At 73.7% G+C, this 115,343-nt stretch carries 86 protein-coding genes and 1 riboswitch (1 of these 87 running past the window's edge); of the genes, 33 read left to right on the top strand and 53 right to left on the bottom strand.

The window, feature by feature from the left end:
* The 3 genes from ABTY59_RS27875 to ABTY59_RS27865 all read left to right on the top strand — a co-directional run.
* Window positions 1–561: the end of an aminotransferase class I/II-fold pyridoxal phosphate-dependent enzyme gene (locus ABTY59_RS27875; RefSeq protein WP_352021789.1), read on the top strand. It extends 759 nt beyond the left edge of the window; 561 of the gene's 1,320 nt are visible here — the last part of the coding sequence; the start codon falls outside the window, past its left edge; the stop codon is at window positions 559–561.
* 124 nt (window positions 562–685) lie between these two features.
* Window positions 686–1,426: an RNA polymerase sigma factor gene (locus tag ABTY59_RS27870; protein ID WP_352021788.1), complete on the top strand. Its 741-nt coding sequence runs from the start codon at window positions 686–688 to the stop codon at window positions 1,424–1,426.
* Window positions 1,423–2,508: a CU044_5270 family protein gene (locus ABTY59_RS27865; RefSeq protein ID WP_352021787.1), complete on the top strand. Its 1,086-nt coding sequence runs from the start codon at window positions 1,423–1,425 to the stop codon at window positions 2,506–2,508. The genes ABTY59_RS27870 and ABTY59_RS27865 overlap by 4 nt, the downstream gene beginning before the upstream one ends.
* 108 nt (window positions 2,509–2,616) lie before the next feature.
* Here the strand turns inward: ABTY59_RS27865 and ABTY59_RS27860 are convergent, their stop codons facing one another.
* Window positions 2,617–4,611 carry an acetoacetate--CoA ligase gene (locus ABTY59_RS27860; protein ID WP_352021786.1) on the bottom strand — a complete coding sequence of 665 codons (1,995 nt, stop codon included), beginning with the start codon at window positions 4,609–4,611 and terminating at the stop codon, window positions 2,617–2,619.
* 215 nt (window positions 4,612–4,826) lie between these two features.
* On the opposite strand from ABTY59_RS27860, the gene ABTY59_RS27855 reads away from it, so the two are divergent.
* The gene (locus tag ABTY59_RS27855; RefSeq protein WP_352021785.1) at window positions 4,827–7,250 is read left to right on the top strand and encodes a glycoside hydrolase family 31 protein; all 2,424 of its coding nucleotides are present in this window, start codon (window positions 4,827–4,829) and stop codon (window positions 7,248–7,250) included.
* Window positions 7,251–7,290: 40 nt separating this feature from the next.
* Here the strand turns inward: ABTY59_RS27855 and ABTY59_RS27850 are convergent, their stop codons facing one another.
* The 4 genes from ABTY59_RS27850 to ABTY59_RS27835 all read right to left on the bottom strand — a co-directional run bounded on the left by ABTY59_RS27850 (window position 7,291) and on the right by ABTY59_RS27835 (window position 11,284).
* Window positions 7,291–9,369, bottom strand: coding sequence for a hypothetical protein (locus tag ABTY59_RS27850; RefSeq protein WP_352021784.1), 2,079 nt, complete (start codon window positions 9,367–9,369; stop codon window positions 7,291–7,293).
* Window positions 9,370–9,376: 7 nt separating this feature from the next.
* Window positions 9,377–10,144: an AAA family ATPase gene (locus ABTY59_RS27845; RefSeq protein ID WP_352021783.1), complete on the bottom strand. Its 768-nt coding sequence runs from the start codon at window positions 10,142–10,144 to the stop codon at window positions 9,377–9,379.
* A 35-nt stretch (window positions 10,145–10,179) separates the two neighbouring features.
* Entirely contained in the window at window positions 10,180–10,578 is a 399-nt protein-coding gene (locus ABTY59_RS27840) for a hypothetical protein (protein ID WP_352021782.1), read from the bottom strand.
* Window positions 10,579–10,705: 127 nt separating this feature from the next.
* A complete protein-coding gene (locus tag ABTY59_RS27835) occupies window positions 10,706–11,284 on the bottom strand; it encodes an NUDIX domain-containing protein (protein ID WP_502995434.1) in 579 nt (192 codons plus the stop codon).
* On the opposite strand from ABTY59_RS27835, the gene ABTY59_RS27830 reads away from it, so the two are divergent.
* The 3 genes from ABTY59_RS27830 to ABTY59_RS27820 all read left to right on the top strand — a co-directional run bounded on the left by ABTY59_RS27830 (window position 11,283) and on the right by ABTY59_RS27820 (window position 13,827).
* Window positions 11,283–12,104: a M15 family metallopeptidase gene (locus ABTY59_RS27830; protein ID WP_352021780.1), complete on the top strand. Its 822-nt coding sequence runs from the start codon at window positions 11,283–11,285 to the stop codon at window positions 12,102–12,104. The genes ABTY59_RS27835 and ABTY59_RS27830 overlap by 2 nt on opposite strands.
* A 65-nt stretch (window positions 12,105–12,169) precedes the next feature.
* On the top strand, window positions 12,170–12,643 hold the full coding sequence (locus ABTY59_RS27825; RefSeq protein WP_352021779.1) for a Zn-ribbon domain-containing OB-fold protein: 474 nt from the start codon (window positions 12,170–12,172) through the stop codon (window positions 12,641–12,643).
* Between the two features lie 26 nt (window positions 12,644–12,669).
* Window positions 12,670–13,827: a lipid-transfer protein gene (locus ABTY59_RS27820; RefSeq protein WP_352021798.1), complete on the top strand. Its 1,158-nt coding sequence runs from the start codon at window positions 12,670–12,672 to the stop codon at window positions 13,825–13,827.
* A 12-nt stretch (window positions 13,828–13,839) separates the two neighbouring features.
* Here the strand turns inward: ABTY59_RS27820 and ABTY59_RS27815 are convergent, their stop codons facing one another.
* From ABTY59_RS27815 to ABTY59_RS27800, 4 genes are read right to left on the bottom strand one after another with little or no spacing between them, the layout of a single operon-like run.
* Window positions 13,840–14,439, bottom strand: a complete 600-nt coding sequence (locus ABTY59_RS27815) for a GTP-binding protein (RefSeq protein WP_352021778.1) — start codon at window positions 14,437–14,439, stop codon at window positions 13,840–13,842.
* A complete protein-coding gene (locus ABTY59_RS27810; RefSeq protein ID WP_352021777.1) occupies window positions 14,420–14,845 on the bottom strand; it encodes a DUF742 domain-containing protein in 426 nt (141 codons plus the stop codon). Before ABTY59_RS27810 ends, ABTY59_RS27815 begins: the two co-directional genes overlap by 20 nt.
* Before the next feature lie 10 nt (window positions 14,846–14,855).
* Window positions 14,856–15,299 carry a roadblock/LC7 domain-containing protein gene (locus ABTY59_RS27805; RefSeq protein WP_352021776.1) on the bottom strand — a complete coding sequence of 148 codons (444 nt, stop codon included), beginning with the start codon at window positions 15,297–15,299 and terminating at the stop codon, window positions 14,856–14,858.
* Window positions 15,296–18,175 (bottom strand): sensor histidine kinase, encoded by a 2,880-nt coding sequence (locus ABTY59_RS27800; protein WP_352021775.1) that lies wholly within the window; start codon window positions 18,173–18,175, stop codon window positions 15,296–15,298. Before ABTY59_RS27800 ends, ABTY59_RS27805 begins: the two co-directional genes overlap by 4 nt.
* Window positions 18,176–18,611: 436 nt before the next feature.
* Between ABTY59_RS27800 and ABTY59_RS27795 the strand changes: the two genes are divergently transcribed.
* On the top strand, window positions 18,612–19,004 hold the full coding sequence (locus tag ABTY59_RS27795; RefSeq protein ID WP_352021774.1) for a hypothetical protein: 393 nt from the start codon (window positions 18,612–18,614) through the stop codon (window positions 19,002–19,004).
* 126 nt (window positions 19,005–19,130) lie between these two features.
* Here the strand turns inward: ABTY59_RS27795 and ABTY59_RS27790 are convergent, their stop codons facing one another.
* The 5 genes from ABTY59_RS27790 to ABTY59_RS27770 all read right to left on the bottom strand — a co-directional run bounded on the left by ABTY59_RS27790 (window position 19,131) and on the right by ABTY59_RS27770 (window position 27,658).
* Window positions 19,131–23,798, bottom strand: coding sequence for a hypothetical protein (locus ABTY59_RS27790; protein ID WP_352021773.1), 4,668 nt, complete (start codon window positions 23,796–23,798; stop codon window positions 19,131–19,133).
* A gap of 39 nt (window positions 23,799–23,837) precedes the next feature.
* Complete coding sequence (locus tag ABTY59_RS27785; RefSeq protein WP_352021772.1) at window positions 23,838–24,737, bottom strand: hypothetical protein; 900 nt, start codon at window positions 24,735–24,737, stop codon at window positions 23,838–23,840.
* A complete protein-coding gene (locus ABTY59_RS27780; RefSeq protein WP_352021771.1) occupies window positions 24,734–25,285 on the bottom strand; it encodes a hypothetical protein in 552 nt (183 codons plus the stop codon). Before ABTY59_RS27780 ends, ABTY59_RS27785 begins: the two co-directional genes overlap by 4 nt.
* The gene (locus tag ABTY59_RS27775; RefSeq protein WP_352021770.1) at window positions 25,282–26,826 is read right to left on the bottom strand and encodes a hypothetical protein; all 1,545 of its coding nucleotides are present in this window, start codon (window positions 26,824–26,826) and stop codon (window positions 25,282–25,284) included. The genes ABTY59_RS27780 and ABTY59_RS27775 overlap by 4 nt, the downstream gene beginning before the upstream one ends.
* Before the next feature lie 127 nt (window positions 26,827–26,953).
* Complete coding sequence (locus ABTY59_RS27770) at window positions 26,954–27,658, bottom strand: GntR family transcriptional regulator (RefSeq protein ID WP_502995432.1); 705 nt, start codon at window positions 27,656–27,658, stop codon at window positions 26,954–26,956.
* 163 nt (window positions 27,659–27,821) lie between these two features.
* On the opposite strand from ABTY59_RS27770, the gene ABTY59_RS27765 reads away from it, so the two are divergent.
* The 4 genes from ABTY59_RS27765 (at window position 27,822) to ABTY59_RS27750 (ending at window position 31,445) form a co-directional block, all read left to right on the top strand.
* Window positions 27,822–29,102, top strand: a complete 1,281-nt coding sequence (locus ABTY59_RS27765) for an MFS transporter (protein ID WP_352021768.1) — start codon at window positions 27,822–27,824, stop codon at window positions 29,100–29,102.
* A gap of 101 nt (window positions 29,103–29,203) precedes the next feature.
* Window positions 29,204–29,968: a LamB/YcsF family protein gene (locus ABTY59_RS27760; protein ID WP_352021767.1), complete on the top strand. Its 765-nt coding sequence runs from the start codon at window positions 29,204–29,206 to the stop codon at window positions 29,966–29,968.
* The gene (locus ABTY59_RS27755) at window positions 29,965–30,585 is read left to right on the top strand and encodes a 5-oxoprolinase subunit B family protein (protein WP_352021766.1); all 621 of its coding nucleotides are present in this window, start codon (window positions 29,965–29,967) and stop codon (window positions 30,583–30,585) included. Before ABTY59_RS27760 ends, ABTY59_RS27755 begins: the two co-directional genes overlap by 4 nt.
* On the top strand, window positions 30,582–31,445 hold the full coding sequence (locus ABTY59_RS27750) for a 5-oxoprolinase subunit C family protein (RefSeq protein WP_352021765.1): 864 nt from the start codon (window positions 30,582–30,584) through the stop codon (window positions 31,443–31,445). The genes ABTY59_RS27755 and ABTY59_RS27750 overlap by 4 nt, the downstream gene beginning before the upstream one ends.
* 81 nt (window positions 31,446–31,526) lie before the next feature.
* Here ABTY59_RS27750 and ABTY59_RS27745 read toward each other — a convergent pair whose 3' ends face one another.
* The 6 genes from ABTY59_RS27745 to ABTY59_RS27720 form a co-directional block, all read right to left on the bottom strand.
* Window positions 31,527–35,120, bottom strand: a complete 3,594-nt coding sequence (locus tag ABTY59_RS27745; protein WP_352021764.1) for a hydantoinase B/oxoprolinase family protein — start codon at window positions 35,118–35,120, stop codon at window positions 31,527–31,529.
* Window positions 35,117–36,169 (bottom strand): SGNH/GDSL hydrolase family protein, encoded by a 1,053-nt coding sequence (locus ABTY59_RS27740; RefSeq protein WP_352021763.1) that lies wholly within the window; start codon window positions 36,167–36,169, stop codon window positions 35,117–35,119. The genes ABTY59_RS27745 and ABTY59_RS27740 overlap by 4 nt, the downstream gene beginning before the upstream one ends.
* A complete protein-coding gene (locus ABTY59_RS27735) occupies window positions 36,166–37,308 on the bottom strand; it encodes a glycosyltransferase (protein ID WP_502995431.1) in 1,143 nt (380 codons plus the stop codon). The genes ABTY59_RS27740 and ABTY59_RS27735 overlap by 4 nt, the downstream gene beginning before the upstream one ends.
* Window positions 37,309–37,346: 38 nt before the next feature.
* A complete protein-coding gene (locus ABTY59_RS27730) occupies window positions 37,347–38,468 on the bottom strand; it encodes a glycosyltransferase family 4 protein (protein ID WP_352021761.1) in 1,122 nt (373 codons plus the stop codon).
* A 257-nt stretch (window positions 38,469–38,725) separates the two neighbouring features.
* The gene (locus ABTY59_RS27725; RefSeq protein WP_352021760.1) at window positions 38,726–40,141 is read right to left on the bottom strand and encodes a HEAT repeat domain-containing protein; all 1,416 of its coding nucleotides are present in this window, start codon (window positions 40,139–40,141) and stop codon (window positions 38,726–38,728) included.
* Window positions 40,142–40,400: 259 nt separating this feature from the next.
* On the bottom strand, window positions 40,401–40,793 hold the full coding sequence (locus ABTY59_RS27720; RefSeq protein WP_352021759.1) for an ankyrin repeat domain-containing protein: 393 nt from the start codon (window positions 40,791–40,793) through the stop codon (window positions 40,401–40,403).
* 307 nt (window positions 40,794–41,100) lie between these two features.
* Between ABTY59_RS27720 and ABTY59_RS27715 the strand changes: the two genes are divergently transcribed.
* Window positions 41,101–41,295 (top strand): hypothetical protein, encoded by a 195-nt coding sequence (locus tag ABTY59_RS27715; protein ID WP_015032212.1) that lies wholly within the window; start codon window positions 41,101–41,103, stop codon window positions 41,293–41,295.
* Window positions 41,296–41,332: 37 nt separating this feature from the next.
* The gene (locus ABTY59_RS27710; protein ID WP_352021758.1) at window positions 41,333–43,075 is read left to right on the top strand and encodes a hypothetical protein; all 1,743 of its coding nucleotides are present in this window, start codon (window positions 41,333–41,335) and stop codon (window positions 43,073–43,075) included.
* A gap of 76 nt (window positions 43,076–43,151) precedes the next feature.
* On the opposite strand, the gene ABTY59_RS27705 is transcribed toward ABTY59_RS27710, so the two are convergent.
* Window positions 43,152–44,654 (bottom strand): SCO1417 family PLP biosynthesis transcription factor, encoded by a 1,503-nt coding sequence (locus ABTY59_RS27705; RefSeq protein WP_352021757.1) that lies wholly within the window; start codon window positions 44,652–44,654, stop codon window positions 43,152–43,154.
* Window positions 44,655–44,757: 103 nt separating this feature from the next.
* Between ABTY59_RS27705 and yczE the strand changes: the two genes are divergently transcribed.
* From yczE to ABTY59_RS27685, 4 genes are all read left to right on the top strand, one after another.
* The gene (yczE, locus tag ABTY59_RS27700; protein WP_352021756.1) at window positions 44,758–45,480 is read left to right on the top strand and encodes a membrane protein YczE; all 723 of its coding nucleotides are present in this window, start codon (window positions 44,758–44,760) and stop codon (window positions 45,478–45,480) included.
* Window positions 45,477–46,241: a glycerophosphodiester phosphodiesterase family protein gene (locus ABTY59_RS27695; protein WP_352021755.1), complete on the top strand. Its 765-nt coding sequence runs from the start codon at window positions 45,477–45,479 to the stop codon at window positions 46,239–46,241. The genes yczE and ABTY59_RS27695 overlap by 4 nt, the downstream gene beginning before the upstream one ends.
* A 40-nt stretch (window positions 46,242–46,281) precedes the next feature.
* Window positions 46,282–47,652, top strand: a complete 1,371-nt coding sequence (locus ABTY59_RS27690) for an MFS transporter (protein ID WP_352021754.1) — start codon at window positions 46,282–46,284, stop codon at window positions 47,650–47,652.
* 255 nt (window positions 47,653–47,907) lie between these two features.
* Window positions 47,908–48,282 carry an RNA polymerase-binding protein RbpA gene (locus tag ABTY59_RS27685; RefSeq protein ID WP_015032218.1) on the top strand — a complete coding sequence of 125 codons (375 nt, stop codon included), beginning with the start codon at window positions 47,908–47,910 and terminating at the stop codon, window positions 48,280–48,282.
* 259 nt (window positions 48,283–48,541) lie between these two features.
* On the opposite strand, the gene fxsA is transcribed toward ABTY59_RS27685, so the two are convergent.
* The 4 genes from fxsA to ABTY59_RS27665 form a co-directional block, all read right to left on the bottom strand.
* On the bottom strand, window positions 48,542–49,135 hold the full coding sequence (fxsA, locus tag ABTY59_RS27680; protein WP_352021753.1) for an FxsA family membrane protein: 594 nt from the start codon (window positions 49,133–49,135) through the stop codon (window positions 48,542–48,544).
* Window positions 49,136–49,208: 73 nt separating this feature from the next.
* Window positions 49,209–49,985, bottom strand: a complete 777-nt coding sequence (locus ABTY59_RS27675) for a polyprenol monophosphomannose synthase (RefSeq protein ID WP_093877140.1) — start codon at window positions 49,983–49,985, stop codon at window positions 49,209–49,211.
* A 469-nt stretch (window positions 49,986–50,454) separates the two neighbouring features.
* Window positions 50,455–52,092, bottom strand: a complete 1,638-nt coding sequence (locus ABTY59_RS27670) for an amidohydrolase (protein WP_352021752.1) — start codon at window positions 52,090–52,092, stop codon at window positions 50,455–50,457.
* Between the two features lie 68 nt (window positions 52,093–52,160).
* Window positions 52,161–52,601 carry an Lrp/AsnC family transcriptional regulator gene (locus ABTY59_RS27665; protein WP_215071913.1) on the bottom strand — a complete coding sequence of 147 codons (441 nt, stop codon included), beginning with the start codon at window positions 52,599–52,601 and terminating at the stop codon, window positions 52,161–52,163.
* A 225-nt stretch (window positions 52,602–52,826) separates the two neighbouring features.
* On the opposite strand from ABTY59_RS27665, the gene ABTY59_RS27660 reads away from it, so the two are divergent.
* Complete coding sequence (locus ABTY59_RS27660) at window positions 52,827–53,195, top strand: hypothetical protein (protein WP_352021751.1); 369 nt, start codon at window positions 52,827–52,829, stop codon at window positions 53,193–53,195.
* A gap of 4 nt (window positions 53,196–53,199) precedes the next feature.
* On the opposite strand, the gene ABTY59_RS27655 is transcribed toward ABTY59_RS27660, so the two are convergent.
* Together ABTY59_RS27655 and ABTY59_RS27650 are read right to left on the bottom strand one after the other, a co-directional pair.
* Window positions 53,200–54,297, bottom strand: coding sequence for a phosphotransferase family protein (locus ABTY59_RS27655; RefSeq protein ID WP_352021750.1), 1,098 nt, complete (start codon window positions 54,295–54,297; stop codon window positions 53,200–53,202).
* Between the two features lie 10 nt (window positions 54,298–54,307).
* Window positions 54,308–55,429, bottom strand: a complete 1,122-nt coding sequence (locus tag ABTY59_RS27650) for an Rv3169 family protein (protein WP_469541111.1) — start codon at window positions 55,427–55,429, stop codon at window positions 54,308–54,310.
* A gap of 144 nt (window positions 55,430–55,573) precedes the next feature.
* Here ABTY59_RS27650 and ABTY59_RS27645 point away from each other — a divergent pair, with 144 nt between their 5' ends.
* Window positions 55,574–55,936, top strand: a complete 363-nt coding sequence (locus tag ABTY59_RS27645; RefSeq protein WP_352021749.1) for a hypothetical protein — start codon at window positions 55,574–55,576, stop codon at window positions 55,934–55,936.
* Here the strand turns inward: ABTY59_RS27645 and ABTY59_RS27640 are convergent.
* Both ABTY59_RS27640 and ABTY59_RS27635 read right to left on the bottom strand, forming a co-directional pair.
* On the bottom strand, window positions 55,899–57,074 hold the full coding sequence (locus tag ABTY59_RS27640) for an acyl-CoA dehydrogenase family protein (protein ID WP_352021748.1): 1,176 nt from the start codon (window positions 57,072–57,074) through the stop codon (window positions 55,899–55,901). The two genes, ABTY59_RS27645 and ABTY59_RS27640, sit on opposite strands and share 38 nt — an antisense overlap.
* A gap of 106 nt (window positions 57,075–57,180) precedes the next feature.
* Window positions 57,181–57,327, bottom strand: a complete 147-nt coding sequence (locus ABTY59_RS27635; RefSeq protein WP_352021747.1) for an SCO1431 family membrane protein — start codon at window positions 57,325–57,327, stop codon at window positions 57,181–57,183.
* A 488-nt stretch (window positions 57,328–57,815) separates the two neighbouring features.
* Here ABTY59_RS27635 and ABTY59_RS27630 point away from each other — a divergent pair, with 488 nt between their 5' ends.
* The 3 genes from ABTY59_RS27630 to ABTY59_RS27620 all read left to right on the top strand — a co-directional run bounded on the left by ABTY59_RS27630 (window position 57,816) and on the right by ABTY59_RS27620 (window position 76,665).
* Complete coding sequence (locus tag ABTY59_RS27630) at window positions 57,816–65,228, top strand: polymorphic toxin type 27 domain-containing protein (protein ID WP_352021746.1); 7,413 nt, start codon at window positions 57,816–57,818, stop codon at window positions 65,226–65,228.
* 311 nt (window positions 65,229–65,539) lie between these two features.
* Window positions 65,540–76,084, top strand: a complete 10,545-nt coding sequence (locus ABTY59_RS27625; protein ID WP_352021745.1) for a LamG-like jellyroll fold domain-containing protein — start codon at window positions 65,540–65,542, stop codon at window positions 76,082–76,084.
* A gap of 14 nt (window positions 76,085–76,098) precedes the next feature.
* Complete coding sequence (locus ABTY59_RS27620; protein WP_352021744.1) at window positions 76,099–76,665, top strand: SMI1/KNR4 family protein; 567 nt, start codon at window positions 76,099–76,101, stop codon at window positions 76,663–76,665.
* 132 nt (window positions 76,666–76,797) lie between these two features.
* Here the strand turns inward: ABTY59_RS27620 and ABTY59_RS27615 are convergent, their stop codons facing one another.
* A complete protein-coding gene (locus ABTY59_RS27615) occupies window positions 76,798–78,165 on the bottom strand; it encodes a C39 family peptidase (protein WP_352021743.1) in 1,368 nt (455 codons plus the stop codon).
* Between the two features lie 228 nt (window positions 78,166–78,393).
* On the opposite strand from ABTY59_RS27615, the gene ABTY59_RS27610 reads away from it, so the two are divergent.
* Window positions 78,394–79,023, top strand: coding sequence for a uridine kinase family protein (locus ABTY59_RS27610; protein ID WP_352021742.1), 630 nt, complete (start codon window positions 78,394–78,396; stop codon window positions 79,021–79,023).
* A gap of 331 nt (window positions 79,024–79,354) precedes the next feature.
* On the top strand, window positions 79,355–81,274 hold the full coding sequence (locus tag ABTY59_RS27605; RefSeq protein WP_352021796.1) for an AAA family ATPase: 1,920 nt from the start codon (window positions 79,355–79,357) through the stop codon (window positions 81,272–81,274).
* On the opposite strand, the gene ABTY59_RS27600 is transcribed toward ABTY59_RS27605, so the two are convergent.
* From ABTY59_RS27600 to ribD, 10 genes are all read right to left on the bottom strand, one after another.
* Complete coding sequence (locus tag ABTY59_RS27600; protein ID WP_352021741.1) at window positions 81,268–82,347, bottom strand: hemolysin family protein; 1,080 nt, start codon at window positions 82,345–82,347, stop codon at window positions 81,268–81,270. The two genes, ABTY59_RS27605 and ABTY59_RS27600, sit on opposite strands and share 7 nt — an antisense overlap.
* The gene (locus tag ABTY59_RS27595) at window positions 82,344–83,726 is read right to left on the bottom strand and encodes a hemolysin family protein (protein WP_352021740.1); all 1,383 of its coding nucleotides are present in this window, start codon (window positions 83,724–83,726) and stop codon (window positions 82,344–82,346) included. Before ABTY59_RS27595 ends, ABTY59_RS27600 begins: the two co-directional genes overlap by 4 nt.
* A 307-nt stretch (window positions 83,727–84,033) precedes the next feature.
* Window positions 84,034–84,486, bottom strand: a complete 453-nt coding sequence (locus tag ABTY59_RS27590; protein WP_352021739.1) for a PH domain-containing protein — start codon at window positions 84,484–84,486, stop codon at window positions 84,034–84,036.
* 44 nt (window positions 84,487–84,530) lie between these two features.
* On the bottom strand, window positions 84,531–85,379 hold the full coding sequence (gene hisG, locus ABTY59_RS27585; protein WP_352021738.1) for an ATP phosphoribosyltransferase: 849 nt from the start codon (window positions 85,377–85,379) through the stop codon (window positions 84,531–84,533).
* Between the two features lie 60 nt (window positions 85,380–85,439).
* Complete coding sequence (locus tag ABTY59_RS27580; RefSeq protein WP_352021737.1) at window positions 85,440–85,721, bottom strand: phosphoribosyl-ATP diphosphatase; 282 nt, start codon at window positions 85,719–85,721, stop codon at window positions 85,440–85,442.
* Window positions 85,722–85,756: 35 nt separating this feature from the next.
* A complete protein-coding gene (gene ribH / locus ABTY59_RS27575) occupies window positions 85,757–86,242 on the bottom strand; it encodes a 6,7-dimethyl-8-ribityllumazine synthase (protein WP_053643767.1) in 486 nt (161 codons plus the stop codon).
* A 30-nt stretch (window positions 86,243–86,272) separates the two neighbouring features.
* Entirely contained in the window at window positions 86,273–87,553 is a 1,281-nt protein-coding gene (locus ABTY59_RS27570; RefSeq protein WP_352021736.1) for a bifunctional 3,4-dihydroxy-2-butanone-4-phosphate synthase/GTP cyclohydrolase II, read from the bottom strand.
* Complete coding sequence (locus ABTY59_RS27565) at window positions 87,550–88,131, bottom strand: nicotinamide mononucleotide transporter family protein (RefSeq protein WP_352021795.1); 582 nt, start codon at window positions 88,129–88,131, stop codon at window positions 87,550–87,552. Before ABTY59_RS27565 ends, ABTY59_RS27570 begins: the two co-directional genes overlap by 4 nt.
* Window positions 88,132–88,187: 56 nt before the next feature.
* On the bottom strand, window positions 88,188–88,796 hold the full coding sequence (locus ABTY59_RS27560) for a riboflavin synthase (protein WP_352021735.1): 609 nt from the start codon (window positions 88,794–88,796) through the stop codon (window positions 88,188–88,190).
* A gap of 2 nt (window positions 88,797–88,798) precedes the next feature.
* A complete protein-coding gene (gene ribD, locus ABTY59_RS27555; protein ID WP_352021734.1) occupies window positions 88,799–89,884 on the bottom strand; it encodes a bifunctional diaminohydroxyphosphoribosylaminopyrimidine deaminase/5-amino-6-(5-phosphoribosylamino)uracil reductase RibD in 1,086 nt (361 codons plus the stop codon).
* A 170-nt stretch (window positions 89,885–90,054) separates the two neighbouring features.
* Window positions 90,055–90,185, bottom strand: a riboswitch (FMN riboswitch).
* Between the two features lie 243 nt (window positions 90,186–90,428).
* On the opposite strand from ribD, the gene ABTY59_RS27550 reads away from it, so the two are divergent.
* Both ABTY59_RS27550 and ABTY59_RS27545 read left to right on the top strand, forming a co-directional pair.
* Complete coding sequence (locus tag ABTY59_RS27550; protein ID WP_352021733.1) at window positions 90,429–92,795, top strand: chitinase C-terminal domain-containing protein; 2,367 nt, start codon at window positions 90,429–90,431, stop codon at window positions 92,793–92,795.
* A gap of 143 nt (window positions 92,796–92,938) precedes the next feature.
* Window positions 92,939–93,679, top strand: a complete 741-nt coding sequence (locus tag ABTY59_RS27545; RefSeq protein WP_352021732.1) for an SDR family oxidoreductase — start codon at window positions 92,939–92,941, stop codon at window positions 93,677–93,679.
* A gap of 14 nt (window positions 93,680–93,693) precedes the next feature.
* On the opposite strand, the gene ABTY59_RS27540 is transcribed toward ABTY59_RS27545, so the two are convergent.
* On the bottom strand, window positions 93,694–94,818 hold the full coding sequence (locus tag ABTY59_RS27540; RefSeq protein WP_352021731.1) for an ROK family transcriptional regulator: 1,125 nt from the start codon (window positions 94,816–94,818) through the stop codon (window positions 93,694–93,696).
* Window positions 94,819–94,917: 99 nt separating this feature from the next.
* On the opposite strand from ABTY59_RS27540, the gene ABTY59_RS27535 reads away from it, so the two are divergent.
* The 3 genes from ABTY59_RS27535 (at window position 94,918) to ABTY59_RS27525 (ending at window position 98,431) form a co-directional block, all read left to right on the top strand.
* The gene (locus ABTY59_RS27535; RefSeq protein WP_352021730.1) at window positions 94,918–96,132 is read left to right on the top strand and encodes an MFS transporter; all 1,215 of its coding nucleotides are present in this window, start codon (window positions 94,918–94,920) and stop codon (window positions 96,130–96,132) included.
* Between the two features lie 111 nt (window positions 96,133–96,243).
* Window positions 96,244–97,638: a uracil-xanthine permease family protein gene (locus tag ABTY59_RS27530; protein ID WP_352021729.1), complete on the top strand. Its 1,395-nt coding sequence runs from the start codon at window positions 96,244–96,246 to the stop codon at window positions 97,636–97,638.
* 73 nt (window positions 97,639–97,711) lie between these two features.
* The gene (locus ABTY59_RS27525; RefSeq protein WP_352021728.1) at window positions 97,712–98,431 is read left to right on the top strand and encodes a DUF5995 family protein; all 720 of its coding nucleotides are present in this window, start codon (window positions 97,712–97,714) and stop codon (window positions 98,429–98,431) included.
* Window positions 98,432–98,437: 6 nt separating this feature from the next.
* On the opposite strand, the gene ABTY59_RS27520 is transcribed toward ABTY59_RS27525, so the two are convergent.
* On the bottom strand, window positions 98,438–100,135 hold the full coding sequence (locus tag ABTY59_RS27520; RefSeq protein ID WP_352021727.1) for a flavin monoamine oxidase family protein: 1,698 nt from the start codon (window positions 100,133–100,135) through the stop codon (window positions 98,438–98,440).
* 59 nt (window positions 100,136–100,194) lie between these two features.
* Window positions 100,195–101,001, bottom strand: a complete 807-nt coding sequence (locus ABTY59_RS27515; RefSeq protein ID WP_352021726.1) for a carbon-nitrogen hydrolase family protein — start codon at window positions 100,999–101,001, stop codon at window positions 100,195–100,197.
* Window positions 101,002–101,288: 287 nt separating this feature from the next.
* Between ABTY59_RS27515 and ABTY59_RS27510 the strand changes: the two genes are divergently transcribed.
* On the top strand, window positions 101,289–101,855 hold the full coding sequence (locus ABTY59_RS27510; RefSeq protein ID WP_352021725.1) for a Repetin: 567 nt from the start codon (window positions 101,289–101,291) through the stop codon (window positions 101,853–101,855).
* Between the two features lie 90 nt (window positions 101,856–101,945).
* Here the strand turns inward: ABTY59_RS27510 and ABTY59_RS27505 are convergent, their stop codons facing one another.
* Window positions 101,946–102,401, bottom strand: a complete 456-nt coding sequence (locus ABTY59_RS27505; RefSeq protein ID WP_015032260.1) for an Lrp/AsnC family transcriptional regulator — start codon at window positions 102,399–102,401, stop codon at window positions 101,946–101,948.
* Between the two features lie 10 nt (window positions 102,402–102,411).
* Window positions 102,412–103,875, bottom strand: a complete 1,464-nt coding sequence (locus ABTY59_RS27500) for an amino acid permease (protein ID WP_352021724.1) — start codon at window positions 103,873–103,875, stop codon at window positions 102,412–102,414.
* Window positions 103,876–104,163: 288 nt separating this feature from the next.
* Here ABTY59_RS27500 and ABTY59_RS27495 point away from each other — a divergent pair, with 288 nt between their 5' ends.
* Window positions 104,164–105,207 carry a GDSL-type esterase/lipase family protein gene (locus ABTY59_RS27495; protein ID WP_352021723.1) on the top strand — a complete coding sequence of 348 codons (1,044 nt, stop codon included), beginning with the start codon at window positions 104,164–104,166 and terminating at the stop codon, window positions 105,205–105,207.
* A gap of 94 nt (window positions 105,208–105,301) precedes the next feature.
* Here the strand turns inward: ABTY59_RS27495 and ABTY59_RS27490 are convergent, their stop codons facing one another.
* From ABTY59_RS27490 to fmt, 7 genes are all read right to left on the bottom strand, one after another.
* Window positions 105,302–106,744, bottom strand: a complete 1,443-nt coding sequence (locus tag ABTY59_RS27490) for a GuaB1 family IMP dehydrogenase-related protein (RefSeq protein WP_352021722.1) — start codon at window positions 106,742–106,744, stop codon at window positions 105,302–105,304.
* A gap of 101 nt (window positions 106,745–106,845) precedes the next feature.
* Complete coding sequence (locus ABTY59_RS27485) at window positions 106,846–107,181, bottom strand: barstar family protein (protein ID WP_352021721.1); 336 nt, start codon at window positions 107,179–107,181, stop codon at window positions 106,846–106,848.
* Window positions 107,171–107,599 (bottom strand): guanyl-specific ribonuclease, encoded by a 429-nt coding sequence (locus ABTY59_RS27480; protein ID WP_352021720.1) that lies wholly within the window; start codon window positions 107,597–107,599, stop codon window positions 107,171–107,173. The genes ABTY59_RS27485 and ABTY59_RS27480 overlap by 11 nt, the downstream gene beginning before the upstream one ends.
* A 52-nt stretch (window positions 107,600–107,651) precedes the next feature.
* Complete coding sequence (locus ABTY59_RS27475) at window positions 107,652–108,701, bottom strand: sugar-binding transcriptional regulator (protein ID WP_352021719.1); 1,050 nt, start codon at window positions 108,699–108,701, stop codon at window positions 107,652–107,654.
* A 121-nt stretch (window positions 108,702–108,822) separates the two neighbouring features.
* On the bottom strand, window positions 108,823–109,506 hold the full coding sequence (gene rpe, locus ABTY59_RS27470) for a ribulose-phosphate 3-epimerase (RefSeq protein WP_041128223.1): 684 nt from the start codon (window positions 109,504–109,506) through the stop codon (window positions 108,823–108,825).
* Window positions 109,507–109,656: 150 nt separating this feature from the next.
* Entirely contained in the window at window positions 109,657–111,069 is a 1,413-nt protein-coding gene (locus ABTY59_RS27465; RefSeq protein WP_352021718.1) for an RsmB/NOP family class I SAM-dependent RNA methyltransferase, read from the bottom strand.
* A gap of 235 nt (window positions 111,070–111,304) precedes the next feature.
* On the bottom strand, window positions 111,305–112,237 hold the full coding sequence (gene fmt, locus ABTY59_RS27460; protein WP_352021717.1) for a methionyl-tRNA formyltransferase: 933 nt from the start codon (window positions 112,235–112,237) through the stop codon (window positions 111,305–111,307).
* Window positions 112,238–112,466: 229 nt separating this feature from the next.
* Between fmt and ABTY59_RS27455 the strand changes: the two genes are divergently transcribed.
* Window positions 112,467–112,985: a hypothetical protein gene (locus ABTY59_RS27455; RefSeq protein ID WP_352021716.1), complete on the top strand. Its 519-nt coding sequence runs from the start codon at window positions 112,467–112,469 to the stop codon at window positions 112,983–112,985.
* A 154-nt stretch (window positions 112,986–113,139) separates the two neighbouring features.
* Here the strand turns inward: ABTY59_RS27455 and ABTY59_RS27450 are convergent, their stop codons facing one another.
* Window positions 113,140–115,269, bottom strand: coding sequence for a primosomal protein N' (locus ABTY59_RS27450; RefSeq protein ID WP_352021715.1), 2,130 nt, complete (start codon window positions 115,267–115,269; stop codon window positions 113,140–113,142).
* Window positions 115,270–115,343: the final 74 nt, after the last annotated feature.

Raw genomic sequence — 115,343 nt, 5'->3', positions numbered from 1 at the left:
GTCGAGGACGATCACAACGCGGAGGTCGGCGGAGCCGCGGCGCACACGCTCGCGGCGGCGGGGCTCGACCGGTGGGCCCAGGTGCGGACCGTGTCGAAGCACCTCGGCATCGACCTGCGCTGGGCCGGGGTCGCGTGCGACGCGGTGACGCTGGCGCGGCACGACCGGCGGATGGTGATGACCTCGGGCTGGGTCAGTCACGTCCTCCAGGAGACGGTGGCCGGTCTGATCGCCGACCGGGCCGTGCGGGAGCTGGTGGCCGCGGGCGAGGAGGCGTACGCCGAGCGGCGCACGGCGCTGATCGGCGCGCTCGGCGCGCACGGTGTCCGTGCGGTCGGCGCGAGCGGCCTCAACGTGTGGGTGCCCGTGCGGGACGAGTCGGCGGTGGTCAACGGCCTGCGGACGCAGGGCTGGTGGGTCGCGGCCGGGGCACGGTTCCGCATGGCGGCCCCGCCTGCGGTCCGGATCACCACGGCGAGGCTCGCGCCCGTGGACGCGGCGCGGTTCGCGGCGGCCTTCGCCGAGGTCCTGGGGGACTCGCAGGCGACGTACGGCGGGTGAGGGAACCGCCGGTGGCGGCGCCCGCGCCCGCGAGGGGCCGCACGGACGGTGCCCGGCGGGGCGTGTGGTCCAGGTCACGGGAACCCCGGCGAACCAGCGCCCAGTGCCTTGTGTGGAATCACCTATGAGAGATCGTTTCCGCGCCGGGGACCCCGCGGCGCTCGGAGAGGCGTACGACGAGCACGCACGCGTGCTCTACCACTACGCCTACCGGGTGTGCGGGGACCGCGCGGCCGCGGAGGACGTCGTGTCCTCCGCGTTCCTGGAGGCCTGGCGCTGTCGCGGGAAGGTGCACGCCGACGGCGGGAGCCTGCGTCCGTGGCTGCTCGGCATCGCGACCAACATCATGCGCGGCGCTGCCCGCGAGGCACGCCGACGGGATGCGGCGCTCGCCCGGATCCCCGAGCGCGGGGTACTGCCCGACTTCGCCGACGACGTCCTCGCCCGGATGACGAACGGGGAGCAGATCCGCGCCGCCCGTGTCGCGCTCGGCAAGCTCAGGCGGCGCGAGCGCGAGGTCTTCACGCTCGTGGTCTGGGCGGGCCTGGACTACGCCTCGGCCGGTGAGGCACTGGGCATCCCGGTCGGCACCGTCCGCTCCCGGCTGTCCCGGGCCCGTGAGCGGCTCCGCAAGCTCGCCGAGGCGGAACTCCGGGCGGGACGGCGCCGCGAGCGGTCCGCCGCCTCGGTCCGCTCGACCGGGCGACCCGCCCCCGGCGCCTCCGGAGACCTGCCGGAGGGCGCGCCCTCCGGCACGAGGTCCGACGCCTTCACCGTGCCGGCGTCCGCGCCCGGCCCCGTGGCCCCCCGCTCGTCCGTCCGCTCGGCCCTCGCGCCCCGACCGACCCAGGAGACCCAGGCATGAACGCCTCCACCCCCCGCCCGCACGCCGACGCGGACGCGCTCCTGCGTGCCGAGCTCACCGAGCTGCTCCCCCCGCCGCCGGTGCCGGAGCCGACGGCCGAGCGCACCGAGCACCTCAGGCACACCGTCCTGCGGACCGCCCTGGCCGCGTCCGGGGACGGCGCGACCGCCCGGCCCGTGCGTGCGGGCCGGCCCCGCCAGGGGCTCCGGCTCGGCTGGATCGCCGCGCCGATGGCCGCCTGCGCGGTCGTCGCCGGCGTCGCCGTGCTCGCGCCCCGCGACGCTCCCGCCGGGTCCGGCCGCGTCTCGGTCGGACAGCCCGCCTCCCCCGAGGCCGTACGGATCCTCTCCGGTGCCGCGCTCGCCGCGGCCGCCGCTCCGGCGCCGAACGTCCCGGCGACCGGGTACCTGTACGTCCGGAGCCTCGTCGCCCACGCCGGGCGCGGCGCCGACGGCGGCACGGCCGCGCTGCCGCCCGCGCACCAGCGCGAGGTGTGGCTCTCCGCCGACGGCCGCCGGCCGGGGCTGCTGCGCGAGCCCGGCGCCGCCGACACGGAACTCGGCTCCGAGGGCCCCGTGTACGAGGTGGACCGCCCCGGTGCCACGCCCCGGAAGACCACGCTGGAGGCGGCGCCGCCCTCCGTCACGAACCCGACCCACGCGTACGTGGCGACCCTCCCCACGGATCCGGCGGTGCTGCTGCGCCTGATCCGGGAGCAGACGGGCGCGGGCCAGGGCGACCCGGACCAGCGGGCGTTCACCGCGATCGGGACGCTGCTCTCCGAGACCTGGGCGCCGCCGAAGGTCACCTCGGCCCTGTACGAGGCGGCCGCGCGGATCCCCGGGGTGACCGTCCTGCCGTCCGCGAAGGACGCGGCCGGCCGTGAGGGCGTCGCCGTGGCCCGTACCGCCCACGGGGAGCAGACCCAGTGGATCTTCGACCGGACGACGTCGGCGTTCCTCGGTGAGCGCACGGTCCTCACCGAGACCACCTCGGCGGGGTCGGCCGGGACGGTCCTCGGGGTCTCGGCGGTGCTCGCCAAGGCGGCGGCCGCGGCGCCCGGCGAGCTGCCGAAGGGCTGACCACGGGCAGCGGAGGGCCCGCCGGTCCGGTCGGATCGGCGGGCCCTTCGTCGTGCCGGGGATCCGGGGACGGGTCCTGGCGCCGGCCCTGAGGGGTGCCGCCCGGCTCTACTGTCCGGACGGGTCCTGGCCGCGGCGGCGCTCGGCCGCGAGCGTCTCGTAGAAGTGGAGCAGGCCGAGGTCGTCGACCGAGCCGGCGTTGACGGCCTTGGCCAGGGGGGTGCCCTGGAGGAGGCGCTTGACCGGGACCTCGATGCGCTTGCCCGTGAGGGTGTGCGGAACGCCCGGGACCTCGATGATGTCGTCGGGGACGTGACGCGGGGAGAGCTCGCTGCGGATCGTCCGCTTGATGCGCTCGGTCAGCTCCTCGTCCAGGGCGACGCCTTCCACGAGGTGCACGAAGAGCGGCATCCAGTACCCGCCGTCCGGTTCCTCCAGGCCGATGACCAGGGACTCGCGGATCTCCGGGAGGCGCTCGACGGCCTCATAGATATCGGCGCTCCCCATCCGGACGCCCTGGCGGTTCAGGGTGGAGTCGGAGCGGCCGTGGATGACGACGGAGCCGTGGTCCGTGATCGTGATCCAGTCACCGTGGCGCCAGACGCCGGGGAACATCTCGAAGTAGCTGTCGCGGTAGCGGCTGCCGTCGGGGTCGTTCCAGAAGTGGATCGGCATCGACGGCATGGGGTTGGTGACGACGAGCTCGCCGACCTCGCCGATCAGGGGCTTGCCCGAGGGGTCCCAGGACTGGAGGTCGGTGCCGAGGCCCGCCGCCTGCAGCTCGCCGATGTGGACGGGGAGCGTGGGCACGGCGCCGGCGAAGCAGGAGCAGACGTCCGTGCCGCCGCTGACGGACGCGATCCAGAGGTTCTCGCGGACCTCGTCGTGGAGCCAGCGGAAGCCGTCGGGCGGCAGCGGCGAGCCGGTGGTGGCGACGCACTTCACCGCGGACAGGTCGAAGTCACGGCCGGGGTGGACGTCCGCCTTGGCGCAGGCCATGACGTACGCGGCGGAGGTGCCGTACAGCGTGGCCCGGGTGCGTTCGGCGACCCGCCACTGGGCGGCGGTGTCGGGGTAGCCGGGGCTGCCGTCGTACAGGACGACGGTGGTACCGGTGAGGAGGCCGGAGACGAGGAAGTTCCACATCATCCAGCCGGTGGACGTGTACCAGAAGAACACGTCCTCGGGCCCGAGGTCGCAGTGCAGGCCCAGCTGCTTGACGTGCTCGACGAGGATGCCGCCCTGGGACTGGACGATCGCCTTCGGCAGGCCGGTCGTGCCGGAGGAGTACAGCACCCACAGCGGGTGCGAGAACGGCACCTGCTCGTAGACCGGCTCGACGTCGGCGGCGACCAGGCCGGCCCAGTCGAGGGTGCCCTCGGGGGCCGGGGTGCCGAGGAGCGGGATGTGGACGACGGCGCGGAGGGTGGGCAGCTCGGCGCGCAGTTCGGCGACGGTGTCGCGGCGGTCGTGCTCCTTGCCGCCGTAGCGGTAGCCGTCGACGGTGAACAGGACCACCGGCTCGACCTGCTGGAAGCGGTCGAGGACGCTGCGGGCGCCGAAGTCGGGGGCGCAGGAGGTCCACACGGCGCCGACGGCGGCGGTGGCGAGCAGCGCGACGACGGCCTGCGGGACGTTGGGCAGGTAGCCGCTGACGCGGTCACCCGGGTTCACTCCGAGGGCCCGCAGTTCGGCGGCGAGGGAGCCGACCTGGCGGCGGAGCTCGCCCCAGGTGGTCGCCGTGGGCTCATGTGTCTCGTCCACATGGAGCAGGGCCGTGTCGTGGGGCCGCTCATCGGCGGCCCGCAGGGCGTGCTCGGCGTAGTTGAGGGTGGCTCCGGGGAACCAGTCGGCGCCGGGCATGGAGCGGTCGCCGATGACCCGGTCGTACGGGGTCGAGAAGCGCAGGTCGAACCACTCGACGACGGCCTGCCAGAAGGCTTCGAGCTCCTCGACCGACCACCGGTGGAGCGCCGGGTAGCCGCCTTCGGCGGGGGCGCCGTGGTGCTCGGCGGCCCAGGCCTGGAAGCGGGTGACGGCGGCCGTGGCGATGCGTTCCTGGTCCGGCTGCCACAGGGGCTCGGTCGGCGCTGCGGATGACATGTGGGGCGGCTCCCTGGCTGTACGCGGGTCTGCGTGTGTCTCGCGCACGTGCTGGGATGTGCGCGTGACGCGGCTGACAGGACGATGCCATGTGATCGTCATTCGCACCAGGTCTGCCCGCCCATGGTCAGGCAGTTGAACATGTGCTCCTACCACGGGTGAACGGCAGCTGAACGGAGCTTGTTCCGTCTCGGGCGGATGGCAGGGTGAGCTGCATGGACGGTCGGGAACTGCTGCGTTCGATGAAGGTGTTCGGTTCGGTGCGGGGCTTGCGGGTGGTGCTGTCGGCGTGGCGGCAGCGGCGTGCGGACGCGTGGGGGCTGCCGCCCCGGGGGACGGAGCGGGCCCGGGTGCCGGGGCTCGCGGTGGAGGCGGAGCCGGCCCCGGGCGGGGGGACCGTCCGGTTCGCCCGGTCCTCGCTCCGGATCTGCGTGTCGGCGGGCGGCACGGTGTTCTGGGGGTGGGACGGGGCCGGACCGCTGCCCTCGTACGCCCTGGCGGGGGAGGCGCCCGACCCGGATCCGCGGGCCTCGCTCGAACCGGACACCGACGGCGGCTGGCGGATCGTCTCGGAGCGGGTGACGGTGACGGTCTCCCGGCACGGGGCGGTGGAGCTGCGGACACCGGGTGGGGTGATGCTCCGCCGGGACCTGCCGCCGCGCTGGTGGGAGCCGGTGGCGGCCGGGAAGCCGGAGGGGGGTCCGGCGGATCCGGGGGCGGGCGGGGAGCCGGCCGGGGGTTCCGCGGCGACCGGCGCGGGCTCCGGGCGATGGGTGCAGCGCAGCGAGGTGCCGGCCGACGCCCGGTTCTTCGGCCTCGGCGGGCGGTCGGCGGGCCCGCGCCTGCGGGACGGCTCCTACCGGCTGTGGAACACCGACCCGAAGGGCCGTTTCGGGCCCGAGGACGATCCGCTGTACATCACGATGCCCGTCCAGTTCGTGGTCTCGGACGCCGGCACGCACCTGGCGTTCCACGACAACTCCTGGGACGGCCTGGTCACCCTCGCCGAGGGTGAGGAGGGTGCCGGTTCGGGGCACGACCGGCCGGGGACCAGCGAGGTGCGAATGGCGGGCGGGCCGCTGCGCTGCTGGGTGGTCGTCGGCACCCCCGCGCGCGTGCTGCACGGCTGGGCGGCGCTGACCGGCGCACCCGCGCTGCCGCCGTCCTGGGCGCTGGGCCCGCAGCACGCGCGCTGGGGCTTCGGCAGCGCCCGGGAGGTGCGGCGGGTGGTGGACGGGTACCGGGAGCGGGGGCTTGCGTTGTCCGCCGTGCACCTGGACATCGACCACTACGACGGGCACCGGGTGTTCACGGTCGACCGGGAGCGTTTCCCCGATCTGCCGGGGCTCGCGGAGGAGCTGCGGGAGCAGGGGGTGCGCCTGGTGTCGATCGTGGACCCCGCGGTGAAGGCGGAGCCGGGCGACCCGGTGTACGACGGCGGCGCCGCAGCGGACGTCTTCGTCAAGGACGCCCGGGGCCGGGAGGTGCACGGGGTGGTGTGGCCCGGCGAGTGCGCCTACCCCGACTTCACGGATCCGGCGGTACGGGAGTGGTGGGGCGGCCTGTACGAGGAGCGGCTGCGGCAGGGCTTCGCCGGGGTGTGGCACGACATGAACGAACCGGTGTCCTTCGTGCCCTTCGGCGACCCGACGCTGCCCCGTTCGGCGCGGCACGCGCTGGAGGGCCGGGGCGGCGACCACCGGGAGGCGCACAACGTCTACGGGCTCACGATGGCCCGCGCCGGGTACGAGGGGCTGTGCCGGCTGCGGCCCGACGAGCGGCCGTTCCTCTTCTCGCGCTCCGGCTGGGCGGGCATGCAGCGGTACGGGGGGACCTGGTCCGGCGACGTGTCGACGGGGTGGCCGGGGCTGCGGGCCTCGCTCGCGCTCGTCCTGGGCCTGGGGCTGTGCGGGGTGCCCTACTCGGGGCCGGACGTGGGCGGCTTCGACGGCAGCCCCTCGCCGGAGCTGTTCCTGCGCTGGTACCAGCTGGGCGCGTGGCTGCCCCTGTTCCGTACGCACGCGGCGATCGACGCGGGGCGGCGCGAGCCGTGGGAGTTCGGACCGGAGGTCCTGGAGCACGCGCGCGTGGCGCTGGCCGAACGCGAGCGGCTGCGGCCGTACTTCACGACGCTGGCCCGGCTGGCGCGGATGACGGGCGCGCCGTACGTGCGCCCGGTGTGGTGGGGCACGCCCGAGGACCGGGCGCTGCGGGACTGCGAGGACGCGTTCCTGCTCGGCGACGCGCTGCTCGTCGCGCCGGTCCTGACGCGGGGCGCGGACCGGCGGGCGGTGCGGCTGCCGAGGGGGCGCTGGTACGACACGGCGACGGGGCAGGCGTACGAGGGGCCGGGGCAGGTGCTCCTGGACGCGCCGCTGTCCCGGGTGCCGGTCCTGGCCCGGGCGGGCGCTGTGCTCCCCGTGCGGGGCGAGGGGGACGAGCCGGTCCTGGAGGTGTGGGCGCCCGCGCCGGGGCGGACGGGCGGGGGGCTCGTCGTGCGGGACACGGGGGACGGCTGGGAGCCGGCCTCGATCGAGCGGTACCAGTCGCGGCTGGTGGACGGGCGGGTCGTGGTGGAGCGCGTCACGGACGACGGGGTGGAGGAGGCGGGGCTGCCGGTGGTGGTGCGGGGGCTGTGAGGGCGCGCCGACCCGGCTGTGGGTCCGCACCCGCACCGGCTCAGCCGGGCAGCTCGCGCCCGCCGGGGCGGCCACCGGTGACGAGCCGGTACCGCCGGTGCATCCTCGTGAGGACGGCCATGGCGAGGACGGCGCAGACGAACCCGGCCGTGGCGGACACCGCGAACCCCACGCCGTTGCCCAGGGGTGTGGTTGCCAGGGCGACGATCGCCATGACGATGCCGACCCTCCTGACGATGTTCAGTGGCTTGTCCGCGACGGCGTAGAGGCTGTCAGGACTCCTCTCGCCGCCCCGGTGGCCCTTGCGCAGGCTCTCGACGACGAGGGCACCGGCGGCGAGGGCAGCCGAGCCGACCTGGGCCCACACGAAGGGGTTCAGGAAGACCTGCAGCACCGCGGCCGCCCAGGACACGAGCATGCACAGGCCGCTCGTGCCGAGGGCGCGGACGAAGTTCTCCCGGGGCAGGACGTACGGGAGTTCCACGTGGATCCGCGCCAGGCGCTCGCCGCGTTCCCAGGCGCTCGCGGCGTCCTCCCTGGTGTCGAGGACGAACTCCTGCACGCCGTCGGTCACGTCCGCTTCGACGAGCCGCCGGATCTCGGCGCTCTCGGCGACCAGGGGGGAGCCCGCGGCCTCCAGGCCCTCCGGGGTGACGACGTGGAGCCTGTTCTGCGGTACTTCGAGGGGGAAGGCGAGCTCCGCGGACACGAGGACGGCACCCCAGCCGATCCGGGTCACCCTGCTCTTTCCGTCGTAGTCGTAGCTCACCTCCGACGACATGCCCGCGTGCGCGTCGATCAGGGCCACCACGGGCATGTAGCGGATCAGCCGGTCGATCCGCCACCGTTGTCCGTCGTCCAGGTCGTCGTTCCGGGCCGCCTGCCGCAGGACGGCGGTGATCTCCTCCGTCTCCGGACTCCACGCGAGGGCCTGGAGGCTCCGGGCGATCTCCCGTCCCGGCGCGGGCTCGGCGTCCCCGTCGGACGTGAGGAGCCGGTGGACGCCTCGCGCGATCTGCAGCTTCACGTCGGTCGAGGTGAGCATGTTCAGCGGGCGGCCGTTGCGGTCCTTGAGGTGCAGGTCGTCCAGGAAGCGGTCCTCGTCCCAGGGCACGAGATCCACGATCACGGGCATCCGGGGGGCCGCGTGGACCTCCATGCCGACGAGCGCGCTGAGCTTCGTCCTGACCTCGTGTCGCGCCACGGTGCGGTCGGGGAACTCCAGTCGGTGGGTCCGGGTCCTGATCGTGGCGGAGATCCCGTCGAGTTCCTGCAGCATGCGCAGCTCGTCCCAGCCAGGGGCGGCCGGAAGCCCGCGCGGGTCGACGGTGGTCAGCGCGGCCGGCATGACCGAGGCCGTGAGGGAGGGCGTCGGGGCCGTGCGCTCCGTGTAGTACGCGACCAGGTCGGCGCCGAGCAGGACGATCCGTGAGACGGCGGGGTCCCGGGACGGGGGATGCTCGGCGAGCCGCTGCTCCAGGGTCATCAGCGTGCCCTGCTCCGCGCGGTCGGGCGCGCCGAGGATCTCGGCGATGGAGCGGATGATGTCCGCGAGGGAGTGCGCCTGCGGGACGGGCGCGGCGAGCCCGTTCACCGTCGCGGTCGCCGCCCGGCCGGCGGCCTCGGCCCGGCCCGCGAGGAGGGCGCGGTGCGCGAAGGCGGCGAGACGGGTGACGGAGGCGTCCGGCCGGACGGCGGCGAGGTGGCGGACCTCCTTGACGTAGCGGTCGAGCCGGTCGGTGCGCAACGGCTCCAGGGGCTGGTGGTAGTAGGCGGCGGCCAGGCGGTGGGCCCGGGCGAGCCGGTCGGGCGCCGCCTCCCGGAGGCGGTCGGTCAGCGCCGTCCGGAAGAACGTCCGGAGTACGTACGTCACGGCGTCGGGCTCGTCGTTCCCGTCCTCGTCGTCCCCGGGCCAGGCGGGTGCGAGCGTGTCCTTCTGGACGAAGGGGTTCGCGACCACCTCGCCGTGCCCGATGGCCAGGCCGAGCGCCCTCGCGGTGTACCCGACGAGCGGGGCGTCGATGAGGTCGTGCACGGACAGCGCCTCGACCAGGCGACGCTCGTCGGCGGGCAGGCCGTCGAAGCGCGTGAGCGCGCGGAGGGCCAGTTCGTCGTTCATGCCCGCCTCACCCGGCCGCGAACGGTTCGGTGTGGAGTGCCAGGAACTCGCGGATCAGCCCCGGCACGCCGAGGTGGCTCCGATGGATGGTCGCGACCTGTCCCTTGAGGCTGTGGAAGCCGAGCGAGGTGATCCACTCCTCGACGGCCTCGACGCCGAAGGGGGGCAGCGCCAGGGTGTGGACCGCGGTGACGTGGGGATACGCGAGGCGCGGCACCTGCCGGCCGGCCACGAAGACGCTGGTGCCGCGCCGGCTGAGGAACTCGGGAACCAGGTCCCTGCCGAGCCAGTCGCGCATAGGGGCCTCGCAGTGCTCGAAGCCGTCCAGGCAGACGACGGGACGACGCGCGTCTCCGGTGAGCGTGTCCAGCAGGGCGTCGCTCATGGCGTCCAGCTGGACCTTGTGGTCCCTGGAGGTGTTGACGACCATCTGCACCGTGGAGTTCCGTGCCCTCATGTCGTGCACGTTCACGGTGGCCGACCGTGCCAGCTGCGCGCGCACGGCCTGGTAGCCGGGGACCGGGACGTCCTGCCGGCGTGCCTGTCGGGCCAGGTCCCGCAGGACGTCGTCCTTCTCGACCAGGCGCTCCAGGTCGACGTAGTAGACGCCGGAGGCGGCGTGCCGTCGGTGGATCTCCCGGAGCAGCGAGGTCTTGCCGATGCCCGCGGGCCCTTCGAAGAAGAGCGCCTGGCGTTCGTCGCTCCCCCCGACGACGGCGGCGGAGCGTGCCAGTTGCTCCGCGCGGTCGACGTGGACGTGTTCTCGGTCAGGCACCCCGTGGCCCCGTTCCCTTGGTGTCGAGCGGTCCGTCAGGGGGCCTCGCCGGCCTGAGCTCCGGGGACGGGAGTGTCGGGAGCGGGGGTGCCGCAGGTCGGGGCGGGGGTGCCGGAGACGGGGGTTCCGGAAGCGGGGGCGGGGGTGCTGTCCCTGCCGGTGATCGTGACGGTGGTGTGCTTGACCTTCGAACGGAAGAAGGCGGTCCGCACGCCCTCGCGCAGGTGGAACCGGGAGCGCTTGAACACGGAGTCGTGGGCCTGGAGTTCCTGCTCAGTCAGGCCGCGCTGCTCCTCGTTGGCCTCGAAGCCGGCGGTGACGCCGGGCATGCGGACCGTCGCCTTCTTCAGCCTGTGCCGTATCAGGAAGAACATGCCGACGACCGCCGCGAAACCGGCGATGGCGATGACAGCCTCGGGCCAGCCGACGTTCATGGGCGCTCCCCCTCACCTCACCGCCTCGGGCGACGGCGAGCGGACAGCATGTCATAACAACACACGTTTCAGGGAGAGTTGGATGTTCCGCCGGGCGCCCGCACGCCCCCGGCGTGCGCCCCCACGATCAGAGTGCGCCCCTCTCGCGCCCGTACTCCCCCGCGAACCACTTCCGCACCGCCTCCGTGTGGAGCGGGAAGGCCAGTTCCGCCGGCGCCCGGAGCACGTGATGGCCGCTCGTCTCGTCCGTGGGTGTCGACGACGGGAGCAGGTCGGCCGGGCGGGGCGGGAGGAGACCGAAGAGGAGGAGGTGACCGGCCGGGGAGCTCAGCGCGTCGGCGAGGCGCACCTCATCGGCCGAGGCGGGGATGCCGGTCTCCTCGCGGAGTTCGCGGGCGACGGCGGCGCGCCAGTCCTCGCCGTGGTCGATGAAGCCTCCCGGCAGCGCGACGCCGCCGCGTGCGGGTTCGATGGTGCGGGTGATGACGACGAGGCCCGTCCCCGTCGCGTCGGTGACGGGCAGGAGGGCGACCGCGACGGGCAGCGGGTTGCGGTAGGCGGTGTGGCCGCAGACCGCGCAGGTGCGGGGCCAGCCGGCGTCGGGCCGATGGGCGGCGCCACAGGCGGAGCAGTGGGTGTCCTTCACGGCCCGACCGTATGCGATCGCCTTTCCCGGCGCTGCCGGAACTGGTAGACGGGGGCGCATGACTGGACTCGCAACCGCCCTCCGTACCCTCGCCGTCACGGCCGCGGCCGGACTGCTCGCCGTCACGGGCTCCGTCGCCGCGCCCGCTCCCCCGGCCTCGGCGGCGCCGGAGCCCAAGGCGCCGCGGGAGTTCGTGGCCCTCGGTTCCGTGGACCGCACGATCCTCCAGGAGATGCGCTACACGACCGCGCACAACTTCGTCGGCGAGCCGGTGGACGGATACCGGCAGCCGCTGTGCATCCTGACCCGCCCCGCCGCCGAGGCGCTGCACCGGGCGCAGCTGCGGCTGCTCGCGCGGGGCTACACGCTGAAGGTGTACGACTGCTACCGGCCGCAGCGGGCGGTGGACCACTTCGTGCGCTGGGCGAAGGACCTGGAGGACGAGCGGATGAAGAAGGAGTTCTATCCGCTGGTCGACAAGTCGAGGCTGTTCGCCGACGGTTACATCGCGGAGAAGTCCGGGCACAGCCGGGGTTCCACGGTGGATCTGACGATCGTGCGGCTCCCGGCGGCGCCCACGCGCGCGTACGTGCCGGGTGAGCGGCTCGTGGAGTGCTGGGCCCCGCGGGAGGAGCGCTTTCCGGACAATTCCGTGGACATGGGGACCGGGTACGACTGCTTCGACACGCGCTCGCACACCGACGACCCGAGGATCCGGGGCGCGCAGCGGGCCAACCGGCAGCTGCTCAAGGGTGCGCTCGTCGAGCAGGGGTTCGTGAACCTGCCGGAGGAGTGGTGGCACTTCACGTTCGAGCCGGAGCCGTTCCCGGGCACGTTCTTCGACTTCCCGGTGGCGCGGAGGTCCGTGGCGGGGCGTTGAGCCCTTCTCAGCACCGGTCTCCCATGGCACACTTCTGACGCTTCGTCAGATCACGGGAGGTGCCGATGGCACGGACGCGCAGACCGGTGGTGGCCGGATGGTTCACCGACGACACCGTGCCGGAGGCGGAGTTCCGGCTGCTCGGCACCCGCTGCACGGCCTGTGCGTCGGTCTTCTTCCCACGGGAGGACGACTGGTGCCGCAACCCCGGCTGCCCCGGCGGCGGCGCGCTGGCCGAGGTCCCTCTCTCGCCGCGCGGCCGGGTCTGGTCGTACACCGACGGCCGCTACCGGCCGCCCGCCCCGTACGTCTCCGACCCGGACGCGCCCTGGGAGCCGTACACCCTGGTCGCCGTCGAGCTGGCGGACGAGGCGATGGTCGTCCTAGGCCAGGCGGCACCCGGGGTCTCGACGGCCGACCTCGCCGTCGGGACGGAGGTGGAGGTCGTCCCCGGCGTCCTGAACGAGGACGAGGAGCACCTCTGGACCACCTGGAACTGGCGGCCGGTCGCGCCGGAACCGCGGGAGGAGCGGTCGTGAACGACATCGCCGTACTCGGGGCCGGGATGCACCCCTGGGGCAAGTGGGGGCGGAGCTTCGTCTCGTACGGGACGGCCGCCGCCCGCGCCGCGCTCGCCGACGCCGGTCTGGACTGGTCCGACGTCGGATCGGTCGTCGGCGCCGACACCATGCGGTGCGGATACCCGGGGTACGTGGCCGGGGCGACCTTCGCCCAGGCCCTCGGCTGGCAGGGCGCGCGCGTCACCAGCGTCTACGCCGCCTGCGCCTCGGGCGCCCAGGCCATCGGGACCGCGCGCGCCCAGATCCTGGCGGGGCTCGCGGACGTGGTCCTGGTCGTCGGCGCGGACTCGACGCCGAAGGGCTTCCTCGCACCGGCCGGCGGCGAGCGGCCCGGCGACCCGGACTGGCTGCGGTTCCGGGTCCTCGGGGCGACCAACCCGGCGTACTTCGCGCTCTACGCCCGCCGCAGGATGGCGCTGTACGGCGACACGGCCGAGGACTTCGCCCAGGTGAAGGTGAAGAACGCGGCGGCCGGCGCTCTCAACCCCCTGGCCCGCTACCGCGCGCGCGTGACCGCCGAGGAGGTCGCCGCCTCCGCGGTCGTCGCCGATCCGCTGCGGCTCCTCGACATCTGCGCCACCTCGGACGGGGGCGCCGCGCTCGTGCTGTCCAGCATGGAGTTCGCCCGCCGGCACGGGCACCCCGACCCGGTCCGCGTCCGGGCGGTGTCCACGGTCTCCCCCACGTACCCCAAGGCGGTGCTCGACCTCCCCGACATCGCGACCGACTCGGCGGCGGCCGTCTCCCCCGCCCCGCACACCTTCCGCGCCTCGATCGCCCGCGCCGCCTACGAGGAGGCCGGGATCGGACCCGAGGACCTGTCGCTCGCGGAGGTCTACGACCTGTCCACCGCCCTGGAGCTGGAGTGGTACGAGGACATCGGGCTCTGCGCCCCGGGCGAGGGCGCCAAGCTGCTGCGGGAGGGCGTGACGGCCCTGGGCGGGCGTCTGCCGGTCAACACCAGCGGCGGCCTCGGCTCCTTCGGGGAGGCCGTGCCGGCCCAGGCCATCGCCCAGGTCTGCGAGCTGACCTGGCAGCTGCGCGGCACGGCGGGCGACCGGCAGGTGCCGGGGGCGCGGGTCGGGATCACCGCGAACCAGGGCCTGTTCGGGCACGGTTCGGCGGTGGTGACGGTGCGCTGACCGCCCCTGCCGTCACGTGGCGACCGGGCTCCTGTCCGCGAGGACGAGGGCGTGCTGGACGACTGCCACGAGGACGTCCTTCACGGATTCGCGGTCCCGGGCGTCGCACATCAGCAGCTCCACCTCGGGGTCGAGGTCGAGCGCCCCGCGCACGGTCTCCGCGGGGAACCGCCGGGCGCCCTCGAAGCAGTTGACGGCCACCGTGAAGGGGATGCCGCGCCGCTCGAAGTAGTCGATCGCGGCGAAGCTGTCCTCCAGGCGGCGGGTGTCCGCGAGGACGATCGCGCCCAGGGCCCCCTGGGCCAGCTCGTCCCACAGGAACCAGAAGCGGTCCTGGCCCGGGGTGCCGAAGAGGTAGAGGACGAGGTCCTCGCGCAGGGTGATCCGGCCGAAGTCCATCGCGACCGTGGTGGTCGTCTTGGTCTCGACCCCGTGCAGGTCGTCGACGGGCCGCCCCGCCTCGCTGAGGATCTCCTCGGTCCGCAGCGGCCTGATCTCGCTGACCGCGCCCACCAGTGTCGTCTTGCCGACCCCGAACCCGCCCGCGACGAGGATCTTCAGGGTCACCGGCTCGACATAGGGCTTGTTGCGGCTAGAGCGCCCGAAGGCCATTGATCACCTCGCGAAGGATGCTCACGTCCGGCAGCTCGGCCGGCGGAACGGGGCGGGTCACATGGACGAGTTCGTCCTCGACGAGATCGCCGACGAGGACCCGCACCACCCCGACGGGGAGGTCGAGTCCGGCGGCGAGCTCGGCGATCGACTGGGGCTGCTCGGAGCAGCGTTCGACGATCTCCACGTGTTCCGGGGAGAGCGTCTGGTCCCGGCCGGGGTCGTCGGCGGCGGGCTCGGGGACGACCACCGCGATCAGGTCGAGCCGGTGGCGGGTGGCGGCGCTCGTCCGGCCGCGGGTCATCGCGTACGGACGGACCACCGGCCCGGCCTCGTCGTCGAACCAGTGGTGGTGACCGGGGGTCAGGTCCCGCTTGTGCCGGCTCCGCTCGGCTTCGTCACTCATGCCGTCCCACTCACCCTCCCGAGGGCAGGCCGGTCCGGGGAGCCGTCGTGAGGTGGGCCCCGACCCGCTTCACCATCAGCGTCATCTCGTAGGCGACCTGGCCCACGTCCGAGTCGGCGTCCGCGAGCACCGCCAGGCAGCTGCCGTCGCCGGCGGCCGTGACGAAGAGGAAGGCGTCCTCCAGCTCGACGACCGTCTGGCGGACCTTGCCCGCCTCGAAGTGGCGGCCGACGCCCTTGGCGAGGCTGTGGAAACCGGAGGCGACGGCGGCCAGGTGCTCGCCGTCCTCCCGGGTCAGCTCCTGGGAGGCGCCGGTGGGGAGCCCGTCGCCGGAGAGCACCAGGGCCTTCCGGATCGACCCGACGCGCTGGACGAGCTCGTCGAGGAGCCAGTTCAGTTCGCCGTTTCCGTGTCCGGCGGTGGTGCTGGGTGCTGCGGCGTTCGGTGCGGTCATCGACCGTCCCCCTCGGGTGTCGTTCCTGGTGCTGTCGGGTCGTCCGGCTCGGTGGTGTCCCGTCGGCCGCGCTGCCAGCCGCGCTGCATGGCGGCCATGCGCGCGCGTACCTCCTCGGCGTCGCGCTCGAAGGAGTCGGGCCCGTCGGACGGGGCTCCGCTGCCCGTACCGGCGTCGGCGCGGGCTCCCGCACCGCGGCCCGCCGCGCCCTCGGTCTCGCGCAGCTGGGGCGCGAGGCTGGCCTGGCGGACCCGGCGGGGCAGGCCGCCGAACAGGTCCGCGCCCTCCGTCGGCGCAGGTCCCTCCGGCGCCGCGGAGGCGTCCGGGCGTCCGGGGATCCCGGGCCGCACGGGGACCAGGGTGGGGCCGGTGCCCGGCGGGAGGCCGCCGCGGTCCGCCCACGGGTCGTCCTGCGGGTGCGCGCGATCGGGCTGGGGCTGGGAGCGGTCGGCCTGCGCGTGGCCGCGGCCCGGCTGCGGGTGGGAGCGGTCGGGCTGCGGGTGGGAGCGGTCGGGCTGCGCGTGGGCGCCGTCCGGTTCGTCGAGGCGGCGGCCGTGGTCCACGACGAGGGTCGGGGTGCGGCGGCGGGGCAGCGGTACGGGGCTGAGGCGCGCGCCGTCGACGGGCGCGCCCTGCTCGGCGCGGCCCGCCGTGCGGTCCGTGGCCTGCTCGTGCTGCTCGCCGGCGGGCCCGAGCCCGGTGCGGCGCCGGTCGCGGGGCCGGAAGAGGCCACCGCGCTCGCTGTCGCTGTCGAGGAGGTCCGCCGAGCGGTCGAGGAGCGCGTCGAAGTCCTCGGTGCCCAGCGGCGCCTCCAGCTCCACGGGCCCGTCCAGCGGTCCAGGAGCCTCGGTCACGTCGGGGACCTTGGTGAGGGCCGGCCTGCGCAGCGGCAGGGTGCCGTCGTCGGCGGGCGTGCCGTCGCTCCGGGCCGGGCGCTCCAGGGTCTTGCGGTCGAGCCGGAATCCGGCGCCCTGGGTCTCGGGCGCGTCGGTGAGCAGCGCGGCCGGGATGAAGACGACCGCGGTGGTCCCTCCGTACGGAGAGGTCTGGAGCGAGACCCGGACGTTCTGGCGCTGGGCGAGGCGGCTGACGACGAAGAGGCCGAGCCGGTCGGTGTCCGAGAGCTCGAACTCGGGGGTCTCGGCGAGCCGGAGGTTGGCGTCGAGCAGGGCGTCGGGGTTCATGCCGAGGCCGCGGTCGTGGATCTCCAGGGTGAAGCCGTTGGCGACGCGCTCGCCGAGCACCTGGACGGCGGTGTGCGGGGGCGAGTAGACCGTCGCGTTCTCGAGGAGTTCGGCGATGAGGTGGGTGAGGTCCGCGACGGCGGGGCCGCCCACGCCGAGGCGGGGCAGTCGGCGCACCTCGACGCGCTCGTAGTCCTCGACCTCGGCGACGGCGGCCCGGACCACGTCCATGAGCTGGACGGGCTTGCGCCACTGGCGGGAGGGTGCGGCGCCGGACAGGATGACGAGGCCCTCGGCGTGGCGGCGCATGCGGGTGGTGAGGTGGTCGAGGCGGAACAGGTCGGCCAGCTCGTCGGTGTCCTCGGTGCGTCGCTCCATGGTGTCGAGGAGGGTCAGCTGACGGTGGAGCAGGACCTGGTTGCGGCGGGCGAGGTTGACGAACACCTCGGAGACGCCGCGGCGGAGTTCCGCCTGCTTGACGGCGGCCTCGACGGCGGCGCGCTGGAGGGTGTTGAGGGCCTGGCCGACCTGGCCGACCTCGTCCTCCCCGTACCGCAGGTGGGGCACCTCGGTGCCGACGTCGACCTGCTCGCCGGCGGCGAGGCGGCGCATGACGCTGGGCAGCCGGACGCCGGAGACCTCCTGGGCCTCCTTCTGCAGGCGGCGCAGGTCGCGGACGAGTTCGCGGCCGATGCGCAAGGAGATGACGATCGAGGCGATGAGGGCGAGGAAGCCGAGGACGCCGGCGACGCCGACCTTGAGGAGGACGCTGTACGCGGCGGGCTGGACGCGGTCCTGGTAGCGGTCGCCGGCGGCGGTGTTCTCGCGGGCCAGGTCGTCGAGGACCGGGCCGGCCTGGTCCTGCCACCGCTCGGCGGTGACGGCGCGCGGGCTGTCGGTGGGGCCCTCTTCGATGAGCGCGTTCTCGGCGGTGCGCAGCGGCTGGGTGTCGGGGCTGCGCCAGTACTTCTCGAAGCGCTCGCGCTCGGCGGCGGGCAGGAGTTCGAGGTTGACCTCGTAGTACTGCTCGCGGTTGGCGACGAGGTCGGATATCTCGCGGATCTCCTCGATGGTGACCCGGTCGGCGACGAGCGCGGAGAGGACGAGGGCGTCCTCCCGGGAGAGCAGCTCCCGCGCGCGCGTGATGCCGACGAGGGCACGGCCCTGCTTGTCCATCTCCACGTTCTCGAGGGCGTGGAGGGTGATGAGGAAGCTGTAGCAGGGGTCGACGAGCCGGTTGTAGAAGTCGAGGGCCTGCATCCGGCCGATGTCCCGCTTCTCCACGGAGCGGCGGAGCGAGGCGAGGCCGTCGAGGGCGTCGAGGAGGGAGCTGAGCCGCTGGGCGGTGACGGGCCGCATCTCCTCGCGCACGCCGGGGTCGGAGGCGTTGGCGCGGATGCGGGCGATCTGCCGGTCGGTGGCGCGGCGGGTCTCGCGCAGGGCCGGGAGGGCCTCGGAGCCCCGGGGGTCGGCCAGGTAGATGAGGGACTGCCTGCGCTCGATCTGGATGACCCGTGCGGTGTCCTCCAGGGGGTAGCCGACCTTGTCGACGATGTAGCCGACGTCGAGGAGCTGGTCGGCCTCGCGGCCCGTCAGGACCGTGGCGAAACCCCACAGTCCGGTGAGGGAGACGAGCGGTACGAGCAGCAACGCCACGATCTTCCTGCGGATGGACTTCCCGCGAAAGCGCATGGCCTCCCCCAGCTCGGCCCCCGTGCGCCACGGGGGTCCTTCACGTTCGTGACGCCGTCGTCAACACGCGGCGTCCACCCTGAATTTCAACAAACGGCGGCGCGAGCCTACTACTGCATCACGGCCATCCCGAAGGCGTGTCCGAGCGATTTTCAGCCTGTCGAGTGAGCGTTGATCATGAGATGTCCTGGTATTACGGGAGTTGGGATTGGTCACTGTGGCGTAGGACACCTGATGGTGTGCCATTTCTCCGGCCTGAGGGGATGGCTGGAACTGTTCGTTCCGCCCGGTCACGTGTCGCGTTCGTCCCCACCCGGGCGAAACCTTTTCCCTGTCCCGTGCGTCAATACGTGAGGGGAGGGTTCTGTCCGCGTAAAGGGGCGCAAAGACGGGCAGCCGACCCTGGAGTCTTTCAGCGGTGGGGAGTGACAGGACCATGGAACACGAGGCGCGGTCGGCGCGGCAGTTGTGGGTGGACGAGGAGCGGGGCCGACGACGGATGCCCGATCCGGTGCGCGACGCCGCCGTGCGGGCCGTCATGATCACGTCGGTGACACTGATCCAGGCCGTGGTCGCCTTCCTCGGCACGGTCGCGGGCTCGTGGCTTGCGTTCCCGATGACCGTCACCACGGTCGCCTCGACCGTGGTGGCCACCTGGAGCGTCCTCGACGTGTGGATCACGCGCCAGGTGTGGCGCCAGCGCAACGGTGTGGTGTCCGAGCCGAGCAGCACGGCGCGGCCGCCGCTCCGCGAGCGCCGCGAGGAAGGCCGGTCGGAGCGCCGCGAGGAAGGCCGGTCGGAGAGGACGCCGCTGTCGGAGGCGGCCTGAGCACGACGGTACGGAAGAGCGGCCCGGTCCCCCGAGGGGGCCGGGCCGTTCGCCGTCGTCATCCGGTGGCGGGGCTCAGGCCTCGACCGGCCGGGCCGTTCGCCGTCGTCATCCGGTGGCGGGGGCCTACGCCTCGACCGACCGGGCCGGTTCGTCGGACTGGTGGCGGCGGAACATCCGGGTCGCCGTGATCTCGCCGTGGATGGTCTCCCCCTCCGCTCCGGGCTGCGGCAGCCCGGGACGCAGGTGCTCCTCCACGCTGATGTACTTCAGACCGGCCCGCAGGTCCGCGTCGTTGCGCAGCCGGATCACCAGCGGGAACTCGGCGAGCGCGGTCGTGTCGAACAGGCCCGTCGTGTAGAGGAGCTGGACGCCCAGCGCGTCCGACACGGCCCGCTGGAGCTCCAGGAGGTACGTGGCGTTGGCGCGGCCGATGGGGTTGTCGAGGAACAGCGTCCCCGCGTGCCGGTGCTTGTCGCGGCCCCGGTCGTTGGAGCGGAGCGCGGCCATCGTGCAGTACAGGGCGATGGCGGCGGTGAGCAGCTGGCCACCGGAGAAGACGTCGCCCATCTGCCCGACGGGGACCCGCTCGGCGCGCAGCACCGCGTCCGGCTTGAGGATCTCGACCGAGACGCCCTTCGGTTCCAGCGCCGCCTGGACGCCCCTGAGGAGCAGCGACATGCCGTCGCGCCGCAGGTCGGAGTTCTTCTTGACGGCGGCGCGGGTCGCCTCGTCGACGACCTCGCCGAGCCGCTCGGCGAGCGTGGCCTGGTCGGGCTCCTCGAAGCGGATCCGCAGGAACTCCTGGCCCGACCACTCGCCCAGGCCCTCGGGGAGCCGGGACAGCCGCTGCGCGGAGCGGAGCGTCGTGAGCGAGGACTCCACGAGACCGCGCAGCCGGTCCACGATCGAGTCCCGGTTGCGCTCCAGCTGCTCCAGCTCGTCCGTCAGGACCCGCAGCCGGGGCGCGAAGGCCTCGGCCCACTTGGCGGCGTGCTCGGGCAGCGCGGACGCCGGGAGTTCGCGGATCTGCTGGCGGGCGGGCGTCCTGACCTGCTCGTAGCGCGTGGAGTTGGCGTGCCGGACGAGGATGTCGCTCGCCTCGCGCACGGCGGCGTCGGCGGCGGACAGCTCGGCGGTGCAGCCGCGCAGCGCGCGCCGCGCCTCGGCCGCCACCGTACGGGCCTCCTCCAGGCTGCCCGGATACGGCTCGGTCTCCTCCCGCTCCTCGTCCACGTGGTCGCGCAGCAGGTCCCGCAGCAGGGCCGCGGTCTCGTCGAAGCCGCCGGCGGCGTCCTCGGCGGCCCGGTGGTCCCGGAGCAGTCCGGCGTGGGCGGCGCGCGCCGCGTCCAGGGCGTCGGTGCGGGAGGCGAGTTCGGTGGTGGCGGTACGGAGCAGGGCCTGGGCCCGCTCGGCGTCGGCGGGCACCAGCTCCTCGGGCAGCTCGGTGTGCGCCTCGCCGTCCTCGGGGGCCAGGCGCTCGGCCTCGCCGCGGAGCCGGCCGAGCTTCTCGCTGGCCTCCGACGCCCGGGTCTCCAGCATCTGGACCAGGGCCTCGGCGCGCGCGGCGGCCGCCTGCCGGGACGGGCCGTCGGCGCCGTCGGTGGACTCGAGGAGCTGTTCGGCGCGGGTGCGGACCTTGTTGGTGAGGCGGTCGAGCTCGGCGAGGGCGGCGGACTCGTCGCTCTCGGCACGGGCCTGCTCGGCGCGCAGGTCGGCGCCGACGCCGACCTTCTCGTACACCTGGGAGGCGGCCCGGTAGGCCTCGCGGAGGGTGGGCAGCGCGGCGCGGGGCGCGCCCGGCTCCTCCTCCGGGAGGTTCTCGGGGGCGCCGGCGATCTCGGCGCGCTCGGCCCGCAGGGCGCGGGCGGTGCGGTGGGCGTCGTCGGCGGCGCGCTGGGCGGCGCGGCGGTCCTCGTCGGCGGCGCGGGCGCGCTCCAGGCAGGTCTGGGCGCGGGCCTCGGACTCGGTGGCGTCGTCGGCGAGTTCGCGGAGCTTGGCCTGCCAGGCGGAGCGCTCGCGCAGGCGGAACGCGAGGCCGGCGAGCGCGTCGGCGGCCCGGCGGGCGCGCTGGGCGGCCTCCTGGCGCTCGTCGCGGAGCCGGGCGGCCTCGGCGGCGACCTCGTCGGTCTCCGCGCGGGCGGTGCGGGCCTCGTCGAGGGCGGCGGCCGCGGCCTCGGCGGTCTCGCGGGCGGTGGTGGCGACGGACGCGAGCTCGGCGAGCATCCCGAAGGGGCAGTCGGCGCGCCAGGCGCCGATGCGGGAGGCGAGGGCCCGGTCGCCGGCGAGGCGGGCGGCGAGGGCGCGGATGTCCTCGTCGCGGGCGGTGGCGCGGGCGCGCAGCGCGTGCCGCTCCTCGTCGGCCGCGTGCTCGTCGTGCATGGCCGGGTTCGGCGGGACGAGGAAGACCCCGCCGTCCTCCGCCGCGTCCCGGGAGGGCACGGGGGCGAGCAGGGCGGCGGCGGTGCCGACCGCGACGGCGGAGCGGGGCAGCAGGGCGGCGGTGCCGAGGACCTCGCGGGCGCGTCCGTACGAGACGGGGTCGGTGATGACGACGCCGTCGACGAGCTCGGGGCGGGCGGCGAGGACCCGGGCGTGGTCTGCGGGGTCCACGGACTGGGCGAGGTAGCGCCAGCCGGGGAGCGCGGGGATGCCGTGCTCGCCGAGGTACTCGACGGTGGCGAGGACGTCGGGGCCGGGCGGCAGCAGGCCGCCGTCGCCGAGGGCGCCGAGGATGCGGGAGTCGTCGGCGGCGGCGGTGCGCAGGTCGAAGAGCTGCCGCTCGGCGGAGGCGACGGCCTGGTCGAGCAGACCGCGCAGCTCGTCGGCGTACCGGTCGAACTCGGTGACGGTGAGCGGGCCCTGGGGCTCGTCTCCCGGTCCCGCGTCCTCCTCGGGTTCGGCGTCGGAGGCGGTGGCGGCGCGCTGACCCGGCAGCGGGGAGCGGGAGGACGGGAGGCTGAGGAGCTCCGCGAGGCGCTCCTCGGAGGCGAGGGCCTCGGCGGCGCGGCGCTCCGCGTCGTAGGCGTTCCCGGCGGCTTCGGCCGCGTCCGCGGCGCGGGCCGCGGCGAGTTCGGCGCGGGACTCGGCGCCGGCGGCCTCACGGGCGCGCTCCGCGGCGGTGCGGGCGGCCTCGCGGGCCGTGTCCCAGGCGGCGACCGTCGTCTTCTCGGCGTCGCTCGCGGCGAGCGCGGCACGGGCCGGGTCGGCGTCGGGGGCGGTGTCGTCGAGCCAGCCGGCCCGTACAGCCTCGGCGGTCTCCTGCTCGACCTCGGCGAGCCGCTGGCGCAGGTGACCGGCCTCGCTGCGGGCCCGCTGGGCCTCGGTGGCGGCGGTGGTGGCGTCGCGGTGGGCGGTCTCGCCCGCCTCCTGGAGGGCGGTGGAGCGCTCCTCCTCCTCCGCCGCGTGACGCTCGCCCTCCTCGGCGGCGGCGGCGAGGGCCCGGACGAGATCGGCGGCGGCCTCGGCGCGGGCGGCCAGGGCGGGGGCAGCGTCGCGCTCGGCCTCGCGGATGGCGGCGGCCACGCGCGCGGAGCGGTCGCCCGCGGCCCGGTGGCGGAGCACCGCCTCGGCGGCCTGCCAGGCGGAGTGCAGGGTGCGGGCGTCGGTGAGTTCGCGGCGCTGGGCGGCGGCGCCCTTCTCGGCGGCGGTGAGCGCCAGGGAGGCGTGCCGGTAGGCGAGTTCGGCGGCGATGAGGGAGCTGCGGCCGCGGGCGGTCTCGGCCTCGGCGACGGAGTGCCCGGCCGAGGTGACCCGCTCGGCGAGTTCGGCGGTACGGCCGCGTTCCTCGGCGGCGCGGGCGGAGAGCCGGCGGGCGAGGGTGCGGGTGCGGCGCTCGGCGGCGGTGTGGACCTCGCGCGCGTGGGCGCGGGTTCCGGCGGCCTCGACGATGCGGCCGAGGAGGTCGACGGAGCCGGCGGTGAAGTCGCGCTCGGCGGTCAGTTCGGCGCGGCGGCCGAGCTTGTTGCCGAAGCCGCCGACGAGGTCCGCGAGGCCGTCGGTGTCACGGGTGTCGGTGACGGCGCGCAGCAGCAGGTCGGTGAAGTCGGAGTCCTTCTTGACCGCGAAGAGACCGGCGGCCTCGCCCTCGTCGGCGTTCATCTCGCGCTGGTAGCGGAAGAGTTCGGGGTCGAGGCCGAGGTCGCCGAGGTGCTCGTTCCAGCGGTCGTGGATCTCCTCCCAGACGACCTCCAGGTGCGGGTAGGCCTTCCCGGCCTCGGTGAGGGCGTCGCGGAAGCCCTTCATGGTGCGGCGGCGGCCGCTCGCGCCGGAGGCTCCCTCGACGGGCGGGCGGACGGAGGTCGCCTCGGCGACGGGGAGGTTGTCCAGGCTGAGTCCGGGGCCGGGACGGAAGGAGTACCAGGCCTCGGCGAACTTCCGGGGGTCGTTGGAGACCTGACGGCCGCGCCACTCGCTGGCCTTGCCGACGACGACGAGTTCGCCGGTGAGCGTGTGCTGCCACTCCAGGGCCACGTGGCCGCAGTCGTCGGCGAGGAGGAACTTGCGCAGCACGCCGGAGCTGGCGCCGCCGAGGGTGTTGCGGTGGCCCGGGAGCATCACGGAGAAGATCAGCTTGAGGAGGACGGACTTGCCGCCGCCGTTCTCCAGGAAGAGCACGCCCGCGGGGGCCGGGCGGCGCGGCGGGCCGACCGGCTCCTCCTCGAAGAACTCCGCCTGGGTGGGGGCGGGGTGGGGCACGGGCGCGCCGACTCCGCGCAGGTCAAGGACGGTGTCGGCGTAGCGTGCGCCGGCGGGACCGATGGAGTAGAGGCGGACCCGGGACAGCTCGTACATGCGGCGGACTCTCGTCGTCTCGTTCGGGTGGTGCGCGGGTTACGCGTGGAAGGGCAGGCCGGCGTCGGCGGCGAGTTCCAGGTCGTCGCCCTCGGGCGGCGGGAGGAGGGTCGCGGAGCCGTCGCTGACGGGGACGACGCCGAGTTCGAGGAGCTCGGCCATGGCGGCGGAACCGGCCATGTCGCGCACCTGGAGCTGGTAGCGCGCGGTGGTGCGGTACGAGCCGCCGCCCTCGTCGCCGGTGCGCTGGAGGAAGCCGGAGTCGGTGAGGAACGCGGCCGCCTTGCCGACGATGCCGGTGGTGGAGCCGGCGAGGCGGCGGGCGTCCTTGGTGGCTCCGGTGGCGCTGCGGCGGGCGTAGATCCGCCAGGCGGCCTCCAGGCCGGGGGCGTCGGAGGCCGGGTCGGTGTTCTCGCCCTGTTCCTCGGCGCGCTGCTCCAGACGCAGACAGGCCTGGCGCACGAAGGCGTCGACGCCGTTGACGGTGAGCCGGCCGATGTACGCGTCGTCGGCGAGGTCCTCGGGCCGGGGGAAGGCCATGGCGGCGACCGCGAGGTGGGCGAGGCCGTGCAGGAAGCGGTCGGCGGAGTCCGTGGAGGCGCGGCGTGCGTAGTCGCCCATGCGGACGGCGAAGACGGAGTCCTCGCCCGCGGTGACGGCCATGCCCGCGCGCGGGGACACCTCCAGGACGACGAGCCCGAGGCCGGTGGCGACGGCGTCCGCGAGGCGCGCGAAGGCGGGGTCCTCGCGGTAGCGGCGCAGGAGTTCGGTGTACTCGGCGTCGCGGGCCGGGAGCAGCTTGGGCTGGAGGCCGAAGGAGACGAGCCGGGCCGCGTCGGCCGCGTCCGCGGGGGTGACGGAGCCGGAGGAGGCTGCCGGGGGCTGCGGGGGCTCCTGCTCGCTCCACGCGTCGGCGTGCTCGGCGTGGGTTTCGCTCACGGCTGGGGCTCCTCGGTACGGCTCTCGGTCGGTACGGGTCGGGGTACGGGCAGCGGGACGGGGGTGACGGCCGCGGCGGCGGGCCGGTCGGCGGGGGTGGGCGGCTCGTCGGTGAGCCGCACGGCCCGCACGGACGGCAGGCCCTGCCGCCGCGTCGGCGGGGTACGGGCCGGCTCGGGCACCGGGACGGACCCGAACCGCGGCCGGCCGGCCGCGGGAGCGTCGGCCTCGCGCCGGGGCGGGCGCGGGCTCCGGTCCGCGCCGGGGGCCTCGCCGGGCTCCTCCGGTACGGACGCGGCGGCCGGCTCCTCGACGGGCTCGGCGACGGGGGCCGGGACGGCGGGCTCCACCGGAGCGGGCACGGCCGGGACGGCGTCCGCCAGTTCTGCGGTGGCCGGGACGGCGTCCGCCAGTGCTGCGGTGGCCGGGACGGCGTCCGCCGGAGCGGGCACGGCCGGGACGGCGTCCGCCAGTGCTGCGGTGGCCGGGGCGGCGGGGCCGTCGGGGGCGGCGGCGGTCGGCGGGGCCGGGGGGACGAGGGGGGTCACGTGGCCTCCGTACGGTCCGCGGCCATGCCCACCGCGTCGAGCAGTGCCGTACCGACGATCAGGTCGGCGCCGCCGAATTCGGGGTCGTCGAGCGGGGTGCCGTCGTCGACGGCGAAGAGGAGGCGCTCCTCGCCCTGGCGGTAGGCGGTGCCGACCGGCGGGCTCGCCGCGTGGACGGCGAGCAGGGCGACGAGGTACGGCAGGTCGGCGTCGAGGCGGCGGGCCTCGGCCAGCAGGCCGGAGAGGCGGCGCGGGGCGTCGTGCTCCAGGTCGAGCAGGCGCATGGCGCTCGCGAGCTGTTCCTCGCTGAAGCGGGAGTCGTCGGGGGTGGCGATGAGGTCGGGCTCGGGCATCTCCGCGCCGAGGTGCTCGCGCTCGACGGGCGGGGTGAGCAGCAGGTCGACGAGGTCGCCGAGGCGGACGGAGGCGGGGGTGCGCAGTCCGGTGCCGTGGGCGAAGAAGGCGTCGGTGACGCGGGTGGCCCGCTCGACGGGGAGCGGCAGGACGGGGGCGACCAGCTGCCCGTACAGATCGAGTCCGGTGTACGCGGTGGGGGCGGCGAAGGCCTGGCGGTCCTGCTCGGCGCGGAAGAGCGGCCCGGCCTCCAGGAGGCGGGACTGGAGCTGGGTGTGGCGCCGGATGCAGTCCTTCACTATGTCGACGAGCTCGGCGGCGCGGCGCTTGTGCTCGGCCGTCTTGGCGTCGGAGGTGGCCTCGGCCTCGTCGCGGGCCTTGCGGATGTTGGTGAGGATCGCGTTCTCGTGGCGGTAGCGGTCGGCGACGTGGTCGAGCGCCTCGGCGATCATGTCGGGGACGGTGTGGAGCCAGTCGACGGCGCGGACGTTGCGCCGGGTGGCCTCCAGGGTCTTGCGGAGGGTCTCGGCGTACTGCACGGTCCGGTAGCGCGCGTGCTCGGCGGCGAGCTGGGCGTCGGCGAGCCTGCCCCGGTTGATGAGGACCTCCAGCTTCACCTCGGCGGCGATCTGGGCGCTGGTGACGTCGGTGTCGAGTGCTCCGACGAGGACGTTGACGGCTTCGTCCGTGGTGCGGAGGTAGACGCCGCCGCCGTACCCGGGGACCTCTTCGATGAGCTTGAAGTCGTAGTCCCTGCGGACGTAGACCCCGTCGGTGCCGAAGGTGCCGTAGACGGCGCGGAAGCCGCGGTCGACGCTGCCGACGTTGATCAGGTTCTCCAGGACCCACCGGGCCACGCGCTCGTGCTCGGCGGCGGGGCGGGTGGGGGCCTGGGCGGCGACGCGGGGCAGCAGGCGGGAGACGATCTGCTCGTGGTCGGCGCCGGTGTCGAAGTCCATGTTCAGCGTGATGAGGTCGATCGCGGCGAGGGCCACCTCGGCCATCGCGTAGACCGTGTACTCGCCGGCCAGGTTCGCCTTGCGCGCGTCGAGGTCGTGCAGCGGGGCGGTGCACGCGAGCGCGCGGAGGCGCCGCGCGAGCCCTTCGTCGGCGGCCGGGCCCTGCGCGGGGCGCGGCCCCGCGCTGAGCTGGGGCGGAGCGAGGTCCGTCGAGGCAGGCGAAGTCACGGTGCACAGATTAGGTCCTCACCATGACAACGGTCGAAACGGCGCAGATGCGACCGGCACCCGGACAGGCCCCAGGGGGCGTCCCGCCGATCACGCCGCGAGCCCGGTCCGCTCGGCGAAGGGCCCCCTACGGGGCGGCCGGATCGTCGACGGCCTGGGCGTAGGCGGCGGTGACCCGGGTGCGGGAGTCGTCGAGGTAGCGGGCGAGGAGGCGCTCCGCCGAGGCCCGTTCACCGGTCCGCAGGGCGTCCAGAATCTCCCGGTTTCGTCGGAGATAGGGCTCGTGCAGCGCGCGCGGGTCGTCGACGACGTGGAAGGCGAGGCGGAGTTCGGCGAGGACGCCGCGCATCAGTTCGTCGGTGCGGGCGCTGCCCGCGAGGGCGACGAGCTCGCGGTGGAAGTGGATGTTGGCGGTGGAGACGCCCGTCCAGTCGTCGGCGCGGGCCGCGGCCTCGCCCTCGGCGACGGCGGCGGCGAGGCCGGCGACGGCGAACGGGGGCTGCCCCAGGCCCCGCACGACGGCGCATTCGACCAGCCGCCGGGTGCGGTAGATGTCGTCCACGTCACCGACGGCGAGGACGCGGACGAAGACGCCCCGGTTGAGCTCGTGGACGAGCAGGCGCTCGTGGGTGAGGAGGCGGAACGCCTCCCGGAGTGTGTTGCGGGACACACCCAGGGCGCCGCCGATGCTCTCCTCGGAGAGCCGCGCGCCGGGCGGGAAGTAACCCTCCGCGATCCGGTTGCGCAGGATGTCCGCGACCCGCTCCGCGGTGCTGGTGCGCCCGAGCAGCACCCGGTCGTCCGCCAGCCCTCCGGTCCCGCTCACGTCCACCGTCGCCTCATCCCTTCCTCACGTCCGCGGCCGAGTCAACCGCAGAAACGGGGAAGCGACAACATGCCTCTTGTCGGATCGTTGAACAATCCTCTACCTTGACGGCACCGCACGGTTCCTCAGTACGTCTCTCAGGCACGCCTCCCACTCCCGCGAGGTGCAGATGAGCACGACACAGACCCGGCAGCACTCCCAGGGCGAACGACCCGACGACACGGGCGCGTTCGCCTGGCTGCGCGGCCTCGGGCCCCGCGGCCGACGCGCCTTCGGCGGCGCTTTCGGCGGATACGCCCTGGATTCCTACGACTTCTTCACCCTGCCCCTGTCGATGGTGGCCATCGCCGCCTTCTTCCATCTGGACAAGGGCCAGACCGGCCTCCTGACCACCGTCACCCTCGTCGTCTCGGCGGTCGGCGGCGCCCTCGCCGGCGTCCTCGCCGACCGCGTCGGCCGGGTCCGGGCCCTGATGATCACGGTCGTCACGTACGCCCTGTTCACCGTGGCCTGCGGCTTCGCGCCCAACTACGAGACCCTGCTGGTCTTCCGGGCGCTCCAGGGCCTCGGCTTCGGCGGCGAGTGGGCCGTCGGCGCGATCCTGGTGGCCGAGTACGCCTCCGCCCAGCACCGGGGCCGCACGCTCGGCGCCGTCCAGAGCGCCTGGGCGGTCGGCTGGGCGCTCGCGGTCCTCGTCTCCACCCTGGTGTTCCAGTGGGCGGACGCCGACCTCGCCTGGCGGATCCTGTTCTGGACGGGCGCGCTGCCCGCGCTCCTCGTCGTGTACGTCCGGCGGAACGTCGAGGACGCGCCGCAGGCGACCGAGGCCCGCCGGGCGGGCGCCGGACGCGGATCGTTCCGGGCCGTGTTCGGTCCCGGGCTGCTGCGCACCACGCTCTTCGCGATCCTGCTGTCGACCGGCGTCCAGGGCGGCTACTACACGCTCGCCACCTGGGTCCCGACCTTCCTGAAGGCCGAGCGCGGCCTGACCGTGGTCGGCACCGGCGGCTATCTCACCCTGCTGATCTCCGGTGCTTTCACCGGCTATCTGACCGGCGGCCACCTCACCGACCGGCTCGGCCGGAAGAGGAACATCGCCCTGTTCGCGGTGCTGTCCGCGGTGTGCGTCCTCGCCTACACCCACCTCCCCGCCGGGGCGAACACCCTGCTCCTGCTGCTGGGATTCCCGCTCGGCTTCTGCATGTCGGCCATCTTCAGCGGCTTCGGCTCCTTCCTCGCCGAGCTGTACCCGACGGCGGTCCGCGGCACGGGGCAGGGGCTCACGTACAACACGGGCCGCGCCGTCGGAGCGGTCTTCCCGACCCTCGTCGGCTTCCTCTCCGAGAGCTGGGGCGTGGGCGGGGCGCTCGTCTTCGGCGCCGTCGGCTACGGCCTGGCCGTCCTGGCCCTGCTCGGGCTGCCCGAAACGCGCGGGAGGGAACTCGCATGAACGGCACGGCGGTTCCCGCGTCCCGCACCACCACCACCACCACCACCACCGCACCGCCTTCGCACCACCCCCGCACCACCAGGTGAGAGAGGAAACACCCCATGACCTGGGTCCCGATCGATCTCAACGCCGACCTCGGCGAGGGCTTCGGCCGCTGGACGCTGACCGACGACGAGCGGCTCCTGTCCGTCGTCACCAGCGCCAACGTGGCCTGCGGCTTCCACGCCGGGGACGCCGCCACCATGCGGCGGGTCTGCGAGCTCGCGGCGGCGCGCGGGGTACGGATCGGGGCCCAGGTGTCCTACCGCGACCTGGCCGGCTTCGGACGGCGCGCGATGGACGTCCCCGCGGCGGAGCTGGCCGCCGAGGTGGCCTACCAGATCGGCGCCCTGGAGGTCTTCGCCCGGGCCGCGGGCTCCCGGGTCTCGTACGTGAAGCCGCACGGCGCCCTCTACAACCGGGTGGTCCGGGACGCCGAGCAGGCGGCGGCGGTCGTCGACGGGGTGCTGCTCGCGGACCGGACGCTGCCCGTCCTCGGGCTGCCGGGGTCCCGGCTGCACGAGGCCGCGGCGGCGGCCGGGCTCCCGGTCGTGACCGAGGCCTTCGGCGACCGGGCCTACCGCGCGGACGGCTCCCTGCTGCCACGGGGGCAGGAGGGGGCCGTCGTCAGCGACCCGGACGAGGTCGTCGAACGGTCGGTTTCCATGGCCCGGTTCGGGGTCGTCACCGCGCACTGCGGCACCTCCGTCGCCGTCCGGGCCCGCTCGCTCTGCCTGCACGGGGACACCCCGGGCGCGGTGGGCCTCGCCCGGCGGGTCCGGGAACGCCTCGAAGCGGCCGGCGTGCGCGTGGAGGCCTTCGCGTGAGGGTGCTGCGGGTGGGCGACCGGGCCCTCCTGGTGGAACTGGACGACGGGCGGGCGACCGAGGCCCTCCACGCCGAGCTGCTGCGGCGCCGGGCGGCCGGCGCGCTGCCCGGCGTGCGGGAGATCGTGCCGGCGGCGCGGACGGTGCTCCTCGACGGGGTGGACGACCCGGGGCGGCTCGCGTCCGAACTGACCGGCTGGGAGCCGGCGCCGCTCCACGCGCGCGTGGGCGGGGCCGTCGAGGTGCCGGTCCGCTACGACGGCCCCGACCTGGCGGACGTGGCCGCGCTCTGGGGCGTGTCCGTGGAGGCGGCCGTACGGATCCACACGGCGGCCGAGTTCCGGGTCGCCTTCTGCGGGTTCGCGCCCGGCTTCGGGTATCTCACGGGGCTCGGCGAGCGGTACGAGGTGCCGCGCCGGGCCACACCGCGCACGGCCGTGCCCGCCGGTTCGGTCGCCCTGGCCGGCCCGTACACGGGCGTGTACCCGCGCTCCTCACCGGGCGGCTGGCAGCTGATCGGCACGACGGACGCGGTCCTCTGGGACGCCGACCGGGACCCGGCCGCGCTGCTCGCGCCCGGGACGCGGGTCAGGTTCACGGCGGAGGGCGGGCGGTGAGCGACCGTGCCTTCGCCGTGGTCCGGGCCGGGGCCCTGACCACCGTGCAGGACCTGGGGCGCACGGGGTACGCGCACCTCGGCGTGCCCCGCTCGGGCGCTCTCGACCCGGCCGCCGGGCGCCTCGTCAACCGGCTCGTCGGCAACGCGGAGGACGCGGCCGTCCTGGAGACCACCGTGAACGGGTGCGCGCTGCGGCCCCGGTGCGCGGTGACCGTCGCGGTGGGCGGTGCGCCCTGCCCGGTCCGGGTGGACGGCCGTCCGGCCGCCTGGGGGACGGGCGTCCGGGTCGGCGCCGGTTCCGTGATCGAGGTCGGCGCGGCCGTGCGCGGACTGCGCTCGTACGTGGCGTTCGGCGGCGGGATCGCCGTCCCGCCGGTGCTCGGCAGCCGCTCCACCGATCTGCTGTCGGGCCTCGGCCCGGCGCCGCTGGCGGACGGGGCGGTACTGCCGCTGGGAGCGGCCACGGCCGTACGGGGGTCGGTCGACGCTCCCCCCTGGCCGGGCCCGCCGGACGCGCTCGTCCTGCGGGTCCGGCCGGGTCCCCGGGACGACTGGTTCACCGCTGCCGCCCTGCGCGCCTTCACCACGCGCGCGTACCGGGTGTCCCCGGCGAGCAACCGGATCGGGCTGCGCCTGGAGGGCCCGGCCCTGGAGCGGGCCGTGCCGGGCGAGCTGGCCAGCGAGGGGATGGTCCTGGGCGCGGTGCAGGTGCCGCCGGACGGGCGCCCGGTGGTGTTCCTGGCGGACCACCCGACGACCGGGGGCTACCCGGTGGTCGCGGTGGTGCGGGAGGCCGATCTGGGCGCGGCGGCGCAGGCGGTCCCGGGGACGCCGGTGCGGTTCGTACCGGGGCGGTGAGCGGTCGCAGGGGCGGGGCCGTGCGTGTGCACGCGGGCCCGTGCCGTGAGCGTTCACAGGGGCGGTGGGCACCGTGAGCGTTCACAGGGGCGGTGGGCCGTATCCCCCGCCGCCCGGGGTGCGCAGGACGAGGACGTCGCCGGGGCCCACCTCCGTGGTGGCGGCGCCCTCCAGGTGTTCGACGGTGCCGTCGGCGCGTTCCACCAGGTTCTCGCCGAGGGCGCCCGTCTCGCCGCCCGCCATCCCGTACGGGGGGACCCGGCGGTGCCCGGTGAGGAGGGCCACCGTCATCGGCTCCAGGAAGCGCAGCCGGCGCTCCACGCCGTGGCCGCCGCGCCACCGGCCGCGCCCGCCGCTGCCCTCCCGTACCGCGAAGGCGTCGACGCGGACCGGGTGGCGCCACTCCAGGATCTCGGGGTCCGTGAGCCGGGAGTTGGTCATGTGGGTCTGGACGGCGTCGGCTCCGTCGAAGCCCTCCCCGGCGCCCGAGCCGCTGGCGACGGTCTCGTAGTACTGCACGCGCGCGTTGCCGAAGGTGAGGTTGTTCATGGTGCCGGAGCCCTCGGCCTGGACGCCGAGGGCCGCGTAGAGCGCGCCCGTGACGGCCTGGGAGGTCTCGACGTTCCCGGCGACGGTGGCCGCCGGAGACTCGGGGGCGAGCATGGAGCCGGGCGGGACGCGGACCTCCAGGGGCTCCAGGCAGCCGCTGTTGAGCGGGATGTCCTCGTCGACCAGGGTGCGGAAGACGTACAGGACGGCGGCCGTGACGACGGCGGTGGGCGCGTTGGCGTTGCCGGGCAGCTGGGGCGAGGTGCCGGTGAAGTCGAGGACGGCGGAGCGGCGTTCGCGGTCGACCCGCACGGCCACCTGGATCACCGCTCCCCCGTCGGTCTCGTAGCGGTACGCGCCGTCGTCGAGGCGCGCGACGATGCGCCGGACGGACTCCTCGGCGTTGGCGCGGACGTGCCGCATGTAGGCCTGGACGACGTCGAGGCCGAACTCGTCGACCGTGCGTCGCAGTTCCTCGATTCCCTTCTCGTTGGCGGCGATCTGGGCGCGGAGGTCGGCGAGGTTGGTGTCCGGGTCACGGGAGGGGTGGCGGGCGCCGGTGAGCAGGGCGCGGGTCTCGGACTCGTGGAGGCGCCCGTCGCGGACGAGCAGCCAGTTGTCGAAGAGGACGCCCTCCTCGTCGACGGTCCGGCTGAAGGCGGGCATGGAGCCGGGGGTGATGCCGCCGATCTCGGCGTGGTGCCCGCGCGAGGCGACCAGGAACCGCAGTTCGTCCCCCGTGTCGTCGAAGACCGGGGTCACGACGGTGACGTCGGGGAGATGGGTGCCACCGTGGTAGGGGTCGTTGATCGCGTACACGTCGCCGGGCCGCAGGTCGTCCGCGCGCCGGCGCAGCACCTCCTTGATGGACTCCCCCATGGAGCCGAGGTGGACGGGGATGTGGGGGGCGTTGGCGATCAGATTGCCCTCGGCGTCGAAGAGGGCGCAGGAGAAGTCCAGGCGCTCCTTGATGTTGACGGACTGGGCGGTGTTCTCCAGGCGGACGCCCATCTGCTCGGCGATGGACATGAAGAGGTTGTTGAAGACCTCCAGGAGGACGGGGTCGACGTCCGTTCCGGCGGCCACGCGCGCGGGGCGGGGGACGACGCGGCGCAGCACGAGGTGGCCCCCGCCGGTGACGGTGGCCCGCCAGCCGGTGTCGACGACGGTCGTGGCGTCGGCCTCGGCGAGGAGCGCGGGTCCGTCGACGGCGTCGCCGGGGCGCAGGTCCTCGCGGCGGTGGAGCGGGGCGTCGTGGGCGGTGCCGGCGCTGTGCATCCGGACGCGGGCCGCGGGGGTGAGGGCGCCGGCGCGTTCCCCGGGGTCCACGCGGACGGGGCCGAGCGGGCCGGCGCTGCCGACGGCCTCGACGGTGACGGCCTCCACGACGAGCGGCCGGTCCAGGGTGAAGGCGTAGCGGGCGCGGTGGACGTCCGTGAACCCGGTTCTCAGCCCGTCCGGGGGCGCGAGGTCGACGGGGAGGCTCGCGTCCGTGCCCGCGTACCGCAGGAGCACGCGCGCGTGCGTGGTGATCGCCGCGTCCGGCAGTCCGTCGGCGCGCAGCTCCTCGCGGGTGCGCTCGGCGAGTTCGGCGCAGAGGTCCGTGACGCGCGCGTGGGTGCCGGGGGCGTCGAGTTCGGCCTCCACGGACCGCTCCCGCATGGCGGTGGCGTCGGCGAGCCCGATGCCGTACGCCGAGAGCACTCCGGCCAGCGGGGGGACGAGGACGGTGTCGACGCCCAGGGCGTCGGCGACGGCGCAGGCGTGCTGGCCGCCGGCGCCGCCGAAGCTGGTCAGGGCGTAGCGGGTGACGTCGTGGCCGCGCTCCACGGAGATCTTCTTGACGGCGTTGGCCATGTTGAGGACGGCGATCTCCAGGAAGCCCGCGGCGACGTCCTCGGGGGTGCGGCCGCCGCCGACCTCCTCGGCGAGCGCGGTGAACCGCTCCCGTACCGCCTCGGTGTCGAGGGGGAGGTCCCCGGTCTCGCCGAAGACGGCCGGGAAGTGGTCCGCCTGCACCCGCCCGAGCATGACGTTGGCGTCGGTGACCGTCAGGGGTCCGCCGCGGCGGTAGCACGCGGGCCCGGGGACGGCGCCCGCGGAGTCGGGGCCCACGCGGTAGCGGCGCCCGTCGTAGTGGAGGACGGAGCCGCCGCCCGCCGCGACGGTGTGGATGCTCATCATGGGCGCCCGCATCCGCACCCCGGCGACCTGTGTACCGAGTTCACGCTCGAACGTGCCCGCGTAGTGCGACACATCGGTGGAGGTGCCGCCCATGTCGAAGCCGATGACCCGGTCGTGCCCCGCCTGTGCCGAGGTGCGGGCCATGCCGACGACGCCACCCGCCGGCCCCGACAGGACGGCGTCCTTGCCACGGAAGTGGGCCGCCTCCCGGAGTCCTCCGTTGGACTGCATGAACATGAGGCGGATTCCGGCGAGTTCACGGGCGACCTCGTCGACGTACCGGCGCAGGATCGGCGAGAGGTAGGCGTCGACGACGGTGGTGTCCCCGCGCGGGATCAGCTTGATCAGCGGGCTGACCTCGTGCGAGCAGCTGACCTGGGTGAAGCCGGCGGCGCGGGCCGCCGCCGCGACCCGGGCCTCGTGCCCCGGGTGCCGGTAGCCGTGCAGGAGGACGACGGCGGCGGAGCGGAAGCCGTCCCGGTGGGCGGCGGCGAGGGCGGCGGCGACGGCGGGCCCGTCCAGCGGGCGGACGACGCCGCCGTGGGCGTCGACCCGCTCGGGAACCTCGATCACGCGCGCGTACACCGCCTCGGGCAGCACGATGTGGCGGTCGAAGAGCCGGGGGCGGTTCTGGTAGGCGATGCGGAGCGCGTCGCGGAAGCCCTCGGTGATCAGGAGCACGGTGGGCTCGCCGCGCCGCTCCAGCAGGGCGTTGGTGGCGACGGTCGTGCCCATCTTGACGACGGCGATCCGGTCGGCGGGGACGGGGTCGTCGGGGGCCAGGCCGAGGAGGAGGCGGATGCCGGCGACGGCGGCGTCCTGACGGCGTGCCGGGTCGTGGGAGAGCACCTTGCGGGTGACGAGCCGCCCGTCGGGCCGTCGCCCGACGATGTCGGTGAAGGTGCCGCCCCGGTCGATCCAGAACTCCCAGCGCCCGGTCATCTCCCCATTGTGGCCGCGAGGGCGGCCGCGAGGGCGTCCTCGGCGCGCGCGTCGAGCGGCGCGCCGCCGGTCCCGTCGGCCCAGTGGCGCAGTTCGGCGCCCGCGAGCAGCAGGAGCTGCGGGAGCAGGTCGCGGCTGCGGCGCAGGACCCAGCCGGTGCCGGCGGTGGCGAGCCAGAGCAGGGCCTCCGTCCGGGTCGGGGGCGGCTGCGCGGGCTCCGGCGAGGGCGGTGCGCCCTGGGCGAGCCCCCGGGCCGCGAGGAGCCGGTGGAAGCCGGCGGCGACGGCCCGGTGGCCGCGCTCGCCGGGGTGGAGCCGGTCGGCGCTCCACAAGGTGCGGTCCTCGGTCCAGGCGGGGTCGGCCAGGTGCAGGTGGACGGCTCCGTACCGGGCGGACAGGGCGTGCACGACGGCGTTCACGGAGCGCTGGCGCCGGGCGAGCGGGCGCGCCAGGGGCGGCGGCAGCCCGAGCATCCGGCCGGGGTCGGGAAGACAGGCCGTCAGGAGTACGGCTCCGAGGGCGTCGAGGTCGGCGCACACCCGGTCGAGGCGGCGGGCGAGGGCCACGATGTCGAAGCCGTGGCGCAGGGTGTCGTTGACGCCCACGACGACGGAGGCGATGTGCGGCCGGAAGGCGAGGGCGCGGGGGGCCTGCGTCTCGGCGACGTCGGCGCTGAGCGCCCCGCTGACGGCGAGGTTGAGGAAGACGGTCTCCCGCGTCGCCGTCGCGGCCCGCTCCGGCCCCCGCACCTCCCCGGCCCGCTCCGGCCCCCGCACCTCTCCGGCCCGCTCCGGCCCCGGCGCCGCCCCGGTCCCCCCGGCCGCGAGGCCCTCGGCGAGCAGCGCCGCCCACCCGCGCCAGGCGCCGTCGACCCGGTCCCCGACGCCCTCGCTGAACGAGTCCCCGAGCACGACGAACCGCGGGGGTCCGGCAGCCGGGACCTGCGGGGGCCCGAGCGCCCCCGGCGGGGCCTCGGGCCGCCGCGCCCGGACCACGGCGGTCCCGGTGGCCGTCGCGCCCGGCGCCGCGCCCGCCGTCTCCCGTGTCATCGGCGGGCCTCCTCCCGGACGAGCGGCCGGCCGGCCGACAGGGCGTCGTGGGCGTGGAGGAAGGCGGTGACCGCGCGGTCCCAGGTGAAGCCCTCCGCACGCGCGCGTGCGGCCCGGCGGCGGGCGCCCTCGGGGACCGCCAGGACGCCCCGCACCCCGGCGGCGAAGGCGACCGGAGTGTCGGCGGCCGACGCCCCCGCCGTGCCCACGACCTCGGGCAGGGCGGACGAGGCGCTGACCACGACGGGCGTCCCGCAGGCGAGGGCCTCCAGGGCCGAGAGGCCGAAGGTCTCCGCGGGCCCCGGGGCCAGGCACACGTCGGCCGACGCCTGGAGGTCGGCGAGGGCCTCCCGGTCGGCGACGTGCCCGAGGAACCGCACCGGGAGGCGGCGCTCGCGGGCCCGCCGTTCCAGGGCGCCCCTCAGCGGCCCGTCCCCCGCGACCACGAGCGCCGCCGCGATCCCCGCGTCCCGCAGCTCCTCCAGGGCGTCCAGCGCGGTGCCCGGCCACTTCTCGACCGAGAGGCGCGAGCACATCAGGAGCAGCACCCGCTGCCCGTCGGCGTGCCGGGCCCGCAGCACGGTGCTGCGGCGGCCGGGCCGGCAGCGCTCCAGGTCCACGCCGAGCGGAGCCCGTACGACGTTGCGCGCCCCGATCCGTACGAACTCGCGCTCCGCCCACTCGGTCGTGCAGACGATCCGCGCGAACGCCCAGGCCGTCCGGCGGTTGAGCCGGTCCGCGGCGCGGGCCGCGAGCGCGGGCGGCACGCCCCAGGTGCGCAGCACGCCGTCCGCCGTCTCGTGGGAGACCATCACCGAGGGCACGCGCGCGCGTCGGGCCCATTCGCCGGTCCACCGCAGGGTCGTGCGGTCGGAGACCTCGATCCGGTCGGGTGCGAGGTCGTCGAGGAGGCGGCGGATCCGGCGCCGGTCGGCGAGGACCCGGTAGCCGCCGGTTCCGGGCAGGACGGGTCCGGGCAGCGTGATGACCCGGCCCTGCTCGGTGTGGTGGTCGCTCGCGACGTCGCCGGGGACGACGAGGACGGGCTCGTGGCCGGCTGCCCGATAGCCGCGGCCCAGCTGGTCGAGGGCGGTGCGCAGGCCGCCCGAGGTGGGCGTCACGAAGTTTGCGAGCCGCACGATCCGGAGCCCCGGGCCGCGGCCCGTATCCGCGCCGTTCACGCCGCCACCGCCGTCCGCTCGCGCAGCACCTCCAGGTAGTGGCCGATCAGCTCGTCGCCGAGCGCCTCCCACGTGCGCCCTTCGACGGCGGCCCGGCCCGCCGAGCCCTGGGCGGCGCGGGTGGCGGGCGAGGCGGCGAGCGCGGCGACGGCCTCGCGCAGCGCGTCCGGGTCGCCCGGGGGCACGAGGAGTCCGGTGCGGCCGTGGTCGACCAGGTCCAGGGGGCCGCCGGCGGCGGGGGCGACGACCGGGACCCCGCTCGCCATGGCCTCCTGGACGGTCTGGCAGAAGGTCTCGTACGGGCCGGTGTGGGCGAAGACGTCGAGCGAGGCGAAGATCCGGGCGAGCTCGTCACCGGTGCGGCGGCCGAGGAAGCGGGCACCCGGCAGGGCGGCCCGGAGGGCGGGGCCGCTCGGCCCGTCCCCGACGACCACGACCCGGACGCCGGGGAGCGCGCAGACCCCGGCGAGCAGGTCCACCCGCTTCTCGGGGGCGAGCCGGCCCACGTAACCGACGAGCAGCTCCCCGTCGGGGGCGAGGTCGTGGCGCAGGGCGGTGTCGCGCAGTCCGGGGCGGAAGCGGACGGTGTCCACTCCGCGTCCCCAGAGCCGGATGCGGCCGATGCCGTGGGCCTCCAGGTCGCGCAGGGCGGCGGAGGACGGGGCGAGGGTGCGGTCGGCGGCGCCGTGCACGGCGCGGAGGCGGCGCCAGGCGGCGCCCTCGCCGGTCCCGACGTACGTGCGCGCGTAGCCGGCGAGATCGGTCTGGTAGACGGCCACGGCGGGTATGCCGAGCCGGGCGGCGGCGGTCATGCCGCGCACGCCGAGGACGAACGGTCCGGCGAGGTGGACGAGGTCGGCGCGGTGGGCGGCGATGGCCGCGGCGACCCGGCGGCTGGGCAGGGCGACCCGTACCTGGGGATAGCCGGGCAGCGGGAGGGAGGGCACGCGGACGACGGCGCAGGGGGCGTCGGCGTCGGCGGCCGGGTCGGCGACGGCGGGGGCGATGACGAGCGGGGTGTGGCCCCGCCGGACGAGGTGGCGCGCGGTCTGCAGGGCGCAGTGCGCCACACCGTTGACGTCGGGAGGGAAGGATTCGGTGACGATGACGACACGCATACGGGTGTTGTCGTCGCACTCGGCGTGTCCCCGCCAACGTGGATCTGGACGGGGAGGGAACGTCCCATGAGCGTTTCCCCGAGAGTGTGCGGGCGGGCACCGGGCGCGGACGGCGCACCGGCCCCCGGGGCGGGGCCACGGTCGGCGGGGTCTCCGCCGCAGGCCGCGCCGCCCCGGGGGCCGGGTGGCGGGTGGCTCGGGTGCGCGAGGTCGGGCCGGGAGGGGTTGGTCGGACCTGTCGCTGCCCCGGAGCCGGGTCAGACCTGGAGGTCGGGCCCTATCCGGTTGCGCACCGCCGTCTGGACCTCGACCTCTTCGGCCGGGTCCGCGGCGAGGCGGCGCAATCGTTCGGCGACGCGCACGTCACCGGTCTCGGCGTGCTGGGCCGCGACCTCGCGGGTGGTCTCCTCGCAGTCCCAGAGGCATTCGACGGCGAAGCCGGTCGCGAAGGTGGTGTCGGTGGCCGCGAGGGCGCGGGCGACGCGGCCGCGCAGCTGCGAGGAGGTCGTCTCGCGGTAGACGTGGCGCAGCACGGGCGCCGCGCAGGTGATGCCGAGACGCCCTGCGCCGTCGACGAGGCAGGCGAGCTCGGGGGCGTCGGGGCCCGCGGAGCGCACGGTGTCGCGCACGGCGCCGAGCACGAGTCCGGCGTCCTGGGCGGTGCCGCGGCAGGCGAGGACCTCGGCGGCGGCCGTGCCGAGGGTGTCGGTGCGCCGGACCCACGCGCGGGCGCGGGCGACGGCGTCGTCGCCGCACATCCGCCGGTAGGCGGCGACGGCGGCGTCGGCGACCTCGCGGGAGTCGCCGTCGGCGGCGGCCTCGACGAGGTCGAGGACGGCGGGGTCCCGTGACTCGGCGAGGTGGTGCAGGGCGGCGCCGCGGGCGCCGGGCGCGCCGTGCCGGGCGGCGGCGAGCAGCTCGGGCCGGTCCTCGGGGCCCGCGACGGCGGTCAGGCAGCGGGCGGCGGGGCCGTGGAGGGCGGCGCCGCGCTCGTAACCCTCCTGGGCCCAGTCGAGGACGGCCTTGACGCTCCAGCCGGGGCGGGGCCCGGAGGGGCGCATCTGGCGCTGCCAGCGGTCGAAGGAGCCCTGTTCCCGGGCGGCCCGGACGCGGGCGCCGACGGCCTCGCGCGGGTCCTCGGCCCACAGCCGCCAGGGGCGCGGCTCGAAGGCGTCGCGCACGACGGCGGCCAGCTCGGCGTCGCCCTCCGCGTCGGCCGGGAAGCGGGCCAGCACGGGCAGGGCGAGCGCGCGGAGTCCGGCGTCGTCGTCGCGGAGGGCCAGCTCGTCGAGGGCCCAGGCCCAGTTGTCGCCGGTCGCCGCGTACCGCCGGAGCAGCAGCAGGGCGTCCTGGCGTCCGTAGGAGGCGAGGTGTCCGAGGACGGCGAGCGCGAGCCCCGTCCTGGACTCCTCGGTGTCGAGGTGGTCCTCGGCGGCGAAGAGGTGCGCCTCGATCTCTTCGAGGCCTCCGTGGAGGTCCAGGTAGAGGCGGGCGTAGTAGAGGGAGCGGTTCTCGACCTGCCAGTCGTGGCGGGGGTCGTCGAGAACGCAGTGGTTGAGGGCCGCGAGGGCCTCGGCGCGTGGCGCGGCGAGCGCGTGCAGGGTGCCGTCGCCGCGGCCCCGCTGCAGCAGGCCGAGCAGGGTGCCGCTCGGCGCTATGACTGGATCGAACATGGGAAGACGCCTCACATCAAGCTGTCGACACGACCGGGGGATACCGGGGGCAACCCGGTCGGGCGGTTCATCGCCCGTACGCCTAGGCCGTGCGGCAACATTCGGGGCCGCCCGTCGTCGTCTTTCGCCTGCCAGTGACCATCTTCCTCAGCCTCTCGTCGGTGGCCCGTTTTGCCGGGCCCGACGTCATGATGACCCACCCATTTCGCCACCGCGACCACATTTACGGCGCTACTCCCACCTGGGGTTCAGCCGCCGTTCACCTGGATCCGAAGAGCTCCAGGAGTTCGGCCTTGCCGAACATGCGGGCGGTGTCGAGCGCGGACGGAGTCCCTGCCTCCGGATCGGCGCCGCCGGCGAGGAGGGCGCGGACGACGGCGTCCTCCCCCTTGAAGACGGCGCCGGCGAGCGGGGTCTGGCCGCGGTCGTTGGGGCGGTCGGCCTCGGCGCCGCGCTCCAGGAGGGCGGTGACCGCGGCGGCGTGGCCGTGGTAGGCGGCGAGCATGACGAGGGTGTCGCCCCTGTCGTTGGTGAGGTTCGCGGGGACACCGGCGTCGACGTAGGCGGCGAGGGCGGCGGCGTCACCCGTGCGCGCGAGGTCGAAGACCTTGGACGCCAGCTCGATGACCTCGGGCTCCGGAGTCTCGCTCATCGGGTGGGACCGCCTCTCTCCTGCTGTGTCGTCCTGTGCACGGCAAGCGCGGCCGTACGAGTGAATCGACAGGGTACTGCCCGTCCGGCGACATGACCGCGCCCGACCGAGGCAAAGATCACGTCATTCCGTACCGGTCCCACCCCTAGCGCACGCCTGGCATTTCGCCACCCGGCGGGGCGTTCGACGTCCTCCGCTCAAGTGAAATCAGCCGTTTTTCACTCTAATGCACCTTTAGTCACATAGATACTTGCCGTGAACCTGGAAGGACTCATGGTGACTGTCCCCTCAACCAGGAGAACAACCAATGATCCTGTCCATCTCAGGCGTGGTCCTGCTCGGCATCATCTGCTTCCTGTTCTTCAAGAAGGACGGGATGAAGGCCTCGCACGCCCTCGTCAGCGCGCTGTTCGGCTTCTACCTCGCGGGCACCGCCATCGCCCCGAGCATCACGGCGGGTGGCCAGAGCCTCGCCGGTCTCCTGGGCGGGATCAAGTTCTGACGCCCTCCAGTCCCTTCCATCGATTCAGGAGTCCTTCGTGGCCCGGCGACCACTCCCCCGCATTCTGAGCAGCGGCAGCGCACAGATCGCTCGTAGCCGAGAGATCGCGCGCACGGCCGCCGACAGCGCCACCGACGTGCTCCATCCACTGATCACGGTCACCCGTGGTCTGCGGAAGCTGGCCGCGACCGCGCGCGCCAAGTGGGCCGCGACCCCCAAGGAACGGCGTGGTCCCACGCTGATCCTGGTCGCGGCCTGCGTCCTGGTCGTCGCCCTCATGCCGTACGGGCCGCTCCTCGCGCTCGTCCTGCTCATGGGCGCGGCCGCCTGGAAGGGCCGTGAGCGCCCGGTCGTCAAGACCGGGCCCGACGACGCGGAGATCGCCCGGCTCAAGGGCCTGTACGAGGCCCTCGTGCCGTACTTCTCCGTCCCCGACGACCCCGCGCCGCTCTTCGCCCACGGCGGCGACTGGAGCGGCGCCTTCGGGGAGCACGCCTTCGACGAGGACGGACGGCTCACCCGGCTGCGGATCGCGTACCCCCCGTACTTCACCGACGGCGAGCCCGCCGCCCGCGCCCGCATCGAGCAGCTGCTGCACGCCAAGTCGGGACGCGGCCGCGAGTACCGCTTCGACTGGGACGAGGAGGGCAACCGGCTCGACCTGAGCGTGCTGCCCGCCCTGCCCACCACCATCGCCGCCCAGCGCTTCGTCACGGTGCCGGGCGAGACCGTCCTCGGCTTCACCGACGCCGACGCGGTGCAGCGGACCGTGCCCGTCCTCTCGGCGGACGGCACCGAGGACGCGCCGGCCGTCGTCTGGCGCACCGGCCCCCGCTCCACCGAGCCGCACCTGCTCGCCGTCGGCCAGCCCGGCAGCGGCACCACCTCCCTGCTGCGGTCGATCGCCCTCCAGGCCCTCCCGCACGGCGACGTGCTGATCGTCGAGGGCGGCGGCACCGGCGAGTACGCGTGCCTGACCGGACGGGACGGCGTCCTCGCGGTCGAGTGCGGGCTCTCCGGCGCGCTCGCCACCCTGGAGTGGGCGGCGCACGAGACGGAGCGGCGGCTGATCGCCGCGAACCGGGCCCGGCAGGCCGGACAGCCCGCGCCGGAGGACACCCGCCGCCCGTTGTGGATCCTGCTCGACCGGCCCGGCGTCCTCGGCGACCTGGCCGCCGCCGACGGCCGCCCCGACCCTCAGGAGCTGCTCCAGGTGCCGCTGCGGCACGGGCGCGCGGCGCAGGTCACGGTGGTGGTCGCCGAGCAGTTCGACAGCACGGACACGCTGAGCGAGGCGGTACGGACCCACACGCGGGCCCGGATCGTCCTGGGCCCCGCGGCTCCGGAGCAGATCGCGGCCGTGCTCGGCGCCCGGCCGCACACGACGCCGACGCCCGACGTCCCGGCGGGCCGCGGCTACGCCCGCCTGGGCACCGGTCCGGTCCTGCGGCTCCAGGTGCCGGCGACGCCCGACCCGTACGACGACGCGACGAGCGAGGCGCACCGCCGGGCGGTCCTCGAACTCCTCCCGGAGCGCCGCTCGACCGCGGCGGTCGTGGTCCCGCCCGCGCCGACCGCCCCGCCGACGGTCACGGACGCGTCGGTGACCACGGTCAAGACCCCGGCACCACACGCGGTCACGGCCCCGGACACGGTCTCGATCGCGGCCGCTTCGGTCGAGACGGTCCCCGGCGCGGCGCCTGAGCCGGCCCCGGCGCCGCGCACCGAACCGGGCCACGGGCCGGCCCCGTTCCACGCCCCCGTCCCCGCGGAGGGCTGAGGAAGGACGCCGGACGGAGGGAGGGCCCCCACGCGCGCGCGTGGGGGCCCTTTCTCCGTCCGGCGTCCGCGTGACGTCAGGCCACGAACGAGCGCGGAGGCTCCGCGCCACCGCTGCCGGCGCCGGACTCGACCAGGCGGGCCGCGGCGGCCAGCCGGACGGCCGCCTCGTCGGCGACCGGACCGCCGACCGTGAAGGGCAGCCGGACGAAGCCCTCGAAGGCGCCGTCGACACCGAAGCGGGGCCCCGAGGGAACGCGGACGCCGACCCGCTCCCCCGCCTCGGCGAGCCGGGAGCCGGACAGGCCGCCGGTGCGCACCCAGAGCGTCAGACCGCCGCGCGGGACCGAGAACTCCCACTCCGGGAGCTCCCGGCGGACGGCGGCGACGAGCGCGTCCCGGTTCTCCCTGGCCTGCTCGCGGCGGAGGCTCACGGCCTCCTCCCAGCCGCCCGTCCGCATGAGCCAGTTCACGCCGAGCTGCTCGAGGACCGGCGTCCCGAGATCGGCGTACGCGCGCGCGGCCACCAGGGAACGGATCACGTCGGGCGCGGCCCTGACCCAGCCGATCCGCATGCCCGCCCAGAAGGCCTTGCTGGCCGAGCCGACCGTGAGGACGGTGGCGCCCGCCGGGTCGAAGGCGCAGACCGGCCGGGGCATCTCCAGGTCGTCCTCAAGGTGCAGCTCGGCCATCGTCTCGTCGACCACGAGGACCGTGCCGGCGGAGCGGGCCGCCTCGACCAGCTGCCGCCGCTGGTCCTCGTCGGCGAGCGCCCCGGTCGGGTTGTGGAAGTCGGCGACGACGTACGCCAGGCGGGGCGCCGCGTCCCGCAGCACCTGGCGCCAGCGCCCCAGGTCCCAGCTGCCGAGCCCGTCCGCCATGGCGACGGGCACCAGCCGGACGCCGGCGGAGCGCATCAGCTGGAGGATGTTGGCGTACGAGGGGGATTCGACGGCGATCCGCTCGCCGCGCCCCGCGAAGAGGTGGCAGATCGCGTCGATGGCACCCATGGCGCCGGTCGTGACCATGATCTGCTCGGGCATGGTGGGGATCCCGCGCGCGGTGTACCGGTCGGCGAGCATCTGCCGCAGGGCGGGCAGCCCCGCCGGGTAGTCCCCGTGCGTGTGGGCGTAGGGCGGCAGCTCCTCCAGCGCGCCCTGCACGCCCCGGGTCAGCCAGGGTTCGGGCGCGGGGAGGGCGGCGCAGCCGAGGTCGATCATCGAGCCGAGGGACTCCGGGGGCAGCGGTTCGAGTCCGCGCGCGGGCAGCGGGTTCCCGGCGGGCACCGCGGTCCAGCTGCCGGCGCCGCGCCGGGACTCCAGGAACCCCTCGGTGCGCAGCGCCTCGTACGCCGCGGCGACCGTGGTGCGGCTGACGGTGAGCGCGACGGCGAGTTCCCGCTCGGCGGGCAGGCGGGCGGCGACCGGCACGCGGCCCTCCAGGACGAGCAGGCGGATGCCGTCGGCGAGGGCGCGGTAGGCGGGCGGCTTGCGGGCGCCGGGTCCGGCGGGCCGGGGCTGCTGCGCCTGGAGCTGCCGGGCGAGCTGTGCCGGTCCCACCGCCGAAGTCCACTGAGCCATGGAAATCAGTCCACCTTCCTCGAATTGGCCATGGGCGACACCCGATCCCCCGCCACAGAGTGTCATGAGTCAGTCCACTACCACCACCTTGGGGGGCAGTTCCTTGTCCATCGCCTCCGGTCTCCGCGGCCGGCACCTCACCCGCCGACTGGTCCAGCTCTACGCGGGGCTGACGCTGTACGGGGTCAGCTCGGCGCTCCTCGTGCGCAGCGGGCTCGGCCTGGAGCCCTGGGGCGTCCTCCACCAGGGTCTCGCCGAGAAGAGCGGGCTCACCATCGGCGTGGTGTCGATCATCGTCGGCGCGGTGGTGCTGCTCCTGTGGATCCCGATCCGGCAGCGTCCCGGCCTCGGCACGGTCTCCAACGTGTTCGTGATCGGTCTGGCGATGGACGGCACCCTGGCCCTGGTCCCCGGCGTCGACGGTCTGGCCGGGCGGGTGCCGCTGCTCGCGCTCGGCATCGTCCTCAACGGGGTCGCCACCGGCCTGTACATCGCGGCGCGGTTCGGGCCCGGCCCGCGCGACGGCCTGATGACCGGTCTGCACCGGCTCACCGGCCGGTCCATCCGGCTCGTGCGGACGGCGATCGAGGTGGTGGTGGTCGCCACCGGCTTCCTGCTCGGCGGCTCGGTCGGCGTCGGCACGGTGCTCTACGCGCTCGCGATCGGCCCGCTGGCCCAGTTCTTCCTGCGCTGGTTCGCCGTCCCCGAGCGGGACGCGGGGGAGGTCGCCCCCGGCGCGGACGGCGCCGCCCTCACCCCCGGGACGGGCTCCGTCTCCTCCCCCGTCGCCGCCGGGACACCGGAAGGCGCCATACTGCGGCCGTGACTCGCGTACGCCACCCCTACCTCGACCATCCCTCCCCCCTCGCGTTCGCCCATCGCGGCGGCACGGCGAACGGCCTGGAGAACACCGCGGCCGCCTTCCGCCGGGCGGCGGCGGCGGGCTACCGCTACTTCGAGACCGATGTGCACACGACCTCGGACGGGGTGCTCGTCGCGTTCCACGACGCGACCCTCGACCGGGTGACGGACACCTCGGGCAGGATCCGCGACCTGCCGTGGTCGGCGGTGCGGGAGGCCCGGGTCGCCGGGAAGGAGCCCCTGCCGCTCTTCGGGGACCTCCTGGAGGAGTTCCCCGAGGCCCGCTGGAACGTGGACCTCAAGACGGAGTCGGCCCTCCACCCGCTGATCGACCTCATCCGCGAGCGGAACGCCTGGGACCGGGTCTGCGTGGGCTCCTTCACCGAGTCCCGGGTGGCGCGGGCCCAGCGGCTGGCCGGTCCGAGGCTGGCCACGTCCTTCGGGGTGCGCGGGGTGCTCGGGCTGCGGCTGCGCTCCTGGGGCATCCCGGCGGCGCTGCGGGCCGGAGCCGTGGCCGCGCAGGTCCCGGAGCGCCAGTCCGGCGTCCCGGTGGTCGACCGGCGGTTCGTGCGGGAGGCGCACGCGCGCGGGCTCCAGGTGCACGTGTGGACCGTGAACGATCCGGCCCGGATGAACTCTCTCCTCGACCTGGGGGTGGATGGCATCATGACCGATCATCTGGAGACGCTGCGCGGCGTGCTCACCGACCGGGGAGCGTGGGTCTGAGCCGCGTCCCGACCACGGGGACGAACAAGGGGGCGCGGCCGTGACCGCTGACACCATCGAGCCGGAGGAGTACGCCGCCGGCCCCGCCGAGCGGCGGCGCGAGCAGCGCGGCTGGTACTTCTACGACTTCGCGTGCTCGGTGTACTCGACGAGCGTGCTCACCGTGTTCCTCGGCCCCTACCTGACGTCGGTGGCGCGGGCCGCGGCCGACGCCGAGGGGTTCGTGCACCCGCTGGGGATCCCGGTGCGGGCCGGCTCGCTCTTCGCGTACGCCGTCTCCGCCTCGATCGTGGTCGCGGTCCTGGCGATGCCCCTGGTGGGCGCGGCGGCCGACCGCACGGGCCGGAAGAAGCCGCTGCTCGCGGCGGCGGCGTACGTGGGGGCGGCGGCCACGACGGGGATGTTCTTCCTCGCGGGCGACCGCTATCTCCTCGGCGCCTTCCTGCTGATCGTCGCGAACGCGTCGCTGTCGGTCTCGATGGTGCTCTACAACGCCTATCTGCCGCAGATCGCGGAGCCCGACGAGCGGGACGCGGTCTCCTCGCGCGGCTGGGCCTTCGGCTACACGTCCGGCGCGCTGGTCCTCGTCCTGAACCTGGTCCTGTACTCGGGCCACGACTCCTTCGGGCTCACGGAGGGCGAGGCCGTCCGGATCTGTCTGGCGTCGGCCGGTGTGTGGTGGGGCGCCTTCACGCTCGTGCCGCTGCGGCGGCTGCGCGACCGACGGGTCCGTCCGCAGGGCGCCGCCGAGCGGTCCGAGGGGGCGGTCGGCAGCGGATGGCGCCAGCTGCGGGCGACACTCAAGGACATGCGCCGGCACCCGCTGACGCTCTCCTTCCTCCTCGCGTACCTGATCTACAACGACGGCGTGCAGACGGTGATCTCACAGGCCTCGGTGTACGGCTCGGAGGAGCTGGACCTCGATCAGACGACGCTCATCACGGCGGTGCTGCTGGTCCAGGTGCTCGCGGTCGCGGGGGCCCTCGGGATGGGGCGACTCGCCCGGGTGTACGGCGCCAAGCGGACGATTCTGGGCTCGCTGGCGATCTGGACCCTGATCCTGGCGGCGGGCTACTTCCTGCCCGCGCGCTCGCCGGTGTTCTTCTACTGCCTGGCGGCCGCGATCGGCCTGGTGCTGGGCGGCAGCCAGGCCCTGTCCCGCTCGCTGTTCTCGCACCTGGTGCCCAGCGGCAAGGAGGCGGAGTACTTCTCGGCGTACGAGATGAGCGACCGGGGGCTCAGCTGGCTGGGTCCGCTCGTGTTCGGTCTCGCGTATCAGCTGACCGGAAGCTACCGGGATGCCATCATCTCCCTGGTGATCTTCTTCGCCGTCGGTTTCGCGCTGCTCGCCCGGGTCCCGGTCCGGCGCGCCGTGGCGGCCGCGGGGAACCCGATACCCGACCGTATTTAGACGTGGCGGTGAAAGGGCGGTAGTGTACGCGTTTGGCCTGCCAGGCGGACCGTTACTGCGTGCTGCTTTGGTGAAGACACCGGGTCACATCTGCCGTCAGATGTGACAAAACGGGCACTGGTGGGTACAACAAGGGGCGGCACGACGGGCGACGCATGACCCGGCACGGGAATCTTTACCGCCGACCGGACGTTGACCGGATAACGACGACAGCGACACCTGTCCTGTGGGCGACAAGCCCGGGAGGCACGATTCATGAGTGAGCGAGCTCTTCGCGGCACGCGCCTCGTGGTGACGAGCTACGAGACCGACCGCGGCATCGATCTGGCCCCGCGCCAGGCGGTGGAGTACGCATGCGAGAAGGGGCATCGGTTTGAGATGCCCTTCTCGGTCGAGGCGGAGATTCCGCCGGAGTGGGAGTGCAAGGTCTGCGGAATCCAGGCACTCCTGGTGGACGGGGACGGACCTGAGGAGAAGAAGGGCAAGCCTGCGCGTACGCACTGGGACATGCTCATGGAGCGGCGCACCCGCGAGGAGCTGGAGGAGGTCCTCGCCGAGAGGCTGGCCGTCCTGCGTTCCGGCGCCATGAACATCGCCGTGCATCCGCGCGACAGCCGCAAGTCCGCCTAGCGGACACCGCGAGAGCACAACGCCGCGGGGCCCGGTACACCCATCGTGTACCGGGCCCCGCGGCGTTCTCGCGTCCGCATCACGTACGGGGCCCCGCGGCGTCCTCGCGTCCGCATCACGTACCGGGCCCCGCGGCGTCCTCGCGTCCGTCCCTGCCCGCGGCCGGCCCGGGGGGCGAGGCCGAGGCGCCCCGGAACCCCCGCACGCCACCGTGCCCCGCTCCCGGAGTCAATCGGGAGCGGGGCACGGACGGTGAAGGTCAGGGAAGCAGGGGCGGGCGCGACTCGTCGGCCCGGCGCGGGCCCTGGGGCGCCTCCTCGCGGATGACCTCGCCCTGGACCACCTTTCCGTCCGGCCGGTGGATACGGGCCTGCTTGAAGGCGTCCTGGAGGCTGCCGGGAGGGGCGGCGCTCATCCGGCGCTCCACGGCCCTCTCCGTGTACCGCCCGAGGAAGGAGCGGACCTGCGGCACGAGCAGGAGCAGGCCGGCCGCGTCGGAGAGCAGGCCGGGGATCATCAGGAGCAGGCCGCCGAGCATCAGGAAGCCGTTGCGGTCGTCCGCGCCGGCCCGGTCGGCGGGCGAGGGCGTCACGCCGGCCTGAGCGGCCGCCTGGGCCTGCTGGAAGGTCGAGGTGAGGTTCCGGAAGGCGCGGCGCCCCGCCCGCTTGACGACGGTGGCGCCGAGGACGGCGCCGCCGACGAGCAGGGCGAGGACGGTCAGTGCGCCCGCCGCGTCCGCCACCACCGTGAGCAGCCAGATCTCCAGGACCAGCCAGGCGGCGACGCCGAGCGGAAGGAAGGTGCGCGCGCGGGAGCGCTTGGGGGCGAGGGAAGGCTGTGCGCCGGTCGTCATGGTCCCCAGTGTGCCTGGCGGCCCGCCGGAACGTCGTAAAGGAGAGATCAGTGGGGGGCCGCCCCGAGGGAGGTCAGGAGGGCTTGCGGCCGAGCAGCTTGCCGACCTTCTCCGCCCGCGCCGTCAGCCCCCAGCCGGTGACCCGCCACAGCGCCTCGACGACGATGTTGCGGCTCATCTTCGAGTCGCCGACCTCGCGCTCCACGAAGGTGATCGGGACCTCGACGACGTGGAAGCCCGCGGCGACCGCGCGCCGGGCCAGGTCGACCTGGAAGCAGTATCCGGCCGAGGCCACGTCCTCCAGGCCGAGGCCCTCCAGGGTCTCCTTGCGGAAGGCCCGGTAGCCGCCGGTGACGTCGCGGATGGGCACGTCGAGCATCACGCGCGAGTAGAGGCTGCCGCCCCGGGAGATGAACTCGCGGGACTTCGGCCAGTTCACGATCCGGCCGCCCGGTACCCAGCGGGAGCCGAGGACCAGGTCCGCGCCCTTGAGGGCGGTCAGCAGCCGCGGCAGCTCCTCGGGCTGGTGGGAGCCGTCGGCGTCCATCTCGACGAGGACGCCGTAACCCTGCTCGATGCCCCACCGGAAGCCGGCGAGGTAGGCGGCGCCCAGCCCCTCCTTGCCCTTGCGGTGCAGCACGTGCACATGGTCGTCCTCGGACGCGATCTCGTCCGCGAACTTGCCCGTGCCGTCAGGGCTGTTGTCGTCGGCGACGAGAATGTGCGCCTCGGGTACGGCTTCCCGCACCCGCGCGACGATCGGCTTGATGTTCTCCGCCTCGTTGTAGGTCGGAATGATCACCAAGGCCTTGCCGAGCGGGCCGTAACGCCTCTGGCCACCGTCGTTCACTACTGCCCCTTCGGATACATACGCAGGCCCCCACCATAGCGAGGTCCCCGGAGTGCTCCGGCGCGGCGGGTCGATGGTACGGCGTGACGGGGCGGCTCTCGCGGGGCGCGCTGCGCGGGTGGCGTGCGGTGCGGGGCCCGGCGTCCTTCGGTCCGACCTGGGATCCGCTGGCTGCGGGTCGACCGAGAGCCGTTGTCTACTGAACGTCCGGGCCCCACCCGGGTCGCACCTTCCGCCGGAGAAACCTTCCCTCGCGGCCGAGGCACGGGCGGCGTTCGGCTAGGTCGTGAGGATGCGGTCCGGTCGGACGTCCTGTGGTGGACGCCGTGAACCTACCCGCCTCTGACGGGCGACTGTCAACACCCGCTTGACCTGCGGATACTCCCGAAAAGCCCAGGCCGGAGGGGAAGATCCGCAGGTCGGGGACAAGCGTGCGGGAGAGGGGCGCCGGGTGCGAAATGTCCCCACATCACTCGTTCGGCCGTACGAACACCGTCTGTCCGTACACCACCGTGCGCAGGCAGACCGGAAGATCGACACCGGGCGACAGATCGGGCAGACCGGGCGTTCCGGACCGGGGATCGGTGGACCAGCGGGCGACCCGGTCGTCGGGCGCCTGGACGACGAGCTCCTCGGTGCGCCAGACCGCGTAGTCGGCGGGGGCGCCGGGGACCAGCGTCCCGGCGTCGTCCCGGCCGACGGCCCGCCAGCCGCCCCGGGTGTGGGCGGTGAAGGCGGCGCGGGCGGAGATCCGGTGCTCGGGGGTCCGGTGGAAGGCCGCGGCCCGGACGGTGCCCCAGGGGTCGAGCGGGGTGACCGGGCTGTCGGAGCCGAAGGCCAGCGGCACACCGGAGCGCAGGAGCGCGGCGTACGGGTTGAGGGTGCGGGCCCGCTCGGCGCCGAGCCGGTCGGCGTACATGCCCTCCTCGCCGCCCCAGAGGGCGTCGAAGGCCGGCTGGACGGAGGCGGTGAGGCCCAGCTCGGCGAAGGCGGCGATCGTCTCGGGCGTGAGCATCTCGACGTGTTCGACGCGGTGCCGGGCGGCCCGGATCCTGGCCAGGCCGAGCTTCTCGGCGGCCGCCCGGACGCCCTCGACGACAGCCGACACGGCGGCGTCGCCGATGGCGTGGAAACCGGCCTGGAGGCCCGCCTCGGTGCAGGCGACGACGTGCAGCGCGATGGTGGCCGCGTCCAGGTGGGCCGAGCCGCTGTGCCCCGCGTGGTCGGCGTAGGGCTCGTGGAGGCAGGCCGTGTGGGAGCCGAGCGAACCGTCGGCGAACAGGTCGCCCGCGGCACCGAGGGCGCCCAGGGCGCGCGCCCGCTCGACGTCGAGGTCGGCCCAGTACCCGACGACCCGGGGCCCGGCCTCCTCGCGCGCGAGGTCCAGCAGGCCGGTGAAGTCCTCCTCGGAGGAGATCCGCGGCCCGCCGCACTCGTGCAGGGTGCCGATGCCGAGGGAGGCCGCGTGGGCGCGGGCGGCGCGCTGGGCCTCGGTGCGCTGGTGCGGCGACACGGCACCGAAGGCGGCCGCGCGCACGGCGTGGTGGGCGTCGCCGGTGAGCGGCTGCCGGCCGTCGTGGAAGCCGTCCAGGTCACGGATGCCGGGCACGAGGTCGAGGAGGGCGGTGGTGACGACGGCCGAGTGGACGTCGATCCGGGTCAGGTAGAGCGGACGGCCGCCGGTGAGTCCGTCGAGCTCCTCGCGGGTGAGCGGGCGGCGCTCGGGCCAGCGCGAGGCGTCCCAGCCGTGGCCGATGAGGATGCGGTCCTCGGGGCGGGCGGCGGCGTGGGCCCTGATCAGCTCCGCGGCCTCGGCGAGCGAGGCGGCACCGGACAGGTCGAGGCCGGTCAGGGCGAATCCGGTGGCGGTGGTGTGCACATGGGCGTCGACGAACGCCGGGGTGACGAGCGCGCCCTCCAGGTCGACCACCTCGTCCACGCCGGACGTGAAGGCGTCGGCCGCTCCCTCGGAGCCCACCCAGGCGACGTGCCCGCGCTCCACCACCATGGCGGTGGCGAAGGGGTCGGCGGGGCTGTGGACTTCTCCCCCGCGCAGCAGCACGGTGCGGTGGTCGCCGGGAGACGCGGGGGGCATGGACTCGCTCATGGCACCAGGCTAGGACCTGCCGGGACCCGGTTTGTCCGGCAGGTCCCCCTACCCAGGGGCGGGGCGCGTCAGATGCGCGGCGGCCTGGCCTCGTACGGCGTGGACAGGACGACGGTGGTGCGACTGGACACCCCGGCCTGGGAGCGGATCCGGCTGAGCAGGTGCTCCAGCTCCAGCGGCGTGGCGACGCGGACCTTGAGGATGTAGTTCTCGTCACCCGCGACGCTGTGGCAGGCCTCGATCTCGGGGATGTCGGCGAGCCGGTCGGGGGTGTCGTCCGGGGCGCTGGGGTCGAAGGGTTTGACCGAGATGAACGCGGTGAGCGGCAGGCCGACGGCCTCCGGGTCGACGACGGCGGCGTAGCCGCGGATGACACCGCGCTGCTCCAGGCGGCGGACGCGCTGATGCACCGCCGACGTGGACAGGCCGGTGGCCTTGCCCAGGTCGGTGTAGCTCATGCGCCCGTCCCTGACGAGCAACTCCACGATCTGACGATCCAGCTCCTCCATGCGGTGACCCTATGGCCCCGGAGCGGCGGGGGCACAGCCGGGGCCCGCCCCTATGGGCCGCTATGGGCGGTCACGGGGCACCTGCGACGGGCATGTGACGAACGCCACAGGTTTGCGCCCGGCCCGGGGCATCGCCTCACGGTTATGCGGAGTGCCGCATGGGAAGTGCTTGCTGTGGTCGAGGCCGCACAGATCCGGCCGACCCAGCCAAGGGGGAGATTCCCAATGCAGGAGCCTGTTGATTCGGTCGACACGTCCGACGAGCTCGACGCGTACGACACCTTTGAGATGTTCCGGGTCGTCTGCCCGGAGTGCGTGCAGCCCATCGCGCTGCTCGCGGACGAGGACGCACTGCCGGAGCACGCGCTCTGCCCGACGCCGTGGAACCCCTTCGTCCTGACGGTCTGCCCGGGCACGGGCCTCGCGGCTTCCGAGGCCCGCCCCGCCGACGACGTCCTGGGCGTCCAGGAGCAGGACACCGCGCTGCTCCTGACGCTCCCCCAGGGACTCGACTGGCGCACGCAGCCCTTCTCGCACGTCGGCGGTCCGGGCTCGCGTCCGATCCGGGTGCCCCAGATGCGGCGCGCGGCCTGAGCCCCTACGGCTCCCAGTAGTCCCCCCGCACCATGGCCGCGAGCGTGGCGTGGTGCAGGATCAGGCCGTCCGGGTCACCGGGCACCTCGACCTCGCCGAAGTGGGCCTGGCGGTACGCGATCCTGAGCATCACGATCGCGTGCCGCAGCGCCGCGTAGAGCGTGTGGAACTCCATGTCGCGCGGGGTGTGCCCGGTCAGTTCCGCGTACCGCCGTTCGACCGCGTCGCGCCGCAGGAACCCGGGGAGTCCGGGCTGGCCGAAGCCGACGGTCAGGTCCTGGAAGAAGCGGTGCAGATAGACCGCCCAGCCGAGGTCGACCTCGCGGGGGACGTACGCCGCCATCTCCCAGTCGAGGACCGCGGCGGGGGTGAACCCGTCGTAGACGATGTTCCCGATGCGGGCGTCGCCCCAGCCGAGGACCGCAGTCCCCTCGTCGGCCGGCCAGTGGCCCTCCAGCCAGTCGAACGCCGACTCGATGAGCGGCGAGGGCGCGAGCCCCTCCACCACCCAGGCGTAGTAGGCGCGCTGGGCGTCGACGTGCCGGCGCAGCGGGCTCCCGGCGCCCTCGGGCAGCAGGAACTCGGCCTCCTTCGCGGGGAACTGGTCGTGCAGCCTGGCCAGTACGGAGACGGACTCGGCCTCCAGGTGGGCGCGTTCGCCGTCGGTGGCGGCGTGCAGCCAGTTCCCCTCGTACGTGTAGGGCATGACGTCCGGCGGGACGCGGCCCTCGGCGCGGGCCATCACGAAGAAGGGGGCGCCGAGCGGTTCGGGGTCCTCCTCCAGCCAGAGCACGCGCGGCACGGGGACGTCGGTGTGCTCGCCGACGAGCCGCATCACCCGGTGCTGGCGCGCCATGTCGTAGACGGGGAAGACGGTGTACGCGGCGGGGTCGGCGGCGAGCCGCAGGGCGCAGCCTCGTACGGGGGCGTCCGGGTGGTCGATGTCGAAGAGCAGGGTCTCGCTGGACATGCCGTTGGAACCGGGAGTGGCGAGACCGGTGATCCGGGCTCCGGGCAGGTGCCGCTCCAGCCAGGCGGTGAGCCGCCGGCCGAGCTCCTCGGGGTCACGGGTGGTGGTGCGGGGGCGCGGGGCGGTGGCCAAGGAACGCTCCTCAGGGGGCTGTGGACGTGTAGTCGGCGAAGCCGCTGGGATCGTGGCGGCCGAAGGAGCCGTGCTCGAAGATGCCGTAGCCGGTGCGGCCGTCGAGGGTGAAGCGGGCGGCGTGGTCGGTGACCCCGTAGGCCGCCATCGGGTGGGCGGCGGGGTCGGAGAGGTCGTAGACGCGGCGGTCGGTCCAGCCGCGGCCCTGCCAGGTGCCGTGCTGCCAGTCGGTGGCGGGCGGGTATCCCGCGCCGACGGCGAGCGGTGAGGAGGCGAGGATCTCGACGCCGATCTCCAGGGGCTTCCCGGCGGGGTCGGCGAGGTGGACGGTGGCCCGCTCGGGGTGGCGGGTGCCGGGGCGGTACGTGATCTCGGTGCGGGGCCAGCCGAGTTGGGCGTCGCGGTGGCCGTTGCGGACGAGCAGGGCCTCGTTGAGGGTGCGGTACCCGTCGGCGTCCTCCTGGGCGATGACCATGAGGAAGCGGTCCTCGAAGCGCATCGGTATCCAGAGCCAGTGGAAGCCCTCGGGGCGGAACTCGGCGGCGCGGCCGGGCTCCTCGCCGGGGATGGGGCGGACGCCCCAGCTGCGGTCGCGGGTGCCGGTCCACTCCCCCGCCGTGACGGCGAACTCCTCGCCACCGGCCCTGATGGTGCCCTCGCAGTGCCCGGCCTGGACGAACCGGCGGCCTTCGAGGGTGAGCCGGCCGCCGTGGCGCTGGGTGTGGTGGGGCTCCCACACGGTGGGGAAGTCGCCGGTCCAGGTGAGGTCGAAGGACAGCCCCTGGGGGTCCTCGGGGTCGGCCGCGCAGTGCAGGGAGAGGCGCTTGAGGGGTTCGTCGACGGTGATCGTCAGCGGGCCCACGGAGAGGTGCGTGCGGTCGTCGCCGAGGGCGTCGGAGGCGCGGACGGCGTGCAGCCGGTCTCCGGTGCGCAGGGTGGCGTAGGCGTCGACGACCCCGGCGTTGGGGTAGACCCCGAGACCGGCGATGAGCAGGGCCCGTCCGGTGTGGTCGAAGACGTGGAAGATGCACCGGTCGTAGGCGTTTCGGTCGCCGCTGACGTGGTGCTTCATCGAGAGCGGTGCCTGGTGCACGGGGTATTCGTCGAGCGCGACGGGCCGGTCGTCGTCCACGGCTGACCTCCTGATCGGCAAGTGGGATCTGACGGTACGTCAGGTCTCGCCCGAGGGGCCAGAGTCGTGCAGCGGGTACCGGACGAACTGCCGCTCGAATCCGCTCGGCGGTGACCCCGGCCGCCGGGGCGCGTTGGTCCCGGTATGACCACGCTGTACACCACCCCCAGCGGTTACGGTCGGCACCGGCAGGCCGAACCGCGCGGTGAAGAATCGGTTCGCCAGTCGACGGCCGCGGCACCGGCGACCGCACCCGCGCCTGCCCCCGTTCCCGTCCCGGTGCCGGTCCCCGTGCCCGGACAGGCGCAGCCGCAGCCGCACCTGAGGCCGCCCGTCGCCACCGACCCGCCCATCTACCGGGACGTGCTCTCCCTCTGGGCCAGCCAGGGCCGCACCCTGCCCGGCCACCGCGACCAGGAGTGGGCCCGGCTCGCCGCCGGACCCGTCTGGGCGGACCGCACCGTGCGCGTCAGCGGGACTCTGGTCCGACCAGGTGACGGGCGATGACCACGCGCTGGATCTGATTGGTCCCCTCGACGATCTGGAGCATCTTCGCCTCGCGCAGATACCGCTCCACGGGGAAGTCCGCCGTGTAGCCGTAACCGCCCAGCACCTGCACCGCGTCCGTCGTGACCCGCATGACGGCGTCCGTGCAGAAGAGCTTGGCCATCGCCGCGCACCGGCCGAAGGCCCGCCCCTCGTCCCGCAGCCGCGCCGCCTCCAGGTACAGCGCCCGGCCGGCCTCGACCGCGGTCGCCATGTCGGCGAGCAGGAAGCGCAGCCCCTGGAAGTCGCCGATCGGCCGACCGAACTGGCGGCGCTCCCTCGCGTACGAGACGGCCGCGTCCAGGGCCGCCTGGGCCAGGCCCACGGCGCAGGCGGCGATGCCGAGCCGCCCCGAGTCCAGGGCGTCGAGCGCGATCGCGAAGCCCTGGCCCTCCGCGCCGAGGAGCCGGTCGCCGCCGACCCGCACCCCGTCGAAGTGGAGCTGCGCGGTGGGCGAGCCCTTCATGCCCATCTTCCGTTCGGGAGGGGCCGCGCTCAGCCCCGGCGCGTCCCCCGGCACCAGGAAGGCGGTGACACCGCGCGCGCCCGGGCCGCCGGTACGGGCCATGACCGTGCAGAAGTCCGCGATCCCGCCGTGGGTGATCCAGGCCTTGGTCCCGTCGATCACCCAGCCGCCGTCCGCCTCCCGCACGGCCCGGGTCCGCAGGGCCGCCGCGTCCGATCCGGCCGAGGGTTCGGAGAGGCAGTACGCGCCGAGGAGCCCGCCGCCCAGCATCGCGGGCAGGTGCGCGGCCCGCTGCTCCTCGGTGCCGAAGCCCGCGAGCGCGTGGCAGGACAGGGTGTGGACGCTCACCCCGAGCCCGACGGTGAGCCGGGCGGCGGCGAGCTCCTCCAGGACCTGGAGGTAGACCTCGTACGGCTGTCCTCCCCCGCCGTACTCGGGGTCGTACGGCAGTCCGAGCAGCCCGGAGCGGGAGAGCAGCGCGAAGAGCGCGCGGGGGAAGCGGCCGGCGGCCTCCTCCTCGGCGGCGTGCGGGGCGATCTCCCGGTGGGCGATGTCACGGACGAGGGCGAGCAGTTCCCGGGCCTCGTCGGTGGGCAGCCGGCGCTCCACGCCGTCCGCGGTGGTGTCGGCCATGACCGGACGCTCCTCCCTGCCTGCCGGGCGCGCGCGGGGCGCGGCGACCGGGGGGAGTATGCCCGTTCCGTACCGGGGGATCACACGGCCGTCGGGGGCTTCGTCCTCACATGAGGCCCGCCCGGGTGACGAGGACGGCGAGCAGGACGACCAGGGTCCAGCCGAGGACCTGCTCCAGGATCTTGGGGCCGTCCTCGCGGGGGCCGCCCGTCCGGGCGCGGGCGAGGAGGCGGGAGTGGGTGGTGGAGGTCATGGCGACCACCTTGCGCCACGGGGGCGGCCGCGGGGTAGAGACGTCGGTCACGTCCCCCGAGGCCGCCCCATCGGCCCGGACGGCCCTGCGGGCCTCCGGCGCCTTGTCCCGCCGGGGCGCGGCGCGGCCGGGGTGGCGACGGCAGCGGCGCCGCCTGTGCCCGACACCACTCGCCCCACTTCACCCCACAGCGGCAAAGAGATGGTCAAAGTGGTGATCATTTTGTCCGCCGACGGGCTGGACTGAGGTGTTCGCGGAGTTTATTTGATCTTCACGCGCGGCCGCACGACGTGACATGGTCACGGCGTAAGCGGCAGCCGCGTCTCATGGGGGGAGAGGCGCCGAGCACGCAGGCCTCGTCCTGCCGGTGCTCCACGGCGGCCTGTGACCCCATCCCCGATGCTGCCGGACACCCGTAGAGATCGGCAGACACAGAAGTGCCATGGGTCCGAGGCGTCGGCAGACGCAGACATCGCTTCAGAAACCTGGTGGCCCGCACCACCAGCGCCACAGCCCTCCTCACCGCAGCGGCCGTACTGACCGGCCTGGTCCAGGCCGTGCCGGCGGCGGCGGCCGACACCGTGCCGGAGGAGGACACCGGCTGGTTCCGCAGCAGCGTCGGCTACCAGCGGCGGGTCGACCGCTGTCTGGCCGCCGAGGCGCTGCACTTCGGCGGTCCCCTGCAGAAGGCACGCGCCATCCAGGGGCTGACCGGCACCCAGGAGGAACTCCGCTCGACCGTCGTCAGCGCGGACACGATCGGCTACGGACCGCTCGGCCAGGCCTCCTGGGAGGACGGCCGCGCCGCCCAGGCGTACAGCGACATGCTCTCGGAGCGAGGCGGCGCGCTGCAGAGCGCCAATGACCCCTACGTCCGCTCGGCGTGGGAGAGCGACGCCATGGAGTGGCACGTGCCGGCGTTCGGCGCCGACGTCACGCGCTTCACCCTCGAGACCCAGCCCAGGATGTCGAACCTGGGCTCGGACGAGCACAGCGTCCCCAGCCCCGAGGCGATAGCCAAGGCCAAGGAGGTGGCCAAGGAGAGCGAGGGCAAGGACGCCTCCCACGACATGGCGTCGGGCTGGATGCTCTCGGACGACCAGGTCAACGTCAGGGGCTACGCCTACGGGACGACCGCCACCGACATCGCCGCCTACCTGAAGCGCGGCGGCTTCCCGACCCTGGCACCCGTCAAGGACTCCGCCGAGTACCGCGTCGAGGTCGAGGACCAGAAGCAGGCCTGGTCCGCCTGTGACAGCCAGAACCCGTTCGACCCGCGCCGCGTGCTCAACGAGCCCGTGATGACCGCCATGGTCGAGTGGGAGGTGGAGTACGCCGGTCAGGCCGCCCAGCGCGCGAGGATCATGCAGGCGGACGCCGACGCCGGCACCGCGACCCGCGCGGCCACCGACGACATGATCAACGCGATCGGCCGTGCATGGGCGGTCGACCAGATCCTGACCTGGCGCGCGTACTGGACGGACAAGCTCGCCCGGGACCCGAACACGATCTTCGAGAAGCCCGACCAGGCCTTCTATGCCAAGGCCGATGCCGACCTCGCGCGCTACCGGTCGGAGATCGCCGCCCTCGTCACGTCGGCGAAGGCCCACGCGGGCACGGCGGCCACGGCGGCGCAGACGGCCGTGACCGCGCAGCAGGAGGCCTGGGCCGTCGCCGACACGAACCACGTGCCGCGCGGCCGGGGCCTGATGTACGCCCAGCAGTCCGTGCAGGTCGCCCGCGCCTCCGCGGCCGCCGCGACGGCCGCGGCGAAGGCGACCGAGACCGCGCTCGCCGCGGCCAACGCGTCCGTCGCCACCAGCGACGCGCTGCTCGCCAAGGCGCAGACCGAGTCGCACGCGGTCGGCGCCGAGTTCCGCCGCGTCGCCGCGCAGGAGGCCGCCGCCCAGGCGAAGGCCGCCGCCGACAGCGCCGAGGCCAACGCCACGGCCGCCGCCGAGAGCGCGAACACCGCCAAGGCCGCCCGTACGACGGCCGAGGACAAGCGCGACAAGGCCAAGGCCGCCGCCGGCACCGCCGCCTCCGAGCGGGCCAAGGCCCAGACGGAGCAGGCCACCGCCGTCGCCTCCCGCACCAAGGCCGCCGCCGAGCGCGCCAAGGCCGCGACGGCCGAGCAGCACGCCGCGACCGAGCAGGCCTCGGCCACGAGCGCCGACACGGCCGCCGGGACCGCCGCCACCCAGGCGGCGGCGAAGCGGAAGCTCGCGAACGAGAAGGCGAAGACCGCCCAGGCCGACCGGGAGAGGGCCGTCGCCGCCGCGCAGGCGAAGCAGGCCACGGCGGCTCGTGCGGCGGCGCTGGAGACCGCTGCCTCCGCTGCCGAGGGCACGGCGGCCGCCGCGGAGACCCGCGCGGCCGCGACCGCCGCCCGTACGGCCGCCACCGAGGCCGCACAGGCCGCAGCCGCCGCGCAGACCGCCGCCGACCAGGCCACCGCCGCCGCCGTCAGCGCCCGCACGGCCGCCACCACGGCGGAGGGCGCGGCCAAGCGGGCCGAGGCCGACGCGAGCAAGGCGTGGTCGGCGTACTACGCCTCCCTCAAGGCGGCCTCCGCCGCGCGCGCCGCGGCAGCCACGGCACTCGACGCGACCCAGGACGCGGCGATCCGCGCGGGCAACGCCGCCACGGCCTCGAAGAACGCCGAGGGCCTCGCCAGGAAGGCCCGGCAGGAGGCCGTCGCCGCCGAGAGCGACGCCACGGAAGCCGTGAAGTCGGCGGGCGTCGTGGTGGGCCGCGCCCACGCGGCCGGTCAGGCGGCACTCGTCGCCCGGGACGTCGCGACGAACGCGGTCTCCGCCGCCGACGAGGTCCTCGCCATCGGTTCGCCGTACAAGGAGAAGGACACCTCGGCGGCGTTCGCGATGCTGGTCGGCCAGTCGTCGAGGACGATCGCCGAGCAGCAGGCCGCCGCCGCCGCGGCCAAGGCCACCGAAGCGGCCGCAGCCGCGGAGTCCGCACAGCAGACCGCCGCCCGGGCCACGGGCGACGCGAAGATCGCCGCCGAGGCGGCCGCCGCTGCCGCCACCGACTCGGTGCGCGCGGCCGGGGCCGTGACGCGCGCCCAGGCGTCCGCCGCCGAGGCCTCCGAAGCGCACAAGGGCGCCACCACCGCCTCCGACGCCGCCGAGGGTCACGCCGAACAGGCGGCGACCGACGCGGCGTCCGCCCGTCTCACCGCGGACGGCGCGAGCGACGCGGCCACCGAGGCCGAGCGCGAGGCCACCGACGCCGAGCGGCACGCCGCCGAGGCGAACGAGAAGTCCGGTCGGGCGGGCGAGGCCGCCGACGAGGCCGCGGACAAGGCCGCCGGGTCCGAACAGGCGGCCAAGGACGCCGAGTCCAAGGCGTCCGACGCCGCCGGCGACAGCACCGCCGCCGAGGAAGCCGCCGCGCAGGCGGAGAAGGACCAGCGGACGCGCAACGAGGCGTCGCACAAGGAGGCGCTCGCCGAGGGCATCACGCCCGTCAAGGGCGGCGCGGACAACTGGCCGGCGCTCGGCGCGCGCGAGGAGAAGATCCTCCTCGACGCCTGTGGCCAGACCTGTGTCGACGACTACCGCAAGGGCCTCGCGGCCGTCTCCGTGAACGTCGTCGAGTGGGCGACCGCCCACGGCGGACAGATCCTCTTCGAGCAGCTCGACCCCGCCAAGGTGAAGGCGTGCCTGCCGGCCGCGTACGTCGACCAGTGCCTCTGGGCGCTGGTGGACGTCCCGTCGTCCTCCGTGATCGTGGGGCGCATCCCCGCGCTCGCGCAGGCGATCGAGAAGGTCTCCGACGGCATGCAGACGATCTTCCGCGACGCGGACGACGCCCTGCGCCGGCTCAACGAGCTGACGGCCGTCCTCCGTGAGGTGCGCTCCACCCCGCGCCTCAACCGGTGCCTCGCGGGTGTCGCCCTGCACGCGGGCGGCGCGAACATGAAGGCCAGGGCCATCGAGGCGCTGACCGGTACGAACGACGACCTGCAGGCGACCATCGGCGACGCCGGCCTGATCGGGTTCTTCCCGCTGGGGCAGGCCTACAGCCGGGACCGGCAGGCCGGTTACGCCTACCGGGACGCCTTCGCGGCGCGTGAGGCCCTCCTGGAGGACGCCAACCGTCCGTACGCGATGAGCTCGTTCGACGACGGGATCACGCTGCACGCGCCGCGGTTCGGCGCCGACGTCCTCGAGTTCACGCTCTCCACCCAGCCGAAGGTGTCCGCACGTCTCGGCTGGGACGGTCACACCAACGCGAGCCCCGAGGCGGTCGCCAAGGCCCGGCAGATCACCGAGCAGAACCGCGGCAAGGACCCCTGGCGCGACTTCGCCGCGGACTTCATGCTGCTGGACTTCCGTGTGAACAGGGCCGAGTACGCGGACGGCACCACGGGCAGCGACGTGGCGTCCTACCTGCGGCACGGTGGCTTCCTCGACAAGAAGCCCGTCGAGGGGACGCCCGAGTTCCGGGTCGAGGTGGAGAACCTCAAGCAGGCGTGGTCCGCGTGTGACCACGCCGATCCGGTGGACCCGCGCAACGCCCTGAGCGAGGCCGTCTCCCAGGCCTCGTACGAGTGGGAGCTGGAGTACGCCGGTCAGGCCGCGCCGCGCGCGGTCATCATGCAGGCGGAGGCCGACGCCGCCGCCGCGACCCGCGCCGCGACCGATGCGATGGTCGAGGCCATCGGCCAGGCGTGGCGCGCGGACCAGATCCTGCGCTGGCAGAAGTACTGGCACGACCGTCTGGAGGCCGATCCGGACAACATCTTCAAGCCTGAGCAGGCGCTGTTCGACAAGGCGAATGCCGACCTGGCGAACGCCCGGGGCAAGGTCCAGGCGCTGGTCGCCACCGCCAAGGACCAGGCCACCGCGGCCAACGCCGCCGCGCAGCGCGCGGTGACCGGCCAGCAGCAGGCGTGGACCATCGCGGACGCCTCCGAGGTGCCGCGGGGCCGGGGCCTGATGTACGCCCGGCAGTCGGTGCAGGTCGCCCGCGCGTCCGGTGCGGCCGCGACGGCCGCCGCGAAGGCGACCGAGACGGCTCTGAACGCGGCGAACGCCACCGTGTCGACGTCCGAGGCGCTGCTCGCCCTGGCGAAGACCGAGGCGCACGCCGTGAACACCGAGTTCCGGCGGATCGCCGCGCAGGAGGCCGCCGCCCAGGCGAAGGCCGCCGCCGACAGCGCGGACGCCTACGCGGCTTCGGCCGCGGCGAACGCGGAGACCGCGAAGAAGGCCAAGGAGAAGGCCCTCGCGGAGGAGCAGGACGCGAAGAACGCTGCGGCCGACGCGCAGGCTCAGCGTGCCGTGGCCGAGCTGGAGCGCGCGAACGCGGCGGCCTACCGGGCCACCGCCGAGCGTGAGCGCGACAAGGCCGCCGGCCACGAGGCGGACGCCGTCGCGCAGGGCCGGATCGCGAGCGACGCCCGCGCCTCGGCCGAGACGGCGGGATCCACGGCCTCCTCCAAGCGGGCCGTCGCCGAACAGGCGGAACGCGACGCGGTCAGCGCCCGCGACAAGGCCCGTGAGGCCGAGCAGCGCCGGGACTCGGCGAACGCGAAGGCGGCGGCGTACGAGGCCAAGGCCGCCGCGGACGAGGGCACGGACGCCGCGACCGCTTCGCGCACCGCGGCGACGGACGCCCGATCCGCCGCCAACGAGGCGACGACGGCGGCCACCAGCGCGCGTTCCTCGGCGGACGCGGCCACGGCCGCGGCCACCGACGCCCGCGAGGCGGCCACCAAGGCGCAGGGCGCCGCGTCCCGCGCCAGGGCCGCGTCCGACAGCGCCTGGGCGTCCTTCTGGATCGCGTCCGGCGCCGCAGCGGCGGCGCACGCGGCGGCGGCCGATGCCATCGACGCCTCTCAGGACGCGGCGGCGGACGCGAAGGCCGCCAAGGAGCAGTCGGAGAAGGCGTCCGCGGCGGCGAAGGTCGCCAAGACGGAGGCCGCCTCGGCCCGTTCCGAAGCGACGCAGACCGCTGCCTGGGCGGCGACCACGGCGGGCAAGGCGCTCGCCGCGGTGCAGTCCTCGCTCGCGGCCCGTGACTCCGCGGCCGCGGTGACCAAGCCGGCGAACGAGGCGATCGCGCTCGGCGGTCCGTTCCAGGAGGTCGACAGCTCCGCGGCGTTCGCGGTGCTGACCGGCCAGCAGTCCCTGACCATCGCCCAGCAGCAGGCCGCCGCGGCGGCAGCCACGGCGAACCAGGCCCAGGCGATGTCCGCCGAGGCGAAGGCGCTGGCCGACCAGGCCGCGGCGGACATGAAGCTCGCCGCCGAGGCCTCCGCGGCCGCCGCGACGGACGCGTCCCGAGCGGCCAAGGCCTACCAGCGGGCCCAGTCCTCGGCCACCCAGGCCGCTGCGGAGGCCCAGGACGCCCAGGCCGCCGCCGGCCGTGCCGACGGCTACGCCACCACGGCCGGAACCGCCGCGATGGCGGCGGGGTCGGCGGCGACGCAGGCCGAGTCCGACGCCGCGGCGGCGGACGCGGCGGCGACCGAGGCGGAGAAGGACGCCGCCAACGCCCGTGCCGTGGCCACCAAGGCCGAGGAGGACGCCGCCAGCGCCCGCGCCACCGCCACCAAGGCGGAGAGCGACGCGACGGCGGCCGAGACGGCCGCGTCCCACGCCCGGGAAGCGGCGGAGGAGGCCCAGGCCGCCGCCGACCGCACCGAGACGACCGGGGACAAGGAACAGATCTCGCAGGGTCTGACCACCGGGATCGGCGACGTGTGGGTGGTCCTCGACCACATCGAGTACATCGGCGAGCCGACGAACGTCGTCAAGAAGAACTGCAACCCGATCATCCACATCGGGGACTGCACGATCACGGCGACCGTCACGTACAAGTCGCACGTCGACGTGTACATGTGCGCGGCCTCGCCCGAGACGTACTTCGGGCGCTGCCCGCAGGCGGACACCGTCTACCTCGGCCGCGAAGTCACGGACCCCAACACGGAGCAGCTCAGCTACACGCTGTCGATGGTCGAGTTCAACTCGGGCATCGACCCGGTCGACGTCCTGCTCGGCGACTTCATCGGCTGTGCCAAGAAGATCACGCCGGGCGGCGAGTCGGGCAGTTGGGGCGACTGCGCCTGGGCGGCCAGCTGGTTCGTCGCGGGCCCGCTCTTCCGGGCCGGCAAGGCCGCGGTGTACGCGCTGGACGCGGCGCTCCGGACGGGCATCGGGTTCATGGACGCCTACCGGGCGCTCCGCACGATCGGTCTGACCGAGGCCGCCGTCCAGGGCATCCTCAGCCGGATCTTCCGGAAGGCCGGCGAGGCGTGCGAGGTGGCCGCGCCCGGGACCATGTCGCTCGCGAGCTTCAAGGTCACGCCGCTCGCCGCGTCGTCGGGTGTCGACGACGTCGTCGAGAAGTGCCGCGCCATCCTCAAGGACATCGTCAAGGACGGCGACAAGGTGGTCCTCGGCGTCAATCCCGGTTCGAACGAACTGGCCAAGTCCCTTGGTGCGTTCACGTTCAACGCCGAAAAGTACGGAACTCAACTGCCGGCAAGCATGGGGATGGGCGAACGCCCCCTCTGGACAGTTGGCGTGGAGAGGGCCGTGGAGAATCCCAACGTGAAGCTCTCGGTGTCCCTGGAGGGAGTCGAAGACGCCAGAACCGCTGACGAAGCCCTGACCATGCTCCTGCAGCGAGGGGAATCGATCGCGGCCAACGACTGGGCTCAGATCCGGTCCTCCGGCTACGGAACGGCGTGGGAGATGGTCAAGCTCCGTGCGGCCCTCCGGATGGAGTACCGCAACTGGGCCTCCATCCAGTGGTACATGGTCAAGCGCGACGCGGCAGGCAAGCCGGTGCTCGACAATGTGGGCAACAAGGTGTACGAGGAGGTCTTTCCGACGCGCCTGACGTACGCCAACGGGGTACCGGTGGACTAGTGAGAGTGAGCGCATGAAGAAGGGGGCCTCCCCGGTGCCGGCACCGGGGAGGCCCCCTTTGCGTGGCTGAAAGAGCATCAACTGGCGCACGATGACCGGTGATCCGCATCACGTCACAGGGTCTCACGAGTAGAGATTCGTCAACTTGATGGCTCTATTTCCGGTATGGCCAAACCAGTTGCCCAGGATCCGACCAGTCGGTTTCCAGTCAATATTTGTGAGTTTCCTGTGAGTCCGGATAGGACTGCCCCCGACTGATCAATCCTGTGGGGGCCAAAGCGGTGCGTATCACCCGTCCACTCGTCATATCCATGGCGATCACCATGACCGTGCTCGTGGGCACGGAGCAGGCAGCCGCGGCCGTCGGCCGCTGGTCTGCCGCGAGATCCGGCCCAGGCGCCGGCGACATACCCGAGCAGGGCTGGGGTTCGGCCCGCTGGCGCGGACACAGCGCCTCGGGCGACGCCACGGACGCGACCGCGTCCGGTGGCCGCGGCGGCGCGTTGAGGGCGCCCGGTGAACTCGCGCCCGACTCGGGCACCACGCGGCTGCAGCTGGGCAAGGCGCCCGGGACGCCGCTGACCTCCTACGTGAAGGTCCCGTCGCCCCGCCGGGGCGCGCCCAAGGGCTTCGACCCCAAGACCAGTGTGGAGGTGCCGGGCAAGCGGGCCGCCGACGCGCGTACGTTCGTCAACCCCGACGGCACCTTCACGACCCGGCACTACAACGAGCCGGTCAACTTCCGTGGCGACGACGGCACGTGGAAGGCGATCGACACCCGCCTGACGCCGTCGTCCCCGCTGGTGCGCACCGAGGAGACCCCGGGATCCGGCTGGCAGGCCCGGTCGACCGAGGACAAGGTCTACTTCTCCGAGTTCGCGGATGCGGAAACGTTCGTGCGCCTGGGTGTGGGCGTCGACGGCACCGCCGGGATCGGCTACGCGATCGAGGGCGCGGCCCGCTCGCGGGGCCGGGTGGACGGCAGTGTGATCACGTATCCGGACGTGCGCCCCTCGGCGGACGTCGAACTGATCGCCGGCAGCGACTCCGTCAAGGAGACGCTGATCCTCAAGGACAAGGGCGCGCCCACCGAGTGGCGGTTCCCGCTGGCGCTCAAGGGCCTCACGGCGAAGCTCGACGGCCACGGCGGTGTCGTCTTCGACGACACCGCGGGCCGCCCGCAGGGCCGGATGCCCGCCGGCTGGATGGAGGACTCGAAGCAGGCGCCGAACTCCCACGAGGGCGTCATCTCGTCCGGCGTCACCTACGACCTCGTCCGCGAGGGTTCCCGCCAGGTCCTGGTCGTCAAGCTCGACCGGACGTGGCTATCGGCCCCCGAGCGGGTCTTCCCCGTCAAGGTCGACCCGTCCGTGGACGGCATGCAGGCGGCTTCCGGCACCTACGTCGAGTCGCCGTACAGCACGAACTTCTCCAGCGCCCCCGAACTCAAGGTCGGCACGTACGACGGGGGCGGCCACAAGGCGGCCTCGTTCCTGAAGTTCAACGGCCTGGACACCACCCTCAAGAACGCATACGTCCTCCATGCGAACCTGAGCCTGTACAACACCTGGTCGTACTCGTGCACCGCACGGCCGGTGACGGTCCACGAGATCACGTCGAACTGGTCCGAGGGCAGCACCAACAGCTACCCCGGTCCCGCCACCGGCGGCGCCCTGGGCTCCAAGTCCTTCGCGCACGCGTGGCGCCCGGCGGGCACGAACACCTGGTCCTGCGGGCCCGCGTGGGAGTCGATTCCGCTCGGCGAGTCGGGCCGCAAGCTGGTCGACGACTGGACGCACGGGCGCAAGGCCAACTACGGCCTGGCGGTGAAGGCGGCCACGGACGACTCCAGGACCTGGAAGCAGTTCGGCTCCGACAACTACCCCGACGGCAAGCCCAGCCTCGACGTCACCTGGTCGAAGTACGGGGCGACGTACGGCCTGGGCGGCTTCGTCCAGCCCCCGACGGCCACCGCGGACGGCGTCTTCAAGGTCACCGTCACCAACCAGGGGCGCGAGACCTGGGGGAAGACCAGCAACTACAAGCTGCGCTACGACCTGTTCGACGCCAACGGCAACAAGGTGGGCGGTGACTACTGGAGCAAGATCCGGTGGACGCCGATGCCCTACGACGTCGCCCCGGGCGGCTCGGCCACCGTCGACGCGCACATCGCACCGCTGGCACCCGGCACGTACACCGTCCAGTGGACCATGGACGAGTACGGCGTACGGAGCTTCGTCGACGACGGGGTCCCGGGCCCCGCGGTCCGCTTCGACGCGGTCAACGCACCCCCGTACCTCACCGCCGCGGCCCCGCCCAGCGGCACCGTGGTCGACACGCTCAACCCGACCCTGTGGGCCACGGCCACCGACCGGGACAAGTCCCCGAGCTCGCTGACCTACCAGTTCGAGGTCTGCGAGGTCGAGGGCAAGGACACCAGGAAGAACTGCCGCGGCAACACCCACGCTCCCTCCGAGAGCTGGACGGTGCCGAGCGGCTGGCTCAGCTGGGCCAAGACCTACGCCTGGTACGCGTACGCCAACGACGGCAAGGACCAGTCCTCCCGGACCGCCCCGTCGATCCTGACCACGCAGGTCCCGCAGCCCGTCATCACCTCGCACCTCGGCGGTGCGGACAGCGGCCGGTCGTTCGGCGAGCGGGCCGGCAACTACGCCACCGCCGCCACCGACGCCGCCGTACCGACCGTGGGTCCCGAGCTCGCGGTCACGCGCACCTACAACTCCCAGGACCCGCGCCGGGCGAACGCCTTCGGTGCCGGCTGGGCGACGCGCTGGGACATGCGGGCGGTCGCCGAGCCCGACGGCAGCGTCGTCATCACCCTCGACAGCGGCAGCCAGGTCCGCTTCGGCAGGAATAGCGACGGCACGTACAGCGCGCCGTCCGGCTCGCTCGGCGTCCTGACCGCCGTCACCGGCGGGGGCTGGACCCTGCGCGACGCGAGCGCGGCCCTGTTCACCTTCGACGCGACGGGCCGTCTGACCAAGGTCAAGGACGGTCACGGCCGTGAGCAGCTCCTCACGTACACGTCCGGCAAGCTGACCAAGGCCACCGACGCGCTGTCCAAGCGCGCGCTGACGTTCACCTGGAGCGGCGCGCACGTCGCCTCGGTGTCCACCGACGCCGTCGGCCCGCTCGCTCCGGCGCTGAAGTGGTCGTACACGTACACCGGCGACCAGCTGACCAAGGTCTGCCCGCCGGATTCGACCACCGCGTGCTCGACGTACGAGTACACGGCCGGCTCGCAGTACCGGGGCATGGTGCAGGACGCCGACCCGGTCGGCTACTGGCGGCTGAACGAGGCCGAGGGCGAGTCCGCGGTCAGTGAGGCGGTCTCCCGCACCGGCCTGAGCGCCGGCCACTACCGCGACGTGACCCTCGGGTCCGCGGGCGTGCTCGGCGCGACCGGCAACAAGGCGGTCTCCTTCAACGGCACCAACTCCTCCGTGGAGCTGCCGGAGTCCGCGCTGGCCTCCTCCACCGTGCTGTCGGTGGAGCTGTGGTTCAAGACGGACACGCCCAACGGGGTCCTCGTCGGCTTCCAGGACGACCCGCTGGGCCCGACGCACCCCAACGTCTACAACCCCGTGCTCGCCGTCGACTCGGCGGGCAAGCTGCGCGGAGCCTTCGAGAAGGCCAACGGGGGTCTCGTCCCGATCACCTCCACGGCCACCGTCACCGACAACGCCTGGCACCATGCGGCGCTGACCAGCTCCGGCACCGGCCAGACCCTGTACCTCGACGGTCAGGCCATCGGCACCCTCGCGGGTCCCGTCAGCCACTCCACCAAGACGTACGCCTACCTCGGCGGCGGCTTCACCGACCAGTCGTGGGACGGCGCCGGCACGTACGGCACGCGCTACTACAAAGGCCTCATGGACGAGGTCGCGGTCTACCACCGCGCCCTCGACGCCGGGGCGATCAAGGCCCGCTTCGACGCCCGTACGGGCGGATCGAAGCTGACCAGGTCCACCCTCCCGTCCGGCCGGGTGAGCGCTCAGGTCGAGTACGACGGCGACACCGGCCGTGCGACGAAGGTGACGGACGAGAACGGCGGCGTCTGGCAGATCTCCGAGCCGCGGTACTCCGCGGGCTCGCAGGCCTACAGCGACGCGGTCCTGGCCTCCTCGCCGGTCAACTACTGGCGCTTCGGCGACAGCGGCGGCGCCGCCGCGGCCGACGAGATGTCCGCCGGCGGCAACGGCTCCTACCGCGAGGGCGTCGCCCTCGGGGGCGTCGGCGCGTTCCTCGACGGCGACGACGGCGCGATCACCCTCGACGGCGGCAAGGGCGCCGTCTCGGTGCCGAGCGAGTCGATCGCGGGTGCCTCTTCTCTCTCCGTGGAGATGTGGTTCCGCACGGACAAGCCGAGCGGAGTCCTGCTCGCGCTGCAGAACACCGAGCTGGGCACCACTCCGCAGATGTGGAACCCGAGCCTGGTCATCGACGCGGACGGCAAGCTGCGCGGCCACTTCTGGACCGGTCCCTCCGCGGGCTGGCCGGTCATGGGCGGCGTGAAGGTCACCGACAACAAGTGGCACCACACGGTGCTCACCGGCGGTCCCACCGGCCAGTCGCTGTACCTCGACGGCGTGAAGGTGGGCTCGCAGTCCGGCACGGTGAAGCCGGAGACCCTGAGCTACGCCTACCTCGGCGGCGGCTACTCCAGCGAGGCCTGGGACTCCCAGTCCCCGGCCACCCGCTACTTCAGCGGCCAGCTCGACGAGGCCGCGTTCTACTCCAAGGAGCTGGACGCCCAGGCCGTCGCGGACCACTTCAAGGCCCGCACCCGCCTGGTCTCCGGCAACGGCGACCAGTACGAGGGCGTCGTGATGGCGGACGCCCCGGCCGGCTACTGGCAGCTGGACGAGTCGGGTGGCACGACCGTCGTGAACAAGGTCGCCGCCGTCGGCGCCAACGGCACCTACACCAAGGCGACGCCGGGCAAGCCCGGCGCGTTCGGGTCCGGCGACCGCACCGCGGCGGAGTTCGCGGGCGCGGGGTGGGCCGAACTGCCGGGCGGACACCTGCCGAACACCGACCTGTCGGTCGAGCTGTGGTTCAGGACCGCCAAGCCCGGCGTGCTCTTCAGCGACCAGGAGAAGCCGCTCCCGGACGCCGTGGGCTACGCGCCCGTCCTGTACGTCGGCTCGGACGGCAAGCTGCACGGCCAGTACTTCACCCGGGGCGTCGCGGCGACCAACACCTCACCGAACACGGTCACGGACAACGAGTGGCACCACGCGGTGGTGACGGCGCTGGGTTCCACCCACACGCTGTACCTCGACGGCGCCCAGGTCGCCCAGACCACCACCACGCCGGTCACGCACGAGACCAACCAGCGCGCCTACATCGGCGCCGGCTACACCTCCTGGTGGCCCGCGTCGCCGGGCGACGGCGTGCAGTACCTCACCGGCCAGATCGACGAGGTCGCGGTCTACCCGCGGCCCCTCACCGGTGACCAGGTCGCCCGCCACTACGGCGCACGCGCCCACGCCTCGGGTTCCTCCCTGTCCTCGACGGTGACGGTCACCGACCCGATGGGCGCGAAGACGTCCAGCACGTTCGACGCGGTCCGCGGCCAGCGCCGCACGGCCTCGACGGACGCGGACGGCGGTGTCACCACGTACGCGTACGACACCGGCGGCTTCCTGCACACGGTCACGGACCCCAACGGTCACGCGACGATCACCGGTCACGACGAGCGCGGCAACACCGTCTCCACGACGACCTGCCGGGACGCGAACTCCTGCTGGACCTCCTTCGCGGAGTACTACGACAACCCCGCGGACAAGCTGGACCCGCGCAACGGCAAGCAGACCGCGGTCCGCGACGGCCGTTCCTCCGGCGCGGCGGACAACCGCTACCGGACGACGACCTCGTACACCGCGCTCGGCCTGACCGACACGGTCACGCTGGCCGACGGCCGCACGGCGTCGACGACGTACACCACGGGCACGGAGCCCGCGGTGGGCGGCGGGACCACCCCGGCCGGGCTGGTCGCCACGAAGAAGAGCGCCGGTGGCGCCACCGTCGCGTACGCGTACTCCGCGTCCGGCGACCTGGCGAAGTCGACCAGCCCGTCCGGCGTGGTGACGACCTACACCTACGACGGCATCGGCCGGAAGCTGACCGAGACCCAGGTCTCCGACAGCACCCCCGCCGGCGTCACCACCACCTACTCCTACAACGCCCTGTCCCGTGTCGTCGCCGAGACCGGTCCTGGCGTCAGGAACGAGATCACCGGCGTCACCCACACCGCCCGCGTCGGCCGCACCTACGACGCCGACGGGCGGCTGCTCACCGAATCGACGGAGGACACCACCGGCGGCGACGCCACCCGCACCACCACCCACCACTACGACACGCGGGGCCTCAACGACAGCGTGACGGACGCGGCCGGCAACGAGTCGACGTTCGCGCACGACGCCCTGGGCCGCGTGATCAGCGCGACGGACCCCGCGGGCAACGTCGTGACGACCACGTACACCAAGCGCGGTCAGGTCGCCGAGTCGGTGCTGAAGAACTGGACCGGCGACCCGTCCGGCCAGACCCGCGACCTGGTGCTGGAATCGAAGGCGTACGACCCGGCGGGCCGACTGGCCTCGTCGACGGACGCCATGGGCGCCACCACCGCCTTCACCTACTACGACGACGGCCTCCAGGCCACGGCGACCGCGAAGCGGGTCACCCAGGCCAACGGCTCCACGAAGGACGTCCTCCTCGGGTCGACGGTCTACGACGGCGCGGGCAACGCGGTCTCGGAGACCGCGGCCGGCAGCCGTACGACCGTCCACACGATCGATGCCCTGGGACGCACCACCCGCTCGGTGTTCGACCCCAACGGCCTGAACCGGGTCGCCACGTTCGCCTACGACACCGAGGGCCGGCTCACCGAGCAGACCCGGTCCGTCGACGGCACCGGCAAGAAGGTGACCTCGACCACCGAGTACGACGCGGTGGGCAACCCGAAGAAGGAGACGCTCACCGACGGCACCGCGACCCGGGTCTCCTCCGCCACGTTCGACCAGCGCGGTCTCCAGCTGACCCAGACCAGCCCGCGCGGCATCACCAGCACGGGCCGGTTCGACGAGCTGGGCCGTCTGGTCGAGGCGACCGCGCCGCAGGTGCAGGCCGAGGAGAACGGCGGTGCGGCCGCGGCCGTCACCCCCAAGTCCCTCGTCGGCTACAACACCTTCGGCGAGGTCACCGAGTCGCGTGACCCGCGCGGTCTGGTGACCAGGACGGAGACCGACAAACTGGGCCGCCCCGTCGCGGTCACCCTGCCCGACTACACCCCGCCGGGCGCGACCACGGCCGTCACGGCCGTCTCGCGCACGACGTACGACGCCCTCGGCAACACGGCGTCCACCACCGACCCGCTGGGCCGCGCGACGTACTACGCGTACGACCAGATGGGCCGGCTGGTCAGCAGGACCGACCCCGCGGTCGCCGGCACGCAGGGCCTGACGGCCCAGGGCACCACCTCCCTCGACGGCACCTCCACCGCCCTGTCCGGCGGCGGTGTCTCCACCTACACCTGGACCCCGACCGGTCTGCCGCTCTCCGCGACCGACCCGACAGGAGCACGCACCGAGTCCACCTACGACGAGCTGGGCCGCAAGCTGACCGCCACCACGGTCGAGCGCAAGCCCACCCTCCAGAACCTCGTCTCCCGCTTCACCTGGGACGACGCGGGCAACCAGGTCTCCTCGACCACCCCCGGTGGGCGGATCGCCGGCGCGACCTATGACAAGGCCGGCCAGGCCCTGACGGTCACCGACCCGGGCGGCGGCGTCAGCAGCGCCGTGTACGACGGCCTCGGCCGCCAGACCGAGACCAAGGACGCGACCGGCCGCAAGACCGTCACCGCGTACGACCTCGCGGGCAAGCCGCTCTCGACGTCCGACTACGGGACCGGCACGACGGCCCTGCGCACGACCACGACCGAGTACGACGCCGACGGCAACGTCACCGCGTCCGTGTCGGCCGGCGGCGCGCGCCGCACGTACGCCTACGACGCGCTCGGCCGGCTCACCCAGCAGGTCGAACCCGTCAACTCCACGGCAGCCGACTCGATCACGACGACCTTCGGCTACGACGCCGCGGGCAACCGCACGCGCCTGACCGACGGCCGCGGCAAGGCCACGTACTACACGTTCAACGCGTGGGGCCTGCCCGAGTCGACGATCGAACCGAGCACGACCCTCCACCCGGGCCTGAGCAACCGCACGTGGACGAACGTCTACGACGCTGCGGCCCGGCTCGTCACCGAGCTGCTCCCCGGCAACGTCAAGCGTCAGAAGACGTACGACGACCTGGACCGGCTCACCGCCGAGACCGGCTCCGGCACCGCCGTGGCCACCCGTCCCCGCTCGCTCTCCTACGACCTCGCCGGGCGTCTGACCGGCGTTGCCGGCGACGGGGTCCTCGCGGGCAACACGTACACCTACAACGACCGCGGCCAGCTCCTGGCGACGGACGGTCCGGGCGGCACCTCGTCCTACGCGTACGACGCGGACGGCCAGATGACCTCCCGCACCGACGCGGCGGGCCGGACGGCCTTCACCTACGACACCGCCGGCCGCCTCGACACGGCGACCGACCCGCTCACCGGCACCCAGGTGCGCAGCGACTACGACGCGGCCGGGCGACCGACCGCCGACGAGTACGCACGCCCCGCCGCCGGCGGCGGCTGGACGGTCGGCTCGAAGCGTTCGTACACCTACGATGCGCTGGGCCGCCTCGCGGACGACAGCGTCACGAAGACCGGCACGGGCACCGCGGTCCAGGGCACGGCCTACGCGTACGACCTCGACGACCGCCTGGTCAGGAGGACCGCGTCGGGCACGGCCGGAGCGGGCGCGGAGACGTACGCCTACGACCTCGCGGGCCGGATGACCTCGGAGACCAGCGGGGGCACCACCACCGCCTTCGAGTGGGACAAGGCCGGCAACCTCACCAAGAAGGGGAACGTCACCGGGACGTACGACTCCCGCAACCGGCTCCAGACCTGGGGCACCCAGACCTTCGACTACTCCGCACGCGGCACGGTCAAGGGCATCACGGACACCGCGGGCCCCGCTCGCACGATCAACTCGGACGCCTTCGAGCGGACGGTCAACAACGGCACCAGCACCTTCACGTACGACTCGCTCGACCGGGTCATGACCCACAACGGCACCGCCTTCGGCTACGACGGCGGCTCCAACAACCTCGTCAAGGACGGCACGTCCACCTACAGCCGCACCCCCGGCGGAACGCTGCTCGCCGGCGCGGTGACGGGGACGGCGGGCTCCGCCCGTCTCGCGGTCACGGACCAGCACACGGACGTGGTCGCGAACCTCACCGCGGACGGCACCGCGGTCTCCTCGTCCCGCGCGTACGACGCCTTCGGCAACGTGACCGCGTCGGCAGGCTCCAACCCTTCCCTCGGCTACCAGTCGGGCTGGACGGACAGCTCCACCGGCGAGGTCAACATGGCCGCCCGCTGGTACCAGCCCGGAACCGGCGGCTTCACCGGCCGCGACACCTGGCAGCTCGACGCGAGCCGGTCGGGGCAGCACGCGAACCGCTACTCCTACGGTTTCGGCGGCCCGCTCAACAGCACGGACCCGAGTGGTCACTGCATCTGGGACGTGTGTGCCGGAGAAGCCCTCCTGGTGGCCGCCGCGATCGGCGCCATCGCCAGCTGGGCGACCTACCAGCAGGTCTCGTCGCACTCGTACACCTGGGACCTGGACCTGCACTGGGAGCTGCCCTGGTCGTTCAGCACGGCGGCCACCAGCACCACCGGGTACAACCCCTCGATCAACTACCCGTACCAGCCGTACCGCACGAACTCGTCCAACCGCGGCAACGGCAACGTCCGGACCGGTGACGGCCGGGGCCCGTGCATCAACTGCGGCCCCAGGGGCCCGCAGGGACCGCGGGGACCGCAGGGGCCGAGGGGCAATCCCCGGGTCGACCGCCCGGTCAAGCCGCCGAAGCCGCCCATCCCGCAGAACCCCAACCGGGGCCCGCACCCGATCCCCGCACCGCGCCACATCCCCAAGATCGACTGGGATCCGGACAAGGACGGCGGCTGGGACCCGAAGAAGGGCTGGGACCTGATCGTCGGCGGGCTGAGCCTGCTGGACATGCTGACGGGCCAGGACAACGGCTTCACCCCGGACACGACCCCGGACACCCACGGCGCCCCTGGCGCCAACCCGGGTGGGGGCACCGATCAGGACGACTCGCGCGACTGCGTCAGCAGGGGCCAGCAGACGATCGACTACGGAACCCTGGACACCGGCAACGGCGACCGGCCGACGGGCATCACGGCCTGCCTCAACAAGGACCGGATCAAGGAGGGGACGAAGGCGAACCCCGACAAGGCGAAGGCCTACCGCTGGGCGCAGAAGTTCATCGAGGACAACACCGACCTCGACGCGGAGCGGGCCATCAACGCCTGTCACCTCTTCGCCGGCACGCTCGGAGGATCGGGAACCGAACCGAAGAACCTGTCCACGTGTGCTCGCCCGACGAACTTCTACTGGACCAAGGGCACGATCCACCGGATCGACGAGAACATGCGCTACTACGAGAAGATGGTGAAGGACGAGGGTTCGAAGGCGGGGGTGGTCATCGAGTACAAGGTGACGCCGATGTACGACGGGCCCCGGACCATCCCCTACGAGTACAAGCTCGACGCGACGATCTGGCGCAACGGCGTCCGGTCGAAGCTGATCGACAACAAGTCCGTGGCGAATGAGTTCCAGCCTTCGCCGCAGCTCAACCTGGGTCGCCAGTCCGACTCACAGGGCAGGCCGATACCGAGGGGGAACACGAGATAGTGGAGGAGATCGGGATGTCGATCGATGAGTTGCTGTCGCTGATGCCTCCGCATTCCGGAGCCGGCGCGGACATCGACTGGGACACGACCGAAAGCGCCTGGGGCTTTCGGTTCCCCGCGGACTACAAGGAGTTCGTGCGGCACTACGGTGCCGGTTCCATCGAGAACTTCCTCGCGGTCTTCGAGCCCGCGCTGGGTGCGTCGGAGCGGCCGGAAGGTGCGATGGCCGACGAGACGGCGGTGGCTCAGGAGCTGTGGGAGGAACTGGAGGGAATCCAGGGAGTCGACGCGGATCCGGAGCGGATTCTGGCCTGGGCCGTGAACGGCACGGCGGACATGCTCTGCTGGCTGCGGGCGGAAGGAAGCCCGGACGCCTGGCCCGTGCTCGTGTACGAGCGGGACAAGGACGCCTGGCGGCTGTACGACTGCGGCATGGTGGAGTTCCTCCTCCGCGCCTTCCGGGAGGAGGACCCCGGCCACCCGCTGTCCGGCACGCCGATGTGGGGGGCTTCCTCCCCTCGGTTCCTGACGCGTCGGGAGAGGCGCCGGATCGCCGATGCGGGCCGGGACCCCTGGGCGTGACACCACTGAAGTAGGACGAAGCGAAGGCCGCCGGAGCGATCCGGCGGCCTTCGCCGTTCCCGGCACGAGGCCCGGCGGGGCCGCGCCGCACGTGCCGTCGGACCGCCGGGACGGCCGCGGGTCAGCACCCGCTCACCACAGACCGAGCGCCCGCAGCACCCCGCGCTGACCCGGTGTCGGCTTGGCCGGCCAGTAGACGTAGCAGACTCCGCCGGTGCCGCTTCGGACCTTGCCGTTCGCGTCGTAGCGCTTCGTGCGGAGCCAGATGTTCTCCCACTCGCGCCGCGCGTACACCCGGCGGACCGCCGCGTTGTCGGGGGAGGCCGGGTCGTTGGCGATGACGTCGCCGTCCGGGGTGAAGCCGATGACCGTCATCAGGTGGCCCGAGGTGCCGTAGCCGGCTCCGGTCAGTTCCTCCTTGCGGAAGGACTGGGACGTTATGGCCGGGATGCCCGCCGCGACGAGGGCTTCGAGTTCGGTGAGCGAGCGGAGGCGGGTGACCGCGGCGTTCATGTCCGGGTAGGTGGCCGCGTACGCGGCGTTGAACGGCCAGTTGCCGCAGCCCTCGTACTGGTGGTCGTACGTGAAGCGGGCCGCGTGGCAGACCTGTGGGTCGGCGAAGGCCGGGTTCACCCAGGCCAGCTGCTCGGCCGTGGGCCGGCGCCCCCAGTACTCGACGATCATCTGGGAGGAGGTCGGGCTGCACCAGGCCTCTCCCCCGTTGTCGTACTCGGGGTACTGGCCGACGTGGGTGTTCTGGGAGTAGCGCGGGACCTCCAGCTCGTGCGCGAGGCCGGGCTCGGAGGCCGGGACCGTGAAGCGGTCCGGGATGTCGGAGGCCATCGCGCCCAGCCGCCGGACGGTCGGGGTGAGGGCGCTGCCCGGGGTGCGGTAGAGGGTCAGGCGGAGGCGGTACGCGCTCAGCCGCAGGCCGCTCGCCGGGTCGTCGATCGCGAAGGTGTCGGTCCAGACGGTGCTTCTGCCGTCGGTCTGGTCGTCGACCGAGGTGCGCCGGATGTCGTCGTCGCCGGAGGCCCAGCGGCCGAGCACGTACCAGGGGGTGGCGGTGGCGTCGGAGTACGTGCCGGAGAGTTCGACCTGGATCCAGGTGCCGGGTGGCGTGACGGCGTTCCAGGAGGCGATGACCTCGGTCGCGGGGACGGCCGGGGTGTGGACGGGGGAGGTCCAGCTCGCGTACTCCCAGGCGGAGGTGCGGCCGGTGTGCGGGTCGGTGTAGTCGACGAGCCCGGCGGGGGCGACGAGGACGAGGCCGGGACGGCGGCCGGCGACCGCCTTCGTGCCGTCGGCCGTGCCGCGCCTCCAGTCCGTGTACGAGGACCAGAAGCTGTTGTCGACGAGCCCGGCGGCCGGGGCGTGGCGGGGGGCGGAGGCGGTGGCCGAGGCCGGGCCCGCGGCTGTGGCGCGGCCGGTGGTGGCCGCCGCCGCGGCGGCCGCGAGCGCCGCGGCGAGGACGGTTCTGCGCGGGGTGGAGCTGGTCATGGGCGGTGACCCCCAGTCGAGAACGATGGGCGTACGGAAGGGCCGGGGCGTGGGCGTACGGGACCTCCGCACCGGTGGACGGACGGGGCTGCGCGGGCCCACTATCCCGGCTCCCGCGGGGCTTCCGCCAGCACTTCGCGCCGCGTCGCCGTACCAATATTGGTCTCTACCACTGATGGCGGCACCTCCCTGACCTGCGGCGGTCCCCCACTCCCCTACCCTGGGGCCATGAACGACCTCGACCGCGCGGCGCACGCGCTGCTCCGGCTGCCGCCCTCCTGCGGGCCGGTCCGGCTGATCGCGGTCGACGGCCACGCGGGCTCCGGCAAGTCCACGCTCGCGGCCCGTCTCTCCGCGGCCCTGGGCGACGCGCCCGTCCTCCACCTCGACGACCTCGCCACGCACGAGGAGCTCTTCGGATGGACGGACCGCCTGCGGGGCCAGGTCCTGGAGCCGCTCTCGCGGGGCGAGACCGCCTCCTACCGGCCGTACGACTGGCGGCTGCGGCGCTTCGGGGAGGCACGGGCGCTGCCGCCGGCGCCGGTGGTCCTCGTCGAGGGCGTCGGCGCGGGCCGGCGGGCGGTGCGGCCGTTCCTGGCGTGGCTGCTGTGGATGGAGCGCGGACCCGAGGAGTCCTGGGCGCGCGGGCGTCGGCGGGACGGGCCGGAGCAGGCCGCGTTCTGGGACGGCTGGACCGTGGCGGAGACTCGCCACTTCGCCGAGGACCCGTCCCGGGCCTTCGCCGACACCCTGGTACGGGAGCGCCAGGAGGGTTACGACTGGCTTCCCGGGCCGTCCGTGACAGCGGGCGCGCACCAGATCATCACGCACAGTGAGGGCGTTCTGTCCGTGATCTGAGGGCACGGAGTCCGCCCTCCGCAAGTGCCTCAACTTCGCTTGACCCAGGGGGCGTACAGGTCTTACGTTCTGAATGTGCGGCTTTTCGGAGCCGCCGCAGACACGAAGCCCCCGGTTGTTCCCCCGTGATCGGGGGCTTCGTTCTGCCCTCGGAAGCCCTCCCCGGACCCCTTCGGGAGTCAACTCTCCCCCTTCGGCGAGCCCCGGCGATCACCCAGGGTCACTGCTTCCGGATCATGCGCTTCTCCTTAAGCACGCACCCCTTGCGCAGGTACGATGCCCCCAGGTGCGGTCAAATCCCGTCCATGCGATGACGGTTGTGGGGGACTCGATGGACATCGGCACGCAGGGGTCTCAGACCCCCGCCGAACTCGCCTGGCTGCGCGGAGTCGACGCCTACACGATGGGCGCGTATCCGCAGGCGGAGGACGAGTTCCGGACGGCGGTACGGATCGATCCCGGGATGGCGGACGCCTGGCTCGGGCTGCACGCGCTCCGGGCCGACACCACCACCGCGCTGCTGCGCATGTACCGCAACCGCGAACGCTTCGGCGAGCAGCGGACCCGCTACCGGCGCACCCTGAACTCCTGGTACTGGCTCGGCTGGTGGGTGCAGCCGGTCCTGGAGAGCCCGCGCGACCTGCTCCTCGCGCACGCCTCCCACTGGCTCGACGGCCGCCACGTGCCGGAGCTCGACCGGGCCCTGGCCGGCCTCCCCCCGGTCGACACCGACCCGCAGGTGCGCTTCCTGCACGCCTGCCGCGCCTACCTCGTCAAGGACTGGGACCAGCTGGTCCGGCACACCGAGACCCTCGTCGACGACCCGCTGCTCGGCATCGAGGCGGGGCTCTTCGGCGGCATGGCCCGGGTGCGCCTGGAGATGTACGGCCAGGCCGAGCCGCTGCTCTCCGCCTCGCTGATGCGGTGCCGCAGCGAGCAGCCGCAGCGCAAGGAGCTGCGCTACTGGCTCGCCCGCGCCCACGAGGGCACCGGGCGCAGTGCCGCAGCCCTGCCCCTGTACCGGGCCGTGCACCGGATCGACCCGGCGTTCATGGACACGGCCGCACGGCTCGCGGCGATCGCCGAGTACGACGGCTTCGAGGGGTACGACGGCGTGGACGACCCGGCGGGCCTCGCGACGGTCGCGCTCGGCACCCTCGGCGGGGGCCTCGGCCAGGACGCCGCGGACACGGTGCCGGGCGCCGAGCCCGATCCCGGGGCGCTCGGCGACGGGCTGCGGCTCGCGCCCGAGCCGGTGCCGCCGGCCGCCCCCGCGACCCCGCCCGAGACCGTACGGCAGAAGGCGCCGCTGCCCGGCCAGCCGGTGCCGCCGCGCTTCCCGGCGGGCCCCACCGATCCGGTGCTCCTCGCGGAGGCCCTCGCCGAGCTGGAGGGCATGGTCGGGCTCGAACCGGTGAAGCGGCAGGTCAAGGCGCTCTCGGCGCAGCTGGAGATGGCCCGGCTCCGGGCCGGGCAGGGGCTCCCGGTCCAGCCGCCCAAGCGCCACTTCGTCTTCTCCGGTCCCTCGGGCACCGGGAAGACCACGGTCGCCCGGATCCTGGGGCGGGTCTTCTACGCGCTCGGGCTGCTCGGCGGCGACCATCTCGTGGAGGCGCAGCGGGCCGACCTCGTCGGCGAGTTCCTGGGCCAGACGGCGGTCAAGGCCAATGAGCTGATCGACTCGGCGGTCGGCGGCGTGCTGTTCGTGGACGAGGCGTACGCGCTCTCCAACACCGGCTACAGCAAGGGCGACGCGTACGGCGACGAGGCCCTCCAGGTGCTCCTGAAGCGGGCCGAGGACAACCGGGACCACCTCGTGGTCATCCTGGCCGGCTACCCCGAGGGCATGGACCGGCTGCTGAGCACCAACCCGGGCCTGTCCTCCCGGTTCACCACCCGGGTCGACTTCCCCTCCTACCGGCCGCTGGAGCTCACCGCCATCGGCGAGGTCCTCGCGGCGGCCGACGGGGACGGCTGGGACGAGGAGGCCCTCGACGAGCTCCGCTCGATCAGCGGGCACGTCGTCGAGCAGGGCTGGATCGACGAGCTCGGCAACGGCCGCTTCCTGCGCACCCTGTACGAGAAGTCCTGCGCCTACCGGGACCTGCGGCTCTCCGGATACCCGGGGACGCCGAGCCGCGAGGACCTCGCGACCCTCCGGCTCGGCGACCTCATGCAGGCGTACGGCGAGGTCCTGTCGGGCCGCGGTCCGGTCGACCGCGGCCCGCAGCAGGAGCCGCCTGGCTACTGAGCCGCCGGGACGGGCTGGACCCGGTGCGCCCGGCCCGCCGGGACGGGCTGGACGCGGTGCGCGGGGTCGCGGACCTCGCCCACCAGCATCTCCAGGACGTCCTCCAGGGCGACAAGCCCCAGGACCCGGCCCGAGCCGTCCGCGACCTGCGCCAGATGGGTGGCGGCGCGGCGCATCACGGTGAGGGCGTCGTCGAGCGGCAGTTCCGCGCGGAGCGTCGCCATGGGGCGCCACAGCCGCTGCGGCACGGCCCGCTCGCGCTCCTCCAGGTCCAGGACGTCCTTCACGTGCACGAAGCCCATGAAGGTCGCCCGGCCCTCGGCGCGGACCGGGAAGCGGGAGAACCCGGTCCGCACGGTCAGCTCCTCGATCTCGCGCGGGGTGACCGAGGGCGGGACCGTGACCAGGGAGGCCGAGGCGATGAGGACGTCCGTCACCGGGCGGCTGCCCAGTTCGAGGGCGTCCTCGAGGCGCTCCTGCTCCGCCGGGTCGAGCAGCCCCGCCTGGCCCGCGTCCTCCACGAGCCGGCCGAGCTGGGCGCTGGTGAAGACCGCCTCCACCTCGTCCTTGGGCTCGACCTTGAACGCCTTCAGGACCAGCCGGGCGCAGGCGCCGAGCGCGGCCGTGACGGGCCGGCAGATCCGGGCGAAGCCGACCAGGCCGGGGGCGAGCCAGAGGGCGGTGCGCTCGGGGTCGGCCATCGCCAGGTTCTTCGGGACCATCTCGCCGATGACGAGGTGGAGGAAGACGACCGCGGCGAGGGCGATGACGTAGCCGAGCGGGTGGATCAGCCCCTCCGGGACCCCGATCGCGTGGAAGACCGGTTCGAGGAGGTGGGCGACGGTCGGCTCGGCGACGGCGCCGAGCGTCAGGGAGCAGACGGTGATGCCGAACTGGGCCGCGGCCATCATCTGCGGCAGGTTCTCCAGGCCGTGCAGGACCTGCTTGGCCCTGGCTCCCCCGAGGGGCTCGATCTGGCTGCGGCGGACGGAGACGAGGGCGAACTCGGCGCCGACGAAGAAGCCGTTGGCGAGGACCAGGAGGACGGCGAAGAGGAGTTGCAGGGTGCTCATCGGGCCGCCTCCGCGGGGACGGACACGGGGGTGGGCACGGGCGCGGACACGGTGACCGGGTCCGGCTCGGGGGCCGTGCGGACGATCCGTACCCGCTCGGCGCGGTAGCGGTCGACCTGGCGCACCGAGAGCCGCCAGCCGGGGAGCTCGGCCCGGTCCCCGGGGGCCGGGATGCGGCCGAGGAGGTCGGCGACGAGCCCGGCGACGGTCTCGTACGGCCCGTCGGGCACGTCGAGGCCTATCCGGCGCAGGGTGTGGACGCGGCAGGAGCCGTCGGCCTCCCAGGCGGGGCGGCCGTCCTCGGCGGGCGCGGCGGCCAGCTCGGGCCGTCCGTCGGCCGCGGTGTCGTGCTCGTCGCGGACCTCGCCGACGAGCTCCTCGACGATGTCCTCCAGGGTGACGACCCCGGCCGTGCCGCCGTACTCGTCGACGACCACCGCGATGGGCTGCTCCCGGCGCAGCCGCTCCAGGAGCGTCTGGGCGGGCAGGGTCTCGGGGACGAGCAGCGGCGGGACCGCGATCCGTCCGACGGGGGTGCGCAGACGGGCGTGCGGGGCGACGGCGAGCGCGTCCTTGAGGTGGACCATGCCGACGATCTCGTCGATGCGGTCCCGGTAGACCGGGAAGCGCGAGAGGCCGGTGGCCCGGGTGAGGTTGAGGACGTCGGCCGCGGTGGCGTCCCACTGGAGGGCGCTCACCTTCACGCGCGGGGTCATGACCTGCTCGGCGGTGAGGCCGCCGAGGGACAGGGTCCGTACGAAGAGGTCGGCGGTGTCCTGTTCGAGCGCACCGGCCTGGGCCGAGTGCCGGGCCAGCGAGACGAGCTCGCCGGGGGTGCGGACCGAGTCCAGCTCCTCGGTGGGCTCCACGCCCAGGAGGCGGACGAGGCTGTTGGCGACCCGGTTGAGCAGGGAGATAACCGGTCGGAACAGGGCCGAGAAGCGGCGCTGCGGGGTGGCCACGAAGCGGGCGACCTGGAGCGGCCGGGAGACCGCCCAGTTCTTCGGCACCAGCTCGCCGACCACCATCTGGACGGCGGAGGCGAGCAGCATGCCGATCACCACGGACACCCCTGAGACGGCCCCTTCGGGCAGTCCGGTCGCGGTGAGCGGCCCGTGGAGGAGCCCGGCGAGCGCGGGCTCGGCGAGCATGCCGACGACCAGCGAGGTGATGGTGATGCCCAGCTGGGTGCCGGAGAGCTGGAAGGAGAGCTCGCGCAGCGCGGTGACGACGGTGCGGGCGCGCCGGTCGCCGGCGGCCGCGGCCCGCTCGGCCTCGGCGCGCTCGACGGTCACGAGACCGAACTCGGCGGCCACGAAGAAGCCGTTGGCGAGGATCAGGAGGAAGGCCGCGACGAGCAGCAGAAGGGAGACGATCATGCCGCCGCCTCCGGAGAGGGGGCGGCGCAGGTACTACCGGACGATCCGTCCATTGCTGGAGGGAGTCACTCCTCGGGTCGAAGGGTGGTCTCGCGGGCCGCGGTCGCGGCCCTGCACACGCGAGACGGTGGCGCCGCTCGGCACCACCGTCTCCAGAGTAGTCACGTGAACGCCCCGAGGGGCAGGGGGTCGGCCCCGGATGGGGGACGGATCGGGGTTTCCCCCAGGCCGGCCCGGTCTCTGATCGGGGGTTCACCCAAGCCGGATCGGGCCCTGACCGGGGGTTCCCCCGAACCGACCGGGGGCCTCAGCGCGCTTCCGCGCTCGTTCCCCGGCTGTCCGCGAGCGCTCGCAGGGCGCGGGCGTCGCGGATCGCCGCTTCCCTGGCGATGCCGGGCTGGATGCCCAGCGCGGGCAGGCTGGTGCCGTCGCTGAGGTCGAGGAAGACCCAGGGGTCGCCGGGGCGGAGGTTGACCTTGAGGATCTCCGCCCAGGCGAGCCGACGGCTCCGGGTGATGTTGACGACCGTGACGCCGTCCTCGTCGGCGACGACCTTCGGACGGCTCAGCAGGACCAGGACCCCGGAGAGCAGCGCGGCGGTGAGGACGAAGCTGGCGCGCTCCCCCGGTCCGAGGCGCTCCAGCATGAGCGCCACGGCCGTGACGACGACGAACATCGTGACGCCCAGGGTCAGCAGGATCGCCCGGGTACGGCCGGGGCGGAAGGTGACCGGGAGGGCGGGCGTCGTGGACTGCGACATCGGGGGTTCCTCAGTGCCTGGTGGGACGTGCGGGCCTGCGGCCGTCAGAGGCGGCAGGCGTGGATGGCGGTGGTGAGGATGGCGCGGGCGCCGATCTCGTACAGGTCGTCCATGATCCGCTGCGCCTCCTTGGCGGGGACCATCGCGCGGACGGCGACCCAGCCCTCGTTGTGCAGCGGGGAGACGGTCGGCGACTCCAGGCCCGGGGTGAGGGCGACGGCCTGCTCCAGGTGCTCGGCCCGGCAGTCGTAGTCCATCATCACGTAGCTGCGGGCGACGAGGACGCCCTGGAGGCGGCGCATGAACTGCTGCACCTGCGGGTGGTCGTCCGGGGCGCCGTGGCGGCGGACGACGACGGCCTCGGAGGTGAGGATCGGCTCGCCGATGACCTCCAGGCCCGCGTTGCGCAGGCTGGTGCCGGTCTCCACGACGTCCGCGATGACCTGGGCGACGCCCAGCTGGATCGCGGTCTCGACCGCGCCGTCCAGGTGGACGACGGAGGCGTCGATGCCCTGGTCGGCGAGGTGCTTGGCGACGATGCCCTCGTAGGAGGTGGCGATCGTCATGCCGCCGAAGTCCTCGGGGCCGTTCGCCGTGCCCGGGCGGGTGGCGTAGCGGAAGGTGGAGCGGCCGAAGTTCAGCGCGAGGATCTCCTCGGCACTGGCGCCGGAGTCCAGGAGCAGGTCACGGCCGGTGATGCCGATGTCCAGCTTCCCGGAGGCGACGTAGATCGCGATGTCCTTCGGCCGCAGGTAGAAGAACTCGACCTCGTTGTCGGGGTCGATGACCACGAGCTCCTTGGACTCCTTGCGCTGGCGGTAGCCGGCCTCATGGAGCATTGCCGACGCAGGTCCGGAGAGGGAACCCTTGTTGGGGACGGCGATGCGCAGCATGGGGTCAGCTTCCTTTGCCTGGGAGTTCTGGGGAGGGTGTGCGGCTTTTCTCGGTGGTGCTCAGAGGTGGGCGTAGACGTCGTCGAGCGAGATCCCGCGGGCGACCATCATCACCTGGACGTGGTACAGCAGCTGCGAGATCTCCTCGGCGGCCGCTTCCTTGCCCTCGTACTCGGCGGCCATCCAGACCTCGGCGGCCTCCTCGACGACCTTCTTGCCGATGGCATGGACGCCCTTGCCCACCAGCTCCGCGGTGCGGGAGGTGGCCGGGTCGCCGGTCTCTGCCTTGAGCTTGAGCTCGGAGAAGAGCTCTTCGAAACTTTTACTGGTTCCGTTCGCCATGATGGTCCTAAGAGTACGGGGTGAGGGGCACGCGCCTAGCGCCAGGGTTCGCTGACCGTGCGCAGCGTGGTGGCGGTGGCGACGGCGGCGGTGACCGCTTCGTGGCCCTTGTCCTCGGAGGATCCTTCGAGGCCGGCCCGGTCGAGGGCCTGCTCTTCGTTGTCGACGGTGAGGACGCCGAATCCGACGGGTACGCCGGTGTCGATCGAGACCTGGGTGAGGCCGTGGGTGACGCCCTGGCACACGTACTCGAAGTGCGGCGTTCCGCCGCGGATGACGACGCCGAGCGCCACGATGGCATCGTAGCCGCGTCCGGCGAGGACCTTCGCCACGACCGGGAGCTCGAAGCTGCCGGGGACGCGCAGCAGCGTCGGCTCGTCGATGCCGAGCTCGCCGAGGGCGCGCAGGGCGCCGTCGACGAGACCGTCCATGATCTTCTCGTGCCACTGCGCCGCGATGACCGCGACCCGGAGGTCGCCGCAGTTCTTCACGCTGAGGACGGGTGCGCCCTTGCCGCTCATGTCTCTCCTAGCCGATTCGTACGTACGTGATCACTGGTTGTTGCAGGTGGAGGCCGGGGAGCCGTCCAGCCAGGGCAGGTCGTGGCCCATCCGGTCCCGCTTGGTCCGCAGGTAGCGGAGATTGTGCTCGCCCGCCTGGACCGGCATGGGCTCGCGGCCCTCGACCCGGAGGCCGTGCCGGGCGAGGGCGTCGATCTTGTCGGGGTTGTTGGTCATGAGGCGCAGGCTGCGGACGCCGAGGTCGCCGAGGATCTGCGCGCCGGCGGCGTAGTCGCGGGCGTCGGCGGGCAGCCCGAGCTCCAGGTTGGCGTCGAGGGTGTCGCGGCCGCGCTCCTGGAGTTCGTACGCGCGGAGCTTGGACAGCAGGCCGATGCCGCGGCCCTCGTGGCCCCGCAGGTAGACGACGATGCCGCGCCCGGCCTCGGTGATCCGGTCCATGGAGGCCTGCAGCTGCGGACCGCAGTCGCAGCGCAGGGAGTGGAAGATGTCGCCGGTCAGGCACTCGGAGTGGACCCGGACGAGGACGTCCTCGCCGTCGCCGAGTTCGCCGTGGACGAGGGCGACGTGCTCGACGCCGTCGACGGTGGAGCGGTAGCCGTACGCGGTGAACTCGCCGTGCGCGGTGGGCAGGTGGACCTCGGCCTCGCGGCGGACGGTCGGCTCGGCGGAGCGCCGGTAGGCGATCAGGTCCTCGATGGAGATGATCGTCAGGCCGTGCTTGCGGGCGAAGGGCACCAGCTCGGGCAGGCGCAGCATCACGCCGTCCTCGCCGGCGATCTCGACGATGGCGCCGGCCGGACGGAGGCCGGCGAGGCGGGCGAGGTCGACGGCGGCCTCGGTGTGGCCGTTGCGGACGAGGACGCCGCCGGGCTTGGCGCGCAGCGGGAAGATGTGGCCGGGGCGGACGAAGTCGGTGGGCTCGTGGCGGCCGGAGGCGAGCATCCGCAGGGTGGTGGCGCGGTCGGCGGCGGAGATGCCGGTGGTGACGCCGTGGGCGGTGGACGCGTCGACGGAGACGGTGAACGCCGTGCGCATCGACTCGGTGTTGTGCTCGACCATCTGCGGGAGTTCGAGGCGCTGCAGCTCCTCGTCCTCCATGGGGGCGCAGATCAGGCCGCGGCACTCGCTCATCATGAAGGCGACGATCTCGGGGGTGGCCTTCTCGGCGGCGATGACGAGGTCGCCCTCGTTCTCGCGGTCCTCGTCGTCGACGACGACGACGGGCCGGCCGGCGGCGATGTCGCGGATGGCCTGCTCGACGGGGTCGAGGGCGAGGTCGGTGGCGTCCCAGAGGGGCACGGCGGCGTTCATGCGTGGGCTCCCTTCAGAGCGGCCGGGGCGGTGCGGGTCCGGAGCCACCAGTCGCGCATGCCCCAGATGACGAGGGCGAAGTAGATGACGTAGACGAGGCCGGAGAAGGCGAGGCCGCTGTTGAAGGCGAGCGGGACGCCGACGAGGTCGACGAGGAGCCAGGCGAACCAGAACTCGACGAGGCCACGGGCCTGGGCGACCATCGCGACGAGGGTGCCGACGAAGATGTACGCGTCGGCCCAGGGGCTCCAGGAGAGCGACGGGTAGAGGGTGAAGAGGCCGCCGACGGCGAGGGTGCCGAGCGCCGCGCCGCCGAGGAGCAGTCCGCGCTCCTTCCAGGTGGCGAAGCGGACGGCGATGGAGCCGTCCTGCGCCTGCTGCCTGCCGCGGTTCCACTGCCACCAGCCCCAGGCGGCGACGCCGATGACGAGGAGCTGCTTGCCGACGCCGCCGGAGAGGTGGGCGGAGGCGTAGGCGCCGACGAGGATGACGCCGGAGAGCAGCTGGGCGGGCCAGGTGAGGATGGAGCGGCGCCAGCCGAGCGCGAGGGCGACGAGTCCGATCGTGTTGCCGATCATGTCGGACCACAGGATGTGCTGGCCGAAGACGGTGAACGCCTCGGAGTTGAGCCAGTTCACTTCTCGTTCTCCTTGGCGTCGGTGCCGAGCAGCCGCTCGACGTACTTGGCGATGACGTCCACTTCGAGGTTGACCGGGGCGCCGGGCTGCTTGATGCCGAGCGTGGTCAGGTCGAGGGTGGTCGGGATGAGGCTGATGGTGAACCAGTCGTCGGCGACCTCGACGACGGTGAGGCTGACGCCGTCGACCGTGATCGAGCCCTTCTCGACGACGTAGCGGGAGAGGTGGGCGGGCAGGCCGACCTTGACGAGTTCCCAGTGCTCGGAGGGGGTGCGCTCCAGGATCGTGCCGGTGCCGTCGACGTGGCCCTGCACGATGTGGCCGCCGAGGCGTCCGCCGACGGCCATGGGCCGCTCCAGGTTGACCCGGGAGCCGGTCTCCAGGGCGCCGAGGCTGGACCGCTTGAGGGTCTCGGCCATGACGTCGGCGGTGAACTCGCCGTCGCCGAACTCGACGACCGTGAGACAGACACCGTTGACGGCGATGGAGTCGCCGTGCTGGGCGCCTTCCGTGACCAGGGGGCCGCGCAGCCGGAAGCGGGAGGCGTCCTCCAGCTGCTCGACGGCGACGACCTCGCCCAGTTCTTCGACGATTCCGGTGAACACGGTCAGGCTCCCTTGGGGGTCGGGACGGCGGTGATGCGAAGGTCTGGTCCGATGCGCGTGGTCTCGGTGACGTCGAGCCGCAACGCGCGCGTGAGGGTGGTGATTCCGGCGTCGGCGAGGGCCGCGGGGCCCGCGCCGAGGAGGACCGGGGCGAGGTAGCCGACGACCTGGTCGACGGCGCCGCCGGCGACGAAGGCGCCCGCGAGGGTGGGGCCGCCTTCGAGGAGGACGGAGCGGATGCCGCGCGCGTACAGCTGCGTGAGCAGCTCGTGCACGCCGACGCGGCCGTCGTGCAGGGGCAGCCGGAGCAGTTCGACGTCGGGCAGGTGCCGGGTGTCGGCGTCCTCGCCGACGACGAGCAGGGTGGGTGCGGCGTCGTCGAGCAGCCGGGCGGTGGGCAGGAGCTCGGCGCGGGTGTCGAGGGCGATCCGCAGGGGCTGGGTGGCGTTCTCGATGCCGCGGACGGCGAGGTGCGGGTCGTCCGTGCGCAGGGTGCCGCCGCCGACCAGGACGGCGTCGGCCTCGGCGCGCAGCCGGTGGACGTCGGCGCGGGACTCGGCGGAGCTGATCCAGCGGGAGGTGCCGTCGGCGGCGGCGATCCGGCCGTCGAGGGTGGCGGCGTACTTCCAGCGGACGAAGGGGCGGCCCTCGCGGACGGAGGTGAGCCAGGCGATGTTGCCGGTCTCGGCCTCGGCGGCCAGGACGCCCTGCTCGACCTCGATCCCGGCGGCGCGCAGGGTGTCGGCACCGCCCGTGGCCTGCGGGTTCGGGTCGGCGACGGCGTACACGACGCGGCTGATCCCGGCCTCGATCAGGGCCTGGGCGCAGGGGCCGGTGCGGCCGGTGTGATTGCAGGGTTCGAGGGTGACGTAGGCCGTGCCGCCGCGGGCCAGGACGCCGGCCGCGCGCAGGGCGTGGACCTCGGCGTGGGGGCCGCCGGCGCGCTGGTGGAAGCCCTCGCCGACCTGGTGGCCGGAGGCGTCGGTGATGACACAGCCGACGACGGGGTTGGGGCTGGTGGCGCCGAGTCCGCGTGCGGCGAGCTCGACGGCGCGTCGCATGGCGGTGATGTCGGCCTGCTGGGCCACCGGGTCCTCCTGCCTCTTCGGGCACGGACTCCGGGGCCTGTCGATGACGACAGAGAGCGGGTACGACGCTTCGCACGGGTATGCCGGTACGGCCGGAGGTCCACGGGTGCGCCGACGAAGAGCGGCCACCAGCGGACGTACGGCCGGCACACCCCTGGAGGGGTCGCCCGCCGCGCACTGCCTCCCATCCGGACTTTCACCGTCGGTCCAGGAATCTCACCTGGTCAACCGGCCGCTGGCTTGCGGACGGGTCGCGGACTATACCGCCGGTTCGGAATTACACCGACCCCGGAGTGCGCTGCTGCTGATACAGGGCCAGTGTGCCACGCCTCGCGTGAGGCGATAGTCCGGAACCCTGTGGGCTGGCTCACAGACTGCCACAGGCCCCTTCTTTGGTCCAGACCTATTGACGCACTGGTCTAGTCCTCTTAATCTCCGAGTCACCTCCGAGGTAACGGCCCGTCGGCGTGCGCACTCCACGGGCCCAACACGTACCACCCCCTTGTTCGTTGCGTGTTTTCCCCCGCCCCAGGAGGAACCGATCGTGCTGTCCCCCACGACCAAGAGAGCCTCGCTGCTCGCGTCCGGCGCGGCCGCCGCCGGGCTGCTGCTCAGCTCGCTCTCCGGCGGCGTCTCGTACGCGGCCGACAACGAGTCCTGTCGCCCCGACGGGCTCTACAAGACGCCCGGCGTCGACGTCCCGTACTGCTCGGTCTACGACACCGAGGGCCGCGAGAAGATGGGCGCGGACCACCAGCGCCGGGTCATCGGCTACTTCACCGGCTGGCGCACCGGCAAGAACGGCCAGCCCGCGTACCTGGCCAAGGACATCCCGTGGGACAAGATCACCCACATCAACTACGCCTTCGGCCACGTCGGCGGCGACAACAAGCTCTCCGTGGGCACGGACGGTCCGGACAACGCGGCCACCGGGATGACCTGGCCCGGCGTCGCCGGCGCCGAGATGGACCCCGCGTACGCGTACAAGGGCCACTTCAACCTGCTCAACAAGTTCAAGAAGCAGCACCCGAACGTCAAGACGCTGATCTCGGTCGGCGGCTGGGCGGAGACCGGCGGCTACTTCGCGGACAACGGCGACCGGGTCGGCTCCGGCGGCTTCTACTCGATGGCCACCAACGCCGACGGTTCGGTCAACCAGGCCGGGATCGACACCTTCGCGAACTCGTCCGTCGACTTCATCCGCAAGTACGGCTTCAACGGCGTCGACATCGACTACGAGTACCCGACGACCATGAAGGACGCGGGCAACCCGCTCGACTGGCAGCTCGCCAACGCGCGCCGCGCCGGACTCGTCCAGGGCTACGCGGCCCTCATGAAGTCCCTGCGCGAGAAGCTGGACGTGGCGGGCGCCGCCGACGGCAAGCACTACCTGCTGACCGTCGCCGCCCCCTCCTCCGGCTACCTGCTGCGCGGCATGGAGACCTTCCAGATGCAGAAGTATCTGGACTACGTCAACATCATGTCCTACGACCTGCACGGCGCCTGGAACGAGTACGTCGGCCCCAACGCCTCGCTCTTCGACGACGGCAAGGACGGCGAGCTCGCCGCCGCCAACGTCTACGGCTCCTCGCAGTACGGCTCCATCGGCTACCTCAACACCGACTGGGCGTACCACTACTTCCGCGGCTCCATGCCGGCCGGCCGGATCAACATCGGCCTCCCGTACTACACCCGCGGCCACAAGAACGTGCAGGGCGGCACCGACGGCCTGTGGGGCAAGGCCTCCGCGACCACCTGCCCGGCCGGGGCCGGGCTGACGAAGTGCGGCGACGGCGCCACCGGCATCGACAACCTCTGGCACGACAAGGACACCAACGGCGTCGAGTCGCCCGCGGGCTCCAACCCGATGTGGCACGCCAAGAACCTGGAGAAGGGGATCGTCGGCGACTACGTCACCCAGTACGGCTTCCCGGCGAACACCACGCTGACCGGCACCTACGCCCGCAAGTACGACGCGACCCTGGTCGCGCCGTGGCTGTGGAACGCGCAGAAGAAGGTCTTCCTCTCCACCGAGGACGAGCAGTCCGTGGCCGCGAAGGCCGACTACGTGGTCGACCGCGGCATCGGCGGCACCATGGTCTGGGAGATGGCCGGCGACTACGCCTGGAACGCCACGAAGAACCAGTACGAGATGGGCTCGACGCTCACCTCGCTGATGTACGACAAGTTCAAGGCGGCCACCCCGTACGGCGCGAAGAAGTCCAACAAGGCGCTGCCGACCCAGGCCGTGAAGATCGACACCCAGTTCACCGAGTTCAAGCTGGGCGACTCGAACTACCCGATCACGCCGAAGATCAAGATCACCAACAACACGGCGACGACGCTGCCCGGCGGCACGGAGTTCCAGTTCGACTACGGCACCTCCGCCCCGGCCAACGCCTCCGACCAGTCCGGCTTCGGCACGAAGGTCATCAGCAGCGACCACACGGGCTCCAACGTGGGCGGCCTGAAGGGCGACTTCCACCGCGTCTCCCTGAAGCTCCCCGCCTGGCAGTCGCTGGCCCCCGGCGCGACGATCGACCTGGCCTTCAACTACTACCTGCCGGTGTCCACCCCCTCCAACTGGACGGTGAACATCAACGGCACGACGTACGCCCTCGCCGGTGACCTGGCGCGCGGCACGACGGTCGTGGAGCCGGGCACCACCACCCCGCCCACCACGCCCCCGACCACGCCGCCCACCACCCCGCCGACGACTCCCCCGACCACGCCTCCGACGACGCCGCCCACGGGCTGCACCGCCCCGGCGTACGTGGCCGGCACCGTCTACAACGCGGGCAACGAGGTCTCCCACAAGGGCCACAAGTGGAAGGCCCAGTGGTGGACGCAGAACGAGGAGCCGGGCACGACCGGCGACTGGGGCGTCTGGAAGGACCTCGGCGCCTGCTGACGCGCTCCCTCCGATGACGCCCGGCTGACCCCCGGCGGCGGACACTCACGGCCCTTGCCGCCGCCGGGCCCCACCGCGCCGCGCCCCCCTGTCCGGGGCGCGGCGCGGTCGCGTGCGCGCCCGCGCACGGTCAGGCTGGGAACATGGGCACGATCCTGGTGACCGGCGGCACGGGCACCCTCGGCCGGCCCGTCTGCGAGCGGCTGCGCGCGGACGGCCACGAGGTGCGGGTGCTCAGCCGGCACTCACCGCAGTACGCCGTCGACCTGCGCCGGGGCGGACCGGTGCTCGACCGGGCGGTCGACGGGGTGGACGCGGTCGTCCACTGCAGCAACATCCTGCGCGGCGACAGGGACGCCGCCCGCGTCCTGATCCACGCCGCACGCCGGGCCCGGGTGCCGCACCTGCTGTACATCTCGATCGTCGGCGTCGACCGCGTGCCGCTCGGCTACTACCGGACCAAGTACGCCGTGGAGCGCATGATCGGCGCGTCCGGCGTCCCGTGGACCCTGCTGCGCGCCACCCAGTTCCACGACCTGGTCCTGCAGCTGCTCCAAGGCCTCGCGAAGCCGCCCGTGATGCTGCTGCCCAAGGAGGTCCGGGACCAGCCGCTGGAGGTCACCGAGGCGGCGGCGCGCCTCGCCGAGCTGGCCGTACGGCCTCCGGCGGGCCGGGTGGACGACATGGGCGGCCCGGAGATCCTCACCTTCGAGGAGCTGGCCCGCACGTATCTGCGGGCGACCGGACGGCGGCGCCGCCTCGTGGAGGTGCCGCTGCCGGGCCGCGTCTACCAGGGGCTGCGGCACGGCCGTCATCTGGCGCCGGAGCAGGCGGTGGGCCGGGTGACCTTCGAGGAGTTCCTCCGGCGGCGCCTCGCGCCTTGATCCGCCGGTCCGGTCTACGGGAACAGCTCCTCCTGTGCCGCGTCCCGTGCCCTGAGCAGGGCTCCGCGGAGGACCGCCGTGTCCCCGAGGGCCGTGGCGCGGACCTCCGTGCGGAGCGGGGAGAGCGCCGCGAGTTCGGTCTCCACGCGCGCGGCGAGGCCGGGGCCGCCCTGATGGCCGGTCTCCCCCGCCAGGACCACGCAGCCCGGGTCGAGGACGGAGACGACGGCGGCCGCGCCGACGGCGAGGCGGCGGGCCAGGGCGTCGAGGAAGGGCCCGTGGCCGGAGGCGAGCGCGCCGGCCGGGTCGAGGCCGTGGGCGCGGGCAAGGGCGTCCACGGCCGCCGCGCAGGCCAGCTCGTGGAAGCCGCCGTCGCAGCCGGTGGCCGAGGGGAGGCCCGAGGTGCCCGGCACCGGCAGGAAGCCGATCTCTCCCGCGCCGCCGGAGGCTCCCCGGCGGAGGCGGCCGTCGAGGACGACGGCGGCGCCGACGCCCTGCCCGAGCCAGAGCAGGACGAAGTCCTCGCGGTCGCGGGCCGCGCCCTCGCGCAGTTCGGCGACGGCGGCGAGGTTGGTCTCGTTCTCGACGAGGACGTGGGCGGGCAGCCGTTCCTGGAGGACGCCGACGAGCCGGCGGTGCCAGGCGGGCAGCCCGGAGGAGTCGCGCAGTTCGCCGGTGGCGGGGTCGATGAGTCCGGGGGCGCCGACGGCGACGCTGTGCAGCCGGTCGGCGCCCGCCTCCCGCACGGTCCGTTCCAGGAGCGCGACCGCCTTCTCGACGGCGGACCCCGTGCCGTTGTCCTCGCCGACGGGGGCGCTGGCCTCGGCGAGCCGGGTGCCGAGGAGGTCGGCGACGGTGACCGAGACCGAGCGGGTCCGTACGTCGAGGGCGGCGAGGTGGGCGCGGTCGGCGACGATCCCGTACAGCTTGGCGTTGGGGCCGCGGCGCTCGGCCCCGGCCTCGCCGACGACGTGGACGAGCCCGGAGCCCTGGAGCCGCTCGACGAGGTCGGCGACGGTCGGGCGGGAGAGCCCGGTGAGCGTCTTGAGCTGAGTGGCCGTCAACGGGCCTTCGTCCTGGAGCAGGCGCAGGGCGAACCGGTCGTTGATGGCTCGTGCGGTGCTCGGGGATGCGGCCATGCGGCGATCCTCTCAGACTCGGCGGCGCCCCCTGCGGTCTATTTATCAGGCAGGGTTCCTGATAGTTTACGCGGCACACCACGACCCCAGGGAGGGCCCATGGCGGCGGAGACCGTCACCAGCACCGATCGCCTCCGGCGGGCGCGCTTCGCCGTCGCCGCCGTCTTCTGCGTCCACGGCTCGGTCACCGGCAGCTTCGCCACCCGGATCCCCTGGATCCAGGAGCACGCGGGCGTCAGCGCCGGACAGCTCGGGCTCGCCCTCGCCTTCCCCGCGCTCGGCGCCTCGCTCGCGATGCCGCTCGCCGGGGCCGTCTCGCACCGCTTCGGCGCCCGCACGGCGCTGCGCGGCCTGCTCGCCCTGTGGACGCTCGCGCTCACCCTTCCCTCGCTCGCCCCGAACGTCTGGGCGCTGTGCGGCGCGCTCTTCGTCTACGGGGCGACCGCGGGCATGTCCGACGTGGCCATGAACGCGCTCGGCGTGGAGACCGAGAACCGGCTCGGCAGGTCGATCATGTCGAGCCTGCACGGCATGTGGAGCGTGGGCGCGCTGCTCGGCTCCGCCGCCGGCACGGTCGCCGCCCACCTCGGCGGCGACGCCCGGCTGCACCACCTGGTCGCGGCGCTCGTGCTCACCGCGCTCGGCCTGGTCTTCTGCCAGGGCGTGCTCGACGTCCGCAGCACCCCGGAGGAGGAGCCGCCGCCGCGCTTCTCGCTGCCGCCGAGGTCCGCGCTGATCATCGGCGCCATCGGCTTCTGCGGGGTCTTCGCCGAGGGGGCCAGCCTCGACTGGTCGGCCGTCTACCTCCGGGACGAGCTGGGCAGCTCGGCGGGGCTCGCGGCCGCCTCCACGACCGCCTTCGCGCTGACCATGGCGGTGGCGAGGCTGGTCGGCGACCGGGTGGTGGACCGCTTCGGGGCGGTCCGTACGGTACGGGTCGGGGGCGCCGTCGCCACCTTCGGCGGGGTCCTGGTGGTCCTCGCCCCGCACGCCGCCGTCGCGATGGCCGGATTCGGTCTGATCGGGCTCGGGATCGCGGTCGTCGTCCCGCTGGCGTTCGCCGCGGCCGGGCACAGCGGCCCGAACCCGAGCCAGGCCATCGCGGGCGTCGCCACGATCACGTACACCTCGGGGCTCATCGCCCCCTCGGCGATCGGCGGGATCGCCGACGCGACCTCCCTGGTCTTCTCCTTCGGCCTGGTCACCCTGCTGGCCCTGGGCCTGGTGCTTGGCGCCGGCGTGCTGCGGACCGGCGGGCGGGAGGCGGCGGCGAGGACGCCCGAGGCCGCGAAGAGCGCCGGGACGGCGGTGTAGGACCGTCCGACGTCTCCGGTCCCGCGGTGGTGCAGACCAGGCGCATACCATGTGGCTGATCTTTTGCGGTCACGACGCGGCCGCCGAACACCTCAGAACGGGAGCGACCTCATGAACCTCGGCGTGCGCTGGACCCTGCACGGCGACGGGAGAACACCCGCTCCGGGAGCCGTCGTGCGCCCGGACGAGCGGCTGTCCTGGCCCCGTACGGTCGGCCTCGGCGCCCAGCACGTCGTCGCGATGTTCGGCGCGTCCTTCGTCGCCCCGGTCCTCATGGGCCTCGACCCGAACCTCGCGATCATGATGTCGGGTGTCGCGACCGCGATCTTCCTCCTCGCGACCCGCGGCACCGTCCCGTCCTACCTGGGCTGCTCGCTCTCCTTCGTCGGCGTCGCCGCCGCGATCCGGGCCTCCGGCGGCACCAGCGCCACGGTGACCGGCGCGGTCCTCGTCGTCGGCGCGGTGCTCTTCCTCGCCGGCCTCGCCGTCCGGAAGTTCGGCGCGCGGATCATCCACGCGGCGATGCCGCCGATCGTGACCGGCGCGGTCGTCATGCTGATCGGCTTCAACCTGGCCCCGGTCACCGCGGCGACGTACTGGCCGCAGGACCAGTGGACGGCCCTGCTGGTGATGCTCTTCACCGGGCTGGCCGTGGTCTGTCTGCGCGGCTTCTGGTCCCGGATCGCGATCTTCCTCGGCCTGATCTTCGGCTACGTCGTCTCGTGGGTCTTCGACCTGGTCTTCGGCAAGATCCACTCGATGTCCCCGTCCGGCCAGGTCACCGACCACTGGCGGCTCGACCTCTCCGGCGTCTCCCAGGCCGACTGGATCGGTCTGCCGTCCTTCCACGGCCCGAGCTTCGAGTGGTCCGCGATCCTGGTCGCGCTGCCCGTGGTCATCGCGCTGATCGCGGAGAACGCGGGACACGTCAAGGCCGTCGGCGAGATGACCGGCGCGAACCTGGACGACAAGCTCGGCACCGCGATCGCCGCCGACGGCGCCGCCTCGATGCTGTCGACGGCCGTCGGAGGCCCACCGAACACCACGTACTCCGAGAACATCGGCGTCATGGCCGCCACCCGCGTCTACTCGACCGCCGCGTACTGGGCCGCCGCCGGCTTCGCGCTGCTCTTCGGCCTCTGCCCCAAGTTCGGCGCGGTCGTCGCCGCGATCCCGGGCGGTGTCCTCGGCGGCATCACCGTGATCCTGTACGGCATGATCGGCCTGCTCGGCGCCCAGATCTGGATCAACGCCAAGGTCGACCTGCGCAACCCGCTCAACCTGGTCCCGGCCGCCGCCGGCATCATCATCGGCGTCGGCGGGGTGAAGCTGACCTTCACGGACACCTTCGAGCTGGGCGGCATCGCCCTCGGCACGATCGTCGTCATCACCGGCTACCACGTGCTGCGGGCCTTCGCCCCGGCGCATCTGAAGACCCAGGAGCCGCTCCTGGACTCCGGCACCAGCTCGTACGAGACGAACGCGGACGGCGCGTCGAAGAGCTGAGTGATTCGCCCGTTCCGGTTAAGCCGGGCCCGATGAGTTCCCTCCCGGGCCCGGCGGCTGGGAGCCTGCCCCCATGGCGCAGACCCAGCAGCTCGGGCAGCAGACCGGACCGCGCATCGGCCCGTTCGTCGCGGTCGACCCCGTGGTGGACCGGATGCGGGCGCTCCGCTCGGCCTGGCATCCGGCCGACGGGGTCGCCGTCTTCAACCGGGTCTACCTCACGGTCACCGAGGAGATCGGCCACGCCATCGACGCGGGCGGCTTCGCCGACCGGCGGGCCGCCGCCACCCTCGACGTGCGGTTCGCCGAGCGGTACCTCGCGGCCGTCGACGCCGTCGCCACGGGCGCGCCCGTCCCCGCCTGCTGGCGGCCCCTCTTCCACTACCGGCGCCACCCCGGCGTACGACCGCTGCAGTTCGCGCTCGCCGGGATCAACGCGCACATCGGCCACGACCTGGCGCTCGCGGTGGTGGACGCCTGCCGGATCCTGGAGTGCGCGCCGGCCGACCTGGAGGACGAGTTCGACCGGGTCGGCGACATCCTCGTCCTCCTGGAGGAGCGCATCCGGGAGGAACTGATGCCGGGCCCGGACCTCCTGGAGGTCGCGGACCCGCTGACGCATCTGCTCGGCTGCTGGAGCCTCGACCGGGCCCGTGACGGGGCCTGGCTCGCCGCCCGCTCGCTGTGGCAGCTGCGGCGGCTGCCCGACCTGGCCGAGGAGTTCACCGAACGCCTCGACCGGTCGGTGGGCCTGGTGGGACGGATGCTGCTCACACCCCTGACCAGGCCCTGACGGGGATCAGTCCTCGGGCAGCTCGACCGGGGCGATCTCGTCGTAGACGTCGCCCGGGCCCGGGTTGGTGCCGTCGGTCGCGCCGCCGAAGTGGTGCATCACGCCCCAGACCGCGTTGAGCGCCGTCTGCACCGCGCCCTCGGCCCAGCCGGCCGTCCAGGAGATGTCGTCGCCGGCGAGGAAGATGCCCCGCTTGTCCTCGGGCAGCCGGTCCTGCATGAAGTGCGTGAACAGGCGGCGCTGGTAGCGGTAGTGGCCCGGCAGGTTCGCCTTGAAGGCGCCCATGAAGTAGGGCTCGTTCTCCCAGGAGACCGTGACCGGGTTGCCGATGATGTGCTTCCGGATGTCGACCTTCGGGTAGATCTCGCCGAGCGACTTCAGCATGACCTCCATGCGCTCGTTCGCCGAGAGCGGCAGCCACTTCAGGCTGTCGTCGCACCAGGTGTACGAGAGGCAGATGACGGCCGGCTTGTCCGGGCCCTCGTCCAGGAGGTAGGTGCCGCGGGTCATCCGGTCGGTCAGCGTCATCGACATGACGTCCCGGCCGGTCTCCTCGTCCTTGTCCAGCCAGAAGGGCCGGTCCACCGGCACGAAGAGCTTGGACGACTCCATGTAGTGGGTGCGCTCGATCGCCGTCCAGTGGTCGATCGGGAACAGCGAGTCGTCGCAGGCGATCTTGGACAGCAGCATCCAGGACTGGGCGGTGAAGATCGCCGCCGGGAACGTGCGGATGTCGCCGGAGGCGTCCGTGACCGTGATCCGGTTGCCGGCGGTCCGGTTCAGCCGCGTCACGGCCGGCTTCGGGGTGCCGTCGTGCAGGGAGCTGAGCGAGGTGCCCTGCGCCCAGTGGACGATCTTCTCCGGCTCGCGCTCCCACAGGCGCAGCGGCAGCTGCTGCGAGCCGCCCACGATGCCGCGGTGGTGGTCGTCGGCCTCGGTGTAGACGACGCGGAGGATCTCCAGGATGGAGTTCGGGAAGTCGGTGTCCCAGCCGCCGGTGCCGAAGCCGACCTGGCCGAAGATCTCGCGGTGCCGGAAGGACTTGAAGGACTCGGACTCGCAGAGGAAGCCGTAGAAGGTCTGGTTGTCGAGCTTCTCGACGAGCTTCGACCAGATCTCGCGGATGCGCGGGACGTCGCGCTCGCGCATGGCCTGGTTCATGTCGGAGAAGTCCGCGCCCTCGTCCAGGCAGGCGTTCCACGCGTTCATCACGTCGCGGTAGACCTGCGGGAGGTCGTCGACGGTGGTGGCGTAGTGCGACTCACCCTTGAGGTCGACGACGGTCGAGGGGGTCGACTCGGCGAGCGGGTTCGGGAAGGGCGTGGTCTCCAGGCCGACCAGGTCGATGTAGTGCTGGAGCGCGGTCGAGGAGGGCGGGAAGCGCATGGCGCCCATCTCGGCGGTGAGGCCCTCGGTGCCGGTGCCCTCGAAGCCGACCGTGCGCAGGCGGCCGCCGATCTCGTCGGCCTCGTAGACGACGGGCTTGAGGCCCATCTTCATCAGCTCGTACGCGGCGATGATGCCGGAGAGCCCGCCGCCGATGACCGCGACCTCGGTGCCGTGCTCGGTCGCCGGTATCTGGCCGAGACCGGCCGGGTGGGCCAGGAAGTCGTCGTAGGCGTACGGGAAGTCCGGCCCGAACATGGTGATCGGCGGCTGGCCGTCGCTGTGGGGGACGGCGGTCGTGGGCACCGTGGACGTCATGGGGTACGGACTCCTTGCACGGGTGAAGAAAGAGAGCAGGCGGGGAGGGTGGGGGCGGTTCAGGCGAGGGAGCCGTACAGCCCCGGCCGCCGGTCGCGGAGGTAGGGGTTCTCCTCGCGGGAGGCCGCGAGGAAGGCCGGGTCGACGTCGCCGAGGACGAGGTCCTCGCCGCGGCCGGCGCGGGCCCGCGCGGTGCCGTCGGGGCCGGCCAGGGTGGAGAGGCCGACGAACTCGAAGTCGCCCTCGGGGCCGGTCCGGTTGGCGTACGCGATGTAGAGCTGGTTCTCGAAGGCGCGGACCGGCACCACGGAGAGGGGCACGACCTCGGCGGGGTGCATGAGCGCGGTCGGTACGAGGAGGAGGTCCGTACCGGCCAGCGCGTGCGCCCGCACGTTCTCGGGGAACTCGACGTCGTAGCAGATCATCATGCCGACGGTGAGTCCGCCGAGCTCCGCCTGGACGACGGGCTCGTCGCCGGGGGTGAACCACTGGAGCTCGAAGTCCCCGAACAGGTGGGTCTTGCGGTAGCGCGCGAGCGGGGCGCCGTCGGCGCCGATGAGCTGCGCGGAGTTGTACAGGACCCCGTGCCGCTCGGTGTCCCGCTCCGGGTAGCCGTAGCCGACGGCCAGGCCGTGGCGCACGGCGATCGCCGCGACGGCGCGGGCGGAGGGGCCGTCGGCCGGCTCGGCCAGGCGCGCGATGTCGGCGCCGATGGCGTAGCCGGTGAGGAAGAGCTCGGGGGCCAGCAGCACGCTCGCGCCGGCGTCCGCGGCGCGGGCGGCGGCCTCGTCGAGGACCTTGAGGTTGGCGGCCACGTCACCGAGCTCGCCGGAGCTCTGGAGCAGGGCGGTGCGCAGCGCGGGCATCGGCGATCCTCGGGGGTCAGGAGTTGAGGGGGAAGACGTCAAAAACGGTACGGTTTCGGGCTCGGCCGGGACAAGGCGGCAGCGTTGCGGACCGACCGTCGAACCGTTGCGCGATCGACGGGCAGGACGTCGATTCGTTGCGTACGGCTCCGACCGGGGTCGGAGGGCTCCCCCGCCGCACGGCGGAGACGAGGACCGTTCTCCGGCGCGACGCCCGGGCGGGGGCCGCGCGGAAGAGTGGTGGTCGTCCGGAAGACCTGCCGGACGACCTGCCGAAAGGGACCACGATGAACCGTCGTACGAAGACCGTCGCCGCCGCCGCCGCGATCCTGCTCACGCTGGGGGCCGGGGGGATCGCCGCCGCCTCGGCGGACGTCGCTCCCGCCCACGCCGCCGCCACGGCCACCGTCAAGGAGGCTGCCGCGCTGACCGGCACCGCGAAGCTGTACCGGCCGGCCGGCGACGACATCACGTTCTCCTTCGACGCGCATCTGGCGGAGAAGGACCGGCAGGATCCGATGAAGGCCACCGGCACGTTCCGCTTCAGCCACTACAAGGGCGACTGGGGCGGGTACGCGAAGGTCAAGGTGGACTGCCTCGCCACGGGCGGCAAGGTGGCCGTCGTGTCGGGGGTCGTCGTCGAGACCGACGTGAAGGAGTTCAAGAAGGCCCGCGTCGGCGTCACGGTGCACGACGACGCCTCGGGCGACCGGCTCGGCTACACCTGGATGACCGCCGACCCGCAGAAGGACAAGGTGCCGCCGTGCCTCAGCGGCGCGCCGTTCGAGAAGGTCAAGGAGGGGTCGGGCGACTTCGAGGTCGTGCCCTGGGAGGTCGTCTACCCGACCGAGTGACCGCCGAGACCGCCCCACGGGGGTGGGCGGGCGAGGGGCGGTGCGGGAACCACGGCCCGCACCGCCCCGGCCGGCCGTGACCGGGGGGTTCTACGCGGGCGAGCCCGAGGAGAAGCGCCGCAGCAGCGGCGACAGCACCAGGACGGACTTGGTGCGCTCCACGAAGGGCTCACCCGCGATGCGCTCCAGGACGCGCTCGAAGTGACGCATGTCCGAGGCGAAGACCTGGACGACGGCGTCCGCGTCACCGGTGACGGTCGACGCGGACACCACCTCGGGGTACCGCTCCAGACCCCGCCGGATGTCGTCCGGCGAGGTGTTGTGGCGGCAGTAGATCTCGACGAAGCCCTCGGTCTCCCAGCCGAGCGCCGCCGGGTCCACCCGTACGGTGAATCCGGTGATGGCGCCCTCGGCCCGGAGCCGGTCCACGCGCCGCTTCACGGCGGGCGCGGAGAGTCCGACGAGCGAGCCGATGTCGGCGTAGCTGCGGCGGGCGTCTTCCGCGAGGGCGTGGACGATGCGTTCGTCGAGGTCGTTGAGTCGCACTACGGGTGGATCACTTCTGTTCGGATGCCAGTCGGGAGCGGCGAATGCCGTACAGGAAGTAGAACACGAGCCCGGCGGCCATCCAGCAACCGAAGACCACCCAGGTGACGGCGTCGAGGCTGAACATGTTGTACGCGCAGAAGACGAAGCCGAGGATCGGGAAGACCGGTCCGAGCGCCACCTTGAAGGTGCGCGGCATGTCCGGGCGGGTGTAGCGGAGCACGATGACCGCGATGTTGACCAGACCGAAGGCGAAGAGGGTGCCGATGCTGGTGGCGTCGACGAGCTTGCCCAGCGGGATGACCGAGGCGAGCAGACCGCAGAAGAGCGACACGATGACGGTGTTCACGCGCGGGGTGCCGGTCTTGCCGCTGACCTTGCCGAAGACCTTGGGGACCAGGCCGTCGCGGGACATCGCGAAGAGGACGCGGGTCTGGCCGTAGAGGACGGTGAGGACGACGCTGGCGATGGAGATGACCGCGCCGGCGGCGAGCATCGTGCCCCAGAAGGTCTGGCCGGTGACGTCGTTCATGATCGCCGCGAGCGTGGCCTCGGAGCCGTCGAACTTCTTCCAGTTCCACGCGCCGACCGCGACGGCGGCGACGAGGACGTAGAGGACCGTGACGATGAGCAGCGAGAGCATGATCGCGCGGGGCAGGTCGCGCTTGGGGTTCTTCGCCTCCTCGCCGGCCGTGGAGGCGGCGTCGAAACCGATGTAGGAGAAGAACAGGCTGGCGCCGGCCGCGCTGACACCCGCCGTGCCGAGCGGCATGAAGTCCTTGTAGTTGCCGGACTTGAAGCCCATGAAGCCGATGGCGCAGAAGAGCACGAGGGCGGCGATCTTCACCGCGACCATGATCGTGTTGACGACGGCGGACTCGCGGGCGCCGCCGAGCAGGAAGACCATCGCGAGCAGTACGACGATCAGACCGGGCAGGTTGATGACACCGCCCTCGCCGGGTGCCGAGGACACCACGTCGGGGAGGGTGACGCCGATCGTGCCGTCGAGCAGCTCGTTGAGGTACTCGCCCCAGCCGACGGCCACGGCGGCGACGGAGACCCCGTACTCCAGGACCAGGCACCAGCCGCAGACCCAGGCGACGAGTTCGCCCATCGTTGCGTACGCGTACGAGTACGAGGACCCGGCGACCGGGATGGAGCCGGCCAGCTCCGCGTACGAGAGGGCCGAGAACAGGGCCGTGAGACCGGCGATCACGAAGGCGATCGTGACGGCGGGTCCCGCCTTCGGGACGGCGTCGCCGAGGACGACGAAGATGCCGGTGCCGAGCGTGGCGCCGATGCTGATCATGGTCAGCTGCCACATCGAGAGCGAGCGGCGGAGGTTGCCGCCTTCACCCTGCCCACCCTCTTCGACCAGGCGTTCCACCGGCTTGCGGCGGATGATCGCGCCGAGAGCGGAGGTCTTCGGGGTGGCCGTGTCGTCGACCGGTGGGGCTGCGCCTTGATCCAGCACTGCGGAGGCTCCTTATCGCTGCCTGTGGGGAAGGAGACGACCGCGGCGGTACGCGGGCATGCCGAAGCAGGCCCACGGGGGACGGAAACCGCCGAGCAGGCGGTCGCCGCCACTCCTGGTACGGGGCACGAGCCTAAGGGGCAGAGGTTCGCAGTCGTAATGCAGGGTTGTTGCGCAGTGCCGGATGATCATTGCGCGCTTCGGACACAGACGGGCGAACATTGCGCGCCCCCGCATGAATCGACACATCGGGGTGTGAACCGGCACCCGCACGCGTATGGACTCCTCATGTCCGATGACCGACGCTGCGAGCCCCTGACCGCCCCACGATCGGAGGTCCCGGTGCCCTGGCTCGACCCGGCGCCGTTCCTGCGCGGCATCGCCTGGCTGGACGGCGACCGGCCCGTCCGCGCCGACCCCGAGGACCTCGAACGGCTGCCGTGGGACATCGCCGAGCGGGCCGCGCTGCCCATCGGCGTACGGATCGAGTTCACGGCCGCGCCCGGTACGCGCGCGGTGGAGCTCCGCTACCGCGCCGCCGTCCCTGCGCCCGACGACCCCCTGCGCGCGCTGCGCCACTGCTTCGCGCTCTGGCAGGGCACCCGACTCGTCGGCGAGACCTGCGCGGCTCCGGCCCCGGAGGCCCTCGTGAGGCTCCCGCTGCCCCCGGACGGCGGCGTCTTCACCCTCCACCTCCCGGAGGCCCAGGCACCCCTACCGCTCGCCCTGCGGGCCGTCGGGGGCGCCCTGTCGCCCGCCCCGCCGCGGCCCCGCTGGCTGGTCCACGGCGACTCGATCACCGAGGGCTGGTGGTCGACCCGCCCGGCGCACTCCTGGCCGGCCACCACGGGCCGGCTCCTGGGCCTGGACACGGTGAACCTGGGGTACGCGGGCGGGGCGCGGGGCGAGCTCCCCCTGGCCGAGCAGCTGGCGCGCCTCCCCGGGGAGGCGATCACCCTCGCCTTCGGCACGAACTGCTGGTCCCGGGTGCCCGCCACGGCGGACTGGCTCTACGCGACCGTGCGGGCCTTCGTGGGCCTGGTCCGCCGGGGCCACCCTGACACGCCGCTCCTGATCGTCTCGCCGGTCCTCCGCCCCGAGGCGGAGCACACCAGGAACGCCCTGGGCGCCACGCTCACGGAGCTGCGCCGCGCGATGGAGCGGGCGGGCCGGGACCTGGCGGCGGAGGGCGACAGCCGCCTCCACGTCCTCTCCGGCCGCCCCCTCCTGGGCCCGGAACACCTGGCGGACGGCCTCCACCCGAACGACGGGGGTCACGCACGGCTGGCACGCGCGGTGGCGGCGGCGCTGAGCGACGTACTGAAGCCCTGAGCGGCCCCGACGTCGCCGGCGCGGACGCGGACGCGAACGCCGTGGGCCCCCGGGAGAGGTCTCCCGGGGGCCCACGGCGTGCGACGGCGAGCGACTAGCTCCAGCTGGCGTGGAGCGGCTTGCCCTCCGCGTAACCGGCGGCGGACTGGATGCCGACCGTCGCCTTCTCCTCGAACTCGGCCAGCGAGCTGGCGCCCGCGTAGGTGCAGGACGACCGGACGCCCGCGATGATCGAGTCGATCAGGTCCTCGACGCCCGGACGCTGCGGGTCGAGGAACATGCGCGAGGTGGAGATGCCCTCCTCGAACAGCGCCTTGCGGGCGCGGTCGTAGGAGGACTCGTCCGAGGTCCGGTTGCGGACGGCGCGGGCCGAGGCCATGCCGAAGGACTCCTTGTACGCGCGCCCCTTGGCGTCGTGCTGGAGGTCGCCCGGGGACTCGTACGTCCCGGCGAACCAGGAGCCGATCATGACGTTGGACGCACCGGCGGCGAGCGCCATGGCGACGTCACGCGGGTGACGGACACCGCCGTCGGCCCAGACGTGCTTGCCGTACTTCTTCGCCTCGGCGGCGCACTCCAGGACGGCCGAGAACTGCGGCCGGCCGACGCCGGTCATCATGCGGGTGGTGCACATGGCGCCGGGGCCCACACCGACCTTGATGATGTCGGCGCCCGCCTCGATGAGGTCCTTGACGCCCTCGGCGGCGACGATGTTGCCCGCGACGATCGGGACCTGCGGGTCGAGCGCCCGCACGGTGCGGATCGCGGAGATCATCGACTCCTGGTGACCGTGCGCGGTGTCGATGACGAGCGTGTCGACGCCCGCGTCGAGCAGCTGCTTGGCCTTGCCGGCGACGTCGCCGTTGATGCCGACGGCGGCGGCGATCCGCAGGCGGCCGTTCTCGTCGACGGCCGGGCTGTAGAGCGTCGCGCGCAGGGCGCCCTTGCGGGTGAGGATGCCGACGAGCTTGCCGTCCGCGTCCACGGCCGGGGCGTAGCGCCGGTTGGCGGCGTCGAGGGTGTTGAAGGCCTCACGCGGGTCGATGTCGGCGTCCAGGAGGAGCAGGTCCCGGGACATGACCTCGGCGAGCTGGGTGAAGCGGTCGACGCCGGAGAGGTCGGCGTCGGTGACGACGCCCACCGGACGGCGGTTCTCGTCGACGACGACACCGGCGTCGTGGGCGCGCTTCGGCAGCAGGGAGAGCGCGTCGGCGACGGTCTGGTGGGGTTCGAGGACGATCGGGGTGTCGAGCACGTGGTGACGGCTCTTGACCCACGAGATGACGTCGGTGACGACCTCGATCGGGATGTCCTGCGGGATGACGACCAGGCCGCCGCGGCGGGCGACCGTCTCGGCCATCCGCCGGCCGGCGATGGCGGTCATGTTGGCGACGACGAGCGGAATGGTGGTCCCGGTCCCGTCGGGCGAGGAGAGGTCCACCGCCTGGCGGGAACCGACGGCCGAGCGGCTCGGCACCATGAACACATCGTCGTACGTCAGGTCGTAGGGCGGCTTGACGTCATTGAGGAAACGCACGTGCTGACATCCCAGTCGTTCGGATCGGCCCCTAGGCATTTCAGCCAGGGGAAAAAGCACGTAGTTCATTGTCCCACGCCGGTACGAATACCAGCCCCGGGCTAATCATCCGAGGCTTGCGGCAGGGACTTCGTCGGATCATCCGAATACTCCCCCAGGGCGAGGAGCACGGAGAGGCGCGTGGGGCGTTCCTCGACCGCCGTGGCGAAGACCTCCTGGGCGGTTCCCCACTCACGCGGGCGCGTCCTGGCGTACTCCTGCCAGCCGGTGACGACGAGGGTGACCGGCTCGGGCAGGTCGGTGAGGCAGTCGGCGAGGGCGTCCCAGTTGCGGCCGAACCAGTCGGGCAGCGCGAGCGCGCCGGCACACCGGTCCATGAGCGCGGCCTTGTCCACGACGCCGGTCAGGTCGAGGACGACGGGGTCGTCAAGCCTCATCCGTGACCACCTCCCGGAAGGTCTCGTAGTGGTCGTCGGTGTAGTAGGTCTCGCCGTTCCGTCCGGTGACGATCCGGCGCGCTCCCCGATCGCGTTCGCCGGGGGTCTTCACGGTGTACTCGTGGTAGTAGCCACGCGCCTCGCGGGGCAGGACGCGTTCGAAGTTCGAGAAGACGGTGCCGTCCTTGGCGTACGGGAAGGGGCCGCCGCGCGCGATGAGGGCGAGGGTCTTCCGCGCCTCGGGCGGGAGGTCCGCCGCCCGCACGGTGGGCAGCCCGGAGGTGCCGGTGGGCGCGGCGGCCACGGTGGTGCGGGCGGGGGTGGCGGTGCCGGTCCCGCCGCCGCTCGCCGAGGAGCACCCGGCGAGGAAGACCGCGAGGACGAGCGCGAGGAGCACGCGCAGGGGCCGGAGCGACATGCCCCGAACATACCGTTACGGGATGGCTCCGGCCCCTCTTGGCGTGCGGCGCTCAGCTGCCGTCGGGGTCCTTGCGGTCGAGCGCCGGGTGCGTGCCCGGGCTGGACTCGGTGAGCAGGTAGTCCGCGGCGGCGCGGTCGGTGACCAGGCTGGTGACGAGCCCGGAGCGGAGCACCGCGCCGATCGCCGCCGCCTTGCGCTGGCCGCCGGCGATCGCCACGACCTCGGGGATCCGGCGCAGGCGGTCGGCCTCGACGGTGATGCAGCGCTCGCCGAGGTCGCGGCCGACCCGACGGCCCTCGGTGTCGAAGAGGTGCGCGGACATCTCGGCGGCGACGCCGAGCGAGGCGTAGTGGGCGCGCTCGGCGTCGGAGAGCATGTCGTGGACGGTCGAGATGCCCGGCTCCCAGGAGCCGATGGAGACGCAGGCGACGGTGACCTTGTCGAAGTACTCGAAGGCCCGGGCGATGCCGGTCTGGCTGCGCAGGGCGGCCGCGGTGGCCGGGTCGGGCAGCAGCATGGGCGCGTAGATGGGGTGGGCCTCGCCGCCCGAGACCTGGGCGGCGCGCCGCACGGCCTCGACCGAGCCGCGCTCGGCGGTCCCGGCGTCGTACACCCCGGTGAGCTGGACGACCGTGCAGGGCGGGAGGCGGTCGAGGGCGGCCGCCATGTGGATGGTGGAGCGGCCCCAGGCCAGGCCGAGGACGTCGCCCTCGGTGACGAGCTCGCCGAGCAGGTCGGCGGCGACCTCGCCGAGGTTCTCCGGATCGGGCGACTCGTCGTCGCCCTCCGCCGGGGACTCGACGACGACGGCGTGGCGCAGCCCGTAGCGGGCGCGCAGCGCGTCGGAGCGCTCGGCGTCCAGCTCGGCCGGTACGCGGATCTCGATGCGCACGAGGTCGCGCTCCAGGGCGGTCTCCAGGACCCGGGCCACCTTGAAGCGGCTCACGCCGAACTCCTCGGCGATCTGGATCTTGGACTTGCCCTCCAGGTAGAAGCGGCGGGCCATGGCCGCCGCCTGCACCAGCTCCGCGGGGCCCATCCGCAGGGCTGACCGTCCCGCCGACATACCGGCCACCGCGATCTCCTCACTGCTGTTCACGTACCGCTGTTCACGTACGGCTGTCGTTCACACTCTGGACTCGCCGTTCATCCTGTCAGAAACGGCGGGCCTTGATCAGTCCTGTCGGCGGCCCGTCGGACCGCGTTCATCCGCCGGAGGCTCAGTGGCCACACGCCCACGCGGCGGAGGCGGTCGCGGCCTCCGCGCGGGCCCGGAGCGAGGCCACGGCCGCGGCCGGATCCGCCGCTCCGTACACGGCGGAACCGGCGACGAAGACGTCGGCTCCGGCCTCGGCGCACCGCTCGATCGTGGACTCGGCGACCCCGCCGTCGACCTGGAGCCACAGTTCCAGACCGTGCTTGGAGATCAGCTCACGGGTGCGGCGGATCTTGGGCAGCATGATGTCGAGGAAGGCCTGGCCGCCGAAGCCGGGCTCGACGGTCATGATGAGCAGCATGTCGAGCTCGGGGAGCAGGTCCTCGTACGGCTCGATGGGCGTGGCCGGCTTGAGCGCCATGGAGGCCCTGGCCCCCTTGGCCCGGATCTCGCGCGCGAGCCGCACCGGCGCGGCGGCCGCCTCGACGTGGAAGGTCACCGAGCCCGCGCCCGCCTCGACGTACTGGGGGGCCCAGCGGTCGGGGTCCTCGATCATGAGGTGGCAGTCGAGCGGGGTGTCGGTGGCGCGGGCGAGCGACTCCACGATCGGCACGCCCAGCGTCAGGTTCGGTACGAAGTGGTTGTCCATCACGTCGACGTGCAGCCAGTCGGCACCGCCGACGGCCTTCGCCTCATCGGCGAGCCGGGCGAAGTCCGCGGACAGGATGCTGGGGTTGATCTGCGCCATGTGCCAAGCCTCCCACGTTCTTGGGCACTTCTTTGCCGCTCAGCGGTTTCGCATCCGGTCCAGACCAATTTCGGTACGAAGCGACGAGCGCGGGACCGGGAGGAACCGGGAGATTGCGGTCAGATGATCGAAGGGTCGGGGGCCCGGACCTCAACCGGTCCGGCGCAGCAGCGCCAGATACATGGCGTCCGTGCCGTGCAGATGCGGCCACAGCTGGACGTCCGGGCCGTCGCCGAGCGCCGGGACGCCGGGGAGCAGCGGGCGGGCGTCGATCAGCTCGGCGCCGCCGGTCTTCTTCAGGACGTCGTCGACGACCACGCGGGTCTCGGCGAGGTGCGGCGAGCAGGTGGCGTACCCGACGACGCCGCCCACGCGGACGGCGCTCAGCGCCTCGGTGAGCAGGGCGCGCTGGAGCGGGGCGAAGCCGTCCAGGTCCTCGGGACGGCGCCGCCAGCGGGCCTCCGGACGGCGCCGGAGGGCGCCGAGGCCCGAACAGGGCACGTCGACGAGGACGCGGTCGAAGGAGCCCGGGCGCCACGGCGGGCGGGTGCCGTCGGCGGCGATCACCTGGTACGGGCCGGGGTTGCCGGCCAGGGCGCGCTCGACCAGGCGGGCGCGGTGCGGCTGCTTCTCGGAGGCGAGCAGGAAGGCACCGCGCTCGGCCGCGAGGGCGCCGAGCAGGGCGGCCTTGCCGCCGGGACCGGCGCAGCCGTCGAGCCAGCGGGTGTCGGAGCCCTCCACCGGTGCGGCGGCGAGGGCGATCGCGACGAGCTGGCTGCCCTCGTCCTGGACGCCGGCGCGGCCGTCCTTGACCGCCTCGATGGCCCCGGGCTCGCCGCCCTCGGCCATCCGCAGCGCGTAGGGCGACCAGCGGCCCGGGAGGGTCTCGGTGGCGGCGGCGAGCTCCTCGGTGGTGGAGCGGCCGGGGCGGGCGACGAGGGTGACCTCGGGGCGCTCGTTGTCCGCCTCCAGGAGGTCCTCGATCCCGGCGCGGCCGCCGCCGAGGGAGTCCCAGAGCGCCGAGACGACCCAGCGGGGGTGCGAGTGGACGACGGCGAGGTGGTCCTCGGCGTCCACGTCGTACGGCGGGGCGACCTGCTGGATCCAGGCGTCGAGGTCCTGCCGCGAGATCTTCCGCAGCACGGCGTTCACGAACTTGGCGCGGCCGTCGCCGAGGACCACGCGCGCGAGCTCGACGCTGGCGGAGACCGCGGCGTGCGTGGGGATCCGCGTCCCGAGCAGTTGGTGCGCGCCGAGCGCCAGCACGTCGAGCACGGGCGGGTCGACCTCACGCAGCGGCCGGTCGACGCAGGCCGCGATGATCGCGTCGTACGTGCCCTGCCGGCGGAGCGTCCCGTAGACGAGCTCGGTCGCCAGCGCGGCGTCCCGCCCGTCGAAGTCGCCCTTCTCGCGGGCCTTCCGCAGCAGCGGCGGCAGCACCAGGTTCGCGTAGGCGTCCCGCTCGTCCACCGCCCTCAGCGCCTCGAAGGCGAGCATCCGGACGGGGTCCTTCTGCGGCCGACGGTAGGGCTTGTGGGGACGGGGACGTGCCTGCTCGCTCAAAGGTGCTCCGCGTGACGAAATGAGGGGTGGAACTCCCTCAGCGTACGTCCGTCCGCGCCTGCCGGGGAAAACGCCCCCGGCGGACCGCCCGGGCCTCGGCCGCGATCAGGCGCACGGCCGGCCCGGTGCCGCCGCCGCCCGCCTCGGAGGCGAGGAGCACGGGCGGCTCGCACCGACGGGACGCGGACCTCCCCGACCCACCAGGACCCTTCGGGGGGGGGCGGGAGCGGCGCCGTCAGGCGCCGAGCCGCTCGTCCGGGGCGATGCGGACGCCGCGGGCCCAGTCCGCGGCCTTCATCGGCTTCTTCCCCTGGGGCTGGACCCAGAGCAGTTCGACGGCGTACGAGCCGGTGCCCGCGTACACGTTGTTCTTGCCCACGGCGAGCTCGCCCGGGGCCAGGCCCGTGCGGTCCGGGAGGGGGGTGACCTGGATCAGCTTGAGGCGCTCACCGCGGAAGACGGTCCAGGCGCCCGGCGCCGGGGTGCAGCCGCGGACCACGCGGTCCACCCGCAGCGCGGGGGCGGCGAAGTCGACGTGGGCGTCCTCGACCTGGATCTTCGGGGCGAGCGTGAGGCCCTCGATCGGCTGCGGAACGGCCTTGAGCGTGCCGTCCTCGATGCCGTCCATGGTCGCGGCGAGCAGCCCGGCGCCCGCGAAGGCGAGCCGGGTCAGCAGGTCGCCGCTGGTGTCGGTGGGGCGGACGTCCTCGGTGACGACGCCGTAGACCGGGCCGGAGTCGAGGCCCTCCTCGATGAGAAAGGTGGAGGCGCCCGTCACCTGGTCGCCGGCCATCAGGGAGTGCTGCACGGGCGCGGCGCCGCGCCAGGCGGGCAGCAGCGAGAAGTGCAGGTTGACCCAGCCGTGGGCGGGGATGTCGAGGGCCACCTTGGGCAGCAGCGCGCCATACGCCACGACCGGGCAGCAGTCCGGCGCGATCTCCCGCAGCCGCGCGAGGAACTCCTCGTCGCGGGGCCTGGCCGGCTTCAGGACCTCGATGCCGGCCTCCTCCGCACGCTGGGCCACCGGGCTGGCGACGAGCCGCCGGCCGCGCCCCGCCGGGGCGTCGGGCCGGGTGACCACGGCGGCCACCTCGTGCCGCCCGGAGGCGAGCAGGGCGTCCAGGGCGGGAACGGCGACCTCGGGGGTGCCTGCGAAGACGAGCTTCATGGGTGGCGACTGCCTGTCTCTCCGGGGGCGTTGCGGGCAGCGCACCAGTCTAGGCGGCTCGCGCGAAGGGGGCGTACGGGAGGACGAGCGCCCCGCGCATATGCGTGTACGCCCCCGCAGCGTGACCTAGGTCCCGGTGGCGCGTTGGTCAAGAGAGATTGACCGAATCGGGCCGCTGTTCCCCCCTCCGCGGCCCGCCCCCTTAAACGCCGGTTCGAGAGGCTTTCACATGGCCGACCACGCAACCCACGACGCCCAAGCCCGGGCGAGTCTGCACCTGCTGGTGCGGGACATCGAGCGGGTCCGGCGGCAGGTGGACGCACTGCGCACGCTCACGGCCCAGCTGGGCAATGTCTACCGCCCTCGCCGCTCCGGCCCGTCCACGGGCTTCGTCGTCTACGGGCGCGCGCCCGCGCCGACCGTACGCCTCGCGCAGGAGCTGCGGGACAGTGTCGAGACCCTGGTGACGGCGGCGGTCGACTTCGACCGCTCGCTCGGCTTCTCCTGGGACGCGGTCGGTTCCGCGCTCGGGGTCACGAAGCAGGCCGTCCACCGCCGCTACGGCGCCCGCCGCGCGCCCCAGCCGGGTGCGGCCGTGGACCAGGACCACGCGGTGGAGCCGGGCACGACCCGTACGCTCCCCTCGGTCCCCGCCGCCCGCTCGATGCCGCCGCAGCCCACCTCGGGCAGCGCCGCCCTCCGCGAGGACCCCCGCCCGTCGGCCTTCCCCGGCCCGCGCAACGGCTGACTGACCCGCGCGACCGCAGCACCGCGGACGGCGGGACGGCGGGACGGCGGGACCGAGGGACCGCAGCACCGCACACCACGGCACCGCACACCGCGGCACCGCACACCGCGGCCGCCCGCCCCACAGGGGACGGGCGGCCGTTCCCGTGTCAGTGTCAGCCGATGTCCGGCGGGTCCACGCGGATCCGCACCGGATCCCCGCCCCCGCGCGCGAGGCGCCCCGCCCGGGCCTGCTTGAGCGCGGCGGCGAGCGCCGCCCCGCTGCCCGGCGGCACCCGGACCAGGGCCCGGTCCCACTGCTCGCCCGGCGGCGGATCGCCCAGCCTGCGCGGTCCGCCGGGGCGGACGACCGGCAGCGGCACGGGCCCGAGGATCTCGGCGTCGGCGGGGAGCCCGGCCCCGGCCAGGAAGCCCTCGACGGCCTCCGGCGGCCCGGACACGGCGGCCATCCGGGAGACGGGCGGGAAGCCCAGCTCGGCCCGCTCGGCCAGCTCCCGGCGGGCGTGCCCGACCGGGTCCCAGCGGACGAGCGCCTGCACCGGCCGGAGCGTCGGTTCGGCGACCACGACGACGGTGCCGCCCTCGGCCTGTCCGCGCACCAGCGAGGCCGCGTCGATCCACCGGCGCAGCGCCTCCTCCCCCGCGCGCAGATCGGGCCGGCCCAGCAGGGCCCAGCCGTCGAGGAGCAGCGCGGCCGCGTAGCCGCCCTCGGCGACGGGCTCGGCGCCGGGGGTGGAGACGACCAGCGCGGGGCGTCCCGGCACGCTGTCCAGGACGTGGTCGCGCCCGGAGGTCCGTACGGGCACGGCGGGGAAGGCCCTGCCGAGCTCCTCCGCGGTCCGCCGGGCGCCGACCACCTGGGCCCGCAGCCGGGTCGAGCCGCACTCCACGCAGTGCCAGTCGGGGGCGCCGCGCCCGCACCAGCCGCACCGCAGCTCCTGCTGCTCGGGGGCTTCGAGGGGCCCGGCGCAGTGCCGGCAGCGGGCGGGCGTGCGGCAGCGCTCGCAGGCCAGCCTCGGCACGTACCCCCGGCGGGGGACCTGGACGAGCACGGGACCGGTCTTCAGCCCCTCCCGGACGGTCTGCCAGGCCAGCGAGGGCAGCCGGGCGGCCCGCGCGGCCTCGTCCCGGGCGAGTTCGCCGTCGCCGACGGTCCGGATCAGCGGGGCGGCCCTGCGGACCTGATCGCGTCCGGCGCCCAGGGCCTGGGCCCAGCCGGACTCGACGAGCTGGGCGGCCTCGACGGTGCAACCGGTGGAGCCCAGCAGGAAGGCGCACCGGTCGTGGGCGGCGCGCAGCAGCAGCACCTCGCGCGCGTGGGGCTGCGGGGCGTGCGGCTCGCTGTGGCTGCCGTCGCCGTCGTCCCAGATGACGGCCAGACCGAGGTCCCGCACGGGAGCGAACATCGCGGCGCGGGTCCCCACGACCGCCCGCACGGCGCCGCGCCGCACGGCCAGCCACTGGGCGTACCGCCGCTCGGGGCCCGCCTCGGCGGTGAGCAGCGCGTGCCGCCCCTCCCCCAGGACCTCGGTGAGGGCGGCGTCGACCCGGCCGGCGGCCCGTCCGTCGGGGACGACGACGAGCGCGCCGCGCCCGGAGGCGAGGGTGGCGGCGACGGCCCGGGCGATCTCCTCGGCCCAGTACGGCCCCGGCAGCGCGGTCCACACGGCCCGGGGCGCTCCGCCGCGGGCGAGGGAGTCCAGGAACGCTGGCCCGCGCTCGTACCGCGCCCAGCTGCCCGGCTCCGGTGCGCGGGGCGGCGGCAGCGGTTCGGGCGAGGGCTTGCGCTCGGCGGTCGCGTTGCGCGGGGGGACGGCCAGCTGGAGGACGTCGGCGAGGCTGCCGGCGTACCGGTCGGCCACCGCCCGGGCGAGCCCGAGCAGCTCCGGGCCGAGCACCGGCTCCGGCGAGACGACGTCGGCGAGCGCGGCCAGCGGCCCCGAGTAGTCGGACTCGGCCCGCCGCTCCACCAGGAACCCGTCGATGAGCCGGCCGCCCTCGCGGCGCCCGCCCCGCACCTGGTGCGCGCCCGCGCCGAACCGGACCCGCACCCGGACCCCGGGCCGGGCGGCCTCGTCCAGCTCCTCGGGGACGGCGTAGTCGAAGAACTGGTCGAGGTGGAGCGCCCCCTTGTTGACGACGACGCGCGCGACCGGCAGTTCCTTGGCCAGCGCGGCCCCGCGCCAGGTCCGGGGCTTGGCGCGGGGCACCTTCGCCTTCCGGACGGTCTCCCGGATGAGCGCGAGCTGCTCGGGCTCCTCGGGCTTCTCGTTCTCGCTGCTCACAGCCCCATACCTACCAGACGCCACCGACAGCCGGACACGGCAGGAGCCCGGCACCCCCGTGGGGGTGCCGGGCT

Source organism: Streptomyces sp. NPDC096079, from assembly GCF_040303145.1.
Lineage (GTDB): Bacteria > Actinomycetota > Actinomycetes > Streptomycetales > Streptomycetaceae > Streptomyces.
This window is presented reverse-complemented; position numbering and strand designations above follow the sequence as displayed.

What these genes read in the sequence shown, in the direction of transcription:
- ABTY59_RS27870 (WP_352021788.1), top strand. Translation starts at nt 686, where the DNA reads ATGAGAGATCGTTTCCGCGCCGGGGACCCCGCGGCGCTCGGAGAGGCG.
- ABTY59_RS27865 (WP_352021787.1), top strand. Translation starts at nt 1,423, where the DNA reads ATGAACGCCTCCACCCCCCGCCCGCACGCCGACGCGGACGCGCTCCTG.
- ABTY59_RS27860 (WP_352021786.1), bottom strand. Translation starts at nt 4,611, where the DNA reads ATGTCATCCGCAGCGCCGACCGAGCCCCTGTGGCAGCCGGACCAGGAA.
- ABTY59_RS27855 (WP_352021785.1), top strand. Translation starts at nt 4,827, where the DNA reads ATGGACGGTCGGGAACTGCTGCGTTCGATGAAGGTGTTCGGTTCGGTG.
- ABTY59_RS27850 (WP_352021784.1), bottom strand. Translation starts at nt 9,369, where the DNA reads ATGAACGACGAACTGGCCCTCCGCGCGCTCACGCGCTTCGACGGCCTG.
- ABTY59_RS27840 (WP_352021782.1), bottom strand. Translation starts at nt 10,578, where the DNA reads ATGAACGTCGGCTGGCCCGAGGCTGTCATCGCCATCGCCGGTTTCGCG.
- ABTY59_RS27830 (WP_352021780.1), top strand. Translation starts at nt 11,283, where the DNA reads ATGACTGGACTCGCAACCGCCCTCCGTACCCTCGCCGTCACGGCCGCG.
- ABTY59_RS27835 (WP_502995434.1), bottom strand. Translation starts at nt 11,284, where the DNA reads ATGCGCCCCCGTCTACCAGTTCCGGCAGCGCCGGGAAAGGCGATCGCA.
- ABTY59_RS27825 (WP_352021779.1), top strand. Translation starts at nt 12,170, where the DNA reads ATGGCACGGACGCGCAGACCGGTGGTGGCCGGATGGTTCACCGACGAC.
- ABTY59_RS27820 (WP_352021798.1), top strand. Translation starts at nt 12,670, where the DNA reads ATGCACCCCTGGGGCAAGTGGGGGCGGAGCTTCGTCTCGTACGGGACG.
- ABTY59_RS27815 (WP_352021778.1), bottom strand. Translation starts at nt 14,439, where the DNA reads ATGGCCTTCGGGCGCTCTAGCCGCAACAAGCCCTATGTCGAGCCGGTG.
- ABTY59_RS27810 (WP_352021777.1), bottom strand. Translation starts at nt 14,845, where the DNA reads ATGAGTGACGAAGCCGAGCGGAGCCGGCACAAGCGGGACCTGACCCCC.
- ABTY59_RS27805 (WP_352021776.1), bottom strand. Translation starts at nt 15,299, where the DNA reads ATGACCGCACCGAACGCCGCAGCACCCAGCACCACCGCCGGACACGGA.
- ABTY59_RS27800 (WP_352021775.1), bottom strand. Translation starts at nt 18,175, where the DNA reads ATGCGCTTTCGCGGGAAGTCCATCCGCAGGAAGATCGTGGCGTTGCTG.
- ABTY59_RS27795 (WP_352021774.1), top strand. Translation starts at nt 18,612, where the DNA reads ATGGAACACGAGGCGCGGTCGGCGCGGCAGTTGTGGGTGGACGAGGAG.
- ABTY59_RS27790 (WP_352021773.1), bottom strand. Translation starts at nt 23,798, where the DNA reads ATGTACGAGCTGTCCCGGGTCCGCCTCTACTCCATCGGTCCCGCCGGC.
- ABTY59_RS27765 (WP_352021768.1), top strand. Translation starts at nt 27,822, where the DNA reads ATGAGCACGACACAGACCCGGCAGCACTCCCAGGGCGAACGACCCGAC.
- ABTY59_RS27760 (WP_352021767.1), top strand. Translation starts at nt 29,204, where the DNA reads ATGACCTGGGTCCCGATCGATCTCAACGCCGACCTCGGCGAGGGCTTC.
- ABTY59_RS27745 (WP_352021764.1), bottom strand. Translation starts at nt 35,120, where the DNA reads ATGACCGGGCGCTGGGAGTTCTGGATCGACCGGGGCGGCACCTTCACC.
- ABTY59_RS27740 (WP_352021763.1), bottom strand. Translation starts at nt 36,169, where the DNA reads ATGACACGGGAGACGGCGGGCGCGGCGCCGGGCGCGACGGCCACCGGG.
- ABTY59_RS27730 (WP_352021761.1), bottom strand. Translation starts at nt 38,468, where the DNA reads ATGCGTGTCGTCATCGTCACCGAATCCTTCCCTCCCGACGTCAACGGT.
- ABTY59_RS27725 (WP_352021760.1), bottom strand. Translation starts at nt 40,141, where the DNA reads ATGTTCGATCCAGTCATAGCGCCGAGCGGCACCCTGCTCGGCCTGCTG.
- ABTY59_RS27720 (WP_352021759.1), bottom strand. Translation starts at nt 40,793, where the DNA reads ATGAGCGAGACTCCGGAGCCCGAGGTCATCGAGCTGGCGTCCAAGGTC.
- ABTY59_RS27715 (WP_015032212.1), top strand. Translation starts at nt 41,101, where the DNA reads ATGATCCTGTCCATCTCAGGCGTGGTCCTGCTCGGCATCATCTGCTTC.
- ABTY59_RS27705 (WP_352021757.1), bottom strand. Translation starts at nt 44,654, where the DNA reads ATGGCTCAGTGGACTTCGGCGGTGGGACCGGCACAGCTCGCCCGGCAG.
- ABTY59_RS27685 (WP_015032218.1), top strand. Translation starts at nt 47,908, where the DNA reads ATGAGTGAGCGAGCTCTTCGCGGCACGCGCCTCGTGGTGACGAGCTAC.
- fxsA (WP_352021753.1), bottom strand. Translation starts at nt 49,135, where the DNA reads ATGACGACCGGCGCACAGCCTTCCCTCGCCCCCAAGCGCTCCCGCGCG.
- ABTY59_RS27670 (WP_352021752.1), bottom strand. Translation starts at nt 52,092, where the DNA reads ATGAGCGAGTCCATGCCCCCCGCGTCTCCCGGCGACCACCGCACCGTG.
- ABTY59_RS27665 (WP_215071913.1), bottom strand. Translation starts at nt 52,601, where the DNA reads ATGGAGGAGCTGGATCGTCAGATCGTGGAGTTGCTCGTCAGGGACGGG.
- ABTY59_RS27660 (WP_352021751.1), top strand. Translation starts at nt 52,827, where the DNA reads ATGCAGGAGCCTGTTGATTCGGTCGACACGTCCGACGAGCTCGACGCG.
- ABTY59_RS27645 (WP_352021749.1), top strand. Translation starts at nt 55,574, where the DNA reads ATGACCACGCTGTACACCACCCCCAGCGGTTACGGTCGGCACCGGCAG.
- ABTY59_RS27640 (WP_352021748.1), bottom strand. Translation starts at nt 57,074, where the DNA reads ATGGCCGACACCACCGCGGACGGCGTGGAGCGCCGGCTGCCCACCGAC.
- ABTY59_RS27635 (WP_352021747.1), bottom strand. Translation starts at nt 57,327, where the DNA reads ATGACCTCCACCACCCACTCCCGCCTCCTCGCCCGCGCCCGGACGGGC.
- ABTY59_RS27625 (WP_352021745.1), top strand. Translation starts at nt 65,540, where the DNA reads ATGGCGATCACCATGACCGTGCTCGTGGGCACGGAGCAGGCAGCCGCG.
- ABTY59_RS27620 (WP_352021744.1), top strand. Translation starts at nt 76,099, where the DNA reads ATGTCGATCGATGAGTTGCTGTCGCTGATGCCTCCGCATTCCGGAGCC.
- ABTY59_RS27615 (WP_352021743.1), bottom strand. Translation starts at nt 78,165, where the DNA reads ATGACCAGCTCCACCCCGCGCAGAACCGTCCTCGCCGCGGCGCTCGCG.
- ABTY59_RS27610 (WP_352021742.1), top strand. Translation starts at nt 78,394, where the DNA reads ATGAACGACCTCGACCGCGCGGCGCACGCGCTGCTCCGGCTGCCGCCC.
- ABTY59_RS27605 (WP_352021796.1), top strand. Translation starts at nt 79,355, where the DNA reads ATGGACATCGGCACGCAGGGGTCTCAGACCCCCGCCGAACTCGCCTGG.
- ABTY59_RS27600 (WP_352021741.1), bottom strand. Translation starts at nt 82,347, where the DNA reads ATGAGCACCCTGCAACTCCTCTTCGCCGTCCTCCTGGTCCTCGCCAAC.
- ABTY59_RS27595 (WP_352021740.1), bottom strand. Translation starts at nt 83,726, where the DNA reads ATGATCGTCTCCCTTCTGCTGCTCGTCGCGGCCTTCCTCCTGATCCTC.
- ABTY59_RS27590 (WP_352021739.1), bottom strand. Translation starts at nt 84,486, where the DNA reads ATGTCGCAGTCCACGACGCCCGCCCTCCCGGTCACCTTCCGCCCCGGC.
- hisG (WP_352021738.1), bottom strand. Translation starts at nt 85,379, where the DNA reads ATGCTGCGCATCGCCGTCCCCAACAAGGGTTCCCTCTCCGGACCTGCG.
- ABTY59_RS27580 (WP_352021737.1), bottom strand. Translation starts at nt 85,721, where the DNA reads ATGGCGAACGGAACCAGTAAAAGTTTCGAAGAGCTCTTCTCCGAGCTC.
- ribH (WP_053643767.1), bottom strand. Translation starts at nt 86,242, where the DNA reads ATGAGCGGCAAGGGCGCACCCGTCCTCAGCGTGAAGAACTGCGGCGAC.
- ABTY59_RS27570 (WP_352021736.1), bottom strand. Translation starts at nt 87,553, where the DNA reads ATGAACGCCGCCGTGCCCCTCTGGGACGCCACCGACCTCGCCCTCGAC.
- ABTY59_RS27565 (WP_352021795.1), bottom strand. Translation starts at nt 88,131, where the DNA reads ATGATCGGCAACACGATCGGACTCGTCGCCCTCGCGCTCGGCTGGCGC.
- ABTY59_RS27545 (WP_352021732.1), top strand. Translation starts at nt 92,939, where the DNA reads ATGGGCACGATCCTGGTGACCGGCGGCACGGGCACCCTCGGCCGGCCC.
- ABTY59_RS27540 (WP_352021731.1), bottom strand. Translation starts at nt 94,818, where the DNA reads ATGGCCGCATCCCCGAGCACCGCACGAGCCATCAACGACCGGTTCGCC.
- ABTY59_RS27535 (WP_352021730.1), top strand. Translation starts at nt 94,918, where the DNA reads ATGGCGGCGGAGACCGTCACCAGCACCGATCGCCTCCGGCGGGCGCGC.
- ABTY59_RS27530 (WP_352021729.1), top strand. Translation starts at nt 96,244, where the DNA reads ATGAACCTCGGCGTGCGCTGGACCCTGCACGGCGACGGGAGAACACCC.
- ABTY59_RS27525 (WP_352021728.1), top strand. Translation starts at nt 97,712, where the DNA reads ATGGCGCAGACCCAGCAGCTCGGGCAGCAGACCGGACCGCGCATCGGC.
- ABTY59_RS27520 (WP_352021727.1), bottom strand. Translation starts at nt 100,135, where the DNA reads ATGACGTCCACGGTGCCCACGACCGCCGTCCCCCACAGCGACGGCCAG.
- ABTY59_RS27515 (WP_352021726.1), bottom strand. Translation starts at nt 101,001, where the DNA reads ATGCCCGCGCTGCGCACCGCCCTGCTCCAGAGCTCCGGCGAGCTCGGT.
- ABTY59_RS27510 (WP_352021725.1), top strand. Translation starts at nt 101,289, where the DNA reads ATGAACCGTCGTACGAAGACCGTCGCCGCCGCCGCCGCGATCCTGCTC.
- ABTY59_RS27495 (WP_352021723.1), top strand. Translation starts at nt 104,164, where the DNA reads ATGTCCGATGACCGACGCTGCGAGCCCCTGACCGCCCCACGATCGGAG.
- ABTY59_RS27485 (WP_352021721.1), bottom strand. Translation starts at nt 107,181, where the DNA reads ATGAGGCTTGACGACCCCGTCGTCCTCGACCTGACCGGCGTCGTGGAC.
- ABTY59_RS27480 (WP_352021720.1), bottom strand. Translation starts at nt 107,599, where the DNA reads ATGTCGCTCCGGCCCCTGCGCGTGCTCCTCGCGCTCGTCCTCGCGGTC.
- rpe (WP_041128223.1), bottom strand. Translation starts at nt 109,506, where the DNA reads ATGGCGCAGATCAACCCCAGCATCCTGTCCGCGGACTTCGCCCGGCTC.
- fmt (WP_352021717.1), bottom strand. Translation starts at nt 112,237, where the DNA reads ATGAAGCTCGTCTTCGCAGGCACCCCCGAGGTCGCCGTTCCCGCCCTG.
- ABTY59_RS27455 (WP_352021716.1), top strand. Translation starts at nt 112,467, where the DNA reads ATGGCCGACCACGCAACCCACGACGCCCAAGCCCGGGCGAGTCTGCAC.